This is a genomic window from Lawsonibacter sp. OA9 (assembly GCF_022440585.1).
In genome coordinates, this window is sequence record NZ_JAKNTI010000022.1 from 228,545 (window position 1) to 343,887 (window position 115,343).

Here is a 115,343-nt window from a genome sequence, read left to right on the forward strand (position 1 = left end):
TAAACCTCCTTCCGGTTACAGAGGCAGAAAAGGCGGAGTTTGAGGCCATCGCACCAGATGCCGTTCATGTCTATGCTGGCCGAAGGACACTCACCTCGGAGCAGATTGCCCAGGCTACCGTTATCCTGGGCTGGCCCAGGCCCAAGGACATAAAGGGGGCGGCCCGCCTCAAATGGTTCCAGACCATGTGGGCCGGCACCGACGAGTACGAGGGGGAGGGCATCCTGCCCTCCGGAGTCATCTTCACCTCCTCCAGCGGCTCCAACCGCCAGTCGGTGGCCGAGCATATCCTTTCCTTCACCCTGGCCCTCTGCCGCCGCCTGCCCACCTACCGGGACGCCCAGAGGGACCACCGCTGGGAGGACCACGGGGCTATGAAGACCATCTTTGGCGCCAACGTCCTGGTGGTAGGGGCTGGAAACATCGGCGCTACCTTCGCCGCGATGTGCCGGGGGCTGGGGGCTCATACCATCGGCTTGAAGCGTACAGTGAACGGCCCCATTGCCGGATTTGATGAGGTATTTTCCATCGACCACTTGGACGACCTGCTGCCCCAGGCGGACGTGGTGGTGCTGGTCCTGCCCCACAGCGCCCAGACTGTCGGGCTTATGGATGAGGGCCGCCTGTCCCTGATGAAGGAGGACGCTATTCTCATCAGCAGCGGGCGGGGCTCTGTGCTGGACCAGGAGGCCCTGGCTCGGACCATGAAGGGAGGCAGGCTATGGGGTGCTGCCCTGGACGTGACCGAGCCCGAACCCCTTCCCACCGACAGCCCACTGTGGGATATTCCTAATCTAATCATCACCCCCCATGTGGCCGGAGGGATGCGTCTGGAGTTGACCCGCCGCGTTTGTATCCAGATGGCCCAGGATAACCTACGGCGCTATCTGGCGGGAGAACCGCTGAAAAACCGAGTCCGATGAATATAGAAAAGGGGCCCAACTCCCAGGAGTTGGGCCCCTTTTCTATATTACACAAGTCTCCAGACCAGACCAGGTCAGGTCCCGGTCCTCGATATCCCGCCAACAGGAGAACTTATCCTCCAACTCCGCCCAGGTTAAATACCAGAAGTGGTACTGAATATCTAGGTGAGGGGGAAGGATGTCCTCAATGATCCGCTTCAGCTCCCCGAAGTCAGAGGGCTCTCCCGCCACTCCGGGGAAGGACACCGCCACCGCGGCGGCCCCCAGCTCCTCCACTTTGGCGGGGATGCCGCAGCCCAGGATGGTGTCGTTGATCGCCTCGAGGGTAAAGCTGTCCCCGCCGATGCGCAGCAGTGCAGCCAAGGCATCTGCCAACGGGCGGGGCTGGGTGGCTACTGGCCGCCGGAGAAACAGCCGGGCCACCTGTTCCAGTCCCCAGCTCTCTGCCGTGGTCAGGCTGCTCTCCCGCTGGATCTCCTCCAGGGCGGCCATAGCCCTGTCCAGAGCCTCCCCCTGGGCATCCAGCTCACCGCCGTTGAAGGGTGCCTCTAGGTCATAGATTCCCAGGGGACGCAGCAGATCTCGGAGGTATTGGCTGTGGCTCATGGCATCTCCTCCACAGTTAGGGTATCCAGAACGGGCAGCACATCCTGCTCCACCTCCACGTCAGCGGTGGGGGAGAGGATGGCGTAGTTTGCCACGCCATCACAGCCGTAGATCAGGCTGCCCAACTGGGCCAGCAATACATCATGCCCCAGGCGCTGTCCGGTAAACCAGCCCCGGACCGCATCTTCTACTTCCTCCAACACCTGCTCCGCCCGGTATTCGGAGTGGGGCGCCACCTGGACGGCCACCTGGACAGCCTGTGTCTGGGGCGCCCGCACCTGGACCTCCACAGCGATCTCTCGGCGGCGCTGAAAATACTTGGCCAATTCATCCAACAGGTCCCGGTCTGGAAGCCCCTGGTGGGTAGCCACCACCACATCCAGCGTCCCTGTTCCCCTGGGCTTGGGCACTACCACTGCCGCCGCCACCGGGTCAAAGGACAGGGCCCCCTGCTGATAAAAGGCGGCGTTGGCCCCGTTGGGCAGCCGCTGGAAAGTATCCAGCACCCGCTGACGCAGCTGCTCATCCCCCTCCCGGTCCACTCCCCCTTGGCAGGGCGACGGGTTGGAGCAGGCGGATATTCCAGCGGGCGCTACCGCCATGGACAGGATGGTTCCTGCTGCCACATTCCCAGAAATGCCGGGGACCAGAGCCTGGACCGGGACATCCACGTGGGCCTGTCCAGCGGCTAGCAGACCATCCTCGATCGTTTCAAAGCGGATCAGGCCGGCTGTCATACAGACCGTCCCCGCTGGAATGGGCCGGTCCGTATTCTCTGAAATTTCGCCAGCAAAACGGACTACACCCCGCGCCGCCACCGGCTCCTTCCGCTCCAGCCCCCGGAGCTGGGCGTGGCGGTCCAGATACTCCCCCTCCGCCGTCTGGGGAAAAGCCTGCCGTGCCACCCAGCCAGCCTGGACATAAAGGGAAAAGACCTGAGCGGCGCAGGCATACAGGCGGGCGGACAGATCACACCCCTCTGCCGGGGCCACCCCTGTCTTCTCTCCATAGGCGGAGAGCATCTCCTGATAGATCTCTTCCACAGTCTTCACCATGTCACCTCCACCGCTTCACGGGGGGACAGCTCCAGGTCCAGGGAGAGCGGCTGACCCTGCCATTCCAATTGTACCCGAAGCTCCGCTCTGTCTCCTGTCTGTGCCAGGGCTACGTCTTTGACCTTCAATTCCCGCTCTCCTTCTAAGGCCTGGGCCACATACCGGGCAGCCAAGGACTGCCGGACCGATGGCTTCTCCCGCGGCACCTGGTAGAGCCGGCTGCCCAGCTCAGGCAGAAAGGGCAGCCCGCCCCGCCGGGCGGTGAGCCTGTACAACGCCCGGGCCAGTACCTCCTCGCTGCCGGTGAGGGTGGTCAGTCCTCCCGCCCCGTCGGGCACATAGTCCCCCTCAATCAGCTTTCGTTCCATATCTTCCTCCTCACCCCAGCATCTCGGCCACAATTTTTTGGATATATGCCTCCAGAGTCTGGCCGTTGAGATAGACCGTCCCCTCCAGCTCCACTCTGCCCTGGTCCAGCCCAAGGGCGCTGCCTGGGCCGAACAGACGGATCGGTCCCGCCTCCTCAACATTCTCCTGGATCTTTCCCAGGATATAGGGGCTCTCCCGTTCCACGCCCGCCTTGAGTACCAGCACCTTGTCCCCGGCGCCGGGCTGCCAGGAATAGCCGCCTGGGGCGCAGACCGGCAGCCACCGCCGCTCTCCCCCTAACTCCACGGCGGCAGGGTCTCCTCCCAGCGTGACTACGCCTACCTCTGCCGCCGGCTCCTGGCTCTGGGGCAGGCGGCCCCGCTCCGATGTCCACATATTCCATCACCTCAGACCACAAAATCCGGGAGCGCCAGTTCCAGCCTGGTCCATGCGCCCTCCATACCCATCCCTGTGGCAGACTGGAGTACCCGGTATCGCCCGTTCCAGTCCCACTTGCTCCGCCGGATGGAGACCAGGTCTCCAGGCCAGGCGCAGAAGGGCTGGGCGATGGTCAGTTCCACCCGCTCCTGTTCCGAGGCGGACCGGTCCAGCTGAAACTGGCCGTTGTACCGCATCGTTTTATAGTTGCTCCGGCCTGGCATAGTCAGCACTCTCCGAGCACTGCCTCCCTGGGACAGAAAATCCCCGTTATCCACCCGCTGTACCGCCCCGGACCACCGGTCCCGGACCAGCACTCGGGATAGAACCCCATACCGCCGGTCCCGGCGGACCAGAGTGGTTACCGGAGTTCCATCCTCTACGAGCCGCTCCTGGCTGTCCTGCCAGCCAGACAGGACCAGACGGCCCAGGCGGTCAAACCGGGGACATACGCCGCCGTAATAGCGGGCGAAATCATAGACCACCGACCACTCACTGCTTCCTGTGGCCACGGAGAAGCGGGTTACAGCGGGCAGCGCCGCCCCTGGAGCGGTCTGGATGCCGTAGGGCGTCACATGGTCCCGGAGGATGTCCGCCAGGGTGGCGGTGCCGTAGTCCTGCCCAATGGCCTCGTTGTCCAGCAGCAGGGCCGCCAGCCCCCGGCCGCTGATCTCCAGCTGGCAGCCTCCCTGGTCCAGCGTGACCTGGCACTCGTCCACCACTCCGTTGAACATATCTTTTCCCTGGTACCGGGCGGAAAAGCGGACCCAGTCTCCAGGGGCGGTCTCTCCCCCCATCTCCCAAGGACAGCGAAAAGTAAAGCTGTCACAGGGCACCCCGGCAGTATACTCCAGCTCCCACTGAGTGGGATAGGGCAGCAGCCACTCCCTGCCCCGCCAGTCTGTCACATAGCCTCTCACCGCACTCGAACCTCCTCGCCCACCCGGATAAGATTCGGGTTTTTGATCTGGGGATTGAGGGCTACCAGCTCGTCCAGGGACAGGCCGTACTGTCCCGCCAGCGCCCACAGGGTGTCCCCCGACACCACCCGGTGGTAGACGGCGGACGGCTCCCACTCCTGGGCGGTCTGGCCGCCCGCTCCGCCCTGGTTCTGCCGGACCGCCAGGCCGGTGTACCAACTGTCGTCCTCCCAAAAGGTGAAAGAATAGCGCACAAAGTCAGGCCGGGGCTCTTGTTCCAGCCGCAAAGACACGAAATAGGCGTTGGCCGCCTGCCACAGCGGGTGGATCAGCAGTCCCGGACCGCCGTTGTAGAACATATTGGCCAACTGCCCAAACTGGCTGTATGCGTCCGGGCCCACAAATTCCCCCTCCCCCTCCATGATCCGGTTGGTCCGCCCCAGGTCCTGGAGGCGGAACAGGCCGAAGGGTGTCTTGTGAACGGCCATCTTTCTCTCATAGTCGATGGAGTACACCCTGGGGTTGTGGGGCCAGGTGTAGCTCTTGTAACGCATGGGTGACAGGTCCATTCTGCATACCTCCTTCTGTGGCGGCGGGCCTGACTGCCCGCTCAATAGAGGAAAAAGCCCCCGTCATAGCGGCGGCTGTCCCGGCGAAAGGCCTGGTCCATCTGCCGAATGGACGGCCCGGAGGAACTCTCCGCCTCTCTCGCCCAGTCCGGCTCCGGTCTTCGGCTGTCTGGGCCCATTCCCAGCCCGCCAACTTGGGAAAATGGCCTGTGGAGCGGGATAGGCCCAGCTTCTAGGCCTCCTCCGGACCGGCGCATACCGGAAGCCTCCTGGGCGGTTCTGATTTCATTCAGGGCCGCCGCTGCCCGTTCCCGCTCCAGGAGGACGGAGAGCAGCGGGAGGGCTTCCTCCCCATCCTCCCTTCCCCCTCTGATGAGCGGGGCCTCCGCCCCGGTGGAAGCCCCTGGGGTGCCTTCCTGGCCCAGCTCCCGCCGATCCGCCGGGGAAACGAAACTGCCCTGTATACAAAGATCCGTGGCAGGGAGGGAGGTGCCCCCATCCGCCTCCGCCGTCCGGCCGTCCGGGACCGGGATCCACAGGACCATCGCCTCCAGCGCTTGGAGCAGCGCCTCCCCTTGGCCGGGCCCTTCTTCCAAATAGTCGGTCATGGCTTCCCAGCTCCCTGTTCAAATTTCTCCATGTCAAAGGAGATGTTTACGCTCCCCTCCGCCCAACTGGAGGCCGGCCGGCCGCACACAGGGCAGCGCTCCTCCGCTCCCCGGCTCCTGCACTCTGGGCAAAAACGCTCCAGCTCATCCTCCCGGTCCAGCAGAGTATGGACTAGGCACCAGAGATAGTCCCTTCCCTTCATCTCCCTGGCCCGCTCCTCGGTGGGCAGGGCGTGAAATTCCTTCAGCACCCGCCATCGGAGTCGTTCAGCGGGGGCCCCGCGAAGTTTTTTTTTAGTTCCTCCAACTCCGTTTGGCTCACATCCAGTCCAGGATCGGATCGGCGGCGCAGCTGGGCCCACCGGGCGGCCAGCGCCCCAATTTCCTCCACCGTCAGTCCGGCCAACACGCTCTGCCCATCTGGAAAGACGGGGGTGTGGTTCTCTGTCCGCTCCAGGGCCCTGGCCAGCAGGCAGGCGTTGGAGCACAGGGCCCGCTCCCGGTCCTCACAGGCCAGCTCCCCGGCCTCCCGTCTGGCCTGGAGCACCTCCAGAGCGGACAATAGCCGCAAATCCATCCCGTTATCTAGGTGGACGCGGTCCTGCCGTGCCAAAATAGAACTGTCCACCCCTATACCCCCGTTTCGATGCGCCGGGAGGCTACCAGGGTTACCTTCTCCAACACCATGGAGCCTAGAGTGGCGCTCTCCTGAATGGCGCTCCACTGGCAGTCGGAGTAGATGATTTTTTTATCCGGCTTACAGATCACCAGGGAGAAACCGGACAGCTTGTAAAAGTCAATGCCGTCCCGGACGGCCTCATCCGTGGCGTACAGCCGAGTCAGCTCCACCACGTGGGTGGCTTGTCCGGGGACGGTGGCCACCGGCTCCGACTCCCCAAAGGCCTCCACGGCAGTGCTGGATTTGGTAGCCCGTGCGGTGTAGCTCTGGACTACCGCGACCCGGGTGCCATCCACTTCCAGATAGATGTCGCTGCTGGTGGGAAAGCCAGCGATACTCATATCAATACCCCCTTCTCGCTCTTGTGCCCCAGTCTTTTTTCAGCGGGGCCATTATACCGTGATGTGGGCGGTCAGCCAAATCTGGTTGAGACCGTGGGCCACTGTAAAGGAGAAGTCCACTAGGCATCGGGTGGGCTCCTCAGGGTCAGCGCTCACCGCCACATCCTCATAGCCGGTGATAATCTCCCTGGACAGCTTTTGCTCCAACTCCAGCACTACCTGGGCTCGGATCGCGCCGCGGCTCTGGGGTGTGTTTTTGGCTCTTCGAAACTTGGCCGCCAGCGCTTGGCGCAGGGATGGGATTACGTCGTCCACCACCCGAATGGTGGCCAGGTCCCGCCAGGTGGGGTCCGCCGCAGCCCCAGTGGCAGTCCGGGTGGTCACACCCCGTACCACGCTGACTGTGCCGCCTACCTGCTCTACCGGGGTAACGCCCCCCAGGATAAGCCGGTCCAGGTCCTTTTCTCCATAGCGGCCCTCCAGGCCGTACAGTCCAAGCAGTTCCGCTCCGCCCAGAGGGACTGCCGGATCCGATTCCCCCGCCAGGGCTCCAGCCACCGCCGCCGCCACGGTCAGCCCGGAAATGTCCTCTCCCTCCTGGTCCAATCCACCGGGGGCCACCAGGACCGCCCGCTCCGAGTTCAGTCCCTTTGCTCGGTCGATCAGGTCGTCCACACTCTCCCCCTTGGCTCCAGCCAACAGGGCAAGGCGCTCCCGGCGGTCCGCCGAGGCCGCTTTCACGCTGTCCAGCAGCAGCTTCTGTATCTCTGTGTCGGTGCTGTCACAGAGGACTACGGCGATATCCTCCACCTCTGACAGCTGCGCGAAGGCGGCCTTATAGCCCGCCTCGTCCGCTGTCGCCACAGCGGCCACACCGGAGGCTCCGTTTTTCAGGGCTAGCCGAATCAGCTCCGCCATGCCCTCCGCCCCTTCCGAGCCAAAGGCGGCCACCGCCCTGTCATAGCTGGTGATAATATGCGTCTCTCCGGGAGCGGCTACGGTATTGACTGCCGCCAGTCCCACCAGCCGTCCGCTTCCCCGTCCGCTGACCAGGGATGAGGCATCGTAGGAGGAGTAGACCCCCGGACGCTCATGTACTGTTATGCTCATGGTTTGATTCCACCTCTCAGTTCAAAGTCGGTAAAGAGCCCTCCGGGCTGGGCCGCGGCGTAGAGATAGGCCTGGCATACCACCTGGGCGGGCCGCTTCATCCGCTTGGCCTGACCGTCGTAGACTGTCTCTCCGCAGGCCACCTCCTGAACGGCCAGCCCCTGGGGAGCGCCCTGTGCGAAAGCCTGGACCACCTGGTCAAAGGCCGTCTGAATGCCCACATCCCCCTGTCCCCGAGGGGCGTACAAGTCCAGTCCAAATGTCAGGGCGGCCTTTCGGCCGTACAGCTCCTGCCACAGGCCGGTCCTCTCGTCATACCGCTCTCCCAGGTAGTGCTGAAAGCCGGCGGGACCGGCCTGACATCCCCGGAGGGACACCACGACCAGTGCTCCTTCTTGAACTGGGCGCTCCCCGGCGGGCCAGGCGGCGAACGCCTGAACTCCCCGCTCTTTCAGGTAATCCACCATCTGTTCCCGGATGTTTTCCAGTCCTCCGCTCATGTTGCCTCCCTGTCCCTGGGCCGCAGCAGGGCCCACCAGTGGCTGTCCCCCACCAGATGGGCCGACTGCACCTCAAAGGCCCGGTCCTTCCACTCCACTTGGCTCCGCCCTGCCTCCAGCGGGATGTCGGCAGGTCCTAGATATAGATACCGGTCCTCCGGACGCTGGCCCAGGGGAGAAGGGAGGCGTTGCTCCCTCTCCCGGTCCAGCACTGGCTGGAGGAAAGCCCGCAGAGGCCGGTCCTCCATCCCTTCCAAGCGCAGTGTCACCTCCTGGCCGTACATGGCCAGAAGGGAGCGCCACTCCCGCTCCATCATCCCCGCACCCCCCGAAAGGCAAAACCGGTCTCTCCCAGCCAGGGGGCCAGCAGCCGTTCCGCCGTAGCGGTCAGGCCGCCCTCTCCGGCCGTTCCCCCCATACGGATGGACACTTCTCCGGCGGTGAAGGAGGACACTCGGCCACTTCCCACGGCCCGCTCCAGCCCATCCATAGCCAGCATGGCGGCAGCCAGAGGGAAGGCGGGACCACACAAGCCGGGGGAGGTCCCCGGCTTCAGCCGCCGCTCCAAAGCCTGCGCACTGGCCTGAGCCAAGGGGAGCAACAGCCCCTCCTGGTCCTCGGTGGCTCCCATGGCTCGGCACAGAGCCATGATCTCCTCCGTCATGTCACACCTCCAGTACCCGGCTGGCTCCCTGGAAGATCTTGGCGAAGCCGCAGATCGTGGTGATGGCGGCCCGCTCTAGCTGCCGGTCGATAAGTTTGTCATACTCCACCATTACGTCGCTCCCCTGGACCATCTCCAGGGCAAATCGCTTGTCCAGCCCGATAGCGGTGCCGCTAGGCAGGACCGAGGTACGCAGCAGCTGGGCGCCCAGGGGGGTGGTCAGCTTGCCCGTCCCCTGGAAATTCAGGCCGGTAAGAGGGTTCTGGAACTCCGTCAGCTTGAGCAGCTTGACCATAACATCCCCGGACACTAACAGGGCGTTCATCTCATAGGGGTCAAATTTGGCCCAGAAGTCCACCAGGTCCTCATACGTCAGAGTGCCGGTTGACTTAACCTGGTCCGCCTCGGCCCCATTGTCGTTGCCGTCCCCATGGATAAGCACTTCCACGCCGTCGGCCAACAGTGTCCGGGCGATGTGGGCCCCCATCTGACGCAGAGTGACCGAGAACAGGTCCAACTTTTGATAGCGCACCGCCTCATAGCTGGCTACCAGCATCCGTCCTCTCTTGTGGAGCCGGACCAGGTTGGACTGGACCTGCACTGTGGTGGCGGGGATGGAGGCGCCCTCCTCCACGTGGCGCAGCTCCTTACTGTCCCCTCCCGCCTCGGCAGTGATGGAGCGGTAGTCCATGCCGTCAAAACGGGTCACAGCGGCGGTGATGTGGGGGAGAATGTCGCTCTCCTCCATACCCTGCCGGACCGACCGGGCGATGTACTCTGGAAAGAGGACGGCGGAATCGGCGGTTCGGAAAAACTTTTCCACTACGTCGCTGCCAGCTCCCTTTACCCGGATATCAAACCGCTTGAGCTGCCGCTGGAAAGCGTCCAGCCCCTCCAGGCTGGTTCCCTTGTACTGGTCGCTGGGGTCCTGGCGCTCTAGCACCTGGGTGAAGGTACTGCCCGCCTCCTGATACATCCCCTTGTCCAGCTTCAGATTATCGTAACAAAACGCCATGCTCACACGCTCCTTTCCAAATTACAGGCAGAGGACAGCAGTGCCGTCCTCTGCCGTGCTGACCACCAGGGCCCTGACCCCGGCGGGGGAGGGCAGTGTGACCGCTCCGCTTTCCACAGTCACCGAAGGGGCTTCGGCCGCCTTTACGCCTCCCTGCCCGTCCGCCACCAGCTCCACCCAGCCCAGGTTCAGCTGCCCAGTGCGGGACACTTTTGTAAAGCCCTTCACCTGGACGGCCGCCGCCCCATTTCTGGGCTCCAGAGCCACGCCGCAGAAGGCGTCCCCATCCGCGCAGGGACCAACTGTGCCATCCTCTGTCACCTTGACCACCTGGCCGCCCTTCATGCCGGTGTCGGCGGCAAAGCTGACCGTCACCGCTCCCATCTCTTCAAAGGAAAATTTGCTCATCCTCATGTCCTCCTCTGTTTATTTGGCAGGGCGGGGCAAATCCCCCGCCGCTGTCCTCAGATCAAAAACGCCCTGTCCCTGTCCCGCTCTGGGGCCTGGTCCTGCTGATATTGGAGCTGGGGGAGCAGCGGATACCGCTCCGCCGCCCGGCGACGGCAGCCATCTTCCATCGCCAGCAACTCCTCCCAGGACAGCTTGGCCGCCACACCTTTTAAGGTGTCCCGGTCCAGTCCTATCTGGGCTAGCATGCCAAGCCGGACTACCTCCTCCCGTAGCCGGGAGAGATAGCGCCGCCCTGTTTCAGCCTCCTCCTCCAGCCGCTCCAGCTCCAGGGCACAGCCGGGGGCCTGACGGACCAGCTCCTTCAGGCTGGTATGCCGCCCCGCCCCTTTGACCACCCCGGCCAGGGGCTGGGCGGGTACCGCTACGAAGGAAAACTCATAGGCGTCGCTCGCCCCTTCCAGACTGGCGAAACAAAGCCTTCCGCCGTATTCCTGGCCCTTCCGGTGGCCGCAGTCCCCAGTCCGCAGGTCCCCGCCGCAGATGGAACACACCGCCCGCTCCACGGCGCAGCCCACGCTGACCTCCCGCTTGATCCCCCCTTCGATCTCCGCGATCAGGTCCCGGCCGCTCTCGGTCCGCACCATGTAGGCGTAGCCCTTCAGCCAGCAGTAACCGTCCCCGGCCAGAGTGATTTTTTCCGGCTCCCGGATCACCTCCGTCTTATAGATCCGGGCCGACTGCCCCCGGGCGGACCACTGGTGGTCAAAAATTCCGCTCTTGCCCACAAACAGTCCGGCCAGCTCCTCCAAAGTCTGTGGAGAAAACCGCTCAAAGTCCCGGTCCACCTGGTCGTCACACAGTCGAACGGAAAAGGTGTACACTTCCTCCGCCTTCAGCTCTTTGCGGGCCAGCTGGTTGATTAGGGCCAGGTCCTCCGGACTCACCTCTGTTTCCTGCCCCCCCTGGCTCTCTTTTATGATCTTCATGCCATTTCCTCCCTCAACTTGTCCGCTTGGGCCCGGTACAGCTCGGCCCGAGCTTCTTCCACCATATCCTGCAGGTCGATGTCCTCCCACTCCAGCTCCACCCGGTCGTCAAAGCCGTGGAGCTGCAGCCACAGCTCCGCCACACGGAGCAGGGCCGGCTCCACCGTCCGGCGGATGGCTGTGATCTCACTGGTCAGCAGGTCGGCCTGCTGGGCGCTCATCCGCTCCGTGGCCGACCAGGACAGGCCCAGCATGAAGGGCGGGATGCCTGTCCGGGCCACTAATTGTTCCAGAATCTGCCGCACGGGTACTTGGCTGTCCAGCACCGGACTGTCCGCCCCGATGACCTTGATGTCCACGTCCCCCACCGCTACAAAGTCACGCACCTGACCCTCCCGGCCGGCGGCCATGGCGGAGGACCACTCCTGGACGATCTGGCCGCACCGCTCCTGGGCAAAGGGCTCCTCGCCCTGACCCGGCCTGCATACCACCGCAAAGCGGAGGTTACCTGCCCGCTCCCAGTTCTGGCCGGTGGCCTGAAAAATCTTCAGCAGGATGCCTGCCAGAAAGGGCATGGAGCGCAGCAGGGATACCCCGCAGGGGGCGTCTCCTGTGGGCTGGAATGGTGTAAACAGGAGCAGCTCCTGCCACGGTAGCTCCCGGACTGCCCCCGCCTCTCTTCGGCACAGGAGGAAGTCCATGGGGCTGTCCCCCAGCCGCGCCTCTACCTGCTCTGGATCGGCACAGAGCAGGGCAGCGACATCCCTGCCGTCGCCGGACAGCACCATCTCCCCCAGACCGTGGCCGCAGGTGAACAGGTCGTCCAGATACCGGTCCAAGAAGGATTGGACGCCCCGCTGCCCCCAGCCCGTGTCCACAGTTCGCCAAAAGCGATCCAGGCCCGCCTGAGCCCTGCCGTCTCCACACCGGGGAGTCGTCCCGCCACACAGCCGTACCAGCTTCCAGATGGCGGCGTCCACTAGGGGGACCCCCTCCCGGATCGCCCGGTACAGCTCCACCTCACCGGAGCTCAGGGGCACATAACGGTCCAGCGCCCCGAAGGGCTGTCCCTTTCCCTGCCGTACCTGGACCACCGGGGCGGGAGGCTCCCGCCGCTTTCGTTCCCACCATTTCATGCTGTTTGCTCCTTTCTATGGATTATCTGAGAGTACCAGCCTCTATTGGTAATCAGGGTCTGATCTCCCGCCGCAAAAATAAGGGAGAACTATGTCTTTAAAACCCGCTCCGCTCTACCACTCCGGCGTAGAGACCGCCTCGTCTCTCCTCTCGGGCGGCCACCGTGGCAGCGAAATACCGGATTTCGTCCATAGCGTGGTCGTGCTCCTTTTTTACCTGGTCCCGCCCCTGGCAGTCCGGGTCCCAGTGGTAAAGGGAAAACTCCCGGATGGCGGCCGTGCATCCCGCGCAGACGACCAGCTTTCCGGCCTTTAGCAGCCTGGCGGTAAGACGAATACCTGATAGGACCCGGTTGTCAGCCGGCAGCACCCGCCATCCCCTGCGGCGCAGAGTTTCCAGGAAGCTGGCCGCAGCCGGGTCTACCACTACTCCCTGGATGGACCGTCCACCCGCCAGAGCCGTTAGGTCGTCGGCGTACTCCTCGTCGGTCTTTTGCCGGTGTTCCTCTCTTGAGTTGTAGTAATACTCCTTTACCCGATACCAGATTCCATCTCGCTGTCCCCACAACCCCATAGAGGTGGGGTTGGCCGTTCCATAGTCCACAGAGATGTGCCACCGCTCCAATCCGTTCTCCGGGGGCTCTTTCCAAAAGCTCTCGTCCAGAAAGTCGTAGACCAGCCCTTCGGCGGCTACCCACTCTCCCAGAACGAACCGCCGGTAAAAGGTCCCCTGAAACATGGTACGGTATCTCTCACGTACCTCAGGGGTCAGCCCAGGATTGTCCTCCATAGAAAAAGGGAGGCGCAGGACTTTCTTCTCCTCCGCCTTTCGTACCCACTCCTGATAAAACCAGTGGGCTGGAGACTCCGGGTTGCAGGAGAACCACAGTCTGCTGCCCGCCACCGAGCACCGGGCCACAGCCTGCTCCACAAAGGACCGAGGCATGAGCGCCACCTCATCTAGCAGGGCTCCCGCCAGCGTAACCCCCTGGATCAAAGCCGCTGAACCCTCGTCCCGCCCTCCAAACAGATAAAAGGTGTTGACCCGTCCCCCCAGTCGGACGGTGAGCAGGTTTTTGGACGTCCTTTTCTCGCACCGGAATCCCATATCATCCAGCAGAGGCAGCAGTTCCTCCAGCAGATTGCGGCCTATGGACTGGATGGTCTTGCCACACAGGGCAAAGTTCTTCCGGTGAAAGGACACCATGGCCCAGCAAAAAAAGGACAGGCCAGTACACAGTGTCTTGCCGCTTCGTACTGCCCCGTCGCAAAGAATAGCTTGCCTGTCCCGGTCCGGAGATCCTGGCCGCCACCAGGTCAGCACCCGCCGTTGTTTTGGGGAAAATACCAGCTCTCTCACTCCTGCCCCTCCATAGCCTGGAGGAACCAATCCACCTGTTCCTGACCGCTGTGTTCCGCCGCGTCCAGCAGCAGCTCCAGCAATCTGGCCCGGTCGGTAAACTTCAGCTCAATGACCCCATTCGCCCCCCGCTTAAATTCGGTGAGCCCGTCCAGCTCCAACTTCTCCAGCCGCCCCGGCTCCTCCTCCGGCCAGCAGGCCAGCCGTACCGCGTCCTCCACCCTGGCGTTAGCCAGCTTCCACATCCGTTCTAAAATATCCTCCCTCCCAGGGAGCTTTTTCTTTGCCACCCTATCCCTCCTCACCCTGTGCCCTCCCGCCCCAAAAGTTGTATCTTCCCGTCCATGCAGGAGCAAAAATGAAAATTTTTTCTAAATAGTAAAGTCAGCTTGACACAAAATGTTAAGTGTGCTATACTTCTTGTTGTAAAGTGCGCTTTACATCTCGAAAGGAGGTGTCTGGGTGACCAATCGCATCGCGGAGCTTCGGAAGGAGCGCCGTATCTCTCAGGCGGAGCTGGCGGACGAGGTGGACGTCACCCGTCAGACCATTATTTCCCTGGAGAACGGCCGGTACAATGCCTCGCTTCTCCTGGCCCACCGCATTTCCAAATACTTTGGGTTGACCATCGAGGAAGTCTTTTTGTTTGAGGAGGATGAGCCATGAAAAAATTTCCACCAAAAAATTTTTTCCCTGGGATCGGTCTGGGGATCGCCGTTGGACTTGGCGTAGCGGCGGTTATTTTGGGGGACCGCCTCACGGCCCCTATCAGTGGGCTGTGCTTTGGCCTGGCCGGAGCTTTGGGCGGTCTCTCCGGCAGCCGGCTCCTCATGGCCCACTTTGACCGGACCTGGACCCCGGAGGAGCGGAAGGAGATTGAGCGAGCGGAGCGGGACGAACGCAACGTATCCATCCGGGAAAAGGCGGCCTATTCCAGCTGGTACTGGACGTTATATCTTCTGTGGGCGGTATTTTTTCTTACGTTGGTGCTGGGCAGCGGATTTCCCACCGCTCTAGTGGCGGTCGTCATCACCCTCCACTGTGTGTTCTACATGGTCAATGTGAACCGCTGGACCAAAAAGCTGTGAGCCGCCGGTTGGAGTTGTCCATTTCCCCGGAGCTGGAGGGGAGCAAAGTGGACACTATTTTAAAAAAGCGGCTGGGACTGTCGGGCACGGTGGTCCGCCGGATTAAGTGGTGGCCGGACGGCATTCTTCTGGATGGACAGCGGGTTCAAACTGATGCCCGCCCCCAGGTGGGCCAGCTTCTCTCCGTCCGGCTGGATGACCTGGAGCGGCGCAGCGGCATTGTCCCGGCCCCCGGCCCCTTGGACCTCGTCTACGAGGATGAAGACCTGATAGTAGTGAATAAGGCCCCCGGTGTCCCCGTCCATCCCGGTCCGGGGCATTATAATGATACTCTGGGTAATTTTTTGCTCTGGCATTACGATTTGGAGGGAGATTCTGCGGACTTTCACCCGGTCCATCGGCTGGACCGTGGCACCTCCGGCCTGCTGGTGGCGGCCAAACACCCTCATGCCCAGGAGATTCTGAAACGCCAACTCCACACAGAGGGATTCCGACGGACCTATCTGGCGGTCTGTGAAGGCAGGCCGGAGCCCCCCTCCGGCCTCATCAGCGCCCCTCTGGGGCCGAAGGACGGGTCTCTGGTGGAGCAGATGGTCCGCCCAGACGGCAAGCCGGCCCGCACGCGCTATCGAGTGCTGTCCGCCCACAGTGGCCGCTCCCTCCTCCGTCTGGAGCTGGATACCGGCCGAACCCACCAGATTCGGGTCCACACGGCCTATCTCGGCCACCCCCTTACCGGGGACTTCCTGTATGGGAGGGAAGACCGGACGCTGATCTCTCGCCCGGCCCTTCATTCGGCGGAGCTCTCCTTCCTTCACCCCCTGACTGGCCGCCTTCTGTCCTTCTCCCGCCCGATGCCAGGGGATATGGCCGCCCTGCTCTCTGATTAGAGGTGTTTTCCCCCAAATGCGGCTGGAAATTTCCCTTTTTCTGTGTTATACTGTGGGCGAAACCTGATCTTACCACCAGAGGAGGATTTTTCTATGTCCTATCAAGATAGATACCAGGAGTGGCTCCACAGCCCTGCCCTCTCCGCCGCGGAGAAGGCGGAGCTGGAGTCCATCCAGAACGCCCCCAAGGAGATCGAATCCCGTTTCTTCGATCAGCTCTCCTTTGGCACCGCCGGCCTGCGGGGCACCATGGGGGTGGGACTGTACCGGATGAACGTCCATGTCATTCGCCACGCCACCCAGGCCTTTGCCCAGGTGATTCTGGAGGAGGGGCCCCAAGCTGCCGCCCGGGGGGTGGCGATCTGCTTTGACTGCCGGAACAATTCTGATATTTTTGCCAAAGAGGCCGCCTGTGTCATGGCCGCCAACGGCATCCCTGTCCGTCTGTTCCAGGCGCTCCGCCCCACGCCGGAGCTTTCCTTTGCCGTCCGGGAGTATGGCTGCATCGCCGGTATCAATGTCACCGCCAGCCATAACCCTAAGGAGTATAACGGCTATAAGGTTTACTGGGAGGATGGGGCCCAGCTCCCTCCCAGGCACGCCGACGAGGTGGCCAAAAAGATGAAGGAGCTGGACGTGTTTGCCTGTGTAAAAACCATGGATTACGACCAGGCCGTAGCCAGCGGCCAGATCGTCCTCATGGGGGCGGAGACTGACGAGAAATTCCTGGCCAACGTCATGGAGCAGGTCAATGACAAAGCCGTGGTGGAGCAGGTGGCGGACACCTTTAAAATGGTGTATACCCCCTTCCACGGCACCGGCTACCAACTGATTCCCGAGGCCCTGCGCCGTCTGGGCATGAAGCACGTCATCTGCGTTCCGGAGCAGATGGTGGTGGACGGGAACTTCCCCACCGTGGTCTCCCCCAACCCGGAAAACCCAGAGGGCTTTGCCCTGGCGGTGGAGCTGGCGAAGCGGCATGGGGCGGACTTTATCCTGGGCTCCGACCCGGACGCGGACCGGGTGGGCATCATGGTCAGGACCGGGGACGGCAACTTTAAGGTCATTTCCGGCAACCAGACCGGCGTACTGCTGCTGGACTACCTGATCGGAGCCAAGCGCCGCACAGGCAGGATGCCGGACAAGCCCGTAGCTCTGAAAACCATCGTCACCACCGAGATGGCCCGTAAGGTGGCCGAGGTCAACGGCCTTCAGTGCTATGACACCTTCACTGGCTTCAAGTTCCTGGCCCAGAAGAAGGACCAGCTGGAGGAAAGCGGCCAGGGCAGCGTCATCATGTCCTACGAGGAGTCCTACGGTTATATGCTGGGTGACTATGTGCGGGACAAGGACGCTGTGTCCGCCAGTGTGGAGCTCACCGAGATGGCTGCCTGGTACGCCTCTCAGGGCATGACGCTCTACGATGCCCTCCAGGCGCTCTATCAAAAGTACGGCTGCTACGGGGAAAAGACCCTGAATCTGGTCATGCCTGGATTGGACGGGCTAAAGAAGATGGCCGCGCTCATGACGTCCTTGCGCTCCCAGCCCCCGGTGGAGATTGCCGGTGTGGCGGTAAAGGAGCAGAAGGACTACCAGGATGGCTCCGTAGTCGCTGTGGCCGATGGTTCCAAATCCTTTATGGAGCTGTCCGGCTCCAATGTCCTGCGCTATGAGATGACCGACGGGACCAGCCTGATTGTCCGACCCTCCGGCACCGAACCCAAGGTCAAGGTCTATATCCTGGCCAATGGACAGACCCAGGCTGAGTGCGACGAAAAGGTGTCCAAATACTCCGTCTGGGCGGAGAGTCTCAAAGGCTGAACCTGTGACTGAATCAAACAAGGCCCGCCGGTCCTATGGACCGGCGGGCCTTGTTTTGGACAAAATTGCCCTATGATTTCCAAAAAATGTATGCAGCCGTCCCACTCCGGGGCGGTTTTTTGTGTCGGGTAGAGGGCACTTCGGTGGAAGCCCATGGCTGACAGCCCCTCCAAAAAAAGAGAGCCAAAACAATAACTTTAATTAAAGGAGGAACTACCATGTCAACGAACAAGACACAACACTACCACCTCAATCAATGGGAGGCGGAGGACAAGGTGCTCCGTGCGGAGTTCAACCAGGACAACGCCAAGCTGGACAGCGCCATGGCCCAGGCGGCCCAGGAGCGGGCGGAGCTTCGCTCCGCCATCCCCAAAATTGTCACCGGGACCTATCAGGGGAATGGAGCCGCCAGCCAGACCATCCCCCTGGGCTTTGCTCCCAAGGCGGTCCTGACCATGACCCAGAGCGGCCTGATGTACAGCCCCAATTCCTCCGGCTATATGTTCGGCGGTCTGGCCCTCCCCGGCCATTCTGCCAGCCACCGATATCGCCGGTCAATTTCCTCCCCCTATGAGTATTACCCCGGTGTGGAGGTGACGGATACGGGCTTTACAGTGTACGAAACCAGAATAGGGGAGTACGCCGGGGTATCCTGCAATTCAGCGGATACCACCTATCACTATCTGGCTGTTGGATAAGGAAAAGCCACCCCCGGGCCGAAGTCCGGGGGTGGTTTTAATTCGTTGCTATGAGATAATGAGAGATTTATCAGTTATGCAACAGTGGCAGTACCGACGCCGATGGTCAGAGTACCAATAGTGTTGTTGCTAACCGTAACAGTGACACGATAGTTTCCGGCAGCCAGCTCATAGGGCAGGGTGAAGTCGCCGTCAATCATGCAACCGGCGTACTCACTCTGATTAGCGGTAGCGGCAGGAGCAGTAAAGGAAACTTCTTCCTGATAGCCGCCGTCACGAACTTCAATCTTGAAATTCAGAGTAGCAGAACCATAATTGTAGTTAGCTCCGTTGCTATCCACGACCTTGACGTTAGCAATGGTCACCTTGTTCTTGTCCATGGTAACAGAAACAGCGCCGCTGTTGGTATTGCTAATCGCATACCCGGTTACAGGAGGAGTGACACTGCCGCCGTTCACGGTGGAGCACTCAGTCACGACCACGTAGATCCGGGCGGCCAAATCGCTGTCGTTCTTGTCATCATAGATGACATAGGCATTACCGGTCACGGTGCGGTCCTTGAAGGTGTTGGCCAGAGTCTTGGCGGCGATGTTCTGCTCCACCTGATAGTCGGCGTTGTTGTCGTTCATGACTTCACCGGACAGGGGGTAGCGGTCGCCCTTGTTAGCGGGCAGCATGATCAAAGTAATCTCGCTGTCGCTGCCAATCACCAGGGAGGTGGTATCCAGGGTCAGGGTATCGCCGCTCTGAGTGATGGCATCGCCGTTCAAGGCAACAGTTTCCTTATCAGCATCGTCGGGGGTGTCAAAGGCGGAACCGGTCTCATAGTAGCCGTCAGCGTCAATGGAGTAATCCTCATACAGGTTGCCCTTGCTCCAACGCTCCTTGGTCTCCACCTTGGTCAGCTCGCCGTCCAGGACCACGAACCAGCGCTCCACCTTCTCATTGTCGCTGTTGTCCACAAAGGTGGTATCCTTCTTCACGGTGTACAGCAGGCTGTTGGTGGTGCTCTTCACGCGGCCGTTGTCGCCAGTGTCCACAAAGACCAGAGAGGCTGCCTTAGTGTTGTTGTCCTTATCGCGCATAAAGGCAATCTTGCCGTCGTTCGCAGTGTCGATGGTGATATCAGGCACGTTGACGATGCCGGTATAAATGGTAATGTCGTCGTTCTTGTCCTTCACGATAAACACGGTGTTGCTGTTGCAGGACACGGTCTTGTCACTGAAGGGTTTCACCTTGTTGTTCTCAATAGCGGTATCAGTGCTGGTATCGGCAGTAGCGGCCTTGGTCAGAGTGTACTCGTCCTTGCTGTTCTTGCTGTAAGAGTACCAGCCGTTGTAGCTATCGGTACGGTTACCGCTGGCATAAGTGATTGTCTGCTTCTGGCCGGCCGCGTCCCGCAGCTCCTTGATGGTGATGGTCTCATTAGCGCCATCGGAGAAGTAGGCGTCAGAGATGTCCTTAGTAGACAGGTTGGTTTCCTTGGCGATGCCGTTGATGTAGACATAGTTGCCCATGGACAGGGAAGCGTCGTCCACATACAGGGCATAGCCGTACTGATCCAGCACGATGGCGGCGTTGTTGCCCACAGAGAACTCGGTGGCGCAGCCGTTGTCGCCGTCAACCTCAGCGAACTTGGCGTAGTCGTGCTTGGTGCCGTCGATGGTCACGTTGCCGCCGGCGTCGCCATAGGTCTTGGTAGCGGTGGAGTAAGCGGTGACCTCGCCGGTCAGGACCTCAGCCTTCACAGCGGACTGAACCTTGCCACCAGCGTAGGTGTACAGGATGTAGTCGTCCTCGGCCATATCCTTGACGGAGTCGAAGTCGTCGTCAGCCAGGGAGTTGACGCTGTTGGTCAGACCGCCAATGGGAGTGGTCAGAGTGGTGACAGCCACAGTGCCCTTGCTCTCGTTGTAGTCGCCGGTGGCCTGCATCAGATAGGTGTTGGACACGGTGACGGTGACCAGTTCCTTGTCGGCGTCCGTATACACCTCGGTCAGCACGCCCTTGCCGCTCTGGCAGGAGGCGGAGGAGGAGTTGGCCTGAGCGTAGGTGGTGGTGATGGCGACCTCGTCGGCAACCTTCACACCGTCAACGAACAGATCCAGACGATAGTCGTCCACCACGTCCTTGCCCAGCAGGTCGTACAGGTCGTCCTTGCTCATCTTGGCGGTGTAGGTGGCGGCGGGGGTATCGGAGTAGGTGCCAATGGTAGTGGTCTTGTAGGTCCAGCGGGTGCCGGGACGGCCGAAGTCGTCGCTGCGATCCTCGTACATCTTCAGATCGCCCTGATACAGCTTCTCGCCCAGCTCCACGATCCGGGTGCCGGAGTTGACAACAGTGCCGGCGGTGGTCAGGCCCTTGATGGCGCCGGCATAGGACTCGCCGCTGGTGATGAAGTTGTAGCTGACCTTACCAGCCTCAACCTTGACGCCGTCGGCGTCAACCTTGATGGTGTCGTTGTCGGCCTCAACAGTGCCGGCCTTCAGAGTATTCAGCACCAGTTGAGCCAGGTCGTTGCGGGTCATGGGCTCGATGACGCCGGACTCCACATCGATGAACAGGTCGATCTTGTTGGCCTGCTTGATGGTGGAGAACTGCCAGTCATTCTCAAAGTCGGACTGGAACTGGAAGTAACCCAGGGCCTTCATCAGCATCAGAGCGGCCTGGGCAGTGGTGACAGACTGGTCACCGCCGTAGGTGGTGGCGCTGACACCGGAAGTGATGCCGTTGGTGTAGCAGGCGGCTACATAGGGTTCAGCCCATGCGGGGACATCGGTAAAGGGGCTGGTGCCCTTGTAGTTGGCTACGCGGTAGTCCATCAGGTTGGACATGACCACGGCCATCTCATTACGGGTGACCAGTGCGTCGGGGTTGAAGTTGCCGTTCTCGTCGCCGGTCATAACACCGACTTCCTGGAGAACTTCGATGGCTTCCTGATTCTGCTTGGAAGACACATCGTCGTAGGCCGCGCCGGTGCCGACTACCATCAGGCCCATGACCATGACGGAAGCCAGAGCCAGGCTAAGGGCCCGCTTCAGGTTTCTCATTCGGGATTCCTCCTTAAATTTTTTGGCCCTCGGACCTGTGCAGCCTTTCGGACCATATCTCAACTGACCGCTTTTCGCCCCGGAACCCGAAACAGGCGGGAGAGCTGCCCCTTCCTGTGCCGACCGTCAGCAGAGGCCCTGTGGAGCGCTCCATGGCAACGTTCAGGGGCCGCCCTCCGACCTGTTTCGAGTAGAGAGCCATTATTTTACAGCGGTCATTGTTAGGGGAAAACGCCTGAATTTTCGCGCTTTTTTCGTTCAAAACAGGGGAGTTTTCGCCCAATAGTCGGCCCAGCGGAGTATAACGCCCCTTGCACAGCAAAAAAGGTGAGGAAAACCCGCTAAGAGCAAATAAAAAAGGGCGCTTTTTCAAAGAAAAAGTGCCCTTGGTAGACATCTGGTAGACACCCAGAAAATGGAAAAGCGGGAAAGCCACGTTTCCCAGCGCTTTCCCGCTTTTTTTGGTAGACATTTGGTAGACATAGCGCGCCTACCAGAAAAAAACGCCGGTCCATAGGACCGGCGGACAAAGGGATTCTGTATGACATTTTACTTGACCTTAGCCATCCAGGCGGGCCGCAACGTCTTCCAAATAATTCCGTTCGACCTGTTCAATCTTTCCAGCGTCAAAGGCGGCGGCAAGACTGGGATCAATAGGCAACTGGGCCAGCACAGGAATCTCCAGTTCCATCGCCACTTTTTCCAAATGGCTGTCCCCGAAAATCGCGTGCTTCTTGCCGCAATCAGGACACTGAAAATAGCTGTAATTCTCTACCAGCCCAAGGACGGGAATATCCATCATCTTAGCCATATTTACAGCCTTTGTCACGATCATGGATACCAGATCCTGAGGAGAAGTGACGACAATAATACCGTCCACGGGAAGGGACTGGAAAACAGTTAGAGGTACGTCGCCAGTGCCAGGAGGCATATCCACGAACATATAGTCCACATCGCCCCAGACCACTTCTTGCCAGAACTGTGTGACTACGCCGGCAATGACGGGTCCACGCCATACCACGGGGTCCGTTTCATTTGCGGTGAGCAGGTTCAGGGACATGAGCTTGATGCCGCCGGCCGTGACGGCGGGGTCGATGCCGGCGTCGCTTCCTGTGGCCTTCTCATGGATGCCAAAAGCGGTTGGGATAGAGGGGCCGGTGATATCGGCATCTAAGATGGCTACCTTACGGCCCTTTCTGGCCATAGCGACGGCCAGACTGGCGGTGACGGTGCTCTTGCCGACGCCGCCTTTCCCGCTGACAACGGCGATGACCCGCTTTACACTGGACATGGCGTTGGCAGGGACACGCATATCCCGGGAGGAGCAATCGGCGCTGCAGCTGGAGCAGTCATGAGTACATTCAGACACTTGGAACATCTCCTTACAATCATACGGGCCGGGCCCGAGTATAGTCGTTCTCTCAAAGTGTACCCCTTTTCTCTCCGCCCGTCAAGACAGAGGCAAAAAAGGACCGGAAACTACCGGATCAAAGTATTTTCCATGGGGATCTCATCCATGCTGCCCTTGGTTGAGAAGTAATAGGAGAGAATATCGGCTGCCATGGCGCCCAGTTCTGAGCCGCTTCCGCCGTGTTCCACCACCATGGCCAAGGCGATCTCCGGGTCATCATAGGGGGCGAAGCAGACGAAAACGGCATTGGACTCCGTCTGGGCGCTGACCTGGGCGGAGCCAGTTTTGGCGCCCACCTGGACAGGCAGGTCCTGAAAGTAGCGGCGTACCGAGCCGTCAGTGGTCAGGGCCAGCATTCCGGCCTTGACAGCCTCTAGATTTTTGTCCTGTATCTCAATGGTGCTGAGGACCTCCGGCTCATAGGTTTCCACGATTTGGGAGTAATCGCTGGATTTGATTTCCTTCAGCAGGTGGGTGGACTTTCGGGTGCCTCCATTGACCAGTGTGGAGATATAGCTGGCAAGCTGGATAGGGGTAAATTGGCTGCTCTCCTGGCCGATGGCCACAGATAGGACCGAGCCCTCGTACCAGGTCCCGCCCATGCTCTCAGTATATTCGGGGCCAGCCATGACGCCTGAGGACTCCTCCAGCTCAATGCCCGTCTTTTGGCCAAGGCCAAAGCGGGTGGCGTAGTCTACCAACAGGTCGATGCCAAGCCGCCGTCCCACGTCGTAGAAAAAGTAGTTGCATGATACCTCGATAGCCTCGCTGACGTTGATGAGCCCGTGATACTTGCCGTACTGGCGGTAGTACCAGCACTGGGGAGGAGTGCCGGGGTAGTAGGTGTAGCGGCCCAGGTCCCGTATTTGGGAGTCGGGAGTGATAATGCCCTCCTCCAGTGCTCCGATAGCGGTGACCATCTTAAAGGTGGAGCCGGGGGCGTAGGTGCCTGTAAGTGCCCGGTTGACCAGGGGAGTGAGGGGATCTGTAGAATTTTTCTCCCAGTCACGGGAGTAGTTGGCCAGGTCGAAGGTAGGGTAGGAGGCGGAAGCCAATACATCAAAGCTGTTTACATCCAGCACCACGCAGGCCGCGCCCTCCACCTCCTCACTGACCAGATTGGGCAGGGAGGAGGCCAGAGTGTCCTCCACCTTTTTCTGCAGGTCAATATCGATGGTGAGCACAATATTGTCCCCTGGCTTTGGCTCGGTGATCCAACTCTCTGACAAGATCTTTCCGCTGGTGTTCCGATCCACGGCCCGGATCCCTGGGGTACCCCGCAGGAAGGACTCGAAGGCCTTTTCCACCCCCTCCTTACCTACGGTATCGTCCATCTCGTAGTCGGGCTTACCGTCCCCGTCCTCGTCCAGCGAGGTATAGTATTCCACCTCTGAACGGTTCATCAGTCCTACCCGCCCTAAGATGTGGGCGGCGTACTGGGTGTGGTACTGACGGACGGTAGTGGGCTCGATGACCACTCCAGGCAGAGAGAGCTCTTTGACACGGGAAATGAAATCGATATCCACGCCCTCGGCAAAGACATAGGGAGTCCAGGTGACCTCACGGGAACGCAAGTACAGCTCATACAGCAGTCCGGCGATGGCCCGGGCATCTGCCGGGTCCATGTCTCCGATATTCAGGTCGGGCACCGCCTGCCCGGATGCCTCCGCAGACTTCTTGTCCACAGCGCCCTCGCCTGCGATTTCAAAGCTGGCGCACATTTTACCAAGCAGCTGCCGGGCGGTAGGAAGTGAGCTATCCTTCTCCTGCACTGGTGTCTGGACCTCTTTCTGGGGCGTCTCTCCAGTAAAAAATCCGGTGATCCTGTCCCAAAGCCCAGGCTCCTCCTGCTGTACAGGGGCTGTTTCTACTGGCTCGGGCTCTTTGGTGGGGTCGGTGATCCATTTCATTTTGACAGCCAACTGGCCCAGGCGGGTCAAAGTCTTAGAAGGGGTCCCGTCCTCATTTTGTGAGAGGGTAAAGTAGGGGGACTGCTCAGTGAACACAAAGGGCTCATCGGCGGAGATGGGCAGGGTGTCGCTCCATTCTACCCCAGAGGCCCGAGCCGCGTGGACGAGGGACAGAAGGGTCGCGTTGCGCTCCTCCGGCTCCTTTCCCATGTGATCCAGGTCCAGCGTCACCTGGTAGACCACCCGATTAGACACCAACACACGGCCATTTCGGTCCAGAATGTCTCCCCGGTCTGCTTCGACTATCTGGGTTTCTGCGATCTTGTTCTGAGATCGCTCATACAGCGCCTCACCCTGATTGATCTGGAGGTCGTACAGTGTGGCCCCCATGGCGGTAAGACACAGGGAAAGGAGCAAGGCGATGCACAGGACCCGGCGATGAAATTGTTTTACATCCATGGAATACCTCCATCCTGGAGAAGAAAAGGGCGAATCAGGCCAGCTTGGTCCCGCCCACCCGGCGAAATATGGCCCGGAACAGGAGATAGACTACCGGAGTCCAGGCCAAGGAATAGAGAAATTCGGGCACGGCCACCTGGAGCAGCGCCGGGAGGGAGGCCGCGTGGGTGATGAGCCCCCGCAGCACCCGCAGCAGGTCCAGCAGAGCAAGGATAGCGGCGGAACAGAGCAGGCAGCCGGGAAAGGACTGGCTCAGGGCATACTGGGCGAGGGCCCCAATGGCCATGCCGGCCAGGGCCATCCCAAGCACCAGGCCGCCAAAGCCTCCGGGGTAGGCCAGCTCCCACAGCAGGCCGACCGCCATTCCAAAGCCCGCTCCAGCATAGGCCCCCTCCAGCACCGCCACAGCGGCTGCCGCCACAGGCAGCAGCATGGGTGTTACGCCAAAGAGGGGGTACCGAGGCAGGATATAGTCGTCCAGCAGCCACAGGGGCAGCAGGCCCAGGGCATAGACAAGCCACTTGTGGATCAGGTCACGTCGGGTCAAATGAAACGCTCCTTACTGGGTAGGGCGGCCACAGGCCGCGCCTACTCCTGGATATCAAAGTCTTTGATGACGAATACCTCAACTAAGGAGGACAGGTCGGCGTCAGGGACCACCACGGCATAGCGGGTCATCCCAGAAGGGTCGGTAAAGACGCCCTCCACCTGACCTACCACCAGCCCGGAAGGATACACGTCCCCCTTGCCGGAGGTGAGCACCTCGTCCCCAGACACCAACTGAGCGCTGTGGGGGAGGTAACTCAGCTTCAGACGGCCCTGGCCCATCAGGGCAAAGTCTCCCTCCAGCACCCCGGCGCTGTACGTTCGGGTGACGATGCCCCCAATCTCAATGTCTGTGTTGATAATTGTGGAGACGGTGGACCAGTTCAGCCCCACCTTGGACACAACTCCCACCAGCACGCCGGTGGAGGTCACGACGCAGTCGCCCGCCTCCACGCCGGCGGAGGTGCCTTTGCTGATGGTCAGTGTGGATGCCCAGTTGTCAGTGGAGCGCCCAGTAACCCGTGCGGACTCAAAGACGAAGTCCTCACGTTTGGCCTGGAGGTCCAGCAGCTCCCGCAGGCGCTCGTTTTGCTTGGCGGCCTCCTGCCCCTCTCGAACCTGGTCCTCCAGCTCGGCCACCTGGGCCCGCAGGCTGTCCAGCTCCTCCTGGATCTGGCCATAGCGGAATACATAGTTATATACTCCCTCCGCCCAGTCAGCGGCGGCAGCAATGCCATTTCGTATGGGGCTGGTGACCGTGTTTACCACGTTGGACAGGGGGTCGGCATTGCCGCCCATAAATGCGGTGCCCACCCCAATCAGAATGGTCAGCAGCAAGGCGATGATGACCAGCAGGATCCCATTCTGGCGGAGAAAATCTTTCACGTTCCTTGCTCCTTTTTCGCGGCCATGGACAGTGTGTCCACTCCAAACCGGGCCAGCATCCGGCCCAGCCGGCAGACCGGCAGGCCCATCACATTATAGTAGTCCCCGGAGATGCCCTCTATAAGCACACTGCCGTACCCCTGAATGCCGTAAGCCCCAGCCTTGTCCATGGGCTCTCCAGTGGCCAGGTAGTGGTCGATATCCCCTTGGGACAGGGGGCGGAAGCGGACAGAGGTGGCCTCGTGCTCCGTGGCGGTCCGGCCACCGGAAAAGAGGGTGACGCCGGTGTATACCATATGCTCCCGACCGGACAGAGCGGAGAGCATCCGGACCGCCTCCTCACGGCTGTGGGGCTTGCCCAGCACCAGCCCGCCCACAGATACCACCGTATCAGCGGCGATGACCAGGCCGTCCGGGTGGGCGGCGGCGACTTCCGCGCACTTCTGGCGGGACAGCTCCTCCACCAGCCGGTCCGGAGACAGCGAGGGGTCCATGACCTCCTCCCCTTGCGCAGGAATGATGTCAAATTCAGCGACCCCCATCCGCTCCAGCAGCTCCCGCCGCCGGGGGGATTGAGAGGCGAGGATGATACGCATAACAAAACTCCTTGGTGAGAAAATAGGTGGGAGGACTCATCCCTCCATCTGGGCCTCCTCCGGCCCATTTGTCAGAGAGCCGGTGACGTGGATGGAGTGCCCCCAGAACAGGTCCCCGTCGTTGAACCAAAATTCGAAGGCTCCGTCCTCATAGATCTGAATGGCGTCCAGTTCCATGCGCTCCATGAACTGCTCCTGGGTGATCTCCGCCGCCTCCCGGTCCTCCTCCGCCTCCTGGGCCCAGTCGTTGGCCAGGTCAAGCAGCTTTTCCGCGGCCAAGGCCCGCACCCTCTGGTCCCACTCCTCCTGACGCTCCATCAGGGTGTGAAAATGCGTCAGACAGTCCGCCCGGTTTTCGTCCCGGTCGAAGTCCAGGCGGGCGGGCTGGCCCAGCCACTCCGCCTCAGTCTCAAACCAGCCCACCGAGCGGTTCAAGGTAAAGGTGCCCAGACCGTCCTCCCAGAAGGATACAGGCTTTTTCTGCTCCTCCAGGATAGCCTTCAGGTCCGGATCAAAGCCCGGCTCCGGCAGGTCCAGTAAGAGGAGCCTCCGGCCATCCTCTGACACCCGCGCCTTGAACTTGATGATAAAGTCAGGCCGGACCCGCTGGCGGAGATAGTTCCGCAGGGTGTCGTCGGCCAGAGAGACTAGGCTGGCCTCTCCCCGGTGGATGTCCGGGCTGTCCTCCTCCATCCAGGCGGTCAGGCCGATGCCCACCCGCCAGAGCTCTTGCTCCGGTTCTTTGACAGAGCCGAAGCCGCTGGCGTCCGTGACAGCCACAATAGACAACTCCTCCGGCAGGAAGGGGGCGGCGAACTCCTTCCACTCGTCCCTCTGTTGGGAGGGAGGCTCCTTGGGCGCTTCTTTCTTTTTGAACAGTCCAAACATACTGCTTCCTCCATGCTCGTCACACTGGGCCTGGTTAAAGGGGCCCGTGTTTGTCGCTTATTTTCCGGTAGAGCCGAAGCCGCCGGCGCCCCGCTGGGTGTCGTCCAGCTCATCCACGATTTTCAGCTCGGCCTGGACTACCGGGGTGACCATCAGCTGGGCGATGCGCTCACCGGGCTGAATGGTAAAGTCCGTGTCCCCGGAATTTTGCAGGCCCACCAGGATCTCTCCCCGGTAGTCGCTGTCGATGACGCCCACACAGTTGGCGGGGGCGATGCCATGTTTGATGCCCAGCCCGCTCCGGGCAAAGACCAGCGCCACATAGTCCGGCGAGGGCAGGGCGATGGCGATGCCAGTTGGGATGACCTTCCGGCCGCCGGCAGGAATGACCACCGCCTCCTCCATACAGGCGTGTAGGTCCATGGCCGCCGATCCGGGGGTGGCGTAGAAGGGCAGGGGGATGTCGCTCCCAATTTTAGGGGAAACTGCTTTGATCTTCAACTCCATAATTGTAAACTCCTAATCCTTTTTCTATTCGATATCCACGATGCGCACATACCGGCGCAGGGGGTGCTCCCCGTCATGTCCCGCCCCTGGAAATGGGGCGGACATAGTGCCGGCGGAGGTGATTCGGGTCAGTCCCGCCCGGACCAGAAGGGCGGTCAGCTCCTCCCGCTCCTCCGGGGGGCAGAGCAGTCCGGCGGTCTGAAGCCTTCCCTTCTGCCGCCGAAGGACAGAAAAAAGCTGGGAACGGGGCAGCCGTTTTACCAGTATGTTTCCATGGAGAGGCGACAGCTCCAACTCCTGGTCGGGACAAAGGGTGACCGAGCAGCCCCGCCCCAGAAAGACCTGGGCCCCGGTGTTTCTCACCGTCTGCTCCAAAAAATGCTCATACCCGTGGAGAGTGGCCTGGGCCGCCTGTCCGGGGGTCGGGTGACAGGCGGCGGCCGCGCGCTCCAGGATAGGCAGGAAGCTATGGCAGAACGCCCTACCATCATCCAGGCTGTCGGTGTCCAGATAAATCACCTGGCAGGAGGAGCACAGCAGCCCCCCGGTGGACAGGATATGGCGGGCCAGGGCATACCATTCCTCCTCCGGCGGACGGCCAGATACATAGGCGAAACTGAGCCGGTGGCTCCACTCAATCAGCTTGCAGCCGGCGGGAGCCATGCTCCGGGCGGCCCGGACAGCCTCATCCCCGCCCCAGGTGACGATGCCGTCCGCCAGGCTGGCCAGGACCTCCAGGGAGGTCCGGTCGGCAGAGGGGATGGAAAAGACATAGAGGTAGGGGGCCAGATCGGGCTGGGTGTCTGTCAGCAGCTTGAGCAGAGCCAGGGACAAGCCCGTATCTCCAGAAGGCAGCTTCAGCAGGTTGACGTTTCCGGTCAACAGGCCCTCCAGGGCGCTGAAGGCGGGAAGGCCCTCTATGTTGCCGGCGGCAATGTGGAGCAGGGTGCCCAGGGGCAGGACCACAGAGCGGCCAAAGGGCCGGGGGCGCTCCCCTGTCCAGAGACCGTCCAGCTCTACGGCCAGTTTATAGCGCAGGCTCTCCGACTGGAGCGTGTGGCGGTACCTCCCCAGAGTATCCAGAAGCTGTGGGGTGGCAAACCGGGACAGGAGATGGTCCAGCTCTCCCTGATCCAGCCGGTCCAGCAGCGTAGCGCAGGCGTCCACGACGGCCTCCGCTTCCAAAGGGGAGGCGCTTCGGGTGTGGTTAATCTCCGCCTCCAGACCGGAGAGCACCTTTGGCAGGTCGCTGTCCGGGAGAAGGGCTCCATTGGCAAGAATCACGGCATCTCCCCCTTCCCAAGCAGTTCCGCGGCTCCGGCGGCGCAGGTCTGGATCTCCGCCAGCCCCACCCGGCCCAGGATGGTCAGATAGGGGGAGCGGAGGCCGCAGCCACATTCCTCCCCCGGCGTGAGATAGCCCAGATCATCCGTCATGACGCTGGTAGCTGGGGTAGCCCGGAGGAGGGGAGAGATCAGGTTGATCAGCCCCACCTTCCCCATGGGCAGGGGCTCCAATGTATTCACATCCCGAATGATGACGCGGGAGTAGACGGGGATGTGGAAGTGGTGCTCTTTGCAGGCGTTGAAAAAGATGGGGTGCTCTACCGCCCCGAAAAACTCATTGATATTCGCCTCTTGGATGCCCAGTATCCGACCGGCCAGGCCATAGAGGACAGGCTTTTCCACCTGCTGGGCGTAGTGCTGTTTCCAGCCTCCGGCCAGGAGGATGCGGGAGCCCTTCGGCAGCTGCGCCCGCAGGCCCAGCTCCTCCATCCGCTTCAGACCGAACCAGAGGTAGGAGGGAAAACCGATGATCCGGGTGGGAAACCGGGAACTGCCCAGCTTTTCCAGGGCCTTCGCCACATGGTCCAGGTCGGGGACATAGCCGCCGTCCCCATAGCGCAGGGCGTAGGTCCGGCTGATGGGAGGGGCAAACCAGGTCAGGCCGAACATGGTGCGGGTGACACCTGTTTTATTCTGGCGGTGGGGCTGATAGCCCAGGATCACATTGTGAGCGGGCCTGGGAGAGATCAGGCCGTGCCGCCAGCCCAGGCGAAGGACCATGGGTACCTCCGCCAGGAGACAGCCCCAGTCAAAGCCCACCTGGCTGAACCTGCCGCTGGTGCCGGAGGAGGTGACCCGCATGGCCATTCGCCACCGGGGCATGGAAAAGACGGCGTGCCGCTTGTAAAACAGGGTAGGCAGGACGGGGAGCCGGGCCAGGTCAGCTATGGTCTGTATCTGCTCTGGAGAGAAGCCGATGTGGTCCGCAATGGCCCGGTACTCCGGGCAGCGGGCCATATGGAAGGCGCAGTTATCCCGCACCGCCCGAAGAAAGTCCGGGTCGGAGCCCTCCAGGTCATAGGGCTGGTGGAGCCAAAACAGGCGCTGTCGGCTGAACACGGCGTTTCCCCCTAGTCTCTGTTACTCCACGTCTCGGTAGTAGAGTCCCCGAGTATACTCATTTGGCTGGTATGACCCCTGTCCCAGATAGCGTTCCAATACCTGGGCGCACTCCATGGCGTTTTCCGTGGTAAACATCAGCCGGGCCGCCCACAGGCCCAGGCGGCCATAGTCCTGGGTCCGGTCAGCCAAAAACAGCTTTTTGGAGTTCAAGATCTCGTTGCGGCAGCCGTAGGCCTGGACCACCGGGAACCGCTCCCCCTTCCGGTCGGTGAGCAGGTTCACGTTGGAGCAGGTGTGCTGGCCGGAATGGTTGTGGATAATACAGTTTTCTGTAATCATCAAAGGTAGGCGGCCATAGGCGATGAGCTCCGTGGGAATAGCCTTAGACAGGTCCCGAATCTGGGCCAGCTTCAGCTCGAAGGAGGCGGTAGCGGAGATGAGTCCCAGCCGCTTCAGCTCTTTCATGGTCTGGCTGTTATATACCCCAAGGCCGTAGTCTCCCCGGACCGAAAAGCCCAGCTGGGCAGCCCGGCGGACAGCGCCCAGTGTGCCGGCCAGCACCTGGTCTACTCCAATGCGGCGCAGGGCAGCCAAATCCTCCTCCAGGGCCAAAGTTTCCCGGTCGCTGTACACACGGGGCATAAGGGCGGCGACGGGGACACCGGCCTCTTGGCACCGCTTCACCACCTCCGGGTGGGCAGCGCCCTGGTCGGCGGGTAAGTAGATCAGAGCAGGGGACAGCCGCAGCAGCTCTCCACTGATCTGGGCCGCCTCCCGGACAGAAATTGTGTATACAGGCGTCCCCCTGGGATTCTCATACCTCACACCCGGCCGGAAGGGCTCCACCCTCCTCTGGGGGAGGGCCTGCCGCTGGACGGACAGATCCTCCAGGGCCCGGCGGCGCAGGTCATTCAGGGCGGACAGGGGAAGGGATAGGCCCTCCTCTACTTTGGCGGTCACCTTCTGACAGGAGTAGGGGGTGCCTCCGGTGCGGGACAGCTGGCCCTCCACCTTTTCCCGTGTCAGGGGCACGTTTCGAGCCGCCTCGGGCACCGGCCCCTCCCCATGGACCATCCGGCCCTCCTTGTCCTCCACGGCGATCCGGGCTGGCTGGTCGGCCTGGATCATGGCGTATATTCTCACCGGCTCCTTCCGGTTCTCGCCGTTTTCATAGGTGGCCCGGGCCTGGGCATAGAGCTCCTTGGGCTCCTTTCCCTCCTGGCGCGTACCAAACATTTCGGGGCCCTTTTGACCCATGAAGTAGCTGTCCGTAAAGCCCTGGCGGGAAAAGACCTGCTCCAGGGCATCCAGCTCCGCCTGGGTGGGGGAGCGGCCCTCCTTCAGAGCTCTGGCGTACACACCGGTGACCACGGCCACATACTCCGGCCGCTTCATCCGGCCCTCCAACTTCAGGCAGGCCACCCCCATGTCCTGAAGCTCCTTCAGGTGGCTCACCAGGGACATATCCTTTAGAGAGAGAGGGTACTCGTCCGCCCGGCCGTTCCAGCCATACTTCAGCCGGCAGGGCTGGGCGCACAGACCACGGTTGCCGCTCCGCCCCCCAATGACCGAGGAGAAATAACACTGGCCGGAGTAACACATACACAGCGCCCCGTGACCAAACACCTCGATCTCGATGGGGGAGTTCTGGCAGATATAGGCGATCTGGTCCCGGTTCAGCTCCCGGGACAGCACCACCCGGCTGATGCCCAGGTCAGCGCACTGCTTTACCCCGTCCAAAGAGTGGACGGTCATCTGGGTGGAGCCATGGAGGGGCAGGTCCGGGACGGTCTGCCTTAGCATACGCAGCACACCCAGGTCCTGTACAATGACCGCGTCCACGCCGATGCGACTGGCGTGAGCGGCAACCTCCGCCGCCCCCGGCAACTCCCGGTCAGTAAGCAGGGTGTTCAGAGTTAGATGTACCTTGCAGCCCCGGAGATGGCAATAAGAAACCGCCGCCGCGGCCTCTTCCTCAGAAAAATTCTTGGCGTTGCGGCGGGCGTTGAAATCTCCATATCCAAAATAGACGGCGTCGGCGCCGTTCTGGACGGCGGCCGTCACCGCCTCCATAGAGCCGGCCGGCGCGAGCAGTTCCAACATGGGATACCTCCTGGAAAATCAAAGGCACGGGACGGACACGCGGCAAAAGTCGTGTCCGCCTCCGGCGGTTATTTGCGGGTCTGAAGCTTGAAGATCTCCCGCTTGGCCTCAGACAGCTCCATCTTCAGCCGGTTGGCCTCCTCCAGATTCTCCTTGATCTGGCGGCGGAGATTCTCGGCGGCATCCTGTTCCTTGAAGTACAGGTCGGCCATATTCATGGCGGCCAGCACGGCGGCCGTCTCCTTGGGCAGCTTGTTGCTCATGATATCACGCAGCTGGCTGTCCACATAGTCAGCGCACTTGCGGACATAGGCCTCGTCCTCTACCGCCACCATGGTATACTCCTGTCCCGCGATGGTCACTACCACTTTGTTCTTCATCGGAGCTCCTCCCCTTCTTCTATCTTTTGTATGCCAAATGGGCATACGAATCCAACTTACTCATCATTATACCACAGAAGGGAACATTTGAAAAACAAATAATCCATGAATTTTTCCAAGAAGCGCCGACCCGCGGCGAACAGCGGGGATGGACCGGAGCGAGGGCGCGAAACCGAAGCCGCATAAGCGGCTGTTTCCAGCCCGAGACGGAGGGAAGCCACGCGTCGTGAGCCGGGGAGGCGTGACAACCAGAAGCGCCGACCCATAGCGAACAGCGGGGATGGACCGGAGGCCTCCGCAATTTCCTGTTTACGCCGGGCGGTTTTTGCGGTAAAATGAAGAAACACAGCCACGGTCCCTCCGCCCTGCCTCGGGTCAGGAGCGGGACCGTTTTTAGAAAGGAGGGCGGTAGTATGGCCCAAACATTGCTGCCCGGAAGCGTCCTGGCCATGACAGACCAGGCGGCCGACCGGCTGTTGAGACTGGACAGCGGCGATGCCGCCCTGCTCTATCTCCATTTTCTGCGCCACGGGGATCTGTCCCATCTGACCTGGTCCCAGCAGCGTCTGGACACAGCTCTGGACCAGTTAAAAAAGCTGGGTATGGCACCGGAGCAGCCCCCCGTCTCCGCCCCCCCTGTCCCGGAAACTCCTCCCCCGGAGTATTCCCTAGAGGATATTACCGCCGCCCTGAAAGAAAATACATCCACCTTTCCAGCCCTGTGCGACGAGGTGGAGCGGCGGCTGGGCAAAAAGCTGTCCGCCAACGACCTGCGGTCTTTGTACACACTCTATGACCATCTGGCTCTGCCTGCCGAGGTTGTTTTGATGCTGGTGGGCTGGTGTACCGAGGAGATGGAACGAAAATACGGGCCGGGACGGCGGCCCTTCCTGTCCCAAATCAAAAAGGCGGGCTTTGTCTGGGCCCGCCAGGGCATCGACACGATGGAGCGGGCCGAGGCCCATCTCCAGCGCCTGACCCACCTCCGGGGTCGGGAGGCCCAGGTGCTCCGGCTGCTGGACATCCCGCCGCACCCCTTGGTGTCCCAGGAGCGGACTTATATCGCCGCCTGGGACGATATGGGCTTTGACGACGAGGCCCTGCGGATGGCGTATGAAAAGACGGTGCTGAAGAAGCAGTCTATGGATTGGGGCTATATGAACGGTATTCTCCGCCGCTGGCACCAGAAAGGCCTCCACACCGCCGCCGCCATCCAGGCGGGCGACCGGGACCCCAGGCCCCTGCGGGCTGGCCAGCCGCCTCAGGGGGCTCCGGCGGACCAGGAGAAGCGGACACGGGAAAACATGGAGCGGATGCGCCGTATGCTGGACCAGATGAAGAAGGAAGGGTGAACCTATGGCATATGATCCCAATGTGCTTCGCCGGGCTGTGGACCGGCTGGAAGGGGAGCGGCGCCGAAGAAGGGTGGAGCTGGACCGGCTGCGGGACAGAGCCTACGGCCGGGAGCCTCGCCTGGCCCAGTTGGACCGGCAGCTTCAGGGGACCATGGCCCAGTTGGTCGCCGCCACCCTGCGCCAGGGAGGGAACCCCGCCCAGGCGGTACGGACGGTAAAGGAAAAAAATCTGGACCTGCAGCAGGAGCGGGCTGTCCTGCTGGGCGCTATGGGGCTGCCCGCCGATGCTCTGGAGGACAAGCCCGCCTGTCCTCTGTGCGGAGACACCGGCTGGAGGGGAGCTCAGATGTGCGATTGCCTGAAGCGGTTGTGTGCCCAGGAGCAGATCCGGGAGCTGTCCAAGCTGCTGGACCTAGGGGAGCAGTCCTTCGACTCCTTCCGCATCGACTATTACAGTCAGACTCCCTGGCCGAACCGGGGGATCTCCCCCCGGGAAAACATGGAGCTGATCTACGAGGTCTGTCTGAACTATGCGCAGAAGTTCGGCAGGTTCCACTACAAAAATCTGTTCCTCTCCGGCGCTCCGGGGCTGGGCAAGACCTTTTTGTCCGCCTGTATCGCCCGTACGGTGTCAGAAGGGGGGCGCTCTGTGGTCTACGATACCGCGGGAAATATCTTTGCCCAGTTCGAAGCTAAGAAGTTCCTCCGGGACAGCCAGGACGGGCAGGAGGCCAGGGATGAGACCCGCCGCTATCTCAACTGCGACCTGCTGATCTTAGACGATCTGGGCAGCGAACTGACTACCCAGTTTACCCAGTCTGCTCTCTATGAGCTCATCAACTCCCGGCTGGTGGCGGGGCTGCACACAGTTATCTCCTCCAACCTGACCATGGAGGAGGCGGCCCGGCGATACTCACCCCAGATCGCCTCCCGCCTGGATGGGGAGTATCACCTGCTGGAGTTTTTCGGTGACGACATCCGCCTGTTGAAGAAAGGTAGACTGTAATACCCTGAATTTCGAAGCGTTTTCCATAGAGAAAAAGTGATGGAAGATAGGCGGTTATCATGCGTTTCAGAAGGTCGCTGCTGCTGGTTATGGCACTGATCGTGGGCGGCGGACTGGGCGCTGTGCTGCTGCCCAAGTTTGAACCGGTCAAGATCATTTTGTTTTTTGCCATATGCTCTGTGCTGGGTGAGGTATTTTACCGAATCGACCAGAGAATATCCAAAAAGTGATCTCTGTCCGTAGGAATGAGGGCGGCCGATTTGTCATTCGGGAGATAAATAGGATTCAGGAGACAGAATAAAAAACCGCCTTTCCGGACAAACTGGTGCAAGACCAATTTTTACCGGAAAGGCGGTTTTTACATGGAAGTAAGAGAACTGATGAATCCCAGCGTGGTCACCATCGAGCCAACCTCCTCGGCCTCCCTGGCCGCCCGGCTCATCAGCCGGCACAATGTAGGCTCACTTCCGGTCTGCTCCAGCGACGGCCGGCTGCGCGGAATGGTGACGGACCGGGATATCGTCCTGCGCTGCATCGCCGCGGAGGAGGACCCGGCCCAGACCATGGTCCGGGATATTATGACCCGGAACTGTGCCACAGTAGCTCCGGGAGATGACTGCCGGGAGGCCACCCGGCTCATGTCCACCCAGCAGGTCCGTCGGCTTCCTGTTGTTGAAAAAGGCAAGCTGGTAGGCGTCATCTCCCTGGCGGATCTGGCCCGCAGCCACCGCTTCGACATGGAGGCGTCCCAGGCTCTGTGTGAGATATCGGAGAATATAGTGGTGCGGTAAAAGCGGTAAAAAATGTGCGTCCATGTTCAGCATGGACGCACATTTTTTAAACGTTCTTTGGATATAAATGTATCTCCTCTAGGGAGCGGAAATCGTCCGGATTTGAAGCGAATATAGGACTGTTGGAAATCAGACCAGATCCGCGGCGATCTGGCGGATCAGTTCCTCGCTGGGGGCCTTCTGATCCCGCTTAGATACTTCTACGATCAGTTGATACAGAGGCACGCCCATTTCATCGGCAATGTTCTGAAAACGCTTGGTAAAGCTGGAGTGGCAGCCCGCCAGACCCAGGATCAGGTCAAAGGGCTTAACTGCCACGTGGTAGTTGTATTCCTCCATGGCAGGGATTAACTCACCGTCCAGGAAGGCCAGCAGCTTGTAGAGGTCAATGTCCTTAAAATAACCCAGCCGTTGGAAAGTGGCTACCAGAAGTTCAGTGGCGCAGTTGCCGGCGCTGCGGGCCATGCCCAGCAGGCCGCAGTCAAAGACGGTGGCCCCGGCCTCAGCGGCGGCGATGGCGTTGGCTACGGACAGTCCCAGATTATTGTGGCCGTGGAATGCCACAGGGATATCCACAGCAGCGACCAGCTCTTTGGTATAGGCCTCTGTCTCATGGGGCATCATGGTACCGGCAGAGTCCATGATAGTGATCTCATCCAGTCCGCAGTCAGCTAGCATCTTGGCTTCCTCTGCCAACTCCTTGGGGGACAGGACATAGGCCTTCATCAAAGAGTAACGGCACTTCATGCCGGCAGCCTTTACCCGCCGGATTCCCTCGCAGGCTCCTGCTCCGTCGCCGGCGTTAGCGCCGATGCGGAGAAATTTCAACCCATATCTGGCAGCCAGATTCACATTGGGCTGGGTGGCGTTCTTATAGCCCAGAAACATACCGATTTCAGCCTGGGACAGATAAGGCTGTATCAGCTGGAGATACTCCTCGTCTGTGCAGGGGGCAATAGAACCATTGGCCTCATATGCGCCCAGACCCAAACAGTTTCCCATTTCGATGGTGGTGATACCCGCGGCGATCATTCCCTCGATCATCATTTTGGTCAGCCGGGCATCGAAGCCCTTACCTACCACATTGGCCCCATCTCGCAGGGTGCAATCCATTACTAACATAGCGCTGCTCCTTTATTGTTTGTACATTTTTTGTAGACAAATCATAGATCAGGACATAGGATTTCTGGACAAGACCTCACCATCCTTTGAATGGACCCCAGTGCCATGCGGATCAAAGCTTCTTGACCGCTGGTCACTGCATGGGACGCCATACTCACATTTTCTATCAGAAGTGGGACGATGTCAAGAGGGGGCGGTACACAGGGCCTGAAAGGGAAAAAGATTCCGGGAGATACACCTGACAGGGCAAAACGATTCTATCCCTTGGTGGGCAGCACCGAGGAGATAGCCCCGGCAAAGGCGCTGATGGGCATGGTCTGGAGCGTGATGTGCCCCGGACCGGTGACAACGGTGTTGAACAACCCCTCACCGCCAAAGATCATATTTTTGACTCCTTTTACGGATTGGATGTCAATGGAACAACTGGTGTCCATAACAGCGAGATTTCCTGTATCTACAATCAGTTGCTGTCCGGCCGCCAGATCGTATTCCACACCATAGCCGTCGATCTCCAAAAAGACGGTTCCGCGGCCAGAAAGTTTCTGCATAATAAAGCCTTCGCCGCCGAAAAAGCCGGCCCCTAACTTCTTTTGAAAAAAGACGGAGAGCTCCACCCCATCGGTGGCCGCCAAAAAGGCAGATTTCTGGACCACGATGGGCCGATCCGGAGTAATCTCCACAGCCCGGATAGCGCCTGGAAAGCTAGACGCGAAAGCAATCGTCCCCGGACCGCCCTGGGCTGTATAGATGTTCTGAAAGATGGATTCTCCTGAGAACATCCGACCAAAGGCTTTTCCCAGGCCTCCTGCCGAGGTCTGCATCTCCATATTAGGGCTCATCCAAACCATAGAGCCTTTTTCGGTGATCATACTTTCCCCCGCGCTCAGTTCACAGATAACTACCGGGGTGGGCTCACCCTTGATCTCGTATTTCATAGTATCCCGCCTTTCTTTTTATTGGTGGTACCTCCAGTATATCAGAAGCGGGAAGCTGATACAACCAGGATATAAAAAAGCGGCCTGCCAGAGAGCTCCGGCAGGCTGCTTATTATTTGGTGGCCCAGTTACCTGTGGCCTCCGCCGTGAGATAGGCATTGATAAAGCCATCCAGATCGCCGTCCATTACGGCGTTGATGTTGCTGGTCTCATAGGCGGTGCGGTTGTCCTTCACCATCTGGTAGGGCATGAAGACGTAGGAGCGGATCTGACTGCCCCACTCTATCTTCAGCTGGACGCCTTTTAGATCGGAAATCTTCTCCGCCTTCTCCTGCATCTGCAGTTCCACCAGCTTGGCCCGGAGCATCTTCATACAGTTGTCCTTGTTCTGGAATTGGGAGCGTTCCTGCTGGGAAGCTACCACCACGCCAGTTGGCTTGTGAATGAGACGGACTGCGGAGGAGGTCTTGTTGACGTGCTGGCCGCCGGCGCCGCTGGCCCGGTAGACCTGCATCTCAATGTCCTCAGGGCGGATTTCAATCTCCACATCCTCGGGCAGGTCGGGCATGACCTCCACGGAGGCAAAGGAGGTCTGCCGCCGGGCATTAGCGTCAAAGGGGGACACCCGCACCAACCGGTGAACGCCGTGTTCTCCTCTGAGGTAGCCATAGGCGTTGCTCCCCTCAATCATGATAGTGGCCGATTTGATGCCGGCCTCGTCCCCTTCCTGGTAATCCATGATCTGATAGGTGAAGCCGTGGCGCTCGGTCCAGCGGGTGTACATCCGGTAAAGCATCTGTGCCCAGTCCTGGGCCTCAGTCCCGCCGGCGCCGGGATGAATGGTCAGGATCACGTTGGAGCGGTCGTACTCGCCGGTGAGCAGCGTCTCCAAACGGGCCGTCTCCATATCGGCCTCCAGATGGGCGAAGCCATCCTCGAGCTCCGGGATAAGGGATTCGTCCTCAAATTCGTTGCCCATCTCGCACAGGGCCATCAGGTCGTCCCACTGGCTCTGGCGCTTTTTTTGGCTGTCCACCTTGTCCTGCAGGTTCTTGATCCGCTGCTGGACCTTCTGGGCCTTGGCCAGGTTGTCCCAAAAGCCGTCGGCGGCAGACTCAGCCTGGAGCATATCCAGCTCACGCTCGGCCCCATCCAGATCAAGGGCCTGAGCCAGCTCCTTCAGGGCGGGGAGCAGGTTGTTCAGCTTGACTTTATATTCATCAAATTGGAGCATGCGGTCCTCAACTCTCTCTCGTAAACTCCCGGAATAGCCGGGGACAAGTTGGTTTTAGGCCCAATTATTATATATGAGCTGGAAACAAAAGTAAAGGAAAACCTGCCCTCGCCCAGAAAGGAATCAATGAGGGCCGTTCCAGACGTGAACGGCCCCCTAACGATCACTGGCCAGCCAGCCCTCTCCGCGGAAGATCAGATCATCCAGATCGTCCTTGGGGGCGGAACGCTCAGGCAGCTCTAAAATAGGGGTCTTGTGTTCATCCATAATTGGTTCCTCCAGTTATGTCTCTCCCAGTTCATCAGCAGATGGCGGGGAGAAGGGATATACATATCAGTATATGCGGGCCCTGTGGGGATATGTGTCCGTTTTTGTACATCCAGCCGAGGGGAACTATGGGGAAAAGAAAAGATATTTTTTGACTTGACATAGTCCATTTCATATGGTAAACTATTCTAGCCTTCAAAAGAAGATCGGAAGCCACCCATGCCGGAGTGGCGGAATTGGCAGACGCCCGGGACTTAAAATCCCGTGGGAGCGATCCCGTGCCGGTTCGATCCCGGTCTCCGGCACCATATCGCGGGATAGAGCAGTTGGTAGCTCGTCGGGCTCATAACCCGGAGGTCGGAGGTTCAAGTCCTCCTCCCGCAACCAGAAATCCGCTGGAATCATCTGATTCCAGCGGATTATTTTTGTAGCCTGAAAACCCTCGGCTGTGCCAGGGAGTTCCGTAAAAACTTTAGCGGAGAGTAAAAAATAAAAACTCCCTTTGCTATACTTAAGATGCGGTCTGGAAACTGCATGAAAGAGGCAAAGGGAGGTCATCCAAGATGAATGACAGCAATAGTTTATCACATAAAAACTGGAACTGTAGATATCAAATAGCCTTTGTGCCAAGCTATTTTATCAGGAGAAGAAACAGGAGAGATATTAAGGAGATTGTGTGAGTGGAAACAAGTTAAGATCATAGAAGCAGAGGTATGTCCGGATTATATTCATATGCTAGTAAGTATACCGCCAAAGATTAGTGTATCTGGATTTGTAGGATTTTGAAAGGGAAAAGTACGCTGATCATCTATGAGAGATATGCAAGCTTGAAATACAAATATGGGAACCGACAATTTTGGCGCAGAGGATATTATGTTGATACAGATGGAAAGAACGCAAAAGCAATAGCGGAGTATATCAGGCACCCGTTGGACAAAGACAAGATACAGGATCAGATCATGATGAAAAATTTGTAGACCCTTTTAAGGGTAGCAAGTAACAACCTCCTCACAGCTGGCGGACCGTAACAAGCGCCAGCAGGCACTGCTGGTGATATAGAGCTTTGCCCGCATATGAAGACCCCTGGCTGTGCCGGGGTAAACTTGGTGGGGAATAATAGGACCTCTGAAACTTTCAAATGACCGCTTCTAAGTTACAGTAGGGGTCAGCGGTCCAATAGAAAAAACAGGGAAATGCCTTCCCTGATCAGATGCATTCCCCTGTTTGAGATGGGCTTTGAAGAAAACTTACGATGTCTGGCTCTTTTTCTTGGCGCGGTATTGAGAGATATAAGGATAGCTCAACGAGATAACCATGAGCAGGGACAGAACAATGCGGCTGGGACGGATTGCTGTGGGACAGTTTACAAAGGGCTTCCTCTTATTGCTTCCGCCACAATCAGTCCATCGTTGCGTGAGAAATATCTTTTTTCTTTTTGCGATATTCCATAATAATGGGGGCAGAGATAGATATTACCATCATCAAAAGTAATACAATACAAATAGGACGCTGTAGGAACGTGGAGAACATAGATCCTAAATTATTATCGTAAAGGATTAGACCTTGCTGCAATGCCTCCTCTGCGATATCGCCCAAGATGATACCCAAAACAATGGGGACCACATTGTACTTGTACAGCTTGAGGAGATAACCTACCACGCCAAAAATCAGCATGATATAGACGTCCTTTACATTTCCACGTACAGCGTAACAACCGATTAAACTTAGATTGAATACGCAGGCAGCCAAAATATTTTGGGGAGTTAAAGTAACCCTAGCAAAGTATTTGGCCCCCAATACACCAATGATTACAAAAGCCAAGTTGGCAAGGAACATAGACATAATGAAGGGATAAGTCACATCCCCGCTCTCTGTGAACAGTCCATAGCCTGGCGTCATTCCGTGGATAGTTAGTCCGGAAAGCAGAACGGCGGTGGTGGCATTACCGGGGATGCCCAGGGTCAGTGTGGGAATCAGAGTACCACCGACGACTGCGTTATTGGAGGCTTCACAGGCGGCCACTGCATCACGGGAGCCCTGCCCGAATTGATCGCGTTCCTTAGAGACAATCTTACCAATATTATAGGAAACATAGCTGGCGACATCTCCGCCGGTACCGGGAATGATACCAATGACAAGCCCGACGATGGAGGACCACAAATAAGTGATAGGGTAGTAACAGAAATCCCTCAACTTAAAGCGAGCTCTTTTATAGCGGATAATATCATCTTCCCGTGCTGGCTTGATGGGGTCACGTAGACTCATAAATACTTGAGAAACACTGAATAAACCGATCACTACTGGGATCATTGTGATACCGCCCATCAGATAGGTGCTGCCAAAGGTGAAGCGTGCCCGCCCCATTACAGGATCCATGCCCACGCATGCGATGAGAAGGCCGAGGCAACCCATCATCAGCCCTTTGATAATGCTTTTGGTGGATAGGGAGGCGATGATAGTCAGACCAAAGGCGGCCATCAGAAAGCGCTCTTGAGCGCCAAAGTTAAAGGCCCACCTAGCCATAACAGGTGCAAAAAATAACAGAGCGAGATTGCCGACGATACCACCCCAAAAGGAGGAGACAGCCGACTCCATCAAAGCTTCGTGTGCACGGCCGCGCTTTGTCATAGCGTAACCGTCCATGGCGGTAGCTGCCGCGGCGGCGGTGCCGGGTGTATTAATCAGAATAGCGGAGATGGAGCCGCCAAACATAGAGCCACAATAAATGGCGCCCAAAAAAATCAGGGCGGCCGTAGTGTCCCAGGTATACGTGATGGGGATCAAGACTGCAATAGCCATGGTAGCGGTAAAGCCGGGCAGAGCGCCAATAATAATACCTACCACAGTACCTGCCAGAGTAATGGCTAGGTGAAATGGCGTGATAGCATCCAGAAAATAGAGTAAAATATCAGTCATAAATGTTTCTCTCCCCCCTCAGATTAACAGGGCCCTGGGGAAGTTTACGCCCAAATACCCAAACATGACATAGACAATAATCCCAATGACCACACAGGAAGCTACATCTCGAATGATATTCTTTTTCGTCTTCTGGGGATCGAACCAAACGGTGATGACGCACAACGCTGCCAGAGAGGTGACAAGGAAGCCTATAGTATTCAGTCCAACAACCCAGAGGATCAGGATACCTAAAGCCACCAGGCCACGCTTGGTCTGCACCCAGGTCAGAGGGAAGAACTTTTCCTGGTGGTCTGCCGTCCGACGCCATTTAATTCCTTCCAGCAGAATTTCAAGGCAGGATAGAGCTAACCCAACACTGCAGATAATGGTAGGCCAATATGCGGCAGTATCGCTGAGCATTTGACTCTGAATCAGGAAAAAGGCGAAGATAGCGGCACAGATCAGTGCGGTAATACAATTTCGTTTTTGCATTCTGAACTACCTTTCTATTCTACTGCGGCCCGCAAGCTGTTGCCTAGCAGGCCGCGGTTAGAAACGCGTCGCTTTATATTTCAGCCTAGAGAGTCAATAACTGGCTGAGAGGTTTCCATTGCCTGGTGCGCCATCTCGTCTAACTTGGTGCCAGAGGCGAAGTAAGGAACAAAGCCGGCCTCGGTGGCACGAGTGACGAACGATTCATCTGTAAGGACGGATTCTACAGCGGATTCAAAGGCGGTAGCGGCGGCATCCGGTACATTCTTATGATAGAAAAAACCGGCCATATTATTGGTTTCGTAGCCCTCGTAGCCCAAGTCGGCTAGAGTGGGAATATCAACTAGAGACTCCACCGTAGATTTGCTCCCTAAATTAATGACGCCGTGGCACTCGGGACGGGCTAATAGATCTGCTTCGCCGTAAACCGCGGCATCTACCTCGCCGCCCATCATGGCGGTATAACAGTCAGCGGTGCCACCAGTGTATGGTACTGAGGTAGCTTCCAGCGCCTCACCCATCAGAAAGGAAGCAAAAGCTAAATGACCGTTTCCGCCGTTACCTACGTTGGCATAGGTAAATTCGCCGGGATTGGACTTAATATAGTCCAGCACTTCCTGGGCGGACTGGAAGGGAGAGGTGTCGGCAAGGATCAGATACATGGGCTGGCTGGAGGTTAGTGCAACCCCACGGAGATCGTCATAGGTGTATGCGGTATCTCCACTCAGTGGTTTATAAACTATGGGAGTGGCCAAGGAGTATAGGATTGTATACCCATCTGGCTGATAGCTATTCAAATAGTCAGTTGTGCCGATCGTGCCAGAGCCGCCTTCGGAGTTAACAATGACGAGAGTAGTACCGAGAGCGTCCTCCAGGTCAGACTGCATCAGGCGGATCTGATTGTCGGTGGCGCTACCTGCTTTGAAGGGAACGACCACAGTGACAGGCTTCTCAAACGCAAAATCTTGATCGCCGCTGCCAGCAGTAGAGGAGCCGCCGGAAGAGGAAGCGCCAGGGGTGGGACTGCCATTAGAGCAGGCAGCGAGAGACAGGGTCATGGCGCAGGCAAGAAGAGCGGCAAATATTTTTTTCATATTGAATTCCTCCAACTATATTATTTGAGGCTTATTTCCCAATTCATCTTTTAGTTTCCGCCAGATCAAGGGCCTTACAACTGTAAACGCGACGAGGTAGCAGGAGGCAGGAAAGAGAGGATTGGCTATGTGGTTGCTGAGATACCGCTGATTCGTGCCATTCCTTTCTTATTTATACCGTGCCCGGAACAGAGGCCGCAATTCAGAAATAGGAGCCTTGGATACGATCAGTTGGCGCATCCGCTCCTCGGAGGCGGCGATCTTTAGGCACTCCTCTAGTACAGGCTCTGCCAGTTCATAAGGGACGATGCACACACCGGAGTCGTCCGCCACCATTAGGTCGCCGGGGATGACCAGTTTGCCGCACAGAGTGACAGGACCGTTCATCTCGATGCACTCCATGCGGAACTTTCCGGTGATCTGAGTGGTGCCGCAACTGAATACGGGGTAACCCATCTCTCGGATGGAGGACACATCCCGGCAGCAACCGTTGACAATATTGCCGGCAAAGCCGCAGCTTTTGCCAACGGTGCAGCTCTGGCCGCCCATGTTGGATACATCCAGGTTACCGCCAAAGTCGGACACCAAAACGTCGCCTGGCTCTCCTAGGTAGTAGATATCCCGGGTAGACATTGCGATGAAGTCATGGTCGTGGGCGCCCTGGGTGGGTGTCTTACGGACCGGAATGTTCCGAATAGTTACCGCGGGACCGCAGATTTTGCTGCCGGGAATCACTGGCTTCAAATAAGAAGTGGGGATGGCCCCGTCGATCCCGTAGGAGTCCAGTACATCAGAGACAGTGGTGCTCATGTCCTCCATGGATAGGTAACCGTCGATAATTTGCCTGCTGACGCGAGGAAATTTGATCCGAGTGATCCGCTCCCGGGGGACCAGACCCCAGACTCGTCCAGCTGCCTCGTACTCCGCGTAATCCTTGTCGCGCTGGGCGCGCAGGGCGGCAACCTCTTCATTAGCCTTTTCCACTTGTGTGATATCCATAACCTATACTCCTTCTTAATGATATTTCTAAATAGGAAACTTATTTTCTGAATATAGGATATCATAAGAAAGAAAAATATTCAATATATACAAGAAAAACAAAGAAAATTCATCAATATTCCACATTTATATTGGACAATTTTTAATAAAATCCCCGATACTGTTTCCTAATAGGAAAATAAGTACGGGGATGTTTCCTGTGTTATTACAGTGAATTTCCAATGGCGCCACTGCTTAGATCCTTGGACATCTCCTTTGCGATCTCCCTGACCAAAAAGATGTATCGTTCTAGTTTGGTCTGGTCTACCCGCAATCTGGGAGCACCGATGGAGATGGCTGCCCAGACGGTTCCAGATTCGTCCCGAATGGGGGCGCTGATGCCGATGGTCTCAATACTCAATTCCCCATCGCTGATGGCATATCCCTGTGCGCGAATTTTAGCGTACTCCTTCAAAAGCTCATCTGGCGAAATAATAGTGCGCTCAGTCAGTGGTGTAATGGGTTCCTCCATCAGGCGGCGACGGATGACCTCGTCGCTCTGGAAGGCCCCCAAGACCTTCCCGTTGGCACCGGCATACAGGGGGCGTTCTTGCCCCACACTGCCAGCCACCCGGACGGCCTGGAGACTCTCCTCCCGGTAGACCAGGTTGGCCTTTCCGTCAACCAACATACTGAAGGAGGCGTTCTCCCCGGTGAGATCCCGTAGCCGCACCAAATACGGCTTAACCATTTTGGATAAGCCGATGTGATCTTCATAAGTTTTTCCTAAAATATATACCACCGGTCCCAGAGTGTATTTTCGATCTACAGTTTGGGTAGCCAATCCGCTTTTTACCAGGGCCGCTAATAGCTTGCATGTTCCGCTCTTTGTGCATCCAATTTTTTCTCCCAGTTCAGTAACACTGTGGACATAGGGAGCCTGCCCAAGTAATTTCAACAGTGAAACGGTTTTTTCACCAGATGTCATATAGTATCCCTCCCTCTCGTTCTTTTGCTATTGTAGCGGGGGGCTCAACGCATGTCAATTACCGGTTGGCAAATTAAGATTGCAGGGCAACCATGTGGGGCCTTTTAATTTATACCCGACTCAATTTTCTACTTATTACCTGCTCCAGATCCAGAAAAGCCAGAGATAAAACGGGGCTTACACGACCTCCAGCTTTTGACCAGTTTTTATAAAAATTAAAGAACTGTGCCATAATGGGGGACCCCTGCGGCACAGCTCATGATTGAATTTTGTTTGTAGTTTTTCTTACAGTAAGGACTACACTTTTGTATATACGACGTCTACGAGGCATGGCTATGCCAGCGGTGAACAGGATGTTGCCGCAGAACAGAAAGAGAATGATGGAGGAATTTCGAGGTCCATACCGCTTTGGTCCCTGGAGTGAGACTGATTTATGTCTGTTCCCCAGGTGGGAGAATAGTCTTTTCTTCCTTGCTAATTTGCGCCTTTCCCTCATACCTAGAATCAAGCGAAGTCCTTAATGGGAATGGGGTCGCTGAAATCCTAAAAGCATGATTGAGACACAAAAGAGGCTATATATAGGGGCGGGCCGCCCGGCCGTCGCGTGTGACGACCGAGGCGGCCCTAAAAGTCAGCGATATTACTTCTTGATGCCCCGCTTCTTCATCCAGTCAGGCAGTTGGTCAGGCTGCAGGCCATTGTAGCGGCAGCCAGGATACCGGCAATTAGAGCAGTTGCCCTTGTTGCCCTTGACAGGGGGCTCGCCCTTGATCTCCTTCTCCAAATAGTCCACCAGAGCCTTGATGTCCGCCTCATCGCCGTCCACAGCCCAGTAGTGGGCGCCCTCGTTTCCGCCGATGCCGCCGGCGCAAACCACCTTGGCCTCGCAGTTGAACATCATCTTGATGGCCTCCACCTCGGTGACGATGTCGGCGCTGGACAGGCAGTACAGGCCGGGGTCGGCACCCATGGAGATGTCGATATGGTTGGCGCCGCCCAGAGCGCGGCTGGCGGCGGGCACGCTGGGCACCATCTTCTCATAGCCCACAGGGCAGATCCACTTCAGGCCCTTGCTGGTCATATAGCCGATGAAGTTGGGCACGGTGCCGCCATTGAAGCCGGAGGTGATGATGCCCACATGGCCATCCTGGTCAAAGGCGTTGGCGCCCTTGATGATGACGGTGTCGGCGTGGTAGTCCTGAAGGGCCTCGTCGATCTTTTTATCCACAGGCTGTCCCTTATAGAATACGTTGGGGAAGCTCTTGCGGCTGGAGGGCTCAGTGACGCAGAGCATTCCATCGGTGCTGTTGCCCACCGTGCACAGTCCGGGCTCGATGGACTTATCGCCCAGCAGTTCCTGGGCGATGAAGGCGTTGGTGGTGCCGCCGGCCAGCAGCACATAGGCCTCCTTCCATGCCTTCTGGAATTCAGGCATCTGGATGACCGTCTTGGCAATCAGACGGCGGGCCTCAGCGGGAGTTAAAACAAAGGTGGCTTTCATGGGTTTCATCCTCCTTACAGAATTGGCAATACTTAAGTACAGATTCAGGCTTTCTCAGGGTGCTTCTTCAAGTCTACAACGGGGTTCACCAGGGGTTCCATCTCAAAGCCGTCGGGACCGTAGATCCGGCACTCGGCCATGTCCCCGTCGTTGATCTCAAAGGCGCGGGGGGTGCCGGTGGACAGAATGTCGCCGGCGTACCAGCCCTGGATGCTGCTGTGCAGGGACACCAGCCGGGCCGGACGGTGGGTCATGTTGCTCACCAGATTTTTGGCGTATACCTCGCCGTTGCGCACGGACTGGACCTCCAGCTTCAGCACGTCAGGCACCTCATCGGGTGTGACCAGCTGGGGACCGAAGGAGAAGAAGGTGGGGAAGTTTTTCACGATACACAGGTAGCGGGGGTTGCCGCTGACATAGTCGTTGCCCTTCAGAATGGACTCCTCGGTCATGTCCAGGATGGTGGTATAGCCCACGATGGCGTCCTGCCAGTTCTCCTCGGACACATCGCGGCAGTCCTTGCCCATGATGATCCCCAGCTCCGCCTCGGCGGTAGTCTTCTGGGCTTCCTTCAGGGTAGGAAGCTTGATCTCATCGGCGGGGCCAATCAGAGTGTCAGCCATCTTAAAGAAGCTTCCGGGGAACCCGGTGGGGGCCGCAGAGCCGATGTCGCCGGCATGGTCCACATAGTTCAGCCCAATGCCGAAGATCCGCTTCGGGTTGCGGTACAGGGGGGCATAGACCACCTGGTCAGCGGGGACAAGGCCGGGGATGGAATCCAGCTCCTCCTTACCGCCGGCGTTATACCAGGCGGTCAGGCCGGGGATCTGCTGCTCCTGGATCAGGGACAGCAGATCGGTCTTCCACGCGGTGCCCTTGGCCGCGTTCAGGGCGCGGATGGGAAGAATGCCGTTCTTGGCTACGATGCCGGCCATCTCCGTATCGTTCCACTTGATAGTTGCCAGTCTCATAATTATTTCCTCCTTCGTATACCTGTTAAAAATAATTGAGTTTGTTCACGTTTTAGAACTCTTATATGAGTCGTCCCACAGGCTCACGGCCAGAAAGATAAGACACAATGTTTTCTGCGGCAATCGTGGATACTCGCATGGCTGCCTCCAAGGTGGTGGGGGCATAGTGAGGAGTGACGATGACATTGTCCATTTGGAACAGAGGGCTGTCTGGGGAGGCGGGCTCCGGATCGGTGACGTCCAGGCCGGCGCCAGCTAGCTTGCCGCTCTGAAGCGCGCTGATCAATGCCGCTTCATCAACCAGAGGTCCTCGCGCGCAGTTGATAAGTAGGGCGGAGGGCTTCATGATGGCCAGCCGCTCTTGATTGATGATCTTACGAGTGCCATCTACCAGGGAGCAGTGGAGGGAGACAACATCAGACCGGCAAAGCAGATCGTTTAGGTCAGAAACCAGGGTAATTCCCTCAGGAGCCTCCGTGACAAAGGGGTCATAAGCCAGCACTTCCATGCCGAATCCGTAGAGACACATTTTGGCAAAGCGTGTGCCGATTTTCCCAAGCCCTACCACGCCTACAGTCTTGCCGGAGATCTCCATGCAGGGGGAGGTGTTCTTAGCGGCAAATCCAATCTCCTTGTAAGCCTTAGAGACAGGAATGATTTTTTTAGACAGGGACATCATCAGAGCAAAGGCATGTTCAGCGACTGACAGGCCGTTGGCATCCGGGGTAATGGTGACCGCGATCCCTGCCTTCTTGCAGTATTCCAGGTCGATGTTATCCACACCCACGCCGTGCTTGCTGACTATTTTCAGGTTTTTCCCAGTCTCCAGCAACGATTGGGGCAACTCGATGATGCGAACAAAGACGGCGTCCGCGTCAACGATTTCACGGCGGATCACATCCATATCCCGATCGGCATAGACCACCTGATGTCCTGCTTTCGATAGAATGTCAGGCCCTACAGCGTGAACGGATTCTGTAATTAAAATTTTTCCCATGCTGATTGCTTCCTTTCCAGATTTGATTGATTTTGAGTCCCAGTCTGGCATTGCCACGGGCAGCCTGTGAACATCCTCGTTCTGCTTTTCAGCATACCTGATAGATACCGTCTTTTCCAATACTTTAATACACATGTTTCTATAAGTGAGAACTTATAGTGTGTGGGCTTGCCGTGGCATTATAAGAGTTTACTAATATCGCCATTGGCAACTTTAAAATTGACTTTATCTCTCGTTACTGCTACCATAAAGTATGAAAATGCACAATTAAAAGCGGACAAGTTTGTGCATAATATCCATTATATAGCCTCCTGTCCCCATGCGGCATACAGGTGGGGAGGAAAACTTGATCCGTCTTAGTTCGTGTAAAGATGTTATAAAATTTATATGTCAATCTGTAAATATTGCAGATATTCAAGCCAACGACCACCCTATGGAATACTGAGGCACAGGGACGAAGAGCCGGTCAGGCTGCGCCTGCCGGGTGTTTGTTGGACTACACGTTATGATGACAGCCACTATCGACTTTGTGCTTCCAGCTGAAACCGGGATGCTGACGATACAAAACTATGGTCGGCAAGGGGACACAAAAGGCGATTGGTAGATAGAAAAAGGGGGATTGCCTATCCGCGTAAAAGTGAAACCGTAGAAGAGGAGGAAGTGTATTGCTTCCTTAGCCTGAATGTACCAGTATGATATACAAGGAGGGGTTCTTTTGGAAATTGGAATTGGCGTATGGGCATTTGTGGTGTATCTGGCTGTCGTTATTGTGTGGAACGCAGTAGTCAAACGGTCTATCACAGAGGCCATGTTGCTGGGCTTTCTCGTTGCGGCCGCATTTGGAGGAATCGACAATTACATTACAACGGTTGTAGAGGCATTCTGTGCGGCAGCTACTGACGAAATTTTCGTGGCCACTATGATGTTCGTCTTTATGTCGGCCATCATGACAAAAACAGGGATTATCGGTGAATTGATTGAGATTCTTAATTCCCTTGTCGGTCGTCTGCGCGGTGGCCCAGGCTATGTGGCTGTACTGGCCAGTGGAATGCTGGGTCTGGTGTCAGGCAACTCTACCGCCAACGCCGCGACTGTGGGTACCATTACTATCCCCTGGCTGGTTAAGACCGGCTGGCCCAGAGAGCTTGCCGCTACTCTGACTGCTGGAAACGCCGGCTCTGGTCAGTCTTTCCCCGCAAGTTCGGCTATGTTCCTGATGCTGGGTATGGCCGAGGTGGCTGCTCTGGTCACCATTGATACTTTCTATGTAGCCATGCTTACTGCAGGCCTTTGGTGTGTGGCCTACCGTCTGCTTGTGGTTCGCTTTTATGTCGGACGCAACCATATCCAGGCCACCCCACAGGATCAAATTCTTCCTCTGGGCGAGTCCCTGAAGAAAAATTGGCCCGCACTGATGATGTTTGTCAGCATTATTGTCCCCCTGGTTCTCACTTTGAGCCCCTTGGCTGGCGTACTGGAATCTATTCCATCCTTTGGTGAAGATGGCGTTGGTTCTATCAGCATTGTCGTCTGGGTCCCCATTCTTATGAGCATTATTGCCATCATTGAGGGCTGGAAGCGTCTGCCTCACAGCGTCAGCGGCTGGATCGGGCTGCTGAAAGAAACACAGAGCAACTTCCTTGGAGTGGGCGGTGTGTTCTTGTTCGCCATCGCCGGCAGCAGCGCTTTGTCCAGCATCGGCTTTGGCGACGATCTGAGTGCTCTGCTGGCCGCTTTGGATCTGCCCAAGGTGGTTATGGTGTTCATTGTGGGTGCTCTGGTAGCGTTGGTTGGAGGCCCTCTGGGCGGTGTAGCCACCACCATGGCTACGGGCCTTGTGGCTTTTACCGCTCTGGTGGGTGTGGGCTGCAGCCCTGTGGCCGCGCTGGCCGCCTTCCTCATTTGGATGTCCACTGAGGGCGCGTCTCCTCCCAGTTCTCCGCCGATCTTTGTCGCCTGCAGCCTAGCCGATGTGAAAGACGTAGGTAAAACCTTCTTCCCACTCGTGTTCCATTACGTTATTCCGATTACAATCCTGGGCGGACTGATTGCTCTGGGAGTCCTGCCTATTGCAAACGCTTAAGGGAGGGTAAGATATGAAGGGATTTTGTAAGCTGCTCGATGTGATATATACTGTTTGCCTGACTGTCTTTGTGTTAAGCTTAATCGCCATGCTGTTGGTTCAGGTTGTCTGCCTGTTCATCATGAACGGTCCTGCCTCTGTATGGATCTATGATTTTATCATGCCAAAAGCTGGCGTTGTGGCCGCGGTGATGGTGGTTGCAGTGGTTCTCCTCAGTTATTTGCGCCCCAATAAGAAAACGAACGATTAAATTGAAATCAATTAGCAGCGCTCCGGCATGATATGCCGGAGCGTGTTTTCATCCTGCTATCCTTTTCTGCTCTGTACAGGGTGAGGGTCCATAAAAAATTTAATTTTGGACACATAAGAAGATATTTGGCATAAAAAATGGCTCATGAGAACAAATGCGCAGCAGATAAGTGCCTCCTTGTCAGTCAATCAACATCGTGATACAATGGTTAAAGTCATAGACATATAAGTTAATTTTTTTAGTGCCCTAAGGTATCCGCTTTGCTCTGGGAAGGAGATTTATTTTATGGTTATCAATCGAAATCCGGAATATTTTTTAACCATCGCCAGAGAAAAAAGCATATCCAGAGCGGCGGAGAAGCTGTATATTTCTCAGTCCTCTCTCAGCCAGTACATTGCGAAGCTGGAGGACGCCCTGGAAGTCAAACTCTTTGACCGATCCCGGAACCCCATTCAGCTTACTGAAGCGGGACGTATTTACCAGAGTTATTTGGAGAGCAACGACCATTTGTATCAGAAACTCCAGTCCGACCTGTGTAGTCTAAACAGCAATCGCAGTCAGGAGCTCAATATTGGCTTGGGTACTTGGCGGGGATCACTCCTCCTTCCCGAAATTCTCCCCGATTTTTTGGCACAGCATCCCCAGGCTCAGGTGACACTCTTTGAATTTCCAGTGAGCGAGCTGGCAACCCTTACGATCAACGAGCAAGTCGATTTTTCCATCATGAACACTGCTGTGATTGGGATCCCAGACACCCTGGTTCAGGAGGTCATTGCCCATGAGCGCATTTTGCTGGTGATGAACCGTTACAACGAGGCAACACAGAACTTTCTCAATCAGTGGTCGGCGGGTAGGCATCTCGATCTGCAGCCTCTCAGCAGACAACGTTTGATCTCTCTCAGCCGCAGCCTGACTGTGGGCCGGCAAGTGAACAATTTTCTAGAGCGAAACCGACTCCTTTTTCCTGACCGGCTTTATACTACCAACAACAGTACAGCTTTGGGGCTGGTGGCTAAGGGGTTGGGGTTCTGCTTTATGGTGGAGACTGGGCTGAAGGATGCTATGTCTCGACCGGAATTGGTGGCTTTTGACCTGCGGTCCCAAGATTTGATGATTCCGCTCTCTCTGATCTACAAGAAAAACGGTTATCTCACTCCCTTGATTCAGGATGCCATGGACCTAGTTCGTAACTACTACTTGGATCTTTTCCAAAATAATCACCCCCTTCAGCTTACCTGAACCGTTCAGGTAAGGACTCTTTGATCCTGCTATTACCCAGGATATATGTGAGAAAATAGAGATGGAACCCAGTTGCTAAGACGGGAGAGGCATACAACTGCCTCTCCAACCTTTTAATACAACAAAAAACCACCGGCTGTGCCGGTGGTTTTAAAAATTTTTGGCTGTGTAATATTCCGGACAAGAGATGTGCTTGCCCGCGGTGAACACCCCGCGTAGTATTGATGGTGCTATGTATATTGCGGGTGCCGCAGAAAAGCACGTCTCCCTTGTAGCGGTTGAGGCTCTCCTCACTGATCTTATCCCGTAGCGCCTATGGAGCTATAAAAGGCCGCAAAACAATTTCTCCATATTACAAAGGACAACTATGGCCTGCCCAGAGCTCTTCGCGGGTCTTTCTGCGGTAGCCATGACGACGACCTACACAGAATAATTCTGTGCCACCAAACCGTTCAGCGCTGGTTAACTCACCACTTGCTACCCGGACAATCAAATCCAGCAGTTGATGGCCTACTTCATCCACAGGCCGACCTTCAGAGATGATCGAACTGGCGTCAAAGTCAAAGTTTTCTTCCATGCTGTGGAAGGTTCTGGAGTTGCCCGTGATCTTGATTACTGGGGCGATTGGGTGGCCGGTAGGATTTCCCCGGCCGGTGGTAAATGCCACAAGCTGGGCACCGCAGCCAATCATACCGGTGACTACTTCTCCATCATGACTCTCGTAATCCATTAGGAATAAACCATGTTTATCTAATTCGGGGCGGGTAGCATATTCGATGACGTCCACGATAGGCGAGGTACCAGACTTGTGTACACCGCCTAGGGCCTTTTCCACGATGCTGCTCACTCCCCCATCGAAGTTGCCACGGGAAATAAGGAAATTTCTGTTGGCAGGCAAAGTCGGATCCAGGCCGCTGCGCAGTACATCTTCAATTCCGTAGATGGCATCATAGACCTTTCTTGCCACTTCTGGGCTAACCGCCCGCCGGGCCAAATAGTCCTCGGTACCAAGCAGCTCGTTACACTCTGAAAGGATAGCACTGCCTCCAGCTGCAACCAGACGGTCCATCGCACATCCCACGGCTGGGTTGGCAGCCAAGCCGCTGGTAGCATCGGTACCTCCACATTTGGTGGCTACCATCAAGGCGGACAAGGGGCAGGGCTCTCGCTTCATCTGATCCAGCGTTGCTTTCATTTCCTTCCCGGCTTCAACGGCCCGGCGGATAGTAGCGCTGGTACCTCCCTCGTTTTGGATAATAAACATAGCCACAGGCTTTTGTGTTTCCCGAACAGCATCCAGCAACTCCTGGGGATTAAATCGTTCGCAACCTAGGCCAATAATTAATACAGCGCCTACGTTAGGATGACAGGCCATAGATTTCAAAGTCCTGGCAGTCAGCTCCAAGTCAAAGCCCACCTGAGCACAGCCTACTACATGAGGCATTGGAACGGAACCGGGAATCTGAGAAGCAATTTTTTCCACTGTAGTATTGGCGCAGAAAACAGATGGAATGATTGCCAAATAGTTTCTTACGCCCACTGTGTGGTCAGGACGACGGTATCCCATAAATGTTGTTTCCATAGTGAAGGGCCCTCCTTATTTTGTGCCACGGTCGCAGTCCATATTATGGGTATGAATCCAACTACCAGCCGGAGTATCTTCCAATAGATAGCCGATCTCCTCCCCGTATTTTATGACGGGATCACCCTTTTTCTGATCCAAAATGCTGACCTTGTGAGCAAACTCCACATCAGACAACAAAGTGACAGTTTGTCCCTGAGGAGTCTGGATAGTGTCCCCCTTGAGGGCATCCTCTAGAACCATGGCCACAGTATCAGTGGGATTGATAATAAGACTTTTTCGAAGCATAACAGCATCCCTTCTAAAAAAATACTTGTAAAGGCCGTATAGCTTGGCCAAAGCAGGACATCAGCAAACACCCATGGATCCCAAAATGATAGCCAGAATAGCACCACTGGCGGTAATAGCAATATTAACTACTGCCACATCACGATAGGAGTCTTTGTGAGTGACGCCGCATACGGCAAACATGGTCATGACCGCTCCACACCAGGGCATGGAGTCTAAGCCATTAGCGGAGATGGAAGCTACACGGTGAAGAATTTCTGGGTTGAGACCGGTGGCCAGCAGGCGCTCGGATAAGGTTTCTAGGGCAATACTCAGACCGCCGGAAGCAGAACCAGTAACTCCAGCCAGGATATTGACAGAAATAAACTCGTAGATCAGCCCATTTCCGCTGGAAAGAGTATCAATGGCGTTACAAATAATAGTAAAGGCCGCAGAGGCTTGGATCACATTGCCCATACCAACTGTAAGGGAGGTGTTCATGATAGCGGTCATGGAGTTGGCAGCGCCTTGATTGAATGTTTCACGCATACATCCCTTCAACCGAGGGAAGAACAGCAGAGTGGCCAAAAGTACGCCCAGCAATAGGCAGACCATGGTATTCCACTTCACGAAGATGATAGTACATACCACTACCAGCAAAGGGAGGATGGACAACCACACATTGGGTAAGGACATATTTTTGGTGGACTCCATAATAGCCAGATCCTTTTCGCTGGCTACAAAGTGCTCCTGATTTTTCCGGGCCTGATTGGCGCGGTGATTCATATACAAAACGCTGACAACTAAAATGTAGATAGCGACAATGCAGCCCAAGACGGGGGCGGCGGTAGGGTCAGTTCCAAAATAATTGGTAGGAATGATGTTCTGATTTTGGGGAGACCCGGGAATAGCCATGGCGGTATAGCTGAAAGCACCAGTGGCAATACAGCCAGGAAGCAGACGTTTGGGTAAGTCAGCTTCTTTAAACAAATCCACTGCAAAAGGATAGACCACAAATACCACTACAAATAGGCTGATGCCGCCATAGGTCATTACAGAAGTTGCCAGGATTACAGCCAGTACAGCATTTTGAGGGCCAATCAGTTCGGTAACAGAGCGGGCAATGGAGGCGGCCGCTCCCGAAGCCTCCATAATCTTACCAAATAGAGCGCCTAGCATAAATAGCCCAAACCACTGGGCCAGATAATTTCCAGTACCGGACAAAAAGGTATCGGTAATAGAGGTTAGGGGGTTCATCCCGGAGGTGATAGAAACAATGATAGCACAAATGGGGGCAGAAATAAAGACGCTCCAGCCCTTCATACACATATAGGCCAAAAGGACAAAGGCGAAAATAATACCGAAAATCATAACCGGAGTATTGTCCATAGAAGATACACGCTCCTTTCTCAATTACTTTACTGACAGATGGTATACGCCGTTGTCGCCGTCCATACATCCGCGCGGAAGCATAATGTCCAAAACCAATTCTTGCTCAGGAACGACTTTTCCGTCCTGAACCAGCAAATAGCCGTCGTGGCCAGGCAAAACCTTATAAGCCATCGACTTAATCTTTTTGATGCTGGCGGTGCTGGCTTGCTGATCTACATACTGGTCGGAATACTCCAATTCCAGTTCACTGCGGTTTTTCACTGCGTCACCAGCCAGGACTACTACACCCTTCGGAGTGTCAACGGCCAGACTCATGTGTCCTGGCGTGTGGCCCGGAGTCCAGATTGCTCGGATTCCAGGTAGGATTTCCTCACCATCATCTACCAGACGCACTTGACGGCAATGTTGTAAGTACAGCACGCTCTCTAATGGGGTCCACTCGTCCTTGGAGGTGGTAGCGTATTCCCATTCACTGCGCCCCACAATGATTTGGGCGTTTGGATAATAGGCTGCATTGTTCAGATGGTCATAGTGCATATGGCTGAGAAAAATAGTGTCCACAGTCTCTGGTGCGACCTCCAATCTTGCCAGAGAATTTTGGATGGTCTTAATAACCCCATGAGCCGCTGTGTCAAACAGGAGGGTGTGTCCCGGGGCACGAAGTAGTGCGCAGGTACTCAGTCCCAGCGCACCGGCACTGGACTTGCCAGGAAATACTTTGGTTAGCAAATCAATTTGGTAGTTCAAAATATCGTTCCTCCCTTGAAAAGTAAACAGACAACATCGAATCTCATGCGCAGAGATACACTCTTTGGTATATCCGTCGTTATGGACTACCACTGTATAGAGTATAGTAGCTTAGAAAAGAAAGTAACAACATGGAAAATGAGAAAAAATGACTATTTTTTAAACAAAATGAATTATTTTTTCTTTTCAAAAGTGATTCTATATGTTAAAATATCAAAAAATGTTTGAAATTTAGACAGATGGAGGGGACGGAGATGGACAAGATCAAGATTTTGGCCATTGCGCCTTATTGGGGTATGGCATCTGTTATGAAACAAGTAGGACAGAATCGCAATGATATTGAATTGACTGTAAAGCTGGGTAACTATAAGACTTGCCTTGAGGTATTACGGGAGGAGCCTGATTACCGCTATGATGCTATCGTTTCCAGAGGGGGCACAGCGGAATTGTTGCGTACAGCCGCGTCTATCCCGGTAGTGGAGATTGATGTATCAGTATATGATGTGCTGCGCTGTCTGAAGTCAGCGCAGCATTACTTAGAAAAGTTTGCGGTAGTAGGCTTTTCCGGCATCACGGAGTGCGCGGTGCAGCTTTCGGCTATGATGCAGTATGATTTTACGGTATGTACCATCACTGCTGAGAGCGACATCAAGGGGGAGCTGCAGAGATTACGGGACCAGGGAGTAGAACTGATCCTGTGTGATCGGGTGAGTATGGTCAACGCTGAAGAACTAGGTATGAACGCCATGTTTCTCTCGTCTGATGAGGCCAGCATTGCGGCCGCTTTTGATGAGGCCGTCCATGTGTGCGCAAAATATGGACACTTTCAGAAGCAGAACGCTGCGCTGCAAAAGTTACTAGGGGTGTTGGCACCCGGTACATCTCTGTTTACACCTGGCGGAAGACTAATTTTCTCCAACCTAGAGCAGCAACCGGGTTGGGTGGGCCTGGTGGAGCAGATACAAATGATGCTTCCCTGTCTGACTGTGGGAAATGAGCCCGTGCAGCGAGAATTAGAATGGAAGGGAGAGCTGCTGTTTCTGTCGGCATTTGGATTGGAGCATTGTGGACAACGATGTCTGTGTATTCAGGTGCGGCAGGCACAGACTATGCCTGTGGAGACGGGAAAGGGAGTAACCATCACGCACCGAAACGAACCCTTATTTAACGATGTATCTCGAGTGGGGTGTGCGGTGCTGGTAGGGGAGATCGGCCGAAGGATACCCGCCTATTACCAGAGTATCTGGCCCGTTCTGATCCTCGGAGAGACTGGAACGGGAAAAGACACGGTGGCCTCTATCCTATACCGGAATGGGCCCTTTCATGAGCGGATGATGGTGACAGTGGACTGCCAGGTACTAACTCCCCGGCGATGGAAGGCGCTTCTCAGCCGGGACAGTTCGCCGTTCTTTCGCACAGGAATTACTATTTATCTACGCTCAGTGGATCGGCTGGAAAATGAAACTGCGGAGGAGCTGTTCCGTTTTATGGAGCAAAGCAATCTGTGCCAACGTAACCGTCTATTGTTTTCTGGTGTGCTGGACCGCCCTGATATAGAAGATGAATATGTGCTTACATATCTGAAAAATCATTTTTCTACTGTTGTACTGCGTCTGCCTGCCTTGCGTCAGCGCCGTCAGGATATACCGGGTATCACCGCGTTGTATATTAACCAGCTGAATATGGAGCTGGGAAAAGGAATTATTGGATTTGCCTCCGAGGCCATGGCTCTGCTCCAGCAATTTGGATTTGATGGAAATTTGGCTCAACTTAGCCGCATGATGCGCACCTTGATGCTTACTACCCCTGGTCCCTATATCCAGGCAGAAGAAGTCCGCAAGTTAATTCGTGAGGAACTTCCTCAACGCAGTCAGTTACTGCCTCGAGGCTTCGCCGCCGTCAATCTAAATCAGAGTTTGGAGGCTATCAATTACGACATCGTGCGTCTCGTATTAGAGGAAGAAGCGGGCAACCGTTGCCGGGCCGCAAAGCGGTTAGACGTGTGCCGGTCTACTGTTTGGAATATGCTTAAGCGTAACAAAGAAAGTTGACGTTATCCCTGTCCTGGTTCCACTGTTTCTTTCATTATTGTGCGGGAAAAGGTATTTGATCCGGCGCTAACAGGCAAAACCCACGCCTCACATCTGCTACGACAGCATAGCGAGGTCCCTGTGACCTTAAAAGATTGTGGGAGAGGTAACTCTTTTGCGTTACCTCTCCCACGATGTAAGACTTACTGTCCATATGGCCGGAAGCAGAGATGGGCTTTCAGGGTCACAGCTCTTCCACGGAAATAACTCCCTCTACCATGAGCACTGAGTTGAGCACACTTTCTACAGTGTGCTTTTTATTGAGCGCCAGAGTAAAGATGGCGCAGGCATTATGGCGCTCGCTGCCGGTTGAACGGGTGATTTCCATGTTTCGCACCTTCACGGCCAGATCCCGGAACAGGACTAATACCTGGTCCAGACATTGGGAATCTGTGTATTCCATGTACAGGTTGATTTCGGGGGCATGGTTTAGGATGCGGTATTCTAACTTGGAGAAAACCAACTCGGCGATCATGACAAGAATGGTGGCGAAAAGCCCCCCTTCATAAAACCCGCTGCCGATAGCCAGACCAACAATGGCAGTGGTCCAGAGGCCGGCGGCGGTAGTGAGCCCCTTGACCCGCTGACGACGGGTGACAATAATTGTGCCAGCTCCGATAAAGCCGATTCCGGCCACTACCTGGGCCCCCAAGCGGGAAATATCTGTATCATAGCCCATGTACATATAGAGATACTGGCTTGTCAGAGTAGTGATGGCGGCACCCAGGCAGATCAGAATATGGGTGCGGAAGCCGGCTGGACGGCGTTTATACTCTCGCTCGATGCCGATGACTCCACCACAGAGAGAAGCCAGCAGCATACGCAGAGCGACAGAGAGCAGGGTGACATCACGCAATTCATGAAATATGGATAACACGGCGGCTTCCCCCCTCATGTTTCTTCAATGGAATAAATGCAGTCCAGCGCCGAGATATCAGCCAGAAGCTTGGTGTGGGGCATCCGCTCCTCCAGCCGGATGGAGAGAATGGCACTGGGGCGAGCCCTCTCCTTGTCACGGTTGATGTCAACATCATAAATATGGGAGTTATGGGCTTTGATGCAGGCAATGATTTGACCAATATCATCTAGTGAGGTGAACTCCACGTAGATATTGATGTTTCGGGAGCGCTCTATGATAAAAACTTCCAGACGGGGGAGCAGCCAGACTGCAAGAAAGATCAGCAGAAATGCCAGAGCCACACACTCGTAGAAGCCAGCTCCAATGGTCAACCCCATGGAGGCCGAAGCCCACAGACCGGCGGCAGTGGTCAGGCCCTTTGCCTCCTGCTTTCCAGTGACCAGAACGGTCCCGGCACCTAAAAAGCCGATGCCGTTGATAACCTGGGCGCCGATGCGGGAAATATCGGTGCGCAGGCCATAGCGTCCTTCCCAGAGGGTGTTGAGGATATAGTGCTCGTACTGCCCCAGAATCATGGTCAGGGCGGCGCCAAGGCATACCAGCATATAGGTGCGAAAGCCAGCCGGCCGCCGTTTACGACCCCGGTTCAGACCTATCATACCACCGAGCAGCATGGCGAGCGTCAGCCTCAGCAAAACAGATACTGTATTCAGCTCTCGGAAATAGTCCAATGCTTCGATCATAGGCTCACCGCCCTTTCAAGAACAGCTCAAAGGTTAATTTTGCCCGTAGTAGGCGTTGGCCCCATGTTTCCGGAAATAGTGCTTATCCAAAAGATACTGGGGAGCTGGCTCGGCCTGGGGGGAGAACTGGGTCGTAATCAATGCCATGCGGGCTGTTTCCTCCAGGATAAGGGCATTTTCCACAGCTTTTTTGCAGTTGGCGCCCCAGGAGAAGGGACCATGCTTGCATACTAACACTCCTGGGATGGCCATGGGGTCCAATTTCCGATGGCGAAAGGTCTCTGCGATGACAAGGCCGGTATTGGCCTCATACGCTTGGTCCACCTCCTGCTTGGTCAGGTGGCGTGTGCAGGGGATGGCACCGTAAAAGGAGTCGGCATGAGTAGTTCCATAGCACGGCAGATCCAGTTCTGCCTGAGCCCGCGCCGTAGCATAAGGAGAGTGGGTGTGAACCACGGCGCCTACGCCAGCAAAGCTACGGTACAATTCTAGGTGGGTCAATAGGTCGGAGGAGGGGCGAAGCTCGCCCTCCACCACGGTTCCGGACAGATCGGTGACGACCATCTGTTCTGGACACATGGAGGAATAATCCACCCCGCTGGGCTTAATGACGACGAATTTGCCGTCCTCAGACAGAGCGGAAACATTCCCCCAGGTAAGAATAACAAGGCCATACTCTACCAGCTTCAGATTGGCGTCGCAGACCTCCCGTTTCAGTGTTTCCAGCATAAATAGATCCTCCCTGATGTATCAAGAAAGACCGGGGTGGTCAGAACACTGACCACCCCGATCCTTACAAGGTAAAACGAAGAGGTTAGCTAGGTGTTTCCCCCAAAAGGGATTAGCCCATGACCTCAGCCCACAGCTCATTCCAGTGCTCCAGAATGGCGTCCTTATTTTCAGTCAGGTAAGACACATCGCGGTCCACCCACTTGATGTCGGAGGAGGGGGCCAGCCAGGCATTCTCGGGAGCCTCATAGTTGGCGTTGGTGTAGCGCAGGGTGCCCTCCTGATAGGCGGCCAGAGCGGTCTGACCCTCGGCGGAGCAGATGAAGTCGATCATAGCCTTGGCGTTCTCGGGGTTGGGGCCGTTCTTGACCAGAGCCACGCCGAAAGCGGTGGCGGAGGTGCCCTCCTCGGGGTACTGCAGACGGATGTTGTCAGCGCCATCCTTGATCAGGGTAACAGCGCCGTCCTCGTAGGTCAGACCCACGGCGTACTCGCCCTGCTGGACGCTCTTGAAGCCAGCGGAGGAGGAGCCGGCGATGACCAGGTTGGGCATCAGCTTCTCGATGTAGGCCCAGGCCTCGTCGGAGTCCATGCCGTAGACGGCCATGATGTTGGACAGGTTGTTCCAGGCGGAGGAGGAGCTGTTGGGATCGGCGGTGACAATCTGACCCTTCAGCTTGGGATCCAGCAGGTCCTCGTAGGAGTTGATCTCCAGGCCCAGTTCGGCCTCCAGATCCTTGTTGATGCAGAAGACGACAGTGGACAGATGGTCCATGGAGTACAGGCCGTTGGGGGAGGTGTAGCCGGGCATATTCTCGGCATCATGCACGGAGACCCAGGACTCGAAGATGTCAGCGTAGCGGTCGCCGTCGGAGTCGGCCATGCCGCCCCAGACCAGGTCGCCCACGGGGTTGGATGCCTCGCCAGTCAGACGGGTGGTCAGCTCGCCGGCGGAGCCGTTGACAACCTCCACCTCAATATCGGGGTATTTCTCATTGAAGCAGGTGATCAGAGCATCCAGGTCGGGGTCGGTCATGGAGGAGTAGAGGACCAGGTCGCCGGACAGCTCAACGGGCTCCTCGGCGCTGGAGCCGGCACCAGTGCTGGTGCTGGATCCGGTGCTGGGGGTGGAGGTTCCGCCGCTCTTGTTGTCATCGCTGGAGCCACAGGCAACCAGAGACAGGGCCATGGCAGAGGCCAGGGCAAGGGCAAGTAACTTTTTCATGGTTCATTCTCCTTTTCATTCTTCTCAGAATAAGGTGTATACTTACATGCGGCAGGGCCGCAGATAAGCCGGGAAGGGGGTTAGAGACGGACGTCTTCCGACTTGGTCACAGCCAGATAGATGAGCAGGGAGATGGTGGTGATCAGCGTAAGGATGGCGGCGAAGGCGGCGGCCAGACCGTAGTTGCCTCGGCTGATGGCCACATAGGTGGACATAGTCAGGGTAATGCTCTTCTGGTTATATAGGATGATGGAGGAGGAAAGCTCCGTCACAATGGCTACCCAGCTGAGGATGGCGCCGGAGAAGATGCCGTTTGCCATCATGGGGACGGTGATTTTTACGAAGGTCTTGGCCTTGGAGGCGCCTAGGCTGATGGCTGCTTCCTCGATACTCATGGAGATCTGCATCAGCGTGGCCGTTGCTGAACGGATGGTGTAGGGCAGACGGCGGATGACCAGGGCGATGATCATGATGGTCATGGTACCGGTGAGGGCAAAGGGCTTCTTGCCAAAAGCAATCAGCAGGGCCAAGCCAATGACAGCGCCTGGCATAATGTAGGGCAGCATAGACAGAGTATCGATGGTGTTGTTCAGGGCGCTGGAGCGGCGGACCACCAGATAGGCGATGAGCACCGCGATCACGATGATGATGACCAGTGCCAGGATACCCATAACGGTGGTGTTTTTAATAGAGCGGCCCAGCAGCTTCTTGGTGGCGGCCTCGTAGTTGCCCAGAGAGAAGCCGGGCTTGAAGACTGCGCCAGAGCAGTTGCGGAAGGACAGGTAAATAATGTACAGCTGGGGCAGGAAGGCCACAGCCACCAGCACATAGCAGTACAGATGCATCAGGAAACCGGACAGGCCCTTGGCGTCCTTCTTTTCCACGGGGTGCAGGGCGTTCATGGAAAACTTGAAGCGGCTGGTGGCGAACTTCTGAATGCCGAAGACCACAGCGGTGATAATGACCGCAATCATAGCAAGGGCTGCGGCGAAGTTGAAGTTCTGGCCGCCCTCACCCAGGTACTGGTTGTAGATCAGCACGGGGAAGGTCTGGAAGCCCTCGCCCATGAGCATAGGGGTGCCGAAGTCGGCAAAGGCCTGCATGAACACCATCAGGCCGGCGGCTAGGATGGTGGGCATGGACAGAGCCAGCACGATGCGGAACAGACGGCTGACACCAGTGCAGCCCATGTTGGCGGAGGCCTCCATCAAGGTGTTGTCGATATTCTTGAATGCGCCGTTCATATAGATGAACACCAGGGGGAAGAACTTGAGCGACTGGACCAACAAGATACCTTTAAAGCCATAGATGCTTCCAATGTCAATGCCTAGACCAAGCAGGAACTGGGTAATGACGCCGGAACGGCCCAACAACATGATCCAGGAGTAGGCCCCGATGAAGGGGGCGGACATGGAGCACAAGATGGAGATGACAAACAGGGCTTTGGCGCCCTTGATCTTATAAAAGGAGTAAAAATAGGCGATAGGGATGCCCAGGATCAGGGAGACTGCGGTGACGGAGACGGTCACCAGCATACTGTTGACCATGGTGTCTGTGTAGTAGGACTTGCTGAAAAATTTGGTGAACTCCGCCAGGGAGAACTGGCCCTCGGGTGTGATGACTGACTGCTTCAGCAGACCAAACATGGGGTAGACCAGGAAGAGCAGGAAGGTGGCCAGCAGGACCAGAGAGACCACCGTCCATAGCTCAAACTTTTTCTTTTTTACTGTCATACTATGCGCCCTCCTCTGTCAGGATGCAGCGCAGTCGTTGCACACGCCGGTGAGGATATTGGCGGAGCCATCGGCGGTGAACACATTGACTTTTTCTGTGTTTAGCTGCAGCTTAATGTGAGTGCCAGGGCGGATGATGCTGTCGATAGAGGACTCCTGGATGATCTCCACTTCCTCGCCGGAATCCAAATGGACAAAATAGTGTGTGTTCAGGCCGAGGAACACACAGTCATCCACCACTCCGTCAATGCCATCCACAGTGGCATCCTGGGTGAGCAGGAATTCCTCCGGCCGGACGGACATGATCACGTCCTGGTTCTGGCGGTATTGGTCCATCACGTTCTGGATCTCGGCCCGATGCCCCTTCTGCGTAAGCAGATAGGTTCTGCCGCCCTCGACTACCAGCTTGGCGTTCATCACATTGGAGCGGCCAATAAAGGTAGATACGAACAAGTTGGCAGGCCGCTGGTAGATATTCTTGGGCGTTCCGACATGCTGGATAACGCCATCCTTCATGACAGCGATCCGGTCGGAAACGGCCATGGCCTCCTCCTGGTCATGGGTGACGTAAACAGTAGTGATATTGACGCTGTGCTGGATGTTCTTGATGACGGTCCGCATCTCCACCCGGAGCTTGGCGTCCAGATTGGAGAGCGGTTCATCAAAAAGCAGAACGTCGGGCTGGATACACAGGGCACGAGCTAGAGCAACACGCTGCTGCTGTCCGCCAGACAGACGTTCCGGCAGGCGGTCGGCATACTGGTCAATCTGCATCAGCTTCATGAACTCGTCGGTTTTGGAGGCAATTTCAGCTTTTGGGAGCTTTTTGTTCTTCAGACCGAACTCCACATTTTTACGCACAGTCATGTGGGGGAAGATGGCGTAGTTTTGAAACACCATGCCAATGTTGCGTTTAGCGGGATCCAGGTCATTGATGCGTCGATCGCTGAAATAGAAGTCTCCTCCCTCGATGGAGTTAAAACCGGCGATCATCCGAAGCAGGGTGGTTTTACCACAGCCAGAGGGCCCCAGCAGAGTGAAGAATTCTCCCTCCTTGATATCTAGGTTCAGGTCAGGGATTATCACATTCTCCCCGTACTTCTTTAAGGCGTGCTTGATCGAAATGGTCACACTCACAGTACATTCTCCTCTCAAATACACACATGGCCGGCAGGCGGTCTGCTTTTTGTCTGTATCTGCTTTTTTATCTTTTAATGGCGGATTATCCGCCGGACGCGCATAAAAGTGAGCCGGTTCCGGATCAGAGGGGAGGCCTCCAAAATCAGTTCCAGAGCCGCTTCAGGGACGCCCAGGTCAGACAGGGAGGCACTTGCCTTCAGGTCCGTTAAAAACTGATGGATCTGAGCGGCGGGAGGGATTTTCGCAATGATTTGCCGTATCTGAGGCCACTGCTGTATCAGCCGCTCCGGCGTTACCTGGGCCAGACAGTCATGGAGGTTTTCCTCCCGGCAGGCGGAGAAAAGCCTGGGGCCAAACACTTCCATCAGCCGCTCATCTGACACAGGGGCATAGGGCAGCGCCAGTGAGGCGATGTTCTCTATCTGGGATAGGCGCTGATATTCCTGAGCGATGAGAAGCGTGCCGACGCCAACCTTCTCTCCGTGGAGAGCGCTGCTATGAGTGCGCAGGGCCGCTGGCTCCACCTCAATGAAATGGGATACATGGTGTTCCGCTCCAGAGGCAGGGCGGGAGGTGCCAATCATCTGCATGGCAAGTCCGCTCATCAAAAGCCCGTAGACTACCGCCTCGTAAGCGGCGGAGCCGCCGCTGCGCAGGTCGCGGCATCTGGTCCAAATGCTGTCAACAGCATCCTCCATAATTTGATAGATGACTGGGCAAAGCTTTTCTCCAGTGAGGAGATGGGAGATGCGCCAATCAGTCAAAGCAATGAATTTGCCCAGCATATCGCCAATCCCGCTTGCGGTGAGCCGCCAGGGGGCGGCGGAGATCACATCAAGATCGGCCACGACAAGGAGCGGTGCCTGACAGGGTATCGTTTTTTTATATCCATGCCAAGTCATGGCCGCCACATTGGAGCAGAAACCATCGCAACTGGCGGCGGTAGGGATAGAAATGAATGGAATACCCCGCTCCGTCGAGCAATAGCGGGTGATATCGTGGACAGTACCCCCGCCAATGGCCAGCATCACTTGAATATCTGGTTCCAGACGAGCTAACACGCTGGCGGTAGAGTTCTCATCGGCATGGAGCCCAGAGGGGGATAGGATGATTTCCTGCTCCGCTCTAGGGTGTATGGAATTTGGGATGGCGCGGTAAGTATTTTCATCGTAGACCGCACAACGCTTTCCAACAACGGGAATGCTGGAAAGAATTTCCTCCAGATGGAAAAGAGCCCCTTCCTGAATGACACATATCTGGGTCGCAAGGAGGTGTTCCCCGCCGCAAGAGCAGGGTCCGCTCAAATGGTTGGCGTCTATTTTCACATTTCAGGACCTCCTGGGTATTCGAACAGAAACGAAAGGGAAACAAGACAAGCGCATTGACTTCAACATTTCCTTTTGTTAATATATAAACAAAAGGGAGGAAAATGGCTCGTGATTTGTACATATTTTATAGCCACTATAATAACTGAAGTGAGCATTTCTGTCAACAGTGTTAATATAGAACAATAAAAAATCATTTTCGCTCATGGAGAAGGGGACTATGCTGAAAGAAGAACGACATCAAAAACTACTAAAGGTCCTGGCGGAGAAGGAATTTGCCACGGTAGAGGAACTGAGCAAAAGCCTTTTGGTTAGTATGCCTACTATCCGGCGTGATCTGACTGAGCTGGCCCGCCGAAAGCTGATCATTCGCAATCACGGCGGAGCTATGCACATTCCGACGGAGAATGTGATAGCTCCGGTGGACTTCCGAAAGAGCGTCAACTACAAGAAAAAGAATCTTTTGGCCCGGGAGGCCGTAAAATTTGCTCTTAACAATATGGTGGTCTTTCTCGACGGTTCCACCACTGCTTCTTATCTGTGCGACTATTTAAAAGGGCGTCCTGATATCATTGTCATTACCAACAGCTTGACGACTGGCGCCCATTTGAAAAGCCTGGGCCTGCGAACCTACTGCCTTGGGGGCGAGGTAATCGGAAGCTCCTCCTCTGTGGGGGGGGCCATGGCCATTGAAACAGCCGCGAACTTTAATATCGACGTAATGTTCTTCTCAGCATCAGGAGTAAATGAGAAGGGAATGATCGTGGATACCTCAGAGAAAGAAACGGAGTTGAGGGCTTTCCTGCTGAAAAACGCGGCGGTCAGCGTGTTTCTATGCGATGGGAGTAAATTTGGCCACTCAGCGGTATATAATATCGCGTCTCTATCAGAGATAGACTATATGATTACCGACAGTCCAGTGCCAGAATCTTATCCTTCCCCCAAAAAGGAAATAATCTTAGTTGAGGAGAAGTGAACAGGCAGAAGGGCGGATCAAGCGCGTTTTGAGACAAAAAAGGCGGTGGAGCTGGAACACCTGTCCGGGTGATCCGCTCCGCCGCCTGTTTATGTTCCGTCCTGAGAGGCGACCAGGATGCCCCGACGGGGCAATGGGTAGGCGGGGGGGAGCGGGGAATCGGTGACCATATAGTCCACCTGATCTAAAGAAGCGACCCGAAAAATGGATCCCTTGCCAAATTTGCTCCCATCACACAAAAAGACGCTTGTGATCGGCCGGCGAAGAAGGTGGCGGCGCAGAAGCGTTTCCTCCTCAGAGGGATCAACAATGGCCCCTTTGGGCTCTACACCATAACAGGAGAAAAAAAGCATATCAATATGAAAGCGGTCCAAAGAGTCATAGGATATCTTGCCCCCGGCCGCAGTAGAACTGCCAAAAAAGCGGCCGCCAGTATAATAGGTTCGGATCCCCCTCTGTGTAAGTTGTACCGCGGCGGAAACCCCGTTTGTGAGTACAGTCAGATCCAAACTGGGACTGAAGCAGTCAATGAGATAGCCAGTGGTGGAGGAGGCGTCCAAAAAGAGAAAGGTATGTGGGCGGACTAGCTCCATGGCCCGGTGGGCGATGGCGGCTTTGGCCTTGGCGTGGATGGTCCGGCGGATATCCAGCGGCATACTGGTCCTGTCAGCGGAGATGCGCATTGCCCCGCCATTGCCACGGATAATCAACATCTGTTCTTCCAGCTCCCTTAAGTCTCGATAGACCGTGGGGGGACTGATAAAGAAGTGGCGGCTCAGGGTATCTACGGTGACAAAGCTGTGGTCATTTAAGAAATCCAGGATGTTTAGCAACCGGTCCTTTCTCGACATAATCATTTCCTCTTGAACATTTGTGATTGTTTTTGCTTTTTTGCGCCGGTCATTGACAAAAATGCACAATAGTGTATAGTTTCAGTATAAATGAAATAACAGAAAAATGCAAGCGGCTGGGAGGAGAAAAAGTGGGGAAAAGGATCCAGATGATCGCCTTTGATATGGACGGTACGATAACGCAGCACAAATGCCCTTTAGGGGAGGAGAATAAAAAAGTGCTGGATCGTCTAGCCCAGCTCTACCGGCTGCTAATTGTGGGGGCCGGTTCAGGCTCCAGGATTTTTCGACAGATGGGCGGCTATCCCATTGATATCCTGGCCAATTACGGGATGCAGGAATGGGAATACTGTCAGGAACGAGGAGAGATGGAGGTAGTCCGGAACATATCGGTGCGCTGTGACCGGGAGTCGGTTGACCGGCGAATGGACCAGCTGCGCCGACAGTTTGGTTACATGAACTATGCGGGGGAATCGGTGGAGTACCATCCTTCTGGATGTGTCACCCTCCCACTGCTTGGAACTGAAGCGGACAGCAGGGAAAAGCTGTCCTTTGACCCGGACCGGAGCCGCCGCCGAGCCATCTACCCCTATGTGAAGGAACTGTTCTTGGACTATACAGTGTATGTGGGTGGATCCTCCTCCTTTGACTTGGCTCCCCGGCCATACAGTAAATATTATGCCTTAGACCGCTACTGTGAGGAGCGGGGGCTGTCTCATGACCAAGTGGTCTATGTGGGGGATGACTACGGCCCTGGTGGCAATGACGAGAGCATATACCGCTCTGACTTTACATTTTATACTATCGACGACTACCGCCAGCTGGGGACGGTGCTCAATGAATTTTTGAGATAAAGGCGAAAAAGGAGAATCGAGAAATGGAATTATATCATACTCCTCATGGGCTGAACGACTATTTGAATCGGACATTTACCTGTCCCTGTGGAAAGACCCACAGCGCTCCCTTAAAGTATGTAAGTGTGAGGAAGGATGCCCTTTCGGACCTGCCGAAATTTGTAAAGGAATTGGGGTTCCACAGTCTTTATCTGGTCAGTGACCACATCACCTATGGGATTGCTGGCCAAAAATGCATGGATATCCTGGCTCAGGCGGGTATCCGGGCTGAGATCATCCAACTGACCCATTTGGAGTTTGACGAGGCTACCCTGGGGGAGTTGGTCATTCATATGCCCCAGGACTGTGACCTGGTGGTGGCCGTAGGCACCGGAACCATTAACGATATGACCCGGTATTTCAGCTTTAAGCTAGGGAGGCCCTTCTTTACTGTTGCCACAGCGGCCCCTATGGATGGATTCGCGTCCAGCATAGCGGCCATCCATGTGAACCATCTAAAGACCACCTTCCAGGCACAGACCCCGCTTGCGGTCATTGGGGACACAGAAATTTTGAAAAATGCCCCCTATCCAATGATAGCGGCCGGACTGGGTGATCTGCTTGGAAAATGTACCTGCCTGTGTGACTGGCGGCTGTCCCATATCATTACGGGGGAGCATCAGTGTGAGCGGATCATGGAGCTGGTGGAGAAGTGTGTCCAGGACCTGCTTCCGGTGGCTGGTCGGGCTAAGGAACGGGACCCAAAGGTGTTGGGAGATATCATGGAGGGGCTTGTCTTAACCGGTGTGGCTATGAGCTTGTACGGCAATTCCAGACCTGCCTCCGGCTGTGAGCACCATATGTCTCATTATTGGGAAACCATCCTGGAGCAGCGGGGCCAGCGGCCAGCTCCCCATGGAGCTCAGGTAGGCGTAGGTACTGTTCTGGTCCTGAAAGCGGTGGAACTGCTGCTGGAGCGGAAGGTGGATTTTGATGCCGCCCGCAGGGCGGCGGAGGCATATGACCCGGTCAAGTGGCGCGAGGAGATCCAGAGAGCCTACGGCCCTGCCGCCCCTGGAGTGATTGAGATGGAAGAAGAGGCGGGTAAGAATGCCTCCGCCGGCCGGCTAGCGCGCATCGATACCATGGAGCGCCGCTGGAGCGAGATCTCGGCCCTGCTTCGGACCTTACCCACTTCCGACTATGTGGCGGACCTGCTGTCCGGCTTGGGGGCGCCCTGCCGGCCGGAGGGAATTGGCATCGACCAGAAGCTGTTGAAGGATACATTCCTCTACTGCAAAGAAATAAGGGCTAGATATACGATTCTTCAGATGATGTGGGATCTGGACCTGTTGGACTCTATCTCTGATCAGGTGATCGAAGAGATCGGGTGAGCAGGGAATAGAAGGGCACACAAATAATTTGCCCTAGATTTAACACAACGGAACTTTCTTCAGCTGGGTAGTTGTTGTATTGTGAAACAGGGTGAGAGAGGAGGTGCGGAAAGCGTCTCCGCCAAAATGGCGGGGGCGACCCAAAGTAAAAAAAGAAGCCGGCAGTTACCCAACCGCTGAAGGAAAAACGACGATGTGGGACTGACAGACGGTTATATAAGAAATTTTTGAATGATGGAGGGACAAACGTGAAAAAGAAGTATCATACCCAAAACTTGTGGAGGCGCGTCATGGCTCGCGTCATGGCATTGGCACTGGTAGTTGGCCTGTTTCCGGCAGGGATGGCCCAATCAGCGTCGGCCGTTGAACTGCCAGAAGACGAGATCAAAGAGATGTGGGAAATCGCCCTGGAAAATGGCTATACCCACTATGATACCATCGACCTGTGCGGTGGCAACTCCCATATGCAGGGAATTTGTGTGGATGACAAGATGGAATACATGTATTTCTCCTATACCAGTGCGCTGGCCAAGGTAGACATGAAGACTGGCAAGGTGGTCGGTTCCGTAGGTGGCTTCGGCGAGGGAAGCTTCGGTACCCCTGGCGGCGCCCACTTGGGCTGTCTGGCCTACTATGACGGTAAGATTTACGGTTCTTTAGAATATAAAGAGCCAGGAGCAAAATTCTTTATTGCCGTCTTTGACGAGGATGCCATTACTGAAGTAGGCATGGATATGAAGGAGATGGATACCGGCGTGTACGGCATCCTACTGGAGGAGCCAACCTCTGACTTCCGTGATCCTCTGAACGATGTCGTCAGCGGCGCGAACGGCTTTGCGGTTAATGAGGAGAAGGCGGGGCATAAATTTGGCTGCTCCGGCATCGACGGCGTTACCTTCGCCCCCATGCCCGGCAGCGATGACGACAAGATGTACCTCTTTGTAGCTTATGGCGTATATGGCAACAATGACTACTGGAAGGGCCGTTATGATAACAATTACAATGTTCTCCAAGTCTATGACCCCGAAGATTTTGACCAGCCATATAACGAGTCAAAGGGAACCGGAGACTCTGTACTCCGCCGCTTTACCTATGAGCGGGGACTGAGTACTGATTATGAGGAGAGCGAAGTGCTCACAGCCACCGATACCCTTTATGCCTGGACTGGAACTACTAGCTACGGTGCCCAGAATATGGAGTACGATAAAGACACAGGCGATATTGTCCTTTATACCTATGCGCCCCAGCAGGAATGGAGCAAGGGCCACACCCTCTATGTGATCGACGGCAGCAAGGTCCCCGTGGAGCGGGAGATCGAGGTGGGACAGAGCAACACAAACTCTGACCAGGATGCCCATGACGCCGCTGTGGCCAAGGCCGAGGAGTATAAGGTGGACGGCAAATATCCCATCGGTAAGCATGGAGTGCTTAAGTGTATCTGCGGCAACGATTGTCAACCTACTGTCTGCGGCGACACCGGCATCACCGCTATGGTCTGTGGCGGAGCACTGCCTGAAACCGCTACCTACGGTATCGCCTCCATCGGTGGTGGATATTATTATATCGTAGATGGCGCCACGACTGCCAGCCTGTTTAAGCGGGATGATAACTATAACTTCACCCGGGTCACTCTGGACCGACCTATCAATGCATTCAACGATATCGTTGAGGGAGACTGGTATTACAAGGCTGTGGATTATGCGCTGACCGAGGGTATTATGTCCGGTACTAGCACAGACACCTTTGCGCCAAACGCCACCCTGACCCGTGCCATGGTGGCCCAGATGCTGTACAGCCTGGAGGGCAAGCCCGCGGCCGGCAGGGCTGACTTCGCTGACGTGGCGGAGGGCGCCTGGTACGCTGACGCCATTTCCTGGGCGGCTGGTGAGGGCATCGTGTCCGGCTATGGCGACACCTTCGGTCCCAACGATCCCATTACACGGGAACAACTGGCCCTGATCCTATACGGCTATGCCCAGATGAAAGAGTATGACACCACCCAGGGCGGTATGTCCATCCGGGAGTTTAGCGACTACACCTCCATCTCCGGCTGGGCGCTGGAAGGTCTGGACTGGGCGGTGAACGCCGGTCTGCTGTCCGGCAAGGGGAACAACACCCTGGCGCCTACCGCCGGGGCCACCCGTGCCGAGGTAGCACAAATCTTTATGATGTTCTGTCAGGAAGTGGCGAAGCAATCAAAATAAAGCAGAGAACAGTGGGGGCCCAGGGACGTATCTCGTCCCTGGGCCCCTACTATTAATAGATACTTTGGAAGATGGCCGACGGTTCAAAATTAAACTTATGAAAGACTCCATAAAACAGAAGTAATAATTTTAGAAACTTATCCTATTTTTAGATGTTATGGTATTGCATACATCTACAAGCGCGGGAAGCTGCCATGGAAAACAAGAAAGCAATGGTGGGGGCAAGATTCGCAAGAGGGAAGATGGATGCTTGGAATACCAATCAATATACTGCGGGCTATACCCAGAAGCAGAAGGCACACAAGACAACTTGAATACCGGCGCGTAAAAATAGGACCATTACGTTGGTGCGTTCCGCGTGAAGGAAAAAAGTTTCACACTGGCTGCTTTTCGTTGTTCTCTGACAGGGCGGGTACAGTTGGTCTGTTCTCTGGAGACAATGACTCCTCATCCTCGTCCACAGGTCGCCACGCCTGACCGAAGTGTACGTCTCGGAACAGAGCGGCAAGACCTGTGATCTGCTTGAGCCGCAGGATCTCGTCCCGATCCATACCTAAGTGGCGGGCGATCCAGGCATCTGACCGCCCCAACTCGTGTAGCTCTTTGATAATATTGCTCATCAGGTCCACGTTATGAGAACCTCTAGCTCGGTTGTGACGTATCGTGCTGGCCATTCGATTAGACAGCGGCTTATCAATCACGGCTACGGGCAACATCCCGTGTTCCCGCTCATAAATGTCCCGGTGCTCCTTCATAATACGCCAGCGATGGAACCCATCCACGATAGCGTACAAGTCCTGTTTTTTGGAATAATAGCAGACGATAGGCTGGGTATAGCCATCCTCCAAAATACTAAGGTAAAGAAGTTTCATTTCCGGCGGAGCGACGCTGTTGGGATTGTATGTATTGGGGACGATCTTTTCAAAGGGCACAGCGATAATATGGTATGCTGGGCTAGAAAATCCATCAATTATCATCCATGATCCCCCCATATTTGCGTTTGATCAGGTCGATACGTTTCTGCTCCTGGCGGGTCAGCCCGAAGCCCATAAAGCGACAGGTATGGTCATTTTTTAGGATGCAGTAACACATCCTCTTCCAACTGGGTATATCCTTGGTGCTTTTAATATCATCTGTATGGTCCGGAATGGGCCCGGCAAAGATAACACGGGACTTCTTGTCCAATGTATAGTTGGACACGCCATTTCTTTGAATCTGATACCCGTGTTCCTCAAGCTCCCGGATGGTTTCTTCAGATAGGCCACCCCCTGTTTCACGCCAGAATCGGATAGAGGTCTTAAATTTTTTGACATAGTTGTTCCGAAGCCGACTTGGCAGGGTATCCAATAAAAATAGAGTATAGGACTTCCATGTATGGCCCTCAGGAAGAGAGATATTGCGGTAACCCATGGCCTTGGTGCGGCTGTAGATAGCGCCAAAATTGGCACCTCTAACCCGACCTACCAACTTAGTCCAGATCTCTGGATCAATTACCCGGTACAGGTTCAGCGCATCCTTGGAGTAGTCGTTGAAAGGAGAGGCTACACGCATCTGGTCGATTTTCAGCCCCGCCTGATAATAAAGGTCGTAAAGTCGATTATAGTCGTAGCCGAAACGAGCGTTGGCCACCCATACATCGCTATTGGTCCAGTCGTAAAGCGGGGAAGCGCACCATACATCCTTGAACTGCTTGGTTATCCAGCACTCGCCCTTATATCCGTATTTTTTATTGAGGAAGGCACTATACCGCTGCAGGGATTCGCTGGCTCGCATTCCCAACAGGCAGACCGTTTTTCCACCCCCTTGCTGCTCTTTGTAAAAGCGGCCGAACTGTTTAGCCAGGTCTTCCTGATGCATCCGATAGCGGTAGTGGTTAAAGGGCCGCTCCATGTTGATTACATAGGGGTAGTTTGGCATAGGCCGCACCCAAAGCTCAGGGTGCCTATCATCCCAAGGATACCAGAACATCTCGTAGCTAGAAAGGGCGGTACGGGTGGCCATAGGAAGACAGACCCAGTAGGGGGCTACTTCCGGCAGCAGCCGCTCGAAGGTCCGTGTGACATACTCGGTCGTTACGGTATACTGGGCTTCAAAATCCTGGTGGAACAGGCCAATGACCCGGTGCGGATAATGAGCGCGTTTATAGTCCATCAGCAGATTTAGCAGCAGGCCGCTGTCCTTGCCACCGCTGAAGGAAACATAGATGTTCTCAAATTCCTGAAACAGATAATCAAACCGGTCCTGAACAGCGTCGTAGACGGACCGATCCAGGTATTCTCGCTTCATATCAATCTCTCTATCTAACAATATGACAACATTACTGATACTGTGGGAAGCGGGTACCTATGGAATCTCCTAACTGAAAGCGGCGAAATCCATAGACATGGACGAAAAGCGGACTGTCCTGCTGAAAAAGGGTTCCTTTTTTTGGAGTAATTTCCTATATATTGTATCACATCCAAAATTTTCTTCAATACCATATCCGTGTGAGGAGAGAGATCCTGCGGACAAAATATATTTTCCGATAGGAGTCCTGTAAAAAATGTCCTTTCCGATTTATAACAAAAAGAAAATAAGCGGATAAATAATACAGTTCGTATAGAAAGCGGGCGGTCCAAAGCATTCCATAATCGCGGTTGAAGACACAAACCATGAAGGGAAAGATAAAGATGATTTTGCGCCGTTATCTATCTCAAAGTCAGGACAATAAAAAGGCAGCCGCAAGCCAGACTGGCCTGCGGCTGCCTTACTGCGCTTCATATGCCCAGCACATGAGTAGCGATAGCAAAATAGATGAGCAGGGATAGAGCGTCCACGATGGTGGTTATAAAAGGCGCAGCCATGACTGCTGGGTCGATGCCGACTTTCTCGGCGGCCATAGGCAGAGTACAGCCTACTATTTTGGCGCAAACCACGGTCAACATCAGAGTCAGACAGACTACCAGAGCCACCAGAGGGGTGACCTCTGGATTGTGCATAAGCCAGCGGTCCACCACCATCATTTTAATGAAATTGGCACCCCCCAGACAGACGCCGCACAGCACGGCCACCCGGATCTCTTTCCACAAAACGGCGAGCACATCGGAAAACTCCACCTCGTCCAGGGACAGGGCACGGATTACCGCCACCGAGGACTGAGAGCCGGAGTTGCCCCCGGTGCCAGACAGCATGGGGATAAAAGAAGTGAGGATCACGCAGGCGTTCAAGGCTGATTCAAAGCTGGTGATGATGATGCCAGTGAAGGTGGCGGACAGCATCAACAGCATAAGCCATGGAATGCGGGATTTCCAGGTCTCAAAGACGCCGGTACGAAGATAGGGCTTGTCAGAGGGCAGAATGGCCGCCATCTTTTCGAAGTCCTCAGTGGTCTCCTCCTCAATGACGTCCATGGCGTCGTCAACGGTGATGATGCCCACCAGGCGGTCTTCGCCATCCACCACGGGCAGGGCGGTCAGACCATATTTGGAGAACATCTGGGCGACGTCCTCTTTATCCTCATGGGTGGTCACGGAGAGGACATTGGTTTCCATAATATCGCCAATACGGGTTTCATAGGCGGACAAGAGCATAGTCTTGACGGTGACTACGCCGAGCAGGACACGGTTCTGGGTAACATAGCAGGTATACACAGTCTCCTTGTCCAGTCCGACACGGCGGATGCGGGCAAAGGACTGCTCCACTGTGGCGTCTGGATGGAGGTATACGAACTCTGTGGTCATAATGGAACCGGCGGAGTCCTTGGGATAATTGAGAAGCTGATTGATCTGGCTGCGGGTAGAGGTATCGGTATTCCGCAGAATACGGGACACCACATTAGCAGGCATATCCTCAATGATATCTACCGTGTCGTCCAGAAACAGCTCGTCCAGCACCTCCCGAAGCTCCTTATCGCTGAGGGCGCCAATCAGCTTCTCTTGGTCTTCGGTATTCTCCAGATAGGTGAAGACCTCCGCGGCTAAGTCTTTGGGCAGAAGGCGAAAGACCAGGATCTCCTGTTCTACATCCAGTTCATCCAAAAACTCGGCGATGTCTACCTCATTCATCTGGCCCAGGGCTTCTTTCAACTGGCGAAACTTTTTTTGGCGGACCAGTTCCATCAGCAGCTCCAAGTCATAGTTTTCGTGCATATGGCTCTCCCCTTTCCGAATTTATGTGAAAGTGGGGCACAAAAAACCACAGGCCAGAGGTCATTTTGAAACTGACAGATAGGGGAGAAGCCCCTTTATCATCTTCAAAATGATCTCAGCGCCTGTGGCTGCGCACGGACAGACCAAAGCCAGAACCGTAAGGCCTGGCTAAACATTGTTCCGGCGGCGGACCAGCATCCGGATCAACCCGGCCAAGCCCGCCGCCTGCTGTCTGTGGCAGCATATCTCTGTGTCCTGATGGCGACTTCGACCGTCCACGCTGGATCCCACTTCCTTTCCGCACAAAAACTCCCTCCCAATACCATTTGGGAGAGGATCAAACGACATCAGTCAAACATGACCGCCATTTTTGTTTCATTATACCATTGTACGCACATCCTTTGCAAGCGGTCGCCAGGGAATTTTCCTTTGAAGATACCGGAAAACAGGAAATTATCTATTTCATAAAAGGGCCGTCCGACAGATCGCCGCCGGACGGCCCTGGATTGCAGACCTATCATGGCTGCCGGCATGGGAGCCCCTCTCTTTTGGTACCACTCCAAAACCGAACAGAGAGGTCAGCCCCAACTGACCTCGGCCGATGTGTCTACCAGATTGATATAGCTGGTCCCGACGCCCAGGCTTACCGGGGCCCCGGACTGGTCTAAGAAAGACAAGCAGTCATTTCGGCTGTCCCGCTGCCAGGTAATCTCATAGAGCATACCGTCCCGGAGGAGGAGACCTTCCCCATTGCCGGTGGTGCGTACCTTCATCCGGCCCGCGGAGTCGCCATTGATCTGGGCTACGTCAGTGTACAGCACAAGCACGTTGCGGAAGCCAACCTCCTGGCCGGTGCTGCCATCGACATATGGTATATCCTTGCCGTTGATATGCTGCTCCACCATATACAGGCCGCTGTCAGAATTGTAGGTGAAGTGGCCCGTCTTATAATGGGAGAAGGGAACGGTCAGCCAAGTCACATGCTGCTGATCGCCGGCGGGGGCCTCCTTGGAGAAACTCCAGCCCACCTGGAAGTCCTGGTCGTGTTCCCGCTCGATGCGCTTGGGCAGCTGATCCAGCATTTTCTCGCTGGAGGTGAGCAGGGAGTGCTCCAGGCCGGCAGTCTTTCGCCGGCCTGGGTCCCGCCAGCACATATCGCCATAGGGCCCGTTGACAAAGTCAATGTAGGACATCCCCCAGCCCTGAAGGGCGTCATAGGCCTGGGGACTGCCGCCGGCATGGACGTAGATAGCGTCGTGCCCGCAGGCCAGACTGACGTAATAGTCCCGGGCTGAACGGACGCTGCCCAGGTCGCCCACCCCCTCTATATCCTGGAACACGGCCAGCATCCGAGTGATACCGCCCTCAGCTACAATCTCATAGATCACGTCGGCCTGGGATACGCCGAGTTGTGGCAGAGCCTTTGACAAATTGTTGAGCATGACCGCGAAGGGCCGCTGCCCGCTGATATCCTCCTCCAGCCCCTCTCCGGTGAGGGGATTATGATAGGGATAGACGGGTTCCGGTTCTGGATCTATCGGGGCGATGACGGAGACAGAAGGCTCCTGGGAGGATATCTCTCCTCCAGAACCGCTGCCTGGGTCCTCTGCCGGCTTTCCACAGGATGTCAGAGCGGCGGACAACGCGGCCGCCAGCAGGAGCGCGCCCATACGTTTCACAGTCATAGCTGGTCCCCCTTGCGTTTTTGTATATATCGCTGTGCTTATCATACTGTTTTTTCAGCGGTGCTGTCAACCCTGTCTATAAACAAAAGGGGCGGGAGTGTCCTGCCCATGCCGCCGTCCCCACAGGATCATCTGGCCTGTTTTCTAAGCCAATCCAGTAGCTCTGACAAGTCCGGAGCGATATGGACATGGGGAAAGGGGAAAAAATCCTGCCTTGGGGTGGTCCCGTTGAGGACTGCCGAAAAATGGCATCCGGCCCGCTGGGCCGCCTCCGCGTCCAGAACGGTGTCCCCACAGTATAGCACCTGGGAGGCCGAGACTTCCAATTGTTCCATAGCAAGCAGAAGCCCCTCGGGGTCCGGCTTACTGTTGGAGACATCGTCGCCGCCGAGTACCACCTCAAACTGGTTTGCCACACCCCTGTGCTCCAGAATGCCCCGCAGAGTGTCCGCCCGCTTGGTGCTGACGACGGCTCTCTTGACGCCCTTCTGACCCAGCCAGCGGAGCAGTTCTGTGGCGCCGGGCAGCAGGACAGCTTCTTCCCTCTGGCGGGCCTGAGCTGCTTGGGTGAAATAGGCGCGGAACTGCTCGCGGTGAATCGGGTCACGATCCCCGGTGAGCTTGGTATAGGACTCCTCCAGAGGATAGCCAACAGTCCGACGGATCTCATCCGCGTCGGGGGCGGGCCAGCCGAGCTGGTCCAGGCCGTAGGCAAAGCCTGCCAGAATAGAGGGGGTAGCATCTCCCAGAGTGTAGTCAAAATCAAAAAATATGGCTTGATACGGCACCATTGTTACCCTTCTTTCCCATTTAGTCAGCCTGTCCCCTAGAGGCATGAGGCCCCAGACAGGAGATCACAATTATAACACAGGCGGCCGCGGAGCCACAAGAGGGCGGCCCTTACTCCTGGTCCATGCTTTTCAAATAGGCCTCCGCCCCATAGCGCAGGCAGCGTTGGAGCCGCCGCTCTCCCCGCTTGATGGTCCGGGAAATAGTGGATTTGTCCACCCCCAGCCGCTCACCGATCTCCCGCATATTCAGCCCCTCGGCGTAATACAGCAGGAGGACCTGCCGCTGCTTGGCGGTCACGTCCTCTTTCAGGGCACGGATCAGATTGCGCTTGAGGCGGCTGACCTCCTGGCTGTTGTCCGCCGCCATCTGCCGGGTATACACCGCCATGTCAGCGGCGTATACCTTGCCCCTCCTATATCGTGTATTTGGCATTCCGGCGGTACCCCCTGTCATAGTAGCGTTCGGTAAGGACGGCCAGCTCTCTGGCCTCCCGAAGCATGGTGGCCAGCAGCTTGATCCGCTCCTGAAGCTGGTTGCGGGCGTCCGGGTCCTCCGTCCGTTCCAGCCAGCACTCCAGTTGGCAGATCCTTAGGTCCAGGGACCGAGCATGGGCCCGGTATTCGACAGACAGTTCCATCAGCGTCATGTGATCTCCTCCTCTTTTTCCAGCCTGGCCCAGCAAAGGCGGCAGATCCATCTGCCGCGCCACTGCCAGACTCTGTCCCAATGGTATTGCTCCCCGCCGCACAGAGCGCACAGGCAGCGTGCCCTCTCCTGCTGGCGGTCCTCCAGCGGGGGACGCAGCCGCCGGTTTGGGGAATATGTCGTGGCCCTCTCCTCCTCATATCCAGGTCCGGTAGTCTTTGGAGCAAAGAAACGGCCGCCCTGGAAAAGTTTTTTTGAAATCTGCTTGACAAGTGACGGTTCCTTTGGTAAAATACCACTTGCTGCTGGACAGAAACCTGAGATGCTGGTGTAGCTCAGCTGGTAGAGCAGCTGATTTGTAATCAGCAGGTCGGGGGTTCGAATCCGTCCACCAGCTCCAATTTCATATGGAGGAGTTCCCGAGTGGCCAAAGGGGGCAGACTGTAAATCTGTTGCGTTAGCTTCGGTGGTTCGAATCCACCCTCCTCCACCAAGTCGGAGCAAACGGTCATATCGTTTGCTCCGGCTTTTTTATAAAAAGTTAGAGCGCGTTCATTTTGCTGCTCCTCCTTTCCAAAACGGACCCGCTTCGTTGGGACTCGATTTTGCTGGCCGCCCCATGGGCGGCCTTTTGTGTATAAAATATGGCGCCCGACCGTCCTTTCCAGCTTGATAAGAGCAATCAGAAATAGAACATATGTTCTATTTCGGACATAGGATACTCCTTTTTTCTTCTGGTGTCAACTATTTCCTCCCATATTTTTGTGTGGAAAAGGCCGGAAAAAGGGACCTTCGAAAATAAAAGCGCCCCGCGGGGAAAACCCGCGGGGCGCTGCCTGTCCGAACTCAGAAATATTTTTTGACGCCGTCAGGAGCCAAATCAGCATCATCGCTGATGGTGATAGTGAATTTGATATTATGCTGCTCACCAAACTTATTCAGCCAATCCAGGAAATTCTCGGTCTCATTGTCGCACTCGCCGCCTGCGATCTTGGTCAGACTGTCGATAAAGATATGGGTGATGTCATAGTTGCTGGCGTACATACCGCTGATAAAGCCCTTCAAAGCAGTATAGCTGCCGATATCATAGTCGCTGGCTTCCACCAGACGAATGTGGTAATGGATATCCAGGGTCAGCTTGTTGCCTTTCTCGATGCAGATCACATTGCCATGCTCGGTCTGAGCGGCGGCATTGATCATCTCGATCATCTGCTTGGTCTTGCCGGAGCCCTTCTTGCCCATGATAACTCGAATCATGTGTATCACTCCTTAAACGAATTGACGTGGGGAACCTCCCCGTTCTTGTATAACACTTTACCATATCACGCCCAGTTTTTCAACCGGATTATCGTGAATTTTTTGTGACAAGCTTAGAGCCGCATCTCCAACTGGGCTTTCAAGTCCTCATAACCGGGCTTGCCTAAAAGAGCAAACATATTCTTTTTATATGCCTCCACACCGGGCTGGTCAAAGGGGTTGACCTCTAGCAGATGACCGGACAGGCCGCACACATACTCGAAGAAATAGATGAGATATCCCACCGAGGCCTCACCAATGGCGGGCAGTTCGATCAGCACATTGGGGACGCCGCCGTCTACATGGGCCAGGATAGTGCCTCGCATAGCCTGCTCCGCCACAAAGGAGAGGGGCTTTCCAGACAGGAAATTGAGGCCGTCCACGTTGTCCGGATCGTTGGGGATGATGAATTGCCCCTTGGGGGCAAACTTAACTACAGTTTCAAACATGAGCCGCTCTCCCTCCTGGATATATTGGCCCATGGAGTGGAGGTCGGCAGTAAATTCTACGCTGGCAGGGAAGAGGCCTTTGCCCTCCTTGCCCTCACTCTCTCCGTACAGCTGCTTCCACCACTCGGCAAAGAAGCGGAAGGGAGGCTCGTAGCAGGCCAGTAGCTCTACCTTCTTTCCGGCCTGATACAGGCCGTGCCGGGCGGCGGCGTACTGCCAGGCGGGGTTTTCCGGCCCACCCGCGGAGAGCTCCTCCATAGCCAGACGGGCGCCGCCCATCAGGGCGTCGATGTCGATACCGGCGGCGGCGATGGGCAGCAGACCCACGGCGGTAAGGACAGAATACCGGCCTCCCACCGCGTCGGGTACAACGAACTTCTCATATCCTTCCGCGTCGGCCAGCCCCTTCAGGGCGCCACGGCGGGCATCTGTAGTGGCATAGATACGCCCACGGGCTCCCTCTTTGCCGTATTTCTCCTCCAGCATGGCTTTGAAGATACGGAAGGCCACAGCTGGTTCCGTGGTAGTACCAGACTTAGAGATGACGTTGACAGAAAAGTCCCGGTCACCGATGAGGGCGATGAGCTCCAGCAAGCTGTCAGTAGACAGTCCATTGCCAGCAAAGTAAATATCGGGCGTGTCCTTTTTCTTCAGATTATAGTTGGGAGAGGCCAATAGCTCAATGACGGCCCGGGCGCCCAGATAGGAACCACCGATCCCGATGACCACCAGTACCTGGGACTGTTGCTGGATCTTCCGCGCGGCGGCCTTGATGCGGGCAAATTCCTCTTTATCATAGTCCCGGGGCAGGTCCACCCAGCCGGTAAATTCGCCGCCAGGTCCGCTGTGGCTGGACAACATGGAGGCAGCTTTTTCAAGCTTGTCCTGCCGACTGGTCACATAGTCCTGTGGCAGGAAGGGGGATGCCTTGGATAGGTCCAATTTCAACATATCGTATTCCTCCTGTGAGAAAATGAGATCCTACAAAACAAATTATACCACAGCTCGTCTCCTTTTTACAGAGAATTTTCCCGGTACCGGGATACCAAAAAAAGATTTGTGGAAATTCTTTGGAAATAGGTTGACAAGGAGGGAAACAGCAGTTATAATAATCTTCGCTGTCTGGACGATTAGCTCAGCTGGTAGAGCATCCGCTTGACGTGCGGGAGGTCACAGGTTCAAGTCCTGTATCGTCCACCAACAAGAAGCCCTGGAACCATAAAATGGTGCCAGGGCTTCTTTGCGTCTGTTAAAAAGTAGTATGCCTTACCATAACTTTATTGGCCAGCTATGGGCCCCCATGACTGCATATGTTAAGATGAAGATGATACAATTTTTTGAATGGTGTCCATATCTTGACTACGATTCGTTTTTAAGTGAATTCACTATTTTTCTAATATAATTGGGTAAAGAATTTAAGAAAAAGTTAAAAGAAAAGAGCGGATGATGAAACACTGATCGAGACAGACGCCCTGCCTAAATTGTGCCCTTGGACAATAAAACGAGATTAGTTTAAATTCATCATTTTTAGCTCTTGCTTATATGCTGGTTTTGTGCTAAATTTATATATATTAAGAAAAAAGGAGGTATGTTTATGTGCAAAGTAGATCTGAACAGCGACTTGGGCGAGAGTTTCGGTGCCTATACCATTGGCCTGGACAGCGAGGTTATCCAGTATGTATCCTCTGCTAATGTGGCCTGTGGCTATCACGCCGGCGATCCTCTAGTGATGGACAAGACGGTGGCCGCCGCCAAATCTGCTGGCGTGGCGGTAGGCGCGCATCCCGGCTACCCCGATCTTATGGGCTTTGGCCGCCGGAACATGGTGTGTTCTCCCAAAGAGGTCAAAGCGTACATCCAGTATCAGTTGGGCGCGCTGATGGCGTTCACTGCGGCCCACGGAGTAAAGTTGCAGCACTGCAAGCCTCATGGCTCCTTGTACAATATGGCTGCCAAGGATATGGATCTGTCCTTGGCCATTGCTGAGGCCATCGTTGAGGTGGACAAAAATATCATTCTCATGGGGCTGGCGGGAAGCAAGATGCTGGAGGCTGGAAGGCAGATGGGCCTACGGGTAGCCAGTGAGGTTTTCGCCGACCGAGCCTATCAGGCGGACGGCTCCCTAGTACCCCGGAAACAGCCTGGCGCGGTGATCCATGACAAGGACGAGGCCATTGCCCGCACCATCCGCATGGTTACCGAGGGCAAGGTCACCGCCATCACCGGCGAGGAGGTATCCATTGACGCCCACTCTATCTGTGTCCACGGTGACAACCCCTCTGCGGTGGAATTTGTCAAGAACATCCGGGCCTCCCTCAGCGCCCAGGGGGTGGAGATTGCCCCCATTGCTGAGATTGTGTGACCGAGTGTATGAGGAGAGAAATCCCTAAATTTCATATCATGGGAGGTACATTATGAGTAAGGAGCCTAACATCCTGAATCAGTCCTCGGCAAAACCCAGCCGATCGGTGCTCTTCGGTGCCGCCTTCCTGATGGCCACCTCGGCCATTGGCCCCGGCTTCCTAACCCAGACGTCCACCTTTACCGCCCAGCACGGAGCGGCTTTAGCCCTAGTCATTGTGCTGGCTATTGTCATGGATATCACCGCCCAGATGAACATTTGGTCTGTGGTTTCTGTCTCCCAAATGCGCGCCCAGGATGTAGCTAACAAACTGCTGCCTGGTTTGGGCGTGGTCATTGCCATTTTGGTGGCCATCGGCGGTTTGGCTTTCAACGTAGGCAACGTAGGCGGTGTGGCCTTGGGATTCAACGCCATGATCGGTTTGGACCAGAAGGCAGGGGCCGTTGTTGCGGGCTGTTTGGGGATCATCATTTTTATCAATAAGAATGCCAAAACTATCATGGATAAGGTGGCTACGATTCTAGCTGCTGTTATCCTTGTCACTGTTCTGGTGGTGGCCATCATCTCTCAGCCCCCCATGGACCAGGTTGCCCATGGGCTGACACGTGTGGACTATTTGTTTAATCCGGATAACAAGATGTTTACTGCGCTGACCACTCTATTGGGCGGATCCTGTGGCGGTTACATCGCGTTCTCAGGCGCGCACCGCCTGCTGGACGCTGGTATCTCTGGCCCGGAGAACGTGGGCCATGTACGTAAAAGTGTCATCCAAGGCTGTGGTACCTCTGGCATCGTGAGGATTCTGCTGTTCCTGGCGGTATTAGGCACCTGCATGGAGGGTTCCCAGTGGCTGGCGGAAAACGCTAAAATTATTACTGACGCTGCCAGTGGCGGCAATCCCGCTGCCGAGGCATTTCGCCTGGCCGCCGGTGACTTTGGTTACCGCTTATTTGGTCTGTGCCTATTCTCCGCCGGCGTGTCCTCTGTGGTGGGCGCGGCATATACCTCAGTCTCGTTCCTGAAAACCCTGCACCCCTTCATCGCTAAATATGAGCGGCAATTTGTGGTGGGCTTTATTGCCTTCTCCACCCTGATGATGGTGATTGTGGGCAATGCTGCTGGGCTTTTGATTGTCGCCGGCGCCTTTAATGGCCTGATTCTGCCTATTACTTTGGGTGTCATGCTTATCGCCAGCCGCAGCAAGCGTATTGTGGGTGAGGAGTACAAACACCCCATGCCGCTGATCGTGCTGGGCGTAGTAGTGGTGGCTGTCTCCTTGTACTCTGGTATACAGACTGTTCCCAATATTTTGCAGCTATTTGGCTAAGAGGATAACAGATATCCGGAAAACCTGCGTTATGCGGGCTTGCCGGACTGGAACAGAAAGGAGCCGTATATGGCTGAAGTGAAATTTCTCCTCTCCGGGGATACCTCTGTGACGGTGGAGTTCGGCAATGAGATTAGCCCGGCTATTAACGCTCAGATCCGCGCCTTTAACATTGCCCTGGAGGAGAGCAGGATCCCTGGCATTACCGAGACGGTTCCCACCTACCGCTCCCTCATGGTCCATTACGATCCTGGCATCATTCTCTATGATGACCTGGTGAAGGAACTCAAGGGGCTGATGGGCCAGCTTTCCAACATTCAGATTCCCCCCAGCGACGTGCTGGAGATTCCTGTCCTCTATGGCGGGGAAGCTGGGCCTGATCTGGAGTTTGTCGCAGAGCATAACAAAAAAACCCCGGAGGAGGTCATCAAAATTCATACCTCCACCGAATACCTCATCTATATGCTGGGCTTCACCCCAGGCTTTACCTACCTGGGCGGCATGAGCGAGGAGATCGCTGCCCCCCGCCTGAAGCAACCACGGGTGAAGATCCCCGCTGGGTCAGTGGGGATCGCGGGTTCTCAGACCGGCGTGTACCCCATCGACTCCCCAGGCGGCTGGCAGCTCATCGGTAAGACACCGGTGCGTATGTACCAACCGGACCGGGCGGAGCCTATCCTCCCCAAGGCTGGTGAGTACATCAAATTCTATTCCATTACCCAGGCGGAGTTTGACGCCATCGCCGCCCAAGAGGCGGCGGGCACCTATGTGTGCAAGCGCCACCCCAGAAAGGAGGGGGGACAATGAGCATCATGGTATTGAACCCCGGCTTGTTAACTACGGTGCAGGACATGGGGCGCGTTGGCTATCAGCAGTTCGGCGTGCCCGTTTCCGGAGTCATGGACCCCCGAGCGGCGGCCGTCGCTAATATTTTGGTGGGAAACCCGGAGGATGAAGCGGTGCTGGAGTGCACTATGCTGGGCCCACAGCTGCGCTTTGATGCAGCCAACACCATCGCCATCACTGGCGGGGACCTGATGGCCGCTCTAGATGGACAGGTGGTACCAACTTATCGAGCGGTAACTGTCCAGGCAGGTCAGACACTCCGTTTTCAGGCCCCTAAGACAGGTTGCCGGGCCTACATCGCTTTTGCCGGAGGTTTGGACATTCCCGAGGTCATGGGCAGCCGCTCCACCTACTTGAAGGCCAAGATCGGAGGCCTAGGGGGGAGAAAGCTTCAAAAGGACGATGTAATAGGCTTCCGGGCCCCCGGCATCCCTAAGAACCTGTCCGAGCGGTATATCTACCCAGAGTTCATCCCACACCCCGTGTACACCCTGCGGGTAGTTATGGGACCTCAGGACGATGCGTTTACTGACTCAGGTATTGCCACATTTCTGAGGGAAACCTACTCGGTGACCAATGAGTTTGACCGTATGGGCTGCCGCTTGGACGGAATGCCCATCCAGCATGTTACCGATGGCAACATTATTTCTGATGGCATCGCCTTTGGAGCCATTCAGGTGCCCACGGAGGGGAAACCCATCATCATGATGGCTGACCGTCAGACCACTGGTGGCTATACCAAGATCGCGAACGTGATCTCCGCCGACTTCCGCCTCCTGAGCCAGATAAAGGCGGGGGACAAGGTGAAGTTTGAGAGAGTGTCCATTCAGACCGCGCAGGAGGCTCTCCTCAACCAACGCGCTGCCCTGCGCACCCTGCGCCGGTCCCTGGATATGTGATCAATGTGGCCCTGCCTCTGTCGGGTGGGGCCACAGGACAGAAAGGATGATAATTATGGCCTTTGACATTACCCCTTATATAGACAAGAAACCCTCTGAAGTCCGCCAGTTAATTCGTCAGGGTGTCATTGACTTTCCTACCGCCGGTATGTGCCGGGGCTACGCCCAGGCTAACTTGGTGATCCTACCTCCGGAGTACGCCGACGACTTTGAGGAGTACACGCGGAAAAACCCATTTCCCTGCCCAGTGCTGGAAATCATTCGAGGTACCCCAGAGACCCACGCCATGGGACAGGGCGGAAACATTGTCACCGACATCCCCCGTTACCGAGTGTATGAGAACGGGGTGTTTACCAAGGAGCTGACTGATGCCTCTGCATACTGGAAGGCTGGGTATGTGGGCTTCCTAATCGGGTGCTCCTTTTCCTTTGAGGAGGCGCTCATGGCCGCAGGCCTCCCCGTGCGTCATATTGAGCAGGGCTGCAATGTGCCTATGTACAAGACCAATATTCAGACTGTAAAGGCGGGACCGTTTGAAGGACCCATGGTGTGCTCCATGCGCCCTATGACCCCGGAACAGGCCAAAGTAGCCTACGACATTACAGTAAAAATGCCGAATGTTCACGGTGCTCCGGTCCAGATCGGTGATCCTGAGAAGGTAGGCGTTAAGGATGTGATGAAGCCAGACTACGGCGATCCTGTCGAAATTCGGGAGGGAGAAATACCGGTATTTTGGCCCTGCGGAGTCACTCCTCAAGCTGCAGTAGAGAACGCGAAGCCACCCGTTGTCATTACACATGCCCCTGGGCATATGTTTATTACCGATATCCTCAACACAGAGCTAAACGATTATCTGGAAAAAAACAAGTGAAGCTGAGTATAAGGCATGATTGCCTCAAATAATTTGGAGAAAGAGCTGCCTGTGATTTGGAATATCAGGCAGCGCAAATAACCTGCATCGGCAGTACATAACAGAGCATTGAATTACTTCAATGGACCTGTGACAAACGCCTTTGTGGAGGCTCTGAATCATATCACGCAATTTTCTTTCAGTCTGAAGAATATGAATTTGAAGTGTTATAAGAGAACGAGAGCAGCAATCTGATATGGATTGCTGCTCTCGTTTCATATTCCGGAACGATATCTTAAAGCTTACCTCTTAATTGAATAATATTTATTCTAACTTCTTTCGCTCCGTCCGGTCGATGTACCTCTTCTCAATTTGCCGCAAATGGTTATCCATTGCCTGATAGGCGTGATCATATTCTTTTCGTTCCAGGGCGTCCACAATGGCGGTGTGCTCAACTACAGCCGGTTTATAGGAGGAAAGCAGTGTGGTACTGAGTATCAGACAGCGGGTGCTGTGTGTGTTAAGCCGTTCCACCACATCGCAAAGGAAGCGATTTCCGGTCGCCTCTGCCAGCGCGGTATGGAAGACATAGTCCTGCTGAATATAGTACATATAGTCATCGGCATCGGCCATCTTGCAATTTTGCTGTTCCTCAATACTATTGCGCAATTTGCGAATCAGCATGGGGGTGACTCGTCCCCTCAGCTCGTTTATAGTCAGAAGCTCCATTGGCCGGCGAATAACATTAATGCTTGCCGCGTCCTCCTCCGTTAGACGGGAGACTGTCACACTTTTTCCGCGCACTTCAGCCAATCCGTCGTCTACCAGTCGGTGAAGTGCAACCCGAACGGTAGTGCGGCTGATTGACAGTTCCGCGCAAAGTTTTTCCTCTGTCAATACATCATCAGGAGCCAGCTCATTGTAGACAATGGCGTTTCTCAGTACATGATATGCCTTGTCTGACAGTTTCATATTTTTCTTCAGGGGTTCCAGCATGAAATACTCGCTCCTTAAACTTAGTATCCAAAAACGCACTGGGGATCAGAATATTACCGACAAGGCGGTGGTATCATTTTTCGTTAAGATATTTCTCCAAGACGCGCAGCATAATAATGGGTAATTTGCCGAAGGAATACTCCTTATGGACTCGCTCTGTCCACTTATGGGCGTCCTTGCCGTGACAGCCGAAGTTGAAGGCGGGGATATTCAGCCGCTTAATTTGGTCCAGGGGCACGTCATAGTGGCCCTTCATGTCAGGGAAGTTGTCCACCAGAGTCTTGATAGAGGTGTCGGTGTCATCCAGCTTCAGATAGCTGCTGTCAGTGAGCACTGGGAAGAACTGCATCATCTTCAGCTCCTCGCCCATCTCCTGGCCCAACTGATTCAGCAGATCGACTACGCTGTCTAACAACGCGCCTTCCTCCGGAATTTCGCGCTTCAGTGTATTTCGGGGGCAGTAGGGCGGTGCCAGGAACAAAATGACTGTGGGTGTATTAATACTCAAAATATTATTTGCCAGATATTCTACAATCTTCAGACACAGCTCGCGGCGGTCCAGGTTTTCCTCAAGCGATTGTTTGGTGATTGCACGGATATCCTCGTCCACATCAGGCTTGAGGGCCTTGGCCTTCTCATACAGCTCACTGTATTCCATGACCTTCAGTTGGTACTCACGCTTGTAGTAGTCGGCACCGGTCATCTTGCAGTAGACCTTATTCTGCTCATCTGTGTAGGTATCCACAGTGTTCAGGGCATCCTCGGCCACCTTGCGCAGGCGGGCAAAAATCTCATCCATCTCCATATTATGGATGAAGTAGTTGAAGTACACAAAAGCGGAGAAGGCGGTCTGCACGTCGTAGGAAGGCTTCAGGTCCCTCATCTTCAGCACCGTGGGGGGCATAGCGAACTCGCCGTTGTAAACGTCGCTGAACTCGGCACGCATATCTATGTTCCGGGTGATCTCAGCGGCTACCATAGAGGCGCTAAACCCCTCAAAGCCCTGACCGGAATGGGTGGGCTTACCAATGATGTAGAAGCAAGGCAGAATTTTTCCCACCGCTCCGGCATGGAAGTAGTGGGCGGTATCGCCGGGGAAGGCGGGGGAGATGAAGTCGGTGTTCATGGCCATCTTGTAGGTTAAGCCATACTTGGCCTTCAGCTCCTCCAGCACATTTAGAGACTCAATAATTCCGGTATGCTGGTTTTCTTCCACAGGATTGGTCATGAAGATCAAATTTCCATCAAACTGATCCAGGTGTTCTGTAAAATACCGCATCAGCACCATATTGACCGCATCGCCCGATTTCATATCAGAAGAACCGCGACCAAACATCCATTCTCCAGACTCAATATCCGCCAGGACCTCTGGGTCGCTAGTAATGGACTTGATCTTCTCTGGCAGGGCGTCGCAGTCAAAGGCGTACTCCTTGATGGAGCCGTAGTCATCGATACCCACAGTATCGTGGTGGCCGTGGAGGATGATAGTTTCGTTGCTGTTACTACGGGAACCAAAAGCGATGGCGACCACGTTGATGCGGTCATAAGGGTCGTTCTTTAGGGGCTGGGTGATGACTTGATCCGGATGTGCCTTAAAGTAGGGGAGCTCACGAATCCAGGCGGCCATATAATCAGCCACCGCACGCTCCCCACCATCGGAGTTATTCATGCTGGGAATGGAAACCAGCTTTTTTGTGAGGGCCAGTGCCTCATCATAGAAAGGATAATTTTGCATGGCGGGTATGCCTCCTTTGTCCCAGAAAGATGGGACGAATATAATAGAAACATTACCCTGATGTCTTTGTTTGAGAGTTGGCCATTTGTACTTTGTATACAGAACATAAATATTATAGTTGAAAGAAAGTTGAATGTCAACCCAAATATCACGATTATGATAAATAGCAAGAAAATACGAATATCTTTTTGTTGATATAATACAAATGATTTTTGCCAGTCTGTTACCATTAATCGCTGTACACTATAAACAAAAATCTTGGATAATTTTTTCAGAAATAGTAAAATATTTTTTGATATCTTTTTATCTCTTGACAGATAAATGTCGTTTGTGCTATTGTCTTTTTGAACTTCCCTGATATTTTTGGCTATATTCTACATGTTTGTATACAGAACACTATATTACAGAACACTACATAATTACCTTTTGAAAAGAGTATATTTTCTAATACCTTGGCATCCTCATGAAGCCGCAGAATTGTGGCATAGTCAGACCAATTCTGATATGTTTCCTGTCATCGTACTTTCTGTGGGAGAATCCAGTCCAATGTAAACAGGCCGTCCAAATCTGCTCCTTCCTTGGGTTTATGGGCCGGAAGCTTCCCCAGAGTGTATATCAACCAAAACCGATCTAAATGTAATGAGGAGGATGAACAAAAATGAAGAGAAAGACCATTTCCATGCTTCTAGCCTGTGCCATGATGCTGAGTCTGGCTGCATGCGGCAACACCCAAAAACCCAGCACATCCAGCGCTTCCAACGCTGGCGGAACGAGCGGCACCACTTCTGATCCTGAATTTACTTTGATTGTCGGTTCTACCATTCAGGACGACTCTGCCTCCGGTATCGCCCTGATAGAGTATTTTAAGCCTTATGTTGAGGAGAACTCCAACGGCCGTATCCGGGTAGATGTACAGAACAATTCGGTTTTGGGTGGCGACCGTGAGCTGTTTGAAGCCCTGCAGCTGAATACAGTGCAATGCTCTTTTGGACCCATGTCTACTTTAGCCAACTTTGAGCCCAACTATGCTGTGTGTGACTTGCCCTTCCTTTTCAGCAGCAAGGAAGATGCCTATGAGCAGTTAGACGGTGAGTTTGGCGCCAAACTGGCCGAGAACCTCCCCAATGTCGGTATGCGTTTGCTGGCCTACGGCGAAAACGCTTTCCGCAACATCTCCAATAAAGTCCGCCCCATAACTTCCCTGGCGGATATGAAGAATATGAAGATTCGTGTTATGGAGTCCCCTGTTAATATTGCTACTTACGACGCACTAGGAGTTTCTCCTACTCCCATGGCTTTCTCCGAGTTGTACACCGGTCTGTCCCAGGGCGTTGTTGAAGGGCAGGACAACGGCGTAGTGCTGACCTACACTGCTAAACTGTATGAGGTTCAGCCCTACTATACATACACCGGCCACATCTATGCTGCCAACGCTATGGTTTTCTCCGAGGCGTTTTGGCAGAGCCTGCCCGCTGACTTGCAGAAGGTCGTAGAGGATGGGTCAAAGTACGCGATGGAGAATCAGCGCCGTTTGAACACGGAGATGGAAGAGGAACTGGAAGCCACTATGGCCGAGGCTGGGGTGGAATTTATCCATCCCGACGCCGCAATGGTTGAAGAGATGCGTGAGGCGACCAAGTCTGTTTGGGAACTAGAGGACATCAAGAATATGATTGATCCTGAGATCTACGAGATGGCGGTTCAGATTCGAGATAATTAAAGAAATATATTATCGCAAATTACTTGAGTAATGTCTCCTGTTGCGGGCGGGGATGCCGGCAGGCATCCCCGCCCACTTTGCCAATTAACAGAACTCGGTAAAGGCATTTCCTTGTCTACGCCGTTATTATGGGGGCTCAATACATGAAAACCTTGGTTAAAATTTGGGATCATTTAGAGGAATATATTTTGGTCCCTTCTTTGATGCTTAGCACCGCCCTGATTTTCTATCAGGTTGTGATGCGTTTCCTATTTAAAGACGCGCCATCCTGGTCTGAAGAGGCTGTGCGCTATCTCTATGTGTGGCAGACTTGGCTGGGTGTGAGTTATGCTGCCCGCAACGGCACTCATCTCCGCATCACCATGATAAAGGATCGCCTCTCCCCTAAAGGACAGAAAATCCTTGAATTGTTTGTTACTGCCATCTGGATCGGCTTCGCTGTCTTTGTCTTTATTCAAGGCATGGCCGCAGTCCAGACGATTGCCGCTTTTGGGCAGAAATCTACTGCCCTGCGTATTCCCATGCAGATTTGTTACGCCTCCATTCCTGTCGGAATGGTGCTCATGAGCATACGTCTGATCGAAACAACAATTAAGAGTCTTATCGGCAAAAAAACTGTGGAAGGAGGGGCCGCTGAATGAACATTCTGCTTCTGTTTGGCGTGTTTTTTGTGCTGATCATGCTGAGTGTGCCAATCGGCGTCGCTCTGGGCGTGGCCACATCGCTGACCATCTGCCTGACCAGCAACATTGGCCCTGTGATGGTGGCCCAGAAAGCGTTTACTGGTCTGGACTCCTTTACGCTGATCGCCATTCCCTTCTTCATGTTGGCGGGCAATTTGATGGCTCTGGGCGGTATCGCCAGACGTATCGTCAATCTTGCCGACGCCGCGGTGGGTAAGTTTACCGGTGGCTTGGGCATGGCTACCGTCATCGGCTGTATGTTTTTTGCGGCCATCTCTGGCTCCGGCCCTGCTACTGTGACCGCCATGGGCTCCATCATGCTGCCAGAGATGGAAAAGCGGGGCTATGACCGGGCTTTTTCCACTGGTTTGACTGCCACAGCTGGTACGATTGGCGTCATCATCCCCCCGTCTATCCCCTTTGTGATCTACGGCGTTGCTTCCGGCACCTCTGTGGGTGATATGTTCAAGGCGGGCTTTATTCCAGGCATTCTGATTGGCATTGGCCTGATGATTGTCTGTTGGGTTATTTCTAAAAAGCGCGGTTATAAGGGAATTGAGCGTACCAAGAACGATGAGAGTTTCCTGAAGGTCTTTTTGGACTCCCTGCCCGCACTGATGGCCCCCGTCATTATTCTGGGAGGCATCTATGGTGGTATTTTTACCCCGACAGAGGCCGCGGTGGTTGCCACTGTTTATTCTCTGTTCGTAGGGAAATTTGTTTACCATGAGCTGACTTGGAAGATTGTATACGAATCTTACCGCAGCACCGCCGATATGAACGGCTTCACAGGGTTGGCGCTAGGGTTCTCCATGTCCTTCGCGGCCTATTTGACCATGGAACAGATCCCGGCCAAGGTAGCCAATGTGGTCCTCAGCGCGGTCTCCTCCAAGATCGCCATTATTGCTCTGATCATCGTCATTCTGCTGGTGGTGGGATGTTTTGTAGACAATATTTCCTCCTGCCTGATCCTGACCCCTGTGTTCCTGCCCATGGTTAAGGCGGTGGGAATGGACCCTGTCCACTTCGGCATTATGATGACTGTAGCGCTGGCCATCGGTTTTGTAACACCTCCCTACGGTGTGAATCTGTTTGTGGCCTCCGCTGTTGCAAAGCTGAAGATAGAGGAGGTCTCTAAGGCCGCTATCCCATTCTTGGCCGCCATGTTTGTCTGCCTGCTGCTCATTGCCTACATCGAACCCATCTCGATGGCTCTAGTCTGGCTGCTATCCTAAAACCTGTTTGATGTGTGCTCCTGCGCATGTATGATTGGTGGAAACAAAGCTGTTGGATTGCCCTGCGCTTTCCTCCGGCTTTGTTTCCATCCAATCTGGGCAAAAGATATTCCACGCGGTTTTGTGACACTGTGACATATTTCTGTTTTGAGGAGGAGCTGTTATGTATCCAATGCGTAGAAGCGATCGGGAGCAGGGGGAAGAATTTGCCCTGTCCTTGATTGACCACTGCTCTCATGGCGTAATGTCTATTCATACCAGCGAGGCATTTCCCTATTGTCTGCCCCTCTCCTTTGTTCGAAATGGCAACTGCCTCTACTTCCACTGCGCCAAGGCGGGAGGGAGAAAGCTGGACCTGCTGCACGCCAACCCCAATGTGTGCATTACTTTCGTAGGGGGGGACGAGCCGGAATTTGTCGCGCCCAACACATATACCACCTATTTTCAGTCTGCCATCGTTACTGGCACCGCCGTTGAGGTCACGGACCAAGAGGAAATGATTGAAGCTCTGCGTTTGCTGTGTGAAAAGTTAATGCCTGAGCATATGTCTGGCTTCAGCCACGCCATACAGTCTACCCTCGCCGCCACCTCTGTCTGGCGCGTTGATATTGCGGAGGCCAGGGGCAAGCAAAAAAAGAGACCAGCGAACTGTTGACAAGTATTCCTGAACCTTTGGTCGACAGCTTTCACAGTTCATATTTGAATTTTACCGTTATTGGGGACGCTTCTTATGAACGATGACAGATGTATTGCGTTGCGCTGCGGAAACAAGAGCTATACTGTCCGCATCCCGGACGGTATTCGATTTCAATATGCCCGACTAAATCAGACAGAAAAAGTAACTGATTACGGCGGACTGATTCGGGATGCGCTGGACCACCCTATCGGCGCGCCTCGGATCGAAAACCTGCTTCGACCTGGCCAAAGGGTTTGTATCATCAGTGATGACAATACCCGCGTGACACCTGTCCGAACCATACTCCAGGAACTCCTGCCCCGCATTGAAGGGGCTGGGATCCTTCGACGTGATATTTTTATTGTCATTGCGCTGGGCAGCCACCGGCCCATGACACAAGAGGAAATTGCAGCCAAATTCGGACAGGATATTGTGGACCGCTACCAAATTCTCAACAGCGAATTTGAGAATCCCGATATGCTCACCCAGGTTGGCACTAGCGAATTAGGCACGCCGATCCGGGTATATAAGCCAGCTATGGAGGCAGATATACGTATCGGCATTGGAAATGTGGTGCCGCACGGCTGTATGGGCTGGTCAGGCGGCGCGAAGATCCTCTATCCTGGTATTACTTCTGCCGATATTGTCTCTGAGTTCCATGTCATGCAGGGACTTCGGGATGAAGTGCTTCTAGGCATGGTGGAATGTCCTGTTCGTCTGGCAGTGGAGGAGTGGACCAAAAATATAGGCTTACACTACATTATCAACACCGTGTTGGACGAGAATATGAATCTGTATCGCGCAGTAGCAGGGCATTATATCCATGCCCACCGGAAGGCGGTATCCTATGCCCAGGCTGTGTGCGGTGTATCTTTGAAGCAACGGCCTGATGTGGTGCTGGCCTCTGCTTACCCCATCGACATCGATTTCTGGCAGTGTGGAAAAGCGGCCTATGGTCCTACTCGTGTGATCGCAAAGGGGGGCGAGTTCCTTCTTTTGGCCGCCTGTACCGAAGGAGTAGGACCCCATCCCCAGATACTGGATTATATGGCATTGGAAAACGGAACAGAGGTTCTCTCCCACCGCATTGCTTCCCAAAATACTGGAGAGGATCTGCTTACCATGGCGGTAGGTGTGAGTATGGGCCGAGTAGTTCGACATTCAAACGTCACGCTGGTGACTGACGGCCTGCTGCCAGAAGATTGCCGGCGTGGGCAAATGTCCCATTGTTCTCCAGCCAATTTACAGCAGGCCCTGCAACAGGCGCTAGAAAGATTTGAAGATCCTTTCCTCCTTATAATTGGAGAAGGCGGCGAAGTGATTCCTCTTTTAGAAGATTAACCTATACCCTTTATGGGCGTTTATGTAGCCTGAACATCACCTGGGGGGTACATATGTGAATTTCAAGACATTTTATATCAACCGCCATCAGATTGGCTATCAGGAAGTCCTGCTGGATGATCCGGTCTTTGAAAAGGCATATCTGCTGGAAAATCCTAAAAAAATTGATATTATTGCCATTCCTGACGGCTGTGTCGATTTGCAATTCACATGGGAGAGCAATGTCTGCCGTGGATATGTATGTGGGAGCTTTCTCCAGGGAAAAAAATCCCTCATCAGTTCCTGCTGCCGTTGTTTTGGCCTGAAGTTGCAGCCGGGTATCCATTTTAAGTTTTTGAAACAGGATGTTGCCTCTCTGGTGGGCAATCGCATCCCGCTCTCTGAATTTCTTGATACCGGTTCCTTTGAGCAGGAATTGGGGGAGATGCCTGACTTCCTCAGTATGGTTGAGGCTACACGCCGGTTCTTCTACAGACAGCAGACCGTTCCAATCCATATAATCGCCAACTGCGTAGCCAAATTGATTGTTAATTCCCCTGGCACCTTGAAGGTATCAGACATGACAAGTACCTTGGGATATAGTCAACGTTATATCAGCAACATTTTTAAATGCCATTTTGGCCTCTCGCTCAAAAAATACTCTGATATCATTCGAGCCCAAACTGCCATCACTTATTTAGAGTATACCGATATAATGGATGTCATTGTTGATCTTGGCTACTACGACCAGCCTCACTTTATCCATGACTTCAAACAATATACTTCTATGACCCCAAGTTCTTTTTTGAATCAGGTATGCCGCAGCAAGGTTGGCTTGGTCGTCTAGGGACTGGATGATATGTCCACTTTTTACAATCTTTCTTTTTCCTCAGATGATACAATGTGGCCAAGTTAATGAAGCATGTTTAAAGAAATTTCTTAAGACCCAAACAATAATGAATAGAAAGGATTGACGTTTATGACTCAGCATGAGAGAAGCAAGGTACTCCTGCCCCCAATGGCGATGCACGCGGAGACAACGCCCTGTGTTGTAAGGGGAGAAGGCTGTTATCTGTATACGGAGGATGGCCGGAAGATTCTGGATATGGCATCCGGTATTGCCACGAACGCCCTCGGCCACTGCCACCCCAAGGTGATCGCTGCCGCTGAGAAGCAGCTGCATACTCTGATCCACGCCGGACATAACATTCTGTACTATGAGCCCTATACTACTTTGATGGAGAAGCTGGTGGAGAAGACCGGCAATAAGTACAAGGTGTATTTCTCCAACTCCGGAGCTGAGGCCAACGAGGGCGCCATGAAGCTGGCGAAGTACGCAACCCAGCGTCCTGTCATCATCTCCATGAAAAACGCCTTCCACGGCCGTACCATGGCAACCGCGACTATTACCACTTCCAACGCTGCCTACCGCAAGAACTACGAGCCCATGATGCCCAGCGTCTACTTTGCCGAGTATCCCTATCTGTTCCGGACTCCCTACAAGATGGAGGACGGCAAGTGCCCCAAGGAGTATTTCACTCAGTTTGATGAGATCTTCAAGAAGATCGTGGATCCCTCTATGGTAGCGGCGATCATGATGGAGCCTGTTCAGGGCGAGGGCGGCTATGTGGTCCCCCCAGTGGAGTGGCTGAAGTATGTCCGTGAGCTGTGTGACAAACACGGCATCATGCTGATCTTTGACGAAGTCCAGACGGGCTTTGGCCGCACCGGCAACCTGTATGCCTGGCAGACTCTGGGCGTAGAGCCTGACATTTTTACCTCCGCGAAGGCCATCGCTGGCGGCCTGCCCCTGTCCGCTGTCTTTGGCAAGAAGGAGATCATGGACAAGTGGGCCAAGGGTGCTCACGGCGGAACCTACGGCGGCAACCCCGTTTCCTGCGCGGCCTCCCTGGCGGTTCTGGAAGAGCTGTATGAGGGCGGCGTTCTTGAGAATGTGAAGAAGATGGGCGAAGTTGTCCGCGGCAAGTTCTATGACCTGCAGAAGAAGTACGATGTCATTGGGGATGTGCGCGGCCTGGGCCTGATGAACGCCATCGAGTTCGTTAAGCCTGAGGACAACGCTCCCGACGGGGCCCTGTGCGCCGCCGTCCAGGCTGAGGCTTTGAAGCGTGACCTGCTGCTGCTCAACTGCGGCGCCGACCACAACAACATCCGCCTGATCCCCCCGCTGAATGTGGATGAGGCCACTCTGGATACCGTGTTCCAGATTATTGATGAGTCCATTGCCGCGGCACTGAAGGGCTGAGAAACTGATTATAGGATACAATTAGGAGGTCACTATCGTGGATACACAGGAATATCTGCAGTCGCTGGTAGACGCCGCGCGCGCGGCCCAGAAGGAATTTGAGAAGATGAGCCAGGAGCAGGTGGATGCTGCCGCCAAGGCGATTGGCAAGGCGATTTATGACCATGCGGAGGAACTGGCCAAGATGGCGGTGGAAGAGACCCGGATGGGGCGCGTGGACAGCAAGATCGCCAAGTGCAAGAACAAATCCAAGAGCACCTGGTGGCGCATGAAGGACCAGAAGAGCCGCGGGATCATTGATCGGGACGAGGTCAATGGTATTATGAAGGTCGCCAAGCCCATCGGCGTAGTGGGCTGCGTCACCGCTACCACCAACCCCGTCATCAACCCCATGCACAACTCCATGTGCGCTCTGAAGTGCGGCAACGCCGTCATTATCTGCCCCCATCCCCGCGCGAAGGGCGTCGGCGTCCGGGCGGTTGAGCTGATGAACGAGGCGCTGGATAAGCTGGGTATGCCCAAGAACCTGATCCAGATTATTAAAGAACCTACTATGGAGCTGTCCGCCGGCCTGATGAAGACCGTGGATCTGTGCATCTGCACTGGCGGCCCAGGCCTGGTAAAGGTGGCTTACTCCTCCGGGAAACCGGCTTTGGGTGTCGGCCAGGGCAATGTTCAGGTCCTGGTGGACCGGGATGTGGACTATGACGAGGTAGCCAAGATGGTCATCGCGGGCCGTACCTTTGACAATGGCGTTCTGTGCACCTGTGAGCAGAACGTGATCTGTCCCAAGGATAAGGTAGATGAGATGGTGGCCGCGCTGAGAGCGAATGGCGCTTACTACATTGACAACCAGGCCGATGCCGACAAGGTCCGCAACAGCGCTTTCCCCGACGGCGTATTCAACAAGGAGTGGACTGGCACCACGATCCAGCAGATGGCTGATTTGGCCGGTCTGGAGGGGATCCCTGAGGATACCAAGGTCCTGGTATGCTGCACCAAGGGCTATGCCCGTCAGGAGGTCCTGGCGAAGGAGAAGCTGTTCCCCATGCTGGCGCTCTTTACCTACGACACCTGGGAGGAGTGCATGGAGATCGCCCGGGCCAACCTGGAGATGGAGGGCATGGGCCACAGCGTGGTCATCCACTCCAACAACACCGAGCATATCGAGGCTGTTCCCACCGTCGTCAACGTGTCCCGCTATGCAGTCAATCAGGTAGGCGGCACCGCTCTGGGCGGCGCTATGGACAACGGTCTGAATCCCACCACCACGCTGGGCTGCGGCACCTGGGGCAACAACGCCATCAGCGAGAACCTGTGGTTCACCCACCTGATGAATGTGAGCCGCATTTCCTATAAGGTCCCTGATATGTACATCCCCACTGATGAGGAAATTTGGGCGGACTGATCTCTTTTTTCAATATTAGAGTATTCTTGACCATAATAGTTCCCCAATTTCTTCTGTCTGGGTACTTTACGGAAAAGTCCGGCTTCATGTTAGCCGGACTTTTCCGCGTTAGAGAAATGAATGGTGTTTGTTGAAAAATAGGTAAAAATATTTCTGAGGCAGGCATGGGCAGCAAAGAGCTTGACAGATTGATTATACTTAAATGGGACAACAGGGGGCAGAATGTTTGGACCATAATGATATGAGGATCAAGGAGAGTATCGAGGCTCATGAGGCGCTTCAGAAATATTGCGATGTATATTTTGGAAGGAGAGAAAAGATGGTACAAAACTATATGAGTAAATTTGTTACTCCCGAAGTGGCGGCAAAAGCGGTTCGATCCGGCGACTGGGTAGATTACGGCTTTGGCGCGGGCTTTCCCGAACTGATGGACCGGGCGCTTGCGGCGAGAAAAGAGGAGCTGAAGGATGTCAAGATCCGGGGCGGCCTGGTGATCCGGCCCCGGATCGAGGTGGTGGAGCGCGACCCGGAGCAGTCCGCGTTCACCTACTACAGCTGGCATATCGGGGACTATGAGCGGAAGCTGCAGAGCAGAGGGCTGGTGAAGTTTCTGCCTATGATGCTCCGGGCCCTGCCGGAGCTCTACCGGAGCTATATCAGGGTCGATGTGGCCTTCGTCCCTGTGTCCAAACCGGATGGGGACGGCTACTGCGGCCTGGGAATTTCCAACTATGCCTGGCGGACGATTTTTGAAAACGCGCGTACGGTGATCTTTGAGATCAATGAGCGGCTGCCCAAGCTTCAGGGGGTCAACGGCTCCCACCGCGTCCACCTGTCGGAAGCCACGTATGTCGTGGAGGGGGTCCATGAACCGCTGCCTCTGCGTACCTATAAGGACCCCTCGCCGGTAGATATCCAGATTGCCCGCAATGTGGTGGCGGAGATCCCGGACGGGGCCGTGCTGGGGCTGGGCGTAGGCGGCGTTCCCTTCACTGTGGCCAAGATGCTGGCGGAATCCGACCTGAAGGACCTGGGCTGCTGGACAGGCACTATCAGCGATGCCTTCCTGGCGATCCACAAGGCGGGAAAGCTGACCAACGCCCGCAAGGAGGTGGATGCCGGTTACTCTACCTGGAACCTGGCGATGGGCTCTCAGGAGCTGTATGACTGGCTGGAAAATGAGCCGGAGCTGTTCTATCCCGGCGATGTGGACCATGTCCATTCCCCGGAACGCATGGGGAAGATGAGCAATTTCATCAGCATCAATGGAGGTGTTCAGCTGGACTTGATGGGACAGGAGAACGCCGAATCGGCAGGCAGCAGGCAGCTGTCCGGCATAGGCGGCCAGATGGACTTTCTGGAGGGCGCCTTCCGCTCCAGGGGCGGACGGGGCTATATCTGCATCAATTCCTCCAGAAGGGACAAGGAGGGCAATCTGAAATCCAACATTGTTCCCACCATTCCGGGGGGCAGCACCATATCTGTCCCCCGTACCATGGTTGAGTGCGTGGCTACTGAGTACGGCGTGGCCCATCTGCATGGCCTGTCTTTAGGCGAGAGAGCCGCTGCCATGGCCGCTATTGCTCACCCTGACTTCCGGGAGGAACTGCTTCAATACGCTAAAGATAACTTCCATTGATAGAGAAGAACTATCGTGATCTCTAGGGGCAGCATCATAGCGTTTCGCATACTCCATGCATTTGTCGTCTTGATGCGGTCAAGATGCACATACCATGGAGGAGCTTGGTATTGCTGAAATGGAGAGGATATAAGTTATGTTTAGTGATAAAAATGGATGCCAACTGACTTGAGAAAGAAAACGTAAAATATGGCCTTCACGCCCTCCGATGTGGCCCTTGCCCCACCGGAGGGCGTGATACTGTTTCTGCGCCCTAAAGTATATATGTCACGCATATCAAAGTCCCTGTTCCTTATGTCTCGGAGAGCAGATGCTCATCTATGTACTGCGCTTTTTCTAACCTTTGGAAACTGTGGGATTACGACAGAGAAAGTGACTTGGCCGTTTTCACAGCGGTTGGTAATCCGGCCGCGGTGCCGGGACACGATTGCCCTCGCAGTGGACAGGCCGATCCCATAGCCGCCGGTAGCGCGGGCGCGGGAGGAGTCCGCCCGGTAAAAGCGGTCGAACCAGCGGGGCAACTGGGCGGTATCCGCCCCTGCGCAGGGGTTGGAGACAGAGAGATATATATTCCGTCCCCGCTGGCCCAGGGAGAGACGGATCGTTCCCCCTGGATCACAGTATTTGACCGCGTTGTCCAGCAGAATGGAAAACAGACGAAACATATTTTCCTGCACCCCACGGAGCTCGACAGCGGGTGGGATGTGGGCCTCCAGGCGTTTGCCCTCCGCCTCTGCCAGCGGCTGAAAGCCTTCTGCGCTGGCCTGAGCCACCTCGCTGAGAGAAAAGGAGGTAACGGCGCTGTCCTCTATGGTTTCCTCTGTCCGGGCCAATTCCACCAAGTTTTTAATCAGCTTGTCCATCCGGGTAATCTGTGCCTGGGCGCTGTCGATCCACTTTTGTTCGGTATTCGGCTGACGCAGCAGCTCCACGTCCGCCGCCAGAATAGCCAGCGGCGTTTTCAGCTCATGGGAGGCGTCGGTGACAAACCGTTTCTGCCGCTCCAGATTCTCCACGAAGGGTCTCACCGCTCGTTTGGACAGTAGCATCAGCAGCAGAAAGACGATTACGGCGCAGGAGATGGCCACGATGACAGTGATACGGAGGGCGTTATAGGCGAACTGGAGCTGGAGAAAGCAGTCCAGCACGACAATAGTGCTTCCTCCATCCTCATGATGAAATATGCCATAGCGGTAGTAGTTGGCATAGCCCCGAGGCCGGTCAGAGGAGAGGATCTCATTGATGCTCTCTACTACGGCCTGTCGGTCGACGGCGGCGATATGGTCGATATCGACGCCCCGTACTTCCTGGTCGGCGGTCAATTCCACGATGAAATAGCGGGTCTCGAAGGGAGTCTCCTGGGTAATGTGGAACCCGAAGGCCGCTGCCGGGTCGTGAGTCTCCGCCGGGGCAGGGAATACGCCGTCGTTCTCATAAAGCAGTGTGATGGCGCGGTCCGCCCGGCTCGTGGCGGTGTAGTGGGCGCCAAGGCCAATGGCAGTGCACAGGACGGCCAGCGTCCCCAGCAGGGAGAGCATGGCGATGAGGATGAACCTCCGGCGCAGAGAGCGGATCATGAGATCTCCTCCAGCAGGTATCCCTGCCCACGGCGGGCTACGATGCGGACATTAGCGCCCAGAGACTCCAGCTTCCGCCGAAGATAGGAAATATAGGCCCAGACCACATTGATCTCCGCCTCGCTGTCATAGCCCCAGATCCGCTCCATGAACCGCTCTGTGGAGATGGGGCAACCGATATGACACATCAGAAGCTCAAGCATCTGGAATTCCTTGCTGCCCAGACGGATGGAGGAGGGACCGCGGCGCAGCTCGAAGGTGGTGCGGTCCAGGGTGATGTTCCCAGCGGAGAGCAGGTCGGGGGTATACTCCGTGCCCCGGCGGGTCAGAGCCCGCACCCTGGCCGTAAACTCGCCGGGGTGAAAGGGCTTGGGGAGATAGTCGTCCGCGCCGCTGTCCAATCCGGCGATCCGGTCGGCCACTTGACTTTTCGCGGTAAGTAGGAGTACAGGAGTTGAGATGCCCCGGTCCCGGAGTGCCCGGAGGACCTGGAGCCCATCCAGCTTCGGCATCATGATATCCAGGACCAGACAGTCGTAATTCCCGGTCAGCCCATAGTCCAAGGCGTCCTGCCCGTCATGGACGATATCCACCGCATAGTGCTCCCGACTCAAGAGAGCCTCCAGAACGTCTGTCATCTCTGTCTCATCATCGGCGACCAAGATCCGCATTCAGATCCCTCCTTTTGGGCAGAAAAACCCAAAGTGATACGCTCCCCGGCTAAATTACCTCGATACGGAGCGGCCATCCCCCTGCGCATGCTGTCCAGTCAGGCGGTGTCCCGGCCCAGATCCAGATCACATTGGATGGAGCCATCGTCACAGAGGACAAAGAGCAGATCAACCGCTTCCGTGTCCTCTTTGACCACCACATACCCCGCCCCCTCCTGATCGGTAGAGGCGTCAATGACAGTGCCCTCGGAGAAGGAGATGGTGATGGTACCCAGAGGACCCGACTCCTTATCCAGAACGGTCACCTCCAGAGTCATTTTCCGCGGAAGGCCGGAAACCCGCAGCTCCCCCCACTCATCCAAGGGATATTCCGCGCTTTTGTCACCCGCGGAGAGCCGGATGGACTGCTCGGTCAGGGGACTGCCGTCCTCCCGCTGAAAGCTGGCGAGGATGTTAAGGCTTCCTTCCCCGGTGTCGCCGGAGGAAGCGAGGGGAGGCGCGGAGGATGAGGAGGAATGGTCTGCCTCTACTGTATCAGTACACCCTCCGGAAAACAAGAGCAAAAATGTGAACAACAAGACATAAGCTGTACGATTGATGGATTTCAATTATTCATACCTCCTGTCAGCCCGCCGCGTAGGCGGGGTTCTGCCTGCCATTGTAAAAGTCAAACTCAAAATGTACTTAAAAAAGGCGGCGGACCTTTTTTAACTTGGTTTTAAGTTCTGTCTTTATAATGGCCCCATTGAAAGAAAAGGAGGAAGCGTCCTTGATCGAGATCGAACATCTCACCAAACGATATGGGGATATCACCGCGGTTTCTGATCTAAGCATTAGGATCGAGAGCGGACAGATCTATGGATTCCTGGGGCCCAACGGAGCGGGGAAGTCTACTACGATGAACATGATGACCGGCTGCCTGTCAGCGACGGAGGGTCATGTGAGAATCGGAGGATACGACATTTTTGAGCAGCCGAATCAGGCCAAACGGCTCATTGGCTATCTGCCGGAGCAGCCGCCTCTGTATATGAACGAAACCCCGGAGGAGTACCTGCGTTTCGTGGGGGAGGCCAAAGGGCTGCATGGTCTGGAGCTGAAGAACCAAATAGAGGAGGTCATGGAGCAGACTGGAATAGAGCGGATGAGGGGCCGCCGGATCTCCGCTCTGTCCAAGGGCTACCGGCAGCGGGTGGGTATTGCCCAGGCGCTGCTGGGAAACCCGCAGGTCATTGTCCTGGATGAGCCCACGGTGGGGCTGGATCCGCTCCAAATCATTGAGATCCGCGACCTGATCCGTGAGCTGGGACGGACCCACACGGTGATCTTCAGCTCTCACATCCTTTCCGAGGTCCAGACCATCTGTGACCAGATCATCATGATCGCCCACGGAAAGCTGGTGGCCTTCGACACTCCGGAACACCTGGAGCGTACTCTGATGACGCCAAACGAGATCACCATCACGGCGGAGGCACCCGAGGACGAGGTCAAGGCCGCCCTGTCTGGGGTTTGCGGAATTACGGACATCGACTGGAGAGAGGGAGAGCAGGGCTTGGTCACAGCCTGCATCCACACCGGGCTGGAGCGCATCCACGAGGCATCTAGGGCTATCTTTTTTGCCTTTGCCGACAGGAGAATCCCCCTGCTGGAGATGAGCCTGAAAAAAGCCAGCCTAGAGGACGTGTTCCTGGAGCTAACGGAGGCATCTCCTCATGATGAAAATGGAGCGGAAGGGGAGGTGGAGCAGGGATGATAGCAGTATGGAAACATGAGCTGAAGAACTATTTTCACTCGCTGACAGCCTATATCTTCGGCGCTTTTCTGTTGGCCTTTATTGGGTTGGGCGCTCTGCGCTACAACATTCAGGCCGCGGTCAGCAATTTTGAGTTCGTACTCAGCTATGGCTGCCTGATCTTCGTGGTCATCGTGCCCATCCTGACCATGCGGGTCATCGCGGAGGAGCGCAGACAAAAGACGGATCAGCTGCTTTACTCCCTGCCCATTACCACGGTGCAGGTGGTCCTGGGCAAGTATCTGGCTCTGCTGGTGGTCTATGCCGTCCCCCTGTGTCTGATCTCCCTGTACCCGCTGATCTTCTCCCAATACGGGGACGTATACCTGCCCACCTCCTACGGCTCTATCCTGGCCTTTTTGGTCCTGGGTGCCGCGCTGATCGCGCTGGGGATGTTCCTCTCCTCTCTTACGGATAACCAGGGCTTTGCCGCCGGCATCGGCATTGCGATCATCCTGTTCAACTATTATAGCGTGAGCCTGTCTGAGTATGTATCCTCCACCGCATTCGGGTCTATGGTGGCCATCTGTGTACTGATACTGGCCCTGTGGGGGATCATAAGATACCTCACCAAAAATGAGACGCTGGCTTACGGCGTCAGCTTTCTCCTTCTGGCGGTCACCGTGGTCGCCTATCAGATGGATGCGGCCTCCTTTGAGGGGCTGCTCCCCAAAATCATGACACAGCTGTCACTGTTCGAACGCTTCTATGTCTTTGTCAACGGAGTTTTCGATATGACAGCCATTGTCTACTATGTTGCTGTGATCGTATTTTTCCTGTTCCTGTCGGTCCAGTCCCTGGAGAAGAGGAGGTATAACTGATGCGCAAGCCAAAACTTTTCCAATCGGCCCCACAGAGAAAGGGAAACCAGAACGCCTTTCGGGGCGGCGCCTATTCCATTGTCGTCACCGCGGTGGTGCTGGCCATTCTGGTGGCAGTCAATGTCTTTGTCTCCGCCCTCCCCTCCAACCTGACCAAGTACGACATGAGCGCCACCAAGCTCTACTCCATCACTAGCAACACCAAGGTGGTGGTCAACGCGCTGGAGGAGGATGTAACGATCTACTGGGTGGTCCAGTCGGGGAAAGAGGACGACGTAATCGAAAATCTGCTCAATAAGTACGAAAGCCTCTCTGACCATATCCAGGTCGTGAAAAAGAACCCGGACGTATTCCCCACCTTCGCCCAGCAGTACACCGACGAGACGGTGACTAACAACAGCCTGATCGTGGAGTGTGGGGATCGGAGCCGCTATATCAGCTACAACGATATCTATATCCAGGAGGCGGACATATACTCTTACTCCTACAATACCTCCTTTGACGGTGAGGGGGCCATCACCTCCGCCATCGACTATGTGACCGCAAAGGAGCTGCCCCAGCTCTATCTACTGGAGGGACACGGGGAGGCGGAGCTGCCCGCCACCTTCCAGGAACAGCTGGAGAAAGAAAACATCCAAGTCGATCCTCTCTCCCTGCTCACCGTGGACGCGGTGCCGGAGGATGCCGGCTGTGTCATGATCTACGGCCCGGATAGCGACCTGTCCCAGAAGGAGGTGGAGATGCTGGACGAGTATACCAGCGGCGGCGGCAAGCTGCTGGTCATGGCGGGCCCCACCCAGGAAGACCCTCTGGATGAGCTGTACGGGCTGATTGCCAGCTACGGTGTGACACCCAATGAGGGCGTAGTGGTGGAGGGCGACCGGGAGCACTACGCCTTCCAGGTCCCCTATATCCTGCTGCCCGACATGAACAGCCACGGGATTACCGATTCGCTGATCGAGGAGAATTACCTGGCCATCATGCCCATCGCCCAGGGACTGACGGTGTCGGCTGACGGGGAGGGGAGCGGGGTGACTTCCCTGCTCACCACCTCGGCCGCCTCCTTCAGCAAGGCCGCCGGTTATGACCTGGACACCTACGAGAAGGAGGAGGGGGATATCGACGGCCCCTTTGCTCTGGCGGTGTCCATCGACTGTGGGAGTGGAGGTCAGATTATCTGGTTTTCCTCCTCCGCGTTCCTGGATGATATGTACAACGCCTATTCCTCCGGGGCCAACGGGGACCTGGCGATGAACGCGGTGTCCTCTCTGATTGGAGAGAGCGAGGCCATGGCCATCCGGAGCAAATCCCTGAATTACAATTATCTGACTATCAACGACGCTGTGTCCTCTCTGCTTCAGGTGGTGATGATCGGCGTGTTCCCCCTGCTGTATCTGGGCATCGGGATCTGGGTGGTCTTGAAGAGGAGGCGTGCGCAAAATGTACCGGTCTAAACGGATCGTGATTTTACTAGCTGTCCTGGCGGTGTGCTGCGTTGCGGCATTTGCCGCCCTCCAGGTACAAGAGCGCCAGGAGCGGATTGAAACCAGCGGAGAGGTCGTCCTGGAGATCGACAGTGACGCGGTCCAGACCCTCTCCTGGACCTATGAGGGGGAGACCCTGTCGTTTCACCGGGATGGGGACTGGCTCTATGATGGAGATGAGACGTTCCCCGTGGACGGAGAAAAGGTAGGCGAGCTGCTGGAGACGTTCCAATCCTTCGCAGCGGCCTTCGTCATTGAGGAGGTGGAGGACCCAAGTCAGTACGGCCTGGATGACCCAGTATGCACCATTACGCTGGGTACAGGTGAGAACAACTACGAGATACTGCTCGGCGACTTCAGCGCCATGGATTCCCAGCGATATGTGTCCATTGGGGATGGAAAGGTGTATCTGGCCGCCAGCGACCCCCTGGACCAGTTTGACGCGGGGCTCCGCGACATGATAGACCACGACGACATCCCGGAGCTGAATCAGGTGACCCGGCTGCGGTTTGACGGGGTGGAGAACTATACAGTCACCTATGAGGAGGACAACTCCGCAAGCTGGTGCGAGGAGGACATTTACTTTACCCAGCGGGATGGAAAGACGCTCCCGCTGGACACTGGGCGGGTAGAGGATTACCTGCATAATATCAGCTACTTGGCCCCCAACAACTATGTGACCTATCATGCTACTGAGGAGGAACTGGCCAGTTATGGCCTGGATGAGCCGGAGCTGACGGTGACCGTGGACTATACAGCCGAGGACAGGGCAGAGGAAAAGGCCTCCGGTACTCTTATACTCCACATCAGCCGGGACCCGGAGGAGCGCTTGGCCGCCCAGGAGGCGGCAGATACCGGGGAAACGGAGGAAGAGGAGACGATTACCGCCTATCTGCGAGTGGGAGATTCCCAGATTGTCTATCAAATTACGTCGGAGGATTACCAGGAGCTGATGGCCGCTTCCTACGATGACTTGCGGCACCAGGAGGTGCTGTCCGCCGACTTTGGGGATATCTGGCAGATCGAAGTTACTCTGGAGGGGGCCAGCCATACCCTTACCGTCCAGGGCGAGGGCGAGGACCGGACCTGGCTCTACCAGGGGGAGGAAGTGGATATCTCCGCGTTCCAGGAGGCGCTGGAGAGCCTGAGTGCCGACAGCTTTACTGACGAGCGGCCTTCCCAGCGGCAGGAGATTGCCCTGACCGTCTATCTGGACAACGACGCATTCCCGCAGGTGGCGGTGGAGCTGTACCGCTGGGACGGCGAGCACTGCCTGGCGGTGGTGGACGGGGAGCCGGTCTCCCTGGTGGCCCGTTCCGGGGCCGTGGACCTCATCGAGGCAGTCCAGGCCATCGTGCTGAACTGAAGCCCCGTCCGCCGGACAGACCGCGCCCCATGGGGCAAAAGGCATAAAACAGGGCCGCCGTTCTGAAAAACGGCGGCCCTGTTTTTCTGTATGCCAGCGATCAATAGGCCACGCCCCAGAGGATGGAGTGCTTGGCGGGCTTGCCGCAGCAGACGCATACGTCGCCCACCTTCTCCTGCTTCAGGGGCATACACCGGGAGCTGACCCCGGCCTGTTCCTTCATCTTCAGCTCGCAGTCCAGCTCGCCGCACCACATGGTTTTGGCGAAGCCGCCCTCAGACTCCATAAAGGCCTTGACCTCCTCCAGGGTGTGGCACACCTTGGTGTGGTCCTCCAGGTTCTTCTGGGCCCGGGCAAATAGTCCGTCGTGGACCGAGTCCAGCAGCTCCTTCACCTGGTCCTCCAACTGAGCCAAGGGGACAAAGACCTTCTCCCCAGAGTCCCGGCGGCAGACGCAGCATTGGTCCTTCTCCATATCCTTGGGACCGATTTCCACCCGCAGGGGCACGCCCTTCATCTCGTACTGGGCGGCCTTCCAGCCCATGGACTGGTCACTGTCGTCCAGGCCTGCCCGGATGCCGGCGGCCTTCAGCCGGTCCAGCAGGGCGTTGGCCGCCTCCAGCACGCCCTCCTTATGCTGGGCTACGGGGATGACCATCGCCTGGATGGGGGCGACGCGGGGGGGCAGGACCAAACCGTTGTTGTCGCCATGGGTCATGATGATGCCGCCGATCATCCGGGTGGACACGCCCCAACTGGTCTGGTGGGGGTAGTGGAGCTGGTTGTCCTTGCCGGTGAAGGTGATGTCAAAGGCACGGGCGAAGCCGTCGCCGAAGTAATGGCTGGTGCCCGCCTGAAGGGCCTTTCGGTCGTGCATCATGCACTCCACAGTGTAGGTCTCCTCGGCGCCGTTGAATTTCTCCTTGTCCGTCTTACGGCCCCGGACCACAGGCATGGCCAGCACATTCTCCATAAAGTCGGCGTATACGTTGAGCATCCGCATGGTCTCTTCCCGGGCTTCTTCCGGGGTGGAGTGCATGGTGTGGCCCTCCTGCCACAGGAACTCCCGGTGGCGCAGGAAGGGGCGGCTGGTCTTCTCCCAGCGTAGGACGGAGCACCACTGGTTATACAGCTTGGGCAGGTCCCGGTGGGAGTGGATGACATTTTTGTAGTGCTCACAGAACAGGGTTTCGGAGGTGGGACGGATGCAGTAGCGCTCCTCCAGCTTCTCGCTTCCCCCCATGGTCACCCAGGCGCACTCAGGAGCGAAGCCCTCCACATGGTCCTTCTCCTTCTGGAGCAGGGATTCGGGGATGAGCATGGGAAGATATACGTTTTCGTGCCCGGTCTCCTTGAAGCGCCGGTCCATCTCTCGCTGGATGTTCTCCCAGATAGCGTAGCCGTAGGGGCGGTAGATGAACATGCCCTTGATGGATGAGTAGTCGATCAGCTCCGCCTTTTTACACACGTCAGTGTACCACTGGGCGAAGTCTACCTCCATGTCGGTGATTTGTTCCACCTGCTTTTTGTTGGGGTTCTGAGCCATGTCGTTTCAGTCCTTTTATATCGTGATATGAGATTGGAAGACTTATCTTGTCCATTGTATGGATTCCAAGCGGAAAAGTCAAGGTTTCCCGGAAAGTTCCCGGAAAAATCTGTGTCTGTGCCGTTGCGTACCTCTCCTCTCAGTGATATACTTACTGCATATGACAAGACAGGGGAGGGAGGGCTATGGACGCCCAGGAGAGAAGACAGGCCATTGCCCGACGGCTGGAGCGGGCCCGGAGCCCGGTCAGCGCCACTGCTCTGGCCAGAGAGTTTTCGGTCAGCCGTCAGATCATTGTAGGGGATGTGGCCATCTTGCGGGCCGGGGGCCAGGGAATCACCGCCACCCCAAGAGGCTATATGGTACAGAACGCGCCTTCCGGCCTGGTGCGGCAGATTGCTGTGAAGCACGACGGACAGGCCATGGAGGCGGAATTGAACGCCATGGTAGACCAGGGCTGCACGGTGCTGGACGTCATCGTGGACCATCCGATCTACGGTCAGCTCACCGGACCGCTCCAGCTATCCGACCGGTATCAGGTGGGGCAGTTCATCGCCCGGTGCCGGAGTCAGGCCGCTGCCCCCCTTTCCCAGCTAACCGAGGGGATCCACCTTCACACCCTGGCCTGCCCGGACCAGGGGGCCTATGAGCGGGTACGAGAGGCGCTGGCTTGGCAGGGCATCCTGCTGGAGCGGTGAGCTCCATCCAAAAGATACCATTGGCAGAGCCTGGCTCTGCCGTAGTATACTGAGACTGTCGAAAAGTGGCCGGAAATGACGGCCTCAAAATTTATTCCGCCGCCTGCGGGCACCGGAATTCCTTGCGGGAGGGCTCTTTCGACAAGCTGAGTATACTGCACCTAACCCAACACTCACCACACTCTACGACAGACAGAAAGGAACGCTATGAAACACAAGACTCTGAGATCCCTTGCCGCCGGCCTGCTGGCCATGGCCATGACCCTGCCTCTGCCCGCCTCGGCAGCCGGGACGAAGCTCTCCGACGTGCCCGAGAACTCCTGGTACACCGCCGCGGTGGAGTACTGCTGGGAGAAGGGGATGATGGAGGCCACCGACGCGCTGGAGTTCCTGCCGGAGGCTCCTCTAACCCGTGCCATGGTGGCCGCCGCCCTCTATCAGATCTATGACCGGCCCCAGGTGTCCCTGGAGCGGGAGGAGTTCGAGAGCGGGACGGAGGAGGACGAGGACCTGGACCAACAGGACCAGGCACTGACCAGTCCCTTCTCCGATGTGGACCTGGACGACCCCGATGCCGACGCCATCCTCTGGGCCTGGCAGGAGGGGCTGGTCACCGGCTATGATGACGGCCGGTTCGGTCCCGACGACAAGGTGACCCGGGAGCAGCTTGCTGTCATTCTCTGGCACACCTTGGGGGAGCCGCTGTCCCAGGTGGCCGCCCCCTTCGCGGACCGGAAATCCATCGCCAGCTGGTCCATCGACGCGGTAGAGTGGGCCTGGTCCGTGGGTCTCATCTCCGGCAAGCCGGGCAACCTGTTTGACCCCACCGGCACCGCTACCCGGGCCCAGGGGGCGGTCATCCTAATGAATTACGACCTGTCCTTCATCCATGTACCGGAAACGGAGCCTGGCCCCATTCCAAGCAACGACTATGACAGCGGCAGATTTGTGGTCAAGAACGGCTTTTTGACCTATACGGGGGACGCCCCCAGCTACATTGGGGTGGATGTGTCTTCTCACCAGAAGCAGATCGATTGGACCCAGGTGGCCGGTGCCGGGGTGGACTTCGCCATGATCCGGGCGGGTTACCGGGGCTATACTGTGGGCAGCATCAACAAGGACGCCTATTTTGACTACAACATCCAAAATGCCCTGAGGAACGGCCTGGAAGTGGGCGTTTACTTCTTCTCCCAGGCTACCACGGAGGAGGAGGCGCGGGAGGAGGCCCTCCAGCTTCTGGAGTGGATCGAGGGCTATGATATCACCTACCCCGTGGTCTTCGACTGGGAGGAGGTCAGTGATTCCGACTCCCGGACAAAGGACACCGACGGAGAAACGGTGACCAAATGCGCCAAAGTCTTCTGTGACATCATCGAGGAGGCCGGCTATATCCCCATGACCTACGGCAGCCCCTCCAAGATCTATGCTGGCGGCCTGGACCTGGCCCAGCTCCAGGACTGGCCCTTCTGGCTGGCCCACTACACCACCGGCTGGGTGCCCACCAGCTTCCGCTACCACTACCATATGTGGCAGTATTCTAGCAGCGGCACGGTCCCCGGCATCCCGGTAAAGGTGGATCTGAACCTGTGCCTCACTGATTGGTCGGACTGGGGAAAGAACTGAAGCCTGGATCCCCAGCCGGAGGAATTTTCTTGACAAACTGAGTTCACGCGCTATAATGGGCTGTACAGGTGTCTTGACACCTGTACAGCTTTTTTATTTTGTGTGGGAAAGGCGCGTTACGAATGAGAGAGTTTCTAAAACGGAAAAACATCGAGATATCCGCCAAACGGTACGGTATCGACGCCCTGGGGGCCATGGCCCAGGGCCTGTTCTGCTCCCTGCTCATCGGCACCATTATCAAGACCCTGGGCCAGCAGTTGTCCCTCTCCTTTTTGGTGGATGTGGGACAGTTTGCCTTTGATATGTCCGGTCCCGCTATGGCGGTGGCCATCGGTTACGCCCTGAAAGCCGATCCGATGGTCCTCTTTTCCCTGACTGCTGTGGGCTGGTCCGCCAACAAACTGGGTGGCGCGGGCGGCCCCCTGGCTGTTCTGTTCATTGCCATCATCGCCGCTGAGATTGGCAAAATGGTATCCAAAGAAACCAAGGTGGATATCCTGGTCACCCCCGCCGTCACCGTATTCGTAGGCGCGGGCCTGTCCCTGCTCATCGCCCCGCCCATCGGCGCCGCGGCCAAAGCTTTTGGTCAACTCATCCAGGACGCTACTGTTCTCCAGCCCTTCTGGATGGGGATTGTCGTAGCCGTACTGGTGGGGATTGCCCTCACTCTGCCCATCTCTTCCGCCGCTATTTGCGCCGCCTTTACCCTCACCGGCCTGGCCGGAGGCGCGGCGGTGGCCGGCTGCTGTGCCCAGATGGTGGGCTTTGCCGTCATGTCCTTTAAAGAGAACCGCTGGGGCGGTTTGATCAGCCAGGGCATCGGTACCTCTATGCTCCAGATGCCCAACATCGTGAAGAATCCCCGAATCTGGATTCCCCCCACGTTGGCCTCCGCCATCACCGGCCCCATCGCCACCTGTGTATTTCACCTCCAGATGAACGACCCCGCTGGCGGCGTGGCCTCTGGCATGGGGACCTGCGGTTTCGTGGGACAGATCGGCGTATGGTCGGGCTGGGTCAACGATGTGGCTCTAGGAGTTAAGGCGGCCATCACCCCCTTTGACTGGCTGGGTATGGCTCTGATCTGCTTTATTCTCCCTGCCATCCTGTCCTGGTTCTTCTGTGAGATGCTGCGGAAGATCGGCTGGATCCGCGAGGGAGACCTGGTATTGCCTCAGTGATGGCAAAAAA

110 protein-coding genes, 5 tRNA genes and 1 pseudogene (1 of these 116 cut by a window edge) are annotated in these 115,343 nt (G+C 55.8%); 45 read left to right on the forward strand and 71 right to left on the reverse strand.

Features of this window, described 5'->3' with window-relative positions:
- A protein-coding gene (locus MCG44_RS02025) for a D-2-hydroxyacid dehydrogenase (protein ID WP_240286541.1) crosses the window boundary here: on the forward strand, window positions 1-923 show its 3' portion. 16 nt of this gene lie to the left of the window's left edge; the window shows 923 of its 939 coding nt (coding positions 17-939); its start codon lies beyond the left edge, outside the window; its stop codon occupies window positions 921-923.
- Window positions 924-965: 42 nt separating this feature from the next.
- On the opposite strand, the gene MCG44_RS02030 is transcribed toward MCG44_RS02025, so the two are convergent.
- From MCG44_RS02030 to MCG44_RS02125, 20 genes are all read right to left on the reverse strand, one after another.
- Entirely contained in the window at window positions 966-1,529 is a 564-nt protein-coding gene (locus MCG44_RS02030) for a DUF2313 domain-containing protein (RefSeq protein ID WP_240286543.1), read from the reverse strand.
- Complete coding sequence (locus MCG44_RS02035) at window positions 1,526-2,581, reverse strand: baseplate J/gp47 family protein (protein ID WP_186852954.1); 1,056 nt, start codon at window positions 2,579-2,581, stop codon at window positions 1,526-1,528. Before MCG44_RS02035 ends, MCG44_RS02030 begins: the two co-directional genes overlap by 4 nt.
- Window positions 2,578-2,952, reverse strand: coding sequence for a hypothetical protein (locus MCG44_RS02040; protein ID WP_147572354.1), 375 nt, complete (start codon window positions 2,950-2,952; stop codon window positions 2,578-2,580). Before MCG44_RS02040 ends, MCG44_RS02035 begins: the two co-directional genes overlap by 4 nt.
- 10 nt (window positions 2,953-2,962) lie before the next feature.
- Window positions 2,963-3,349, reverse strand: a complete 387-nt coding sequence (locus MCG44_RS02045) for a hypothetical protein (protein WP_147572353.1) — start codon at window positions 3,347-3,349, stop codon at window positions 2,963-2,965.
- An 11-nt stretch (window positions 3,350-3,360) separates the two neighbouring features.
- On the reverse strand, window positions 3,361-4,311 hold the full coding sequence (locus MCG44_RS02050; protein WP_147572352.1) for a hypothetical protein: 951 nt from the start codon (window positions 4,309-4,311) through the stop codon (window positions 3,361-3,363).
- Window positions 4,308-4,880, reverse strand: a complete 573-nt coding sequence (locus MCG44_RS02055; RefSeq protein WP_240286545.1) for a LysM peptidoglycan-binding domain-containing protein — start codon at window positions 4,878-4,880, stop codon at window positions 4,308-4,310. The genes MCG44_RS02050 and MCG44_RS02055 overlap by 4 nt, the downstream gene beginning before the upstream one ends.
- Before the next feature lie 41 nt (window positions 4,881-4,921).
- Complete coding sequence (locus MCG44_RS02060; RefSeq protein WP_147572351.1) at window positions 4,922-5,488, reverse strand: hypothetical protein; 567 nt, start codon at window positions 5,486-5,488, stop codon at window positions 4,922-4,924.
- Window positions 5,485-5,739 carry an anaerobic ribonucleoside-triphosphate reductase gene (locus MCG44_RS02065; RefSeq protein WP_240286547.1) on the reverse strand — a complete coding sequence of 85 codons (255 nt, stop codon included), beginning with the start codon at window positions 5,737-5,739 and terminating at the stop codon, window positions 5,485-5,487. Before MCG44_RS02065 ends, MCG44_RS02060 begins: the two co-directional genes overlap by 4 nt.
- Window positions 5,733-6,116 carry a hypothetical protein gene (locus MCG44_RS02070; protein WP_240286549.1) on the reverse strand — a complete coding sequence of 128 codons (384 nt, stop codon included), beginning with the start codon at window positions 6,114-6,116 and terminating at the stop codon, window positions 5,733-5,735. Before MCG44_RS02070 ends, MCG44_RS02065 begins: the two co-directional genes overlap by 7 nt.
- A 2-nt stretch (window positions 6,117-6,118) precedes the next feature.
- A complete protein-coding gene (locus MCG44_RS02075; protein WP_147572349.1) occupies window positions 6,119-6,508 on the reverse strand; it encodes a hypothetical protein in 390 nt (129 codons plus the stop codon).
- A 51-nt stretch (window positions 6,509-6,559) separates the two neighbouring features.
- Entirely contained in the window at window positions 6,560-7,618 is a 1,059-nt protein-coding gene (locus MCG44_RS02080; protein ID WP_240286551.1) for a phage tail sheath subtilisin-like domain-containing protein, read from the reverse strand.
- On the reverse strand, window positions 7,615-8,118 hold the full coding sequence (locus MCG44_RS02085) for a hypothetical protein (protein WP_147572347.1): 504 nt from the start codon (window positions 8,116-8,118) through the stop codon (window positions 7,615-7,617). Before MCG44_RS02085 ends, MCG44_RS02080 begins: the two co-directional genes overlap by 4 nt.
- Window positions 8,115-8,432, reverse strand: coding sequence for a hypothetical protein (locus tag MCG44_RS02090; RefSeq protein WP_147572639.1), 318 nt, complete (start codon window positions 8,430-8,432; stop codon window positions 8,115-8,117). Before MCG44_RS02090 ends, MCG44_RS02085 begins: the two co-directional genes overlap by 4 nt.
- Window positions 8,432-8,782, reverse strand: coding sequence for a hypothetical protein (locus tag MCG44_RS02095; protein WP_147572346.1), 351 nt, complete (start codon window positions 8,780-8,782; stop codon window positions 8,432-8,434). Before MCG44_RS02095 ends, MCG44_RS02090 begins: the two co-directional genes overlap by 1 nt.
- A 1-nt stretch (window position 8,783) precedes the next feature.
- A complete protein-coding gene (locus tag MCG44_RS02100; RefSeq protein WP_186852870.1) occupies window positions 8,784-9,797 on the reverse strand; it encodes a phage major capsid protein in 1,014 nt (337 codons plus the stop codon).
- 21 nt (window positions 9,798-9,818) lie between these two features.
- Complete coding sequence (locus MCG44_RS02105; RefSeq protein ID WP_240286553.1) at window positions 9,819-10,205, reverse strand: hypothetical protein; 387 nt, start codon at window positions 10,203-10,205, stop codon at window positions 9,819-9,821.
- Window positions 10,206-10,261: 56 nt separating this feature from the next.
- The gene (locus MCG44_RS02110; RefSeq protein ID WP_186852872.1) at window positions 10,262-11,194 is read right to left on the reverse strand and encodes a hypothetical protein; all 933 of its coding nucleotides are present in this window, start codon (window positions 11,192-11,194) and stop codon (window positions 10,262-10,264) included.
- The gene (locus MCG44_RS02115; protein WP_240286555.1) at window positions 11,191-12,330 is read right to left on the reverse strand and encodes a phage portal protein; all 1,140 of its coding nucleotides are present in this window, start codon (window positions 12,328-12,330) and stop codon (window positions 11,191-11,193) included. The genes MCG44_RS02110 and MCG44_RS02115 overlap by 4 nt, the downstream gene beginning before the upstream one ends.
- A gap of 97 nt (window positions 12,331-12,427) precedes the next feature.
- Window positions 12,428-13,690 (reverse strand): PBSX family phage terminase large subunit, encoded by a 1,263-nt coding sequence (locus MCG44_RS02120; protein ID WP_240286557.1) that lies wholly within the window; start codon window positions 13,688-13,690, stop codon window positions 12,428-12,430.
- Entirely contained in the window at window positions 13,687-13,980 is a 294-nt protein-coding gene (locus MCG44_RS02125) for an XRE family transcriptional regulator (RefSeq protein ID WP_240286559.1), read from the reverse strand. The genes MCG44_RS02120 and MCG44_RS02125 overlap by 4 nt, the downstream gene beginning before the upstream one ends.
- Before the next feature lie 172 nt (window positions 13,981-14,152).
- On the opposite strand from MCG44_RS02125, the gene MCG44_RS02130 reads away from it, so the two are divergent.
- From MCG44_RS02130 to MCG44_RS02150, 5 genes are all read left to right on the forward strand, one after another.
- Window positions 14,153-14,356 (forward strand): helix-turn-helix transcriptional regulator, encoded by a 204-nt coding sequence (locus tag MCG44_RS02130; protein ID WP_147572340.1) that lies wholly within the window; start codon window positions 14,153-14,155, stop codon window positions 14,354-14,356.
- Complete coding sequence (locus MCG44_RS02135) at window positions 14,353-14,778, forward strand: hypothetical protein (RefSeq protein WP_147572339.1); 426 nt, start codon at window positions 14,353-14,355, stop codon at window positions 14,776-14,778. Before MCG44_RS02130 ends, MCG44_RS02135 begins: the two co-directional genes overlap by 4 nt.
- Window positions 14,775-15,668: an RluA family pseudouridine synthase gene (locus MCG44_RS02140; protein WP_240286561.1), complete on the forward strand. Its 894-nt coding sequence runs from the start codon at window positions 14,775-14,777 to the stop codon at window positions 15,666-15,668. The genes MCG44_RS02135 and MCG44_RS02140 overlap by 4 nt, the downstream gene beginning before the upstream one ends.
- 93 nt (window positions 15,669-15,761) lie before the next feature.
- Window positions 15,762-17,489, forward strand: coding sequence for a phospho-sugar mutase (locus MCG44_RS02145; RefSeq protein ID WP_240286563.1), 1,728 nt, complete (start codon window positions 15,762-15,764; stop codon window positions 17,487-17,489).
- Window positions 17,490-17,707: 218 nt separating this feature from the next.
- Entirely contained in the window at window positions 17,708-18,187 is a 480-nt protein-coding gene (locus tag MCG44_RS02150; protein WP_240286565.1) for a hypothetical protein, read from the forward strand.
- Window positions 18,188-18,261: 74 nt separating this feature from the next.
- Here the strand turns inward: MCG44_RS02150 and MCG44_RS02155 are convergent, their stop codons facing one another.
- From MCG44_RS02155 to MCG44_RS02215, 13 genes are all read right to left on the reverse strand, one after another.
- Entirely contained in the window at window positions 18,262-21,237 is a 2,976-nt protein-coding gene (locus MCG44_RS02155) for an S-layer homology domain-containing protein (RefSeq protein WP_240286567.1), read from the reverse strand.
- A gap of 13 nt (window positions 21,238-21,250) precedes the next feature.
- Window positions 21,251-21,709, reverse strand: coding sequence for a hypothetical protein (locus tag MCG44_RS02160; RefSeq protein WP_240286569.1), 459 nt, complete (start codon window positions 21,707-21,709; stop codon window positions 21,251-21,253).
- Window positions 21,710-21,796: 87 nt separating this feature from the next.
- Complete coding sequence (locus MCG44_RS02165) at window positions 21,797-22,606, reverse strand: Mrp/NBP35 family ATP-binding protein (protein WP_240286571.1); 810 nt, start codon at window positions 22,604-22,606, stop codon at window positions 21,797-21,799.
- A gap of 110 nt (window positions 22,607-22,716) precedes the next feature.
- On the reverse strand, window positions 22,717-25,017 hold the full coding sequence (locus MCG44_RS02170) for a penicillin-binding transpeptidase domain-containing protein (RefSeq protein ID WP_147573474.1): 2,301 nt from the start codon (window positions 25,015-25,017) through the stop codon (window positions 22,717-22,719).
- A gap of 34 nt (window positions 25,018-25,051) precedes the next feature.
- Window positions 25,052-25,564, reverse strand: a complete 513-nt coding sequence (locus tag MCG44_RS02175; protein WP_147573473.1) for a rod shape-determining protein MreD — start codon at window positions 25,562-25,564, stop codon at window positions 25,052-25,054.
- Window positions 25,565-25,605: 41 nt separating this feature from the next.
- A complete protein-coding gene (gene mreC / locus MCG44_RS02180) occupies window positions 25,606-26,448 on the reverse strand; it encodes a rod shape-determining protein MreC (protein WP_147573472.1) in 843 nt (280 codons plus the stop codon).
- Complete coding sequence (locus MCG44_RS02185; protein WP_147573471.1) at window positions 26,445-27,044, reverse strand: Maf family protein; 600 nt, start codon at window positions 27,042-27,044, stop codon at window positions 26,445-26,447. The genes mreC and MCG44_RS02185 overlap by 4 nt, the downstream gene beginning before the upstream one ends.
- A 36-nt stretch (window positions 27,045-27,080) precedes the next feature.
- Entirely contained in the window at window positions 27,081-27,932 is an 852-nt protein-coding gene (locus MCG44_RS02190; protein WP_240286573.1) for a DUF2262 domain-containing protein, read from the reverse strand.
- A 57-nt stretch (window positions 27,933-27,989) separates the two neighbouring features.
- On the reverse strand, window positions 27,990-28,439 hold the full coding sequence (gene dut, locus MCG44_RS02195) for a dUTP diphosphatase (RefSeq protein ID WP_186853376.1): 450 nt from the start codon (window positions 28,437-28,439) through the stop codon (window positions 27,990-27,992).
- Window positions 28,440-28,463: 24 nt separating this feature from the next.
- The gene (locus MCG44_RS02200) at window positions 28,464-29,723 is read right to left on the reverse strand and encodes an acyl-CoA reductase (protein WP_240286575.1); all 1,260 of its coding nucleotides are present in this window, start codon (window positions 29,721-29,723) and stop codon (window positions 28,464-28,466) included.
- Window positions 29,720-30,844 carry an acyl-protein synthetase gene (locus MCG44_RS02205; RefSeq protein ID WP_240286576.1) on the reverse strand — a complete coding sequence of 375 codons (1,125 nt, stop codon included), beginning with the start codon at window positions 30,842-30,844 and terminating at the stop codon, window positions 29,720-29,722. Before MCG44_RS02205 ends, MCG44_RS02200 begins: the two co-directional genes overlap by 4 nt.
- 21 nt (window positions 30,845-30,865) lie before the next feature.
- On the reverse strand, window positions 30,866-32,950 hold the full coding sequence (locus MCG44_RS02210) for a U32 family peptidase (protein WP_186853373.1): 2,085 nt from the start codon (window positions 32,948-32,950) through the stop codon (window positions 30,866-30,868).
- Window positions 32,951-33,018: 68 nt separating this feature from the next.
- On the reverse strand, window positions 33,019-33,330 hold the full coding sequence (locus MCG44_RS02215; protein WP_186853372.1) for a cell division protein ZapA: 312 nt from the start codon (window positions 33,328-33,330) through the stop codon (window positions 33,019-33,021).
- Between the two features lie 413 nt (window positions 33,331-33,743).
- Between MCG44_RS02215 and MCG44_RS02220 the strand changes: the two genes are divergently transcribed.
- From MCG44_RS02220 to MCG44_RS02235, 4 genes are all read left to right on the forward strand, one after another.
- A complete protein-coding gene (locus MCG44_RS02220) occupies window positions 33,744-34,682 on the forward strand; it encodes a DnaD domain protein (RefSeq protein ID WP_240286578.1) in 939 nt (312 codons plus the stop codon).
- 4 nt (window positions 34,683-34,686) lie between these two features.
- On the forward strand, window positions 34,687-35,691 hold the full coding sequence (locus MCG44_RS02225; protein ID WP_186853370.1) for an ATP-binding protein: 1,005 nt from the start codon (window positions 34,687-34,689) through the stop codon (window positions 35,689-35,691).
- Between the two features lie 59 nt (window positions 35,692-35,750).
- A complete protein-coding gene (locus MCG44_RS02230; RefSeq protein WP_240286580.1) occupies window positions 35,751-35,921 on the forward strand; it encodes a hypothetical protein in 171 nt (56 codons plus the stop codon).
- A 132-nt stretch (window positions 35,922-36,053) separates the two neighbouring features.
- Window positions 36,054-36,482 (forward strand): CBS domain-containing protein, encoded by a 429-nt coding sequence (locus MCG44_RS02235; RefSeq protein WP_147573462.1) that lies wholly within the window; start codon window positions 36,054-36,056, stop codon window positions 36,480-36,482.
- Between the two features lie 129 nt (window positions 36,483-36,611).
- Here the strand turns inward: MCG44_RS02235 and MCG44_RS02240 are convergent, their stop codons facing one another.
- From MCG44_RS02240 to prfB, 3 genes are all read right to left on the reverse strand, one after another.
- Entirely contained in the window at window positions 36,612-37,604 is a 993-nt protein-coding gene (locus MCG44_RS02240; protein ID WP_240286582.1) for a 4-hydroxy-2-oxovalerate aldolase, read from the reverse strand.
- A 257-nt stretch (window positions 37,605-37,861) separates the two neighbouring features.
- A complete protein-coding gene (locus MCG44_RS02245) occupies window positions 37,862-38,539 on the reverse strand; it encodes a TIGR00266 family protein (RefSeq protein WP_240286584.1) in 678 nt (225 codons plus the stop codon).
- A 112-nt stretch (window positions 38,540-38,651) separates the two neighbouring features.
- Window positions 38,652-39,773: a peptide chain release factor 2 gene (prfB, locus tag MCG44_RS02250; RefSeq protein WP_186853368.1), complete on the reverse strand. Its 1,122-nt coding sequence runs from the start codon at window positions 39,771-39,773 to the stop codon at window positions 38,652-38,654.
- 488 nt (window positions 39,774-40,261) lie between these two features.
- Between prfB and MCG44_RS02255 the strand changes: the two genes are divergently transcribed.
- The 3 genes and pseudogenes from MCG44_RS02255 (at window position 40,262) to tnpA (ending at window position 41,040) form a co-directional block, all read left to right on the forward strand.
- Window positions 40,262-40,348, forward strand: a tRNA-Leu gene (locus MCG44_RS02255).
- Window positions 40,349-40,351: 3 nt separating this feature from the next.
- Window positions 40,352-40,427: transfer RNA gene (locus MCG44_RS02260), tRNA-Met, on the forward strand.
- Window positions 40,428-40,603: 176 nt separating this feature from the next.
- A pseudogene (gene tnpA / locus MCG44_RS02265) lies at window positions 40,604-41,040 on the forward strand (IS200/IS605 family transposase).
- Between the two features lie 398 nt (window positions 41,041-41,438).
- On the opposite strand, the gene MCG44_RS02270 reads toward tnpA, so the two are convergent.
- From MCG44_RS02270 to MCG44_RS02305, 8 genes are all read right to left on the reverse strand, one after another.
- Window positions 41,439-42,956: a tripartite tricarboxylate transporter permease gene (locus MCG44_RS02270; protein ID WP_147573441.1), complete on the reverse strand. Its 1,518-nt coding sequence runs from the start codon at window positions 42,954-42,956 to the stop codon at window positions 41,439-41,441.
- 18 nt (window positions 42,957-42,974) lie between these two features.
- The gene (locus MCG44_RS02275) at window positions 42,975-43,430 is read right to left on the reverse strand and encodes a tripartite tricarboxylate transporter TctB family protein (protein ID WP_147573440.1); all 456 of its coding nucleotides are present in this window, start codon (window positions 43,428-43,430) and stop codon (window positions 42,975-42,977) included.
- An 80-nt stretch (window positions 43,431-43,510) separates the two neighbouring features.
- Window positions 43,511-44,524, reverse strand: a complete 1,014-nt coding sequence (locus MCG44_RS02280; RefSeq protein ID WP_240286586.1) for a tripartite tricarboxylate transporter substrate binding protein — start codon at window positions 44,522-44,524, stop codon at window positions 43,511-43,513.
- A gap of 168 nt (window positions 44,525-44,692) precedes the next feature.
- Complete coding sequence (locus tag MCG44_RS02285; RefSeq protein ID WP_186853348.1) at window positions 44,693-45,523, reverse strand: RraA family protein; 831 nt, start codon at window positions 45,521-45,523, stop codon at window positions 44,693-44,695.
- Between the two features lie 205 nt (window positions 45,524-45,728).
- Window positions 45,729-46,490, reverse strand: a complete 762-nt coding sequence (locus tag MCG44_RS02290) for an IclR family transcriptional regulator (RefSeq protein ID WP_240286588.1) — start codon at window positions 46,488-46,490, stop codon at window positions 45,729-45,731.
- A 640-nt stretch (window positions 46,491-47,130) separates the two neighbouring features.
- Window positions 47,131-47,991 carry a hypothetical protein gene (locus MCG44_RS02295; RefSeq protein ID WP_147571170.1) on the reverse strand — a complete coding sequence of 287 codons (861 nt, stop codon included), beginning with the start codon at window positions 47,989-47,991 and terminating at the stop codon, window positions 47,131-47,133.
- A 44-nt stretch (window positions 47,992-48,035) separates the two neighbouring features.
- The gene (locus MCG44_RS02300; protein ID WP_240286590.1) at window positions 48,036-48,962 is read right to left on the reverse strand and encodes a fumarylacetoacetate hydrolase family protein; all 927 of its coding nucleotides are present in this window, start codon (window positions 48,960-48,962) and stop codon (window positions 48,036-48,038) included.
- 61 nt (window positions 48,963-49,023) lie between these two features.
- The gene (locus MCG44_RS02305; RefSeq protein WP_240286592.1) at window positions 49,024-49,959 is read right to left on the reverse strand and encodes a hydroxyacid dehydrogenase; all 936 of its coding nucleotides are present in this window, start codon (window positions 49,957-49,959) and stop codon (window positions 49,024-49,026) included.
- A 715-nt stretch (window positions 49,960-50,674) separates the two neighbouring features.
- On the opposite strand from MCG44_RS02305, the gene MCG44_RS02310 reads away from it, so the two are divergent.
- From MCG44_RS02310 to MCG44_RS02320, 3 genes are all read left to right on the forward strand, one after another.
- A complete protein-coding gene (locus MCG44_RS02310) occupies window positions 50,675-52,042 on the forward strand; it encodes a TRAP transporter large permease subunit (RefSeq protein ID WP_240286595.1) in 1,368 nt (455 codons plus the stop codon).
- 13 nt (window positions 52,043-52,055) lie between these two features.
- A complete protein-coding gene (locus MCG44_RS02315; protein WP_147573432.1) occupies window positions 52,056-52,292 on the forward strand; it encodes a hypothetical protein in 237 nt (78 codons plus the stop codon).
- 285 nt (window positions 52,293-52,577) lie between these two features.
- Window positions 52,578-53,531, forward strand: coding sequence for a LysR family transcriptional regulator (locus tag MCG44_RS02320; protein WP_240286597.1), 954 nt, complete (start codon window positions 52,578-52,580; stop codon window positions 53,529-53,531).
- A 352-nt stretch (window positions 53,532-53,883) separates the two neighbouring features.
- On the opposite strand, the gene MCG44_RS02325 is transcribed toward MCG44_RS02320, so the two are convergent.
- Genes MCG44_RS02325 through MCG44_RS02340 form a run of 4 tightly spaced genes read right to left on the reverse strand, consistent with a single transcriptional unit; the run spans window position 53,884 to window position 57,501 of the window.
- The gene (locus MCG44_RS02325; protein WP_186853389.1) at window positions 53,884-55,113 is read right to left on the reverse strand and encodes a UxaA family hydrolase; all 1,230 of its coding nucleotides are present in this window, start codon (window positions 55,111-55,113) and stop codon (window positions 53,884-53,886) included.
- Window positions 55,114-55,128: 15 nt separating this feature from the next.
- Complete coding sequence (locus MCG44_RS02330) at window positions 55,129-55,401, reverse strand: UxaA family hydrolase (protein ID WP_240286599.1); 273 nt, start codon at window positions 55,399-55,401, stop codon at window positions 55,129-55,131.
- 60 nt (window positions 55,402-55,461) lie between these two features.
- Complete coding sequence (locus tag MCG44_RS02335; RefSeq protein ID WP_240286601.1) at window positions 55,462-56,769, reverse strand: GntP family permease; 1,308 nt, start codon at window positions 56,767-56,769, stop codon at window positions 55,462-55,464.
- 24 nt (window positions 56,770-56,793) lie between these two features.
- On the reverse strand, window positions 56,794-57,501 hold the full coding sequence (locus tag MCG44_RS02340) for an N-acyl homoserine lactonase family protein (protein ID WP_186853392.1): 708 nt from the start codon (window positions 57,499-57,501) through the stop codon (window positions 56,794-56,796).
- A 272-nt stretch (window positions 57,502-57,773) separates the two neighbouring features.
- Between MCG44_RS02340 and MCG44_RS02345 the strand changes: the two genes are divergently transcribed.
- Window positions 57,774-59,570: a sigma-54-dependent Fis family transcriptional regulator gene (locus MCG44_RS02345; protein ID WP_240286603.1), complete on the forward strand. Its 1,797-nt coding sequence runs from the start codon at window positions 57,774-57,776 to the stop codon at window positions 59,568-59,570.
- Between the two features lie 223 nt (window positions 59,571-59,793).
- On the opposite strand, the gene MCG44_RS02350 is transcribed toward MCG44_RS02345, so the two are convergent.
- The 7 genes from MCG44_RS02350 to MCG44_RS02380 form a co-directional block, all read right to left on the reverse strand.
- Entirely contained in the window at window positions 59,794-60,486 is a 693-nt protein-coding gene (locus tag MCG44_RS02350) for an MgtC/SapB family protein (protein ID WP_240286606.1), read from the reverse strand.
- Window positions 60,487-60,500: 14 nt separating this feature from the next.
- A complete protein-coding gene (locus MCG44_RS02355) occupies window positions 60,501-61,211 on the reverse strand; it encodes an MgtC/SapB family protein (RefSeq protein ID WP_240286607.1) in 711 nt (236 codons plus the stop codon).
- Between the two features lie 33 nt (window positions 61,212-61,244).
- Entirely contained in the window at window positions 61,245-61,940 is a 696-nt protein-coding gene (locus MCG44_RS02360) for an L-ribulose-5-phosphate 4-epimerase (protein ID WP_317246522.1), read from the reverse strand.
- A 112-nt stretch (window positions 61,941-62,052) separates the two neighbouring features.
- Window positions 62,053-63,165 carry an extracellular solute-binding protein gene (locus MCG44_RS02365; RefSeq protein ID WP_147573427.1) on the reverse strand — a complete coding sequence of 371 codons (1,113 nt, stop codon included), beginning with the start codon at window positions 63,163-63,165 and terminating at the stop codon, window positions 62,053-62,055.
- An 80-nt stretch (window positions 63,166-63,245) separates the two neighbouring features.
- On the reverse strand, window positions 63,246-64,898 hold the full coding sequence (locus MCG44_RS02370; protein WP_147573426.1) for an ABC transporter permease: 1,653 nt from the start codon (window positions 64,896-64,898) through the stop codon (window positions 63,246-63,248).
- Window positions 64,899-64,916: 18 nt separating this feature from the next.
- Window positions 64,917-66,035, reverse strand: a complete 1,119-nt coding sequence (locus MCG44_RS02375; RefSeq protein ID WP_147573425.1) for an ABC transporter ATP-binding protein — start codon at window positions 66,033-66,035, stop codon at window positions 64,917-64,919.
- Between the two features lie 74 nt (window positions 66,036-66,109).
- On the reverse strand, window positions 66,110-67,363 hold the full coding sequence (locus tag MCG44_RS02380; RefSeq protein WP_240286609.1) for a sn-glycerol-1-phosphate dehydrogenase: 1,254 nt from the start codon (window positions 67,361-67,363) through the stop codon (window positions 66,110-66,112).
- Window positions 67,364-67,583: 220 nt separating this feature from the next.
- Here MCG44_RS02380 and MCG44_RS02385 point away from each other — a divergent pair, with 220 nt between their 5' ends.
- Complete coding sequence (locus MCG44_RS02385) at window positions 67,584-68,339, forward strand: DeoR/GlpR family DNA-binding transcription regulator (protein ID WP_186853396.1); 756 nt, start codon at window positions 67,584-67,586, stop codon at window positions 68,337-68,339.
- 89 nt (window positions 68,340-68,428) lie between these two features.
- Here MCG44_RS02385 and MCG44_RS02390 read toward each other — a convergent pair whose 3' ends face one another.
- The gene (locus tag MCG44_RS02390; protein ID WP_186853397.1) at window positions 68,429-69,190 is read right to left on the reverse strand and encodes a DeoR/GlpR family DNA-binding transcription regulator; all 762 of its coding nucleotides are present in this window, start codon (window positions 69,188-69,190) and stop codon (window positions 68,429-68,431) included.
- Window positions 69,191-69,321: 131 nt separating this feature from the next.
- On the opposite strand from MCG44_RS02390, the gene MCG44_RS02395 reads away from it, so the two are divergent.
- From MCG44_RS02395 to MCG44_RS02405, 3 genes are all read left to right on the forward strand, one after another.
- The gene (locus tag MCG44_RS02395; protein ID WP_240286611.1) at window positions 69,322-70,044 is read left to right on the forward strand and encodes a phosphomannomutase; all 723 of its coding nucleotides are present in this window, start codon (window positions 69,322-69,324) and stop codon (window positions 70,042-70,044) included.
- Between the two features lie 23 nt (window positions 70,045-70,067).
- A complete protein-coding gene (locus MCG44_RS02400) occupies window positions 70,068-71,417 on the forward strand; it encodes a sn-glycerol-1-phosphate dehydrogenase (RefSeq protein ID WP_240286613.1) in 1,350 nt (449 codons plus the stop codon).
- A 290-nt stretch (window positions 71,418-71,707) separates the two neighbouring features.
- Window positions 71,708-73,621 carry an S-layer homology domain-containing protein gene (locus MCG44_RS02405; protein ID WP_240286615.1) on the forward strand — a complete coding sequence of 638 codons (1,914 nt, stop codon included), beginning with the start codon at window positions 71,708-71,710 and terminating at the stop codon, window positions 73,619-73,621.
- A gap of 374 nt (window positions 73,622-73,995) precedes the next feature.
- On the opposite strand, the gene MCG44_RS02410 is transcribed toward MCG44_RS02405, so the two are convergent.
- From MCG44_RS02410 to MCG44_RS02440, 7 genes are all read right to left on the reverse strand, one after another.
- Complete coding sequence (locus MCG44_RS02410; RefSeq protein ID WP_240286617.1) at window positions 73,996-74,598, reverse strand: IbrB-like domain-containing protein; 603 nt, start codon at window positions 74,596-74,598, stop codon at window positions 73,996-73,998.
- Window positions 74,588-75,907: a phosphoadenosine phosphosulfate reductase gene (locus MCG44_RS02415; RefSeq protein ID WP_240286619.1), complete on the reverse strand. Its 1,320-nt coding sequence runs from the start codon at window positions 75,905-75,907 to the stop codon at window positions 74,588-74,590. Before MCG44_RS02415 ends, MCG44_RS02410 begins: the two co-directional genes overlap by 11 nt.
- 470 nt (window positions 75,908-76,377) lie before the next feature.
- Entirely contained in the window at window positions 76,378-77,748 is a 1,371-nt protein-coding gene (mgtE, locus tag MCG44_RS02420; RefSeq protein ID WP_147573412.1) for a magnesium transporter, read from the reverse strand.
- Between the two features lie 578 nt (window positions 77,749-78,326).
- Window positions 78,327-79,433, reverse strand: coding sequence for a DUF3048 domain-containing protein (locus MCG44_RS02425; RefSeq protein ID WP_240286621.1), 1,107 nt, complete (start codon window positions 79,431-79,433; stop codon window positions 78,327-78,329).
- 128 nt (window positions 79,434-79,561) lie between these two features.
- The gene (locus tag MCG44_RS02430) at window positions 79,562-80,224 is read right to left on the reverse strand and encodes an HAD family hydrolase (RefSeq protein ID WP_186853402.1); all 663 of its coding nucleotides are present in this window, start codon (window positions 80,222-80,224) and stop codon (window positions 79,562-79,564) included.
- A gap of 109 nt (window positions 80,225-80,333) precedes the next feature.
- Complete coding sequence (locus MCG44_RS02435) at window positions 80,334-80,657, reverse strand: sigma-70 family RNA polymerase sigma factor (protein ID WP_186853403.1); 324 nt, start codon at window positions 80,655-80,657, stop codon at window positions 80,334-80,336.
- Window positions 80,638-80,871, reverse strand: a complete 234-nt coding sequence (locus MCG44_RS02440; protein WP_186853404.1) for a hypothetical protein — start codon at window positions 80,869-80,871, stop codon at window positions 80,638-80,640. Before MCG44_RS02440 ends, MCG44_RS02435 begins: the two co-directional genes overlap by 20 nt.
- Before the next feature lie 323 nt (window positions 80,872-81,194).
- Here MCG44_RS02440 and MCG44_RS02445 point away from each other — a divergent pair.
- Together MCG44_RS02445 and MCG44_RS02450 are read left to right on the forward strand one after the other, a co-directional pair.
- Window positions 81,195-81,270, forward strand: a tRNA-Thr gene (locus MCG44_RS02445).
- Window positions 81,271-81,279: 9 nt separating this feature from the next.
- Window positions 81,280-81,363 (forward strand) — tRNA-Tyr (locus MCG44_RS02450).
- A gap of 353 nt (window positions 81,364-81,716) precedes the next feature.
- Here MCG44_RS02450 and MCG44_RS02455 read toward each other — a convergent pair.
- Together MCG44_RS02455 and MCG44_RS02460 are read right to left on the reverse strand one after the other, a co-directional pair.
- Window positions 81,717-82,127 (reverse strand): hypothetical protein, encoded by a 411-nt coding sequence (locus MCG44_RS02455; RefSeq protein WP_147573407.1) that lies wholly within the window; start codon window positions 82,125-82,127, stop codon window positions 81,717-81,719.
- Window positions 82,128-82,240: 113 nt separating this feature from the next.
- Entirely contained in the window at window positions 82,241-83,566 is a 1,326-nt protein-coding gene (locus MCG44_RS02460) for a glucose-6-phosphate isomerase (RefSeq protein WP_240286624.1), read from the reverse strand.
- A gap of 173 nt (window positions 83,567-83,739) precedes the next feature.
- Here MCG44_RS02460 and MCG44_RS02465 point away from each other — a divergent pair.
- The 6 genes from MCG44_RS02465 (at window position 83,740) to MCG44_RS02490 (ending at window position 88,920) form a co-directional block, all read left to right on the forward strand.
- Window positions 83,740-83,815 (forward strand) — tRNA-Val (locus MCG44_RS02465).
- A 394-nt stretch (window positions 83,816-84,209) separates the two neighbouring features.
- Window positions 84,210-84,977, forward strand: coding sequence for a LamB/YcsF family protein (locus tag MCG44_RS02470; RefSeq protein ID WP_147573405.1), 768 nt, complete (start codon window positions 84,210-84,212; stop codon window positions 84,975-84,977).
- A gap of 52 nt (window positions 84,978-85,029) precedes the next feature.
- Window positions 85,030-86,304, forward strand: a complete 1,275-nt coding sequence (locus MCG44_RS02475; RefSeq protein WP_147573404.1) for an NRAMP family divalent metal transporter — start codon at window positions 85,030-85,032, stop codon at window positions 86,302-86,304.
- Window positions 86,305-86,373: 69 nt separating this feature from the next.
- A complete protein-coding gene (pxpB, locus tag MCG44_RS02480; RefSeq protein WP_147573403.1) occupies window positions 86,374-87,111 on the forward strand; it encodes a 5-oxoprolinase subunit PxpB in 738 nt (245 codons plus the stop codon).
- A complete protein-coding gene (locus tag MCG44_RS02485; RefSeq protein ID WP_147573402.1) occupies window positions 87,108-88,049 on the forward strand; it encodes a biotin-dependent carboxyltransferase family protein in 942 nt (313 codons plus the stop codon). The genes pxpB and MCG44_RS02485 overlap by 4 nt, the downstream gene beginning before the upstream one ends.
- A gap of 55 nt (window positions 88,050-88,104) precedes the next feature.
- Window positions 88,105-88,920, forward strand: a complete 816-nt coding sequence (locus tag MCG44_RS02490) for a putative hydro-lyase (RefSeq protein WP_147573401.1) — start codon at window positions 88,105-88,107, stop codon at window positions 88,918-88,920.
- A gap of 303 nt (window positions 88,921-89,223) precedes the next feature.
- Here the strand turns inward: MCG44_RS02490 and MCG44_RS02495 are convergent, their stop codons facing one another.
- Both MCG44_RS02495 and MCG44_RS02500 read right to left on the reverse strand, forming a co-directional pair.
- A complete protein-coding gene (locus MCG44_RS02495) occupies window positions 89,224-89,895 on the reverse strand; it encodes a GntR family transcriptional regulator (RefSeq protein WP_147573400.1) in 672 nt (223 codons plus the stop codon).
- Window positions 89,896-89,968: 73 nt separating this feature from the next.
- The gene (locus MCG44_RS02500; protein ID WP_147573399.1) at window positions 89,969-91,630 is read right to left on the reverse strand and encodes a M20/M25/M40 family metallo-hydrolase; all 1,662 of its coding nucleotides are present in this window, start codon (window positions 91,628-91,630) and stop codon (window positions 89,969-89,971) included.
- Between the two features lie 658 nt (window positions 91,631-92,288).
- Here MCG44_RS02500 and MCG44_RS02505 point away from each other — a divergent pair.
- The 9 genes from MCG44_RS02505 to MCG44_RS02545 all read left to right on the forward strand — a co-directional run bounded on the left by MCG44_RS02505 (window position 92,289) and on the right by MCG44_RS02545 (window position 102,577).
- Window positions 92,289-93,350, forward strand: a complete 1,062-nt coding sequence (locus MCG44_RS02505) for a TRAP transporter substrate-binding protein (RefSeq protein WP_147573398.1) — start codon at window positions 92,289-92,291, stop codon at window positions 93,348-93,350.
- Between the two features lie 143 nt (window positions 93,351-93,493).
- On the forward strand, window positions 93,494-93,991 hold the full coding sequence (locus MCG44_RS02510) for a TRAP transporter small permease (RefSeq protein WP_186853409.1): 498 nt from the start codon (window positions 93,494-93,496) through the stop codon (window positions 93,989-93,991).
- Window positions 93,988-95,268, forward strand: a complete 1,281-nt coding sequence (locus tag MCG44_RS02515; RefSeq protein ID WP_186853410.1) for a TRAP transporter large permease — start codon at window positions 93,988-93,990, stop codon at window positions 95,266-95,268. Before MCG44_RS02510 ends, MCG44_RS02515 begins: the two co-directional genes overlap by 4 nt.
- 163 nt (window positions 95,269-95,431) lie before the next feature.
- A complete protein-coding gene (locus MCG44_RS02520) occupies window positions 95,432-95,923 on the forward strand; it encodes a pyridoxamine 5'-phosphate oxidase family protein (RefSeq protein ID WP_186853411.1) in 492 nt (163 codons plus the stop codon).
- Between the two features lie 75 nt (window positions 95,924-95,998).
- Window positions 95,999-97,285 carry a nickel-dependent lactate racemase gene (larA, locus tag MCG44_RS02525; protein WP_147573394.1) on the forward strand — a complete coding sequence of 429 codons (1,287 nt, stop codon included), beginning with the start codon at window positions 95,999-96,001 and terminating at the stop codon, window positions 97,283-97,285.
- Between the two features lie 55 nt (window positions 97,286-97,340).
- On the forward strand, window positions 97,341-98,111 hold the full coding sequence (locus MCG44_RS14980) for a helix-turn-helix domain-containing protein (RefSeq protein WP_147573393.1): 771 nt from the start codon (window positions 97,341-97,343) through the stop codon (window positions 98,109-98,111).
- A 132-nt stretch (window positions 98,112-98,243) separates the two neighbouring features.
- Complete coding sequence (locus MCG44_RS02535; RefSeq protein WP_240286626.1) at window positions 98,244-99,530, forward strand: aminotransferase class III-fold pyridoxal phosphate-dependent enzyme; 1,287 nt, start codon at window positions 98,244-98,246, stop codon at window positions 99,528-99,530.
- Window positions 99,531-99,567: 37 nt separating this feature from the next.
- Complete coding sequence (locus MCG44_RS02540; protein ID WP_240286627.1) at window positions 99,568-100,938, forward strand: aldehyde dehydrogenase family protein; 1,371 nt, start codon at window positions 99,568-99,570, stop codon at window positions 100,936-100,938.
- 334 nt (window positions 100,939-101,272) lie between these two features.
- Complete coding sequence (locus MCG44_RS02545; protein WP_412531129.1) at window positions 101,273-102,577, forward strand: acetyl-CoA hydrolase/transferase family protein; 1,305 nt, start codon at window positions 101,273-101,275, stop codon at window positions 102,575-102,577.
- A gap of 314 nt (window positions 102,578-102,891) precedes the next feature.
- On the opposite strand, the gene MCG44_RS02550 is transcribed toward MCG44_RS02545, so the two are convergent.
- The 3 genes from MCG44_RS02550 to MCG44_RS02560 form a co-directional block, all read right to left on the reverse strand.
- On the reverse strand, window positions 102,892-104,154 hold the full coding sequence (locus MCG44_RS02550; protein WP_240286629.1) for a sensor histidine kinase: 1,263 nt from the start codon (window positions 104,152-104,154) through the stop codon (window positions 102,892-102,894).
- The gene (locus tag MCG44_RS02555) at window positions 104,151-104,825 is read right to left on the reverse strand and encodes a response regulator transcription factor (protein WP_147571125.1); all 675 of its coding nucleotides are present in this window, start codon (window positions 104,823-104,825) and stop codon (window positions 104,151-104,153) included. The genes MCG44_RS02550 and MCG44_RS02555 overlap by 4 nt, the downstream gene beginning before the upstream one ends.
- Before the next feature lie 98 nt (window positions 104,826-104,923).
- Window positions 104,924-105,433, reverse strand: a complete 510-nt coding sequence (locus tag MCG44_RS02560) for a hypothetical protein (RefSeq protein WP_240286631.1) — start codon at window positions 105,431-105,433, stop codon at window positions 104,924-104,926.
- Between the two features lie 161 nt (window positions 105,434-105,594).
- On the opposite strand from MCG44_RS02560, the gene MCG44_RS02565 reads away from it, so the two are divergent.
- The 4 genes from MCG44_RS02565 to MCG44_RS02580 are packed head-to-tail and all read left to right on the forward strand — an operon-like array spanning window position 105,595 to window position 110,285.
- Complete coding sequence (locus MCG44_RS02565; RefSeq protein ID WP_240286632.1) at window positions 105,595-106,575, forward strand: ABC transporter ATP-binding protein; 981 nt, start codon at window positions 105,595-105,597, stop codon at window positions 106,573-106,575.
- Window positions 106,572-107,435, forward strand: a complete 864-nt coding sequence (locus MCG44_RS02570; protein ID WP_240286633.1) for an ABC transporter permease — start codon at window positions 106,572-106,574, stop codon at window positions 107,433-107,435. Before MCG44_RS02565 ends, MCG44_RS02570 begins: the two co-directional genes overlap by 4 nt.
- Window positions 107,435-108,889, forward strand: coding sequence for a GldG family protein (locus MCG44_RS02575; protein WP_240286634.1), 1,455 nt, complete (start codon window positions 107,435-107,437; stop codon window positions 108,887-108,889). Before MCG44_RS02570 ends, MCG44_RS02575 begins: the two co-directional genes overlap by 1 nt.
- On the forward strand, window positions 108,876-110,285 hold the full coding sequence (locus MCG44_RS02580) for a DUF4340 domain-containing protein (protein ID WP_240286635.1): 1,410 nt from the start codon (window positions 108,876-108,878) through the stop codon (window positions 110,283-110,285). The genes MCG44_RS02575 and MCG44_RS02580 overlap by 14 nt, the downstream gene beginning before the upstream one ends.
- Window positions 110,286-110,385: 100 nt before the next feature.
- Here the strand turns inward: MCG44_RS02580 and proS are convergent, their stop codons facing one another.
- Window positions 110,386-111,831 carry a proline--tRNA ligase gene (gene proS, locus MCG44_RS02585; protein ID WP_240286637.1) on the reverse strand — a complete coding sequence of 482 codons (1,446 nt, stop codon included), beginning with the start codon at window positions 111,829-111,831 and terminating at the stop codon, window positions 110,386-110,388.
- A 185-nt stretch (window positions 111,832-112,016) separates the two neighbouring features.
- Between proS and MCG44_RS02590 the strand changes: the two genes are divergently transcribed.
- The 3 genes from MCG44_RS02590 (at window position 112,017) to MCG44_RS02600 (ending at window position 115,333) form a co-directional block, all read left to right on the forward strand.
- On the forward strand, window positions 112,017-112,529 hold the full coding sequence (locus tag MCG44_RS02590) for a transcription repressor NadR (RefSeq protein WP_240286638.1): 513 nt from the start codon (window positions 112,017-112,019) through the stop codon (window positions 112,527-112,529).
- Between the two features lie 207 nt (window positions 112,530-112,736).
- Window positions 112,737-114,152 (forward strand): GH25 family lysozyme, encoded by a 1,416-nt coding sequence (locus MCG44_RS02595; RefSeq protein WP_240286640.1) that lies wholly within the window; start codon window positions 112,737-112,739, stop codon window positions 114,150-114,152.
- Between the two features lie 122 nt (window positions 114,153-114,274).
- The gene (locus tag MCG44_RS02600) at window positions 114,275-115,333 is read left to right on the forward strand and encodes a PTS transporter subunit IIC (protein ID WP_240286642.1); all 1,059 of its coding nucleotides are present in this window, start codon (window positions 114,275-114,277) and stop codon (window positions 115,331-115,333) included.
- Window positions 115,334-115,343: the final 10 nt, after the last annotated feature.

Coding starts and splice junctions, on each gene's coding strand:
- MCG44_RS02030 (WP_240286543.1), bottom strand. CDS start 1,529: ATGAGCCACAGCCAATACCTCCGAGATCTGCTGCGTCCCCTGGGAATC.
- MCG44_RS02040 (WP_147572354.1), bottom strand. CDS start 2,952: ATGGAACGAAAGCTGATTGAGGGGGACTATGTGCCCGACGGGGCGGGA.
- MCG44_RS02045 (WP_147572353.1), bottom strand. CDS start 3,349: ATGTGGACATCGGAGCGGGGCCGCCTGCCCCAGAGCCAGGAGCCGGCG.
- MCG44_RS02055 (WP_240286545.1), bottom strand. CDS start 4,880: ATGGACCTGTCACCCATGCGTTACAAGAGCTACACCTGGCCCCACAAC.
- MCG44_RS02060 (WP_147572351.1), bottom strand. CDS start 5,488: ATGACCGACTATTTGGAAGAAGGGCCCGGCCAAGGGGAGGCGCTGCTC.
- MCG44_RS02075 (WP_147572349.1), bottom strand. CDS start 6,508: ATGAGTATCGCTGGCTTTCCCACCAGCAGCGACATCTATCTGGAAGTG.
- MCG44_RS02080 (WP_240286551.1), bottom strand. CDS start 7,618: ATGAGCATAACAGTACATGAGCGTCCGGGGGTCTACTCCTCCTACGAT.
- MCG44_RS02085 (WP_147572347.1), bottom strand. CDS start 8,118: ATGAGCGGAGGACTGGAAAACATCCGGGAACAGATGGTGGATTACCTG.
- MCG44_RS02090 (WP_147572639.1), bottom strand. CDS start 8,432: ATGGAGCGGGAGTGGCGCTCCCTTCTGGCCATGTACGGCCAGGAGGTG.
- MCG44_RS02095 (WP_147572346.1), bottom strand. CDS start 8,782: ATGACGGAGGAGATCATGGCTCTGTGCCGAGCCATGGGAGCCACCGAG.
- MCG44_RS02100 (WP_186852870.1), bottom strand. CDS start 9,797: ATGGCGTTTTGTTACGATAATCTGAAGCTGGACAAGGGGATGTATCAG.
- MCG44_RS02105 (WP_240286553.1), bottom strand. CDS start 10,205: ATGAGCAAATTTTCCTTTGAAGAGATGGGAGCGGTGACGGTCAGCTTT.
- MCG44_RS02110 (WP_186852872.1), bottom strand. CDS start 11,194: ATGAAGATCATAAAAGAGAGCCAGGGGGGGCAGGAAACAGAGGTGAGT.
- MCG44_RS02115 (WP_240286555.1), bottom strand. CDS start 12,330: ATGAAATGGTGGGAACGAAAGCGGCGGGAGCCTCCCGCCCCGGTGGTC.
- MCG44_RS02135 (WP_147572339.1), top strand. CDS start 14,353: ATGAAAAAATTTCCACCAAAAAATTTTTTCCCTGGGATCGGTCTGGGG.
- MCG44_RS02145 (WP_240286563.1), top strand. CDS start 15,762: ATGTCCTATCAAGATAGATACCAGGAGTGGCTCCACAGCCCTGCCCTC.
- MCG44_RS02150 (WP_240286565.1), top strand. CDS start 17,708: ATGTCAACGAACAAGACACAACACTACCACCTCAATCAATGGGAGGCG.
- MCG44_RS02155 (WP_240286567.1), bottom strand. CDS start 21,237: ATGAGAAACCTGAAGCGGGCCCTTAGCCTGGCTCTGGCTTCCGTCATG.
- MCG44_RS02160 (WP_240286569.1), bottom strand. CDS start 21,709: ATGTCTACCAAAAAAAGCGGGAAAGCGCTGGGAAACGTGGCTTTCCCG.
- MCG44_RS02170 (WP_147573474.1), bottom strand. CDS start 25,017: ATGGATGTAAAACAATTTCATCGCCGGGTCCTGTGCATCGCCTTGCTC.
- MCG44_RS02185 (WP_147573471.1), bottom strand. CDS start 27,044: ATGCGTATCATCCTCGCCTCTCAATCCCCCCGGCGGCGGGAGCTGCTG.
- MCG44_RS02190 (WP_240286573.1), bottom strand. CDS start 27,932: ATGTTTGGACTGTTCAAAAAGAAAGAAGCGCCCAAGGAGCCTCCCTCC.
- dut (WP_186853376.1), bottom strand. CDS start 28,439: ATGGAGTTGAAGATCAAAGCAGTTTCCCCTAAAATTGGGAGCGACATC.
- MCG44_RS02210 (WP_186853373.1), bottom strand. CDS start 32,950: ATGTTGGAACTGCTCGCGCCGGCCGGCTCTATGGAGGCGGTGACGGCC.
- MCG44_RS02215 (WP_186853372.1), bottom strand. CDS start 33,330: ATGAAGAACAAAGTGGTAGTGACCATCGCGGGACAGGAGTATACCATG.
- MCG44_RS02220 (WP_240286578.1), top strand. CDS start 33,744: ATGGCCCAAACATTGCTGCCCGGAAGCGTCCTGGCCATGACAGACCAG.
- MCG44_RS02225 (WP_186853370.1), top strand. CDS start 34,687: ATGGCATATGATCCCAATGTGCTTCGCCGGGCTGTGGACCGGCTGGAA.
- MCG44_RS02230 (WP_240286580.1), top strand. CDS start 35,751: ATGCGTTTCAGAAGGTCGCTGCTGCTGGTTATGGCACTGATCGTGGGC.
- MCG44_RS02235 (WP_147573462.1), top strand. CDS start 36,054: ATGGAAGTAAGAGAACTGATGAATCCCAGCGTGGTCACCATCGAGCCA.
- MCG44_RS02240 (WP_240286582.1), bottom strand. CDS start 37,604: ATGTTAGTAATGGATTGCACCCTGCGAGATGGGGCCAATGTGGTAGGT.
- MCG44_RS02245 (WP_240286584.1), bottom strand. CDS start 38,539: ATGAAATACGAGATCAAGGGTGAGCCCACCCCGGTAGTTATCTGTGAA.
- prfB (WP_186853368.1), bottom strand. CDS start 39,773: ATGCTCCAATTTGATGAATATAAAGTCAAGCTGAACAACCTGCTCCCC.
- MCG44_RS02270 (WP_147573441.1), bottom strand. CDS start 42,956: ATGACTGATATTTTACTCTATTTTCTGGATGCTATCACGCCATTTCAC.
- MCG44_RS02275 (WP_147573440.1), bottom strand. CDS start 43,430: ATGCAAAAACGAAATTGTATTACCGCACTGATCTGTGCCGCTATCTTC.
- MCG44_RS02280 (WP_240286586.1), bottom strand. CDS start 44,524: ATGAAAAAAATATTTGCCGCTCTTCTTGCCTGCGCCATGACCCTGTCT.
- MCG44_RS02285 (WP_186853348.1), bottom strand. CDS start 45,523: ATGGATATCACACAAGTGGAAAAGGCTAATGAAGAGGTTGCCGCCCTG.
- MCG44_RS02290 (WP_240286588.1), bottom strand. CDS start 46,490: ATGACATCTGGTGAAAAAACCGTTTCACTGTTGAAATTACTTGGGCAG.
- MCG44_RS02295 (WP_147571170.1), bottom strand. CDS start 47,991: ATGAAAGCCACCTTTGTTTTAACTCCCGCTGAGGCCCGCCGTCTGATT.
- MCG44_RS02300 (WP_240286590.1), bottom strand. CDS start 48,962: ATGAGACTGGCAACTATCAAGTGGAACGATACGGAGATGGCCGGCATC.
- MCG44_RS02305 (WP_240286592.1), bottom strand. CDS start 49,959: ATGGGAAAAATTTTAATTACAGAATCCGTTCACGCTGTAGGGCCTGAC.
- MCG44_RS02315 (WP_147573432.1), top strand. CDS start 52,056: ATGAAGGGATTTTGTAAGCTGCTCGATGTGATATATACTGTTTGCCTG.
- MCG44_RS02320 (WP_240286597.1), top strand. CDS start 52,578: ATGGTTATCAATCGAAATCCGGAATATTTTTTAACCATCGCCAGAGAA.
- MCG44_RS02325 (WP_186853389.1), bottom strand. CDS start 55,113: ATGGAAACAACATTTATGGGATACCGTCGTCCTGACCACACAGTGGGC.
- MCG44_RS02330 (WP_240286599.1), bottom strand. CDS start 55,401: ATGCTTCGAAAAAGTCTTATTATCAATCCCACTGATACTGTGGCCATG.
- MCG44_RS02335 (WP_240286601.1), bottom strand. CDS start 56,769: ATGGACAATACTCCGGTTATGATTTTCGGTATTATTTTCGCCTTTGTC.
- MCG44_RS02345 (WP_240286603.1), top strand. CDS start 57,774: ATGGACAAGATCAAGATTTTGGCCATTGCGCCTTATTGGGGTATGGCA.
- MCG44_RS02355 (WP_240286607.1), bottom strand. CDS start 61,211: ATGATCGAAGCATTGGACTATTTCCGAGAGCTGAATACAGTATCTGTT.
- MCG44_RS02360 (WP_317246522.1), bottom strand. CDS start 61,940: ATGCTGGAAACACTGAAACGGGAGGTCTGCGACGCCAATCTGAAGCTG.
- MCG44_RS02365 (WP_147573427.1), bottom strand. CDS start 63,165: ATGAAAAAGTTACTTGCCCTTGCCCTGGCCTCTGCCATGGCCCTGTCT.
- MCG44_RS02370 (WP_147573426.1), bottom strand. CDS start 64,898: ATGACAGTAAAAAAGAAAAAGTTTGAGCTATGGACGGTGGTCTCTCTG.
- MCG44_RS02385 (WP_186853396.1), top strand. CDS start 67,584: ATGCTGAAAGAAGAACGACATCAAAAACTACTAAAGGTCCTGGCGGAG.
- MCG44_RS02390 (WP_186853397.1), bottom strand. CDS start 69,190: ATGTCGAGAAAGGACCGGTTGCTAAACATCCTGGATTTCTTAAATGAC.
- MCG44_RS02400 (WP_240286613.1), top strand. CDS start 70,068: ATGGAATTATATCATACTCCTCATGGGCTGAACGACTATTTGAATCGG.
- MCG44_RS02405 (WP_240286615.1), top strand. CDS start 71,708: ATGGCTCGCGTCATGGCATTGGCACTGGTAGTTGGCCTGTTTCCGGCA.
- MCG44_RS02410 (WP_240286617.1), bottom strand. CDS start 74,598: ATGATAATTGATGGATTTTCTAGCCCAGCATACCATATTATCGCTGTG.
- MCG44_RS02415 (WP_240286619.1), bottom strand. CDS start 75,907: ATGAAGCGAGAATACCTGGATCGGTCCGTCTACGACGCTGTTCAGGAC.
- mgtE (WP_147573412.1), bottom strand. CDS start 77,748: ATGCACGAAAACTATGACTTGGAGCTGCTGATGGAACTGGTCCGCCAA.
- MCG44_RS02425 (WP_240286621.1), bottom strand. CDS start 79,433: ATGACTGTGAAACGTATGGGCGCGCTCCTGCTGGCGGCCGCGTTGTCC.
- MCG44_RS02430 (WP_186853402.1), bottom strand. CDS start 80,224: ATGGTGCCGTATCAAGCCATATTTTTTGATTTTGACTACACTCTGGGA.
- MCG44_RS02435 (WP_186853403.1), bottom strand. CDS start 80,657: ATGCCAAATACACGATATAGGAGGGGCAAGGTATACGCCGCTGACATG.
- MCG44_RS02440 (WP_186853404.1), bottom strand. CDS start 80,871: ATGACGCTGATGGAACTGTCTGTCGAATACCGGGCCCATGCTCGGTCC.
- MCG44_RS02455 (WP_147573407.1), bottom strand. CDS start 82,127: ATGATTCGAGTTATCATGGGCAAGAAGGGCTCCGGCAAGACCAAGCAG.
- MCG44_RS02460 (WP_240286624.1), bottom strand. CDS start 83,566: ATGTTGAAATTGGACCTATCCAAGGCATCCCCCTTCCTGCCACAGGAC.
- MCG44_RS02470 (WP_147573405.1), top strand. CDS start 84,210: ATGTGCAAAGTAGATCTGAACAGCGACTTGGGCGAGAGTTTCGGTGCC.
- MCG44_RS02475 (WP_147573404.1), top strand. CDS start 85,030: ATGAGTAAGGAGCCTAACATCCTGAATCAGTCCTCGGCAAAACCCAGC.
- pxpB (WP_147573403.1), top strand. CDS start 86,374: ATGGCTGAAGTGAAATTTCTCCTCTCCGGGGATACCTCTGTGACGGTG.
- MCG44_RS02485 (WP_147573402.1), top strand. CDS start 87,108: ATGAGCATCATGGTATTGAACCCCGGCTTGTTAACTACGGTGCAGGAC.
- MCG44_RS02490 (WP_147573401.1), top strand. CDS start 88,105: ATGGCCTTTGACATTACCCCTTATATAGACAAGAAACCCTCTGAAGTC.
- MCG44_RS02495 (WP_147573400.1), bottom strand. CDS start 89,895: ATGCTGGAACCCCTGAAGAAAAATATGAAACTGTCAGACAAGGCATAT.
- MCG44_RS02500 (WP_147573399.1), bottom strand. CDS start 91,630: ATGCAAAATTATCCTTTCTATGATGAGGCACTGGCCCTCACAAAAAAG.
- MCG44_RS02505 (WP_147573398.1), top strand. CDS start 92,289: ATGAAGAGAAAGACCATTTCCATGCTTCTAGCCTGTGCCATGATGCTG.
- MCG44_RS02510 (WP_186853409.1), top strand. CDS start 93,494: ATGAAAACCTTGGTTAAAATTTGGGATCATTTAGAGGAATATATTTTG.
- MCG44_RS02515 (WP_186853410.1), top strand. CDS start 93,988: ATGAACATTCTGCTTCTGTTTGGCGTGTTTTTTGTGCTGATCATGCTG.
- MCG44_RS02520 (WP_186853411.1), top strand. CDS start 95,432: ATGTATCCAATGCGTAGAAGCGATCGGGAGCAGGGGGAAGAATTTGCC.
- larA (WP_147573394.1), top strand. CDS start 95,999: ATGAACGATGACAGATGTATTGCGTTGCGCTGCGGAAACAAGAGCTAT.
- MCG44_RS02535 (WP_240286626.1), top strand. CDS start 98,244: ATGACTCAGCATGAGAGAAGCAAGGTACTCCTGCCCCCAATGGCGATG.
- MCG44_RS02545 (WP_412531129.1), top strand. CDS start 101,273: ATGAGTAAATTTGTTACTCCCGAAGTGGCGGCAAAAGCGGTTCGATCC.
- MCG44_RS02550 (WP_240286629.1), bottom strand. CDS start 104,154: ATGATCCGCTCTCTGCGCCGGAGGTTCATCCTCATCGCCATGCTCTCC.
- MCG44_RS02555 (WP_147571125.1), bottom strand. CDS start 104,825: ATGCGGATCTTGGTCGCCGATGATGAGACAGAGATGACAGACGTTCTG.
- MCG44_RS02570 (WP_240286633.1), top strand. CDS start 106,572: ATGATAGCAGTATGGAAACATGAGCTGAAGAACTATTTTCACTCGCTG.
- MCG44_RS02575 (WP_240286634.1), top strand. CDS start 107,435: ATGCGCAAGCCAAAACTTTTCCAATCGGCCCCACAGAGAAAGGGAAAC.
- MCG44_RS02580 (WP_240286635.1), top strand. CDS start 108,876: ATGTACCGGTCTAAACGGATCGTGATTTTACTAGCTGTCCTGGCGGTG.
- proS (WP_240286637.1), bottom strand. CDS start 111,831: ATGGCTCAGAACCCCAACAAAAAGCAGGTGGAACAAATCACCGACATG.
- MCG44_RS02590 (WP_240286638.1), top strand. CDS start 112,017: ATGGACGCCCAGGAGAGAAGACAGGCCATTGCCCGACGGCTGGAGCGG.
- MCG44_RS02595 (WP_240286640.1), top strand. CDS start 112,737: ATGAAACACAAGACTCTGAGATCCCTTGCCGCCGGCCTGCTGGCCATG.
- MCG44_RS02600 (WP_240286642.1), top strand. CDS start 114,275: ATGAGAGAGTTTCTAAAACGGAAAAACATCGAGATATCCGCCAAACGG.